93 protein-coding genes, 1 tRNA gene and 2 pseudogenes (2 of these 96 only partly in view) are annotated in these 115,343 nt (G+C 53.4%); 63 read left to right on the top strand and 33 right to left on the bottom strand.

The window, feature by feature from the left end; translation table 11 throughout:
* Positions 1–1,156: the 3' portion of a macrolide ABC transporter ATP-binding protein/permease MacB gene (gene macB, locus G163CM_RS09590; RefSeq protein WP_231827848.1), read on the top strand. 785 nt of this gene lie to the left of the window's left edge; 1,156 of the gene's 1,941 nt are visible here — the last part of the coding sequence; its start codon lies off the left edge, out of view; the stop codon is at positions 1,154–1,156.
* 65 nt (positions 1,157–1,221) lie between these two features.
* Here macB and cspD read toward each other — a convergent pair whose 3' ends face one another.
* Positions 1,222–1,446 (bottom strand): cold shock-like protein CspD, encoded by a 225-nt coding sequence (gene cspD / locus G163CM_RS09585; protein ID WP_015965122.1) that lies wholly within the window; start codon positions 1,444–1,446, stop codon positions 1,222–1,224.
* Between the two features lie 309 nt (positions 1,447–1,755).
* Between cspD and clpS the strand changes: the two genes are divergently transcribed.
* On the top strand, positions 1,756–2,076 hold the full coding sequence (clpS, locus tag G163CM_RS09580; RefSeq protein ID WP_015965121.1) for an ATP-dependent Clp protease adapter ClpS: 321 nt from the start codon (positions 1,756–1,758) through the stop codon (positions 2,074–2,076).
* Positions 2,077–2,106: 30 nt separating this feature from the next.
* On the top strand, positions 2,107–4,386 hold the full coding sequence (gene clpA, locus G163CM_RS09575) for an ATP-dependent Clp protease ATP-binding subunit ClpA (protein WP_015965120.1): 2,280 nt from the start codon (positions 2,107–2,109) through the stop codon (positions 4,384–4,386).
* A gap of 126 nt (positions 4,387–4,512) precedes the next feature.
* Here the strand turns inward: clpA and infA are convergent, their stop codons facing one another.
* From infA to trxB, 5 genes are all read right to left on the bottom strand, one after another.
* Positions 4,513–4,731, bottom strand: coding sequence for a translation initiation factor IF-1 (infA, locus tag G163CM_RS09570; protein WP_002211347.1), 219 nt, complete (start codon positions 4,729–4,731; stop codon positions 4,513–4,515).
* Between the two features lie 271 nt (positions 4,732–5,002).
* Complete coding sequence (gene aat, locus G163CM_RS09565; protein ID WP_231827847.1) at positions 5,003–5,707, bottom strand: leucyl/phenylalanyl-tRNA--protein transferase; 705 nt, start codon at positions 5,705–5,707, stop codon at positions 5,003–5,005.
* A 39-nt stretch (positions 5,708–5,746) separates the two neighbouring features.
* The gene (gene cydC, locus G163CM_RS09560) at positions 5,747–7,468 is read right to left on the bottom strand and encodes a heme ABC transporter ATP-binding protein/permease CydC (RefSeq protein ID WP_231827846.1); all 1,722 of its coding nucleotides are present in this window, start codon (positions 7,466–7,468) and stop codon (positions 5,747–5,749) included.
* Positions 7,469–9,235: a heme ABC transporter permease/ATP-binding protein CydD gene (gene cydD, locus G163CM_RS09555; protein WP_231827845.1), complete on the bottom strand. Its 1,767-nt coding sequence runs from the start codon at positions 9,233–9,235 to the stop codon at positions 7,469–7,471. It lies immediately after the preceding gene.
* Between the two features lie 116 nt (positions 9,236–9,351).
* Complete coding sequence (gene trxB / locus G163CM_RS09550; RefSeq protein WP_041686280.1) at positions 9,352–10,320, bottom strand: thioredoxin-disulfide reductase; 969 nt, start codon at positions 10,318–10,320, stop codon at positions 9,352–9,354.
* A gap of 548 nt (positions 10,321–10,868) precedes the next feature.
* Between trxB and lrp the strand changes: the two genes are divergently transcribed.
* From lrp to G163CM_RS09505, 9 genes are all read left to right on the top strand, one after another.
* Positions 10,869–11,363 carry a leucine-responsive transcriptional regulator Lrp gene (gene lrp / locus G163CM_RS09545; protein ID WP_000228469.1) on the top strand — a complete coding sequence of 165 codons (495 nt, stop codon included), beginning with the start codon at positions 10,869–10,871 and terminating at the stop codon, positions 11,361–11,363.
* A gap of 120 nt (positions 11,364–11,483) precedes the next feature.
* A complete protein-coding gene (gene ftsK / locus G163CM_RS09540) occupies positions 11,484–15,500 on the top strand; it encodes a DNA translocase FtsK (RefSeq protein ID WP_231827844.1) in 4,017 nt (1,338 codons plus the stop codon).
* A gap of 121 nt (positions 15,501–15,621) precedes the next feature.
* A complete protein-coding gene (lolA, locus tag G163CM_RS09535) occupies positions 15,622–16,233 on the top strand; it encodes an outer membrane lipoprotein periplasmic chaperone LolA (RefSeq protein ID WP_015965114.1) in 612 nt (203 codons plus the stop codon).
* Positions 16,234–16,242: 9 nt separating this feature from the next.
* Complete coding sequence (gene rarA / locus G163CM_RS09530) at positions 16,243–17,586, top strand: replication-associated recombination protein RarA (protein ID WP_231827843.1); 1,344 nt, start codon at positions 16,243–16,245, stop codon at positions 17,584–17,586.
* Between the two features lie 92 nt (positions 17,587–17,678).
* A complete protein-coding gene (gene serS / locus G163CM_RS09525; protein ID WP_015965112.1) occupies positions 17,679–18,971 on the top strand; it encodes a serine--tRNA ligase in 1,293 nt (430 codons plus the stop codon).
* Positions 18,972–19,171: 200 nt separating this feature from the next.
* A complete protein-coding gene (gene dmsA / locus G163CM_RS09520; protein WP_231827842.1) occupies positions 19,172–21,616 on the top strand; it encodes a dimethylsulfoxide reductase subunit A in 2,445 nt (814 codons plus the stop codon).
* A gap of 10 nt (positions 21,617–21,626) precedes the next feature.
* Positions 21,627–22,244, top strand: coding sequence for a dimethylsulfoxide reductase iron-sulfur subunit DmsB (gene dmsB / locus G163CM_RS09515; protein WP_015965110.1), 618 nt, complete (start codon positions 21,627–21,629; stop codon positions 22,242–22,244).
* A 1-nt stretch (position 22,245) separates the two neighbouring features.
* Positions 22,246–23,109 carry a dimethyl sulfoxide reductase anchor subunit family protein gene (locus tag G163CM_RS09510; RefSeq protein ID WP_231827841.1) on the top strand — a complete coding sequence of 288 codons (864 nt, stop codon included), beginning with the start codon at positions 22,246–22,248 and terminating at the stop codon, positions 23,107–23,109.
* A gap of 275 nt (positions 23,110–23,384) precedes the next feature.
* Entirely contained in the window at positions 23,385–24,533 is a 1,149-nt protein-coding gene (locus G163CM_RS09505; protein WP_231827840.1) for an MFS transporter, read from the top strand.
* Here G163CM_RS09505 and G163CM_RS09500 read toward each other — a convergent pair.
* On the bottom strand, positions 24,506–25,435 hold the full coding sequence (locus tag G163CM_RS09500; protein ID WP_231827839.1) for a LysR family transcriptional regulator: 930 nt from the start codon (positions 25,433–25,435) through the stop codon (positions 24,506–24,508). The genes G163CM_RS09505 and G163CM_RS09500 overlap by 28 nt on opposite strands.
* 99 nt (positions 25,436–25,534) lie before the next feature.
* Between G163CM_RS09500 and G163CM_RS09495 the strand changes: the two genes are divergently transcribed.
* Positions 25,535–26,110, top strand: a complete 576-nt coding sequence (locus tag G163CM_RS09495) for an NAD(P)H oxidoreductase (RefSeq protein WP_231827838.1) — start codon at positions 25,535–25,537, stop codon at positions 26,108–26,110.
* A 47-nt stretch (positions 26,111–26,157) separates the two neighbouring features.
* Here the strand turns inward: G163CM_RS09495 and G163CM_RS09490 are convergent, their stop codons facing one another.
* Positions 26,158–27,231 (bottom strand): linear amide C-N hydrolase, encoded by a 1,074-nt coding sequence (locus G163CM_RS09490; RefSeq protein WP_231827837.1) that lies wholly within the window; start codon positions 27,229–27,231, stop codon positions 26,158–26,160.
* 88 nt (positions 27,232–27,319) lie between these two features.
* Here G163CM_RS09490 and G163CM_RS09485 point away from each other — a divergent pair, with 88 nt between their 5' ends.
* Complete coding sequence (locus tag G163CM_RS09485; protein WP_338050289.1) at positions 27,320–28,219, top strand: LysR family transcriptional regulator; 900 nt, start codon at positions 27,320–27,322, stop codon at positions 28,217–28,219.
* Between the two features lie 28 nt (positions 28,220–28,247).
* Here G163CM_RS09485 and pflA read toward each other — a convergent pair whose 3' ends face one another.
* The 4 genes from pflA to ycaO form a co-directional block, all read right to left on the bottom strand.
* On the bottom strand, positions 28,248–28,988 hold the full coding sequence (gene pflA / locus G163CM_RS09480; RefSeq protein ID WP_231827836.1) for a pyruvate formate lyase 1-activating protein: 741 nt from the start codon (positions 28,986–28,988) through the stop codon (positions 28,248–28,250).
* A gap of 207 nt (positions 28,989–29,195) precedes the next feature.
* A complete protein-coding gene (gene pflB / locus G163CM_RS09475) occupies positions 29,196–31,478 on the bottom strand; it encodes a formate C-acetyltransferase (RefSeq protein ID WP_231827835.1) in 2,283 nt (760 codons plus the stop codon).
* A gap of 56 nt (positions 31,479–31,534) precedes the next feature.
* Complete coding sequence (gene focA, locus G163CM_RS09470; RefSeq protein WP_041686279.1) at positions 31,535–32,392, bottom strand: formate transporter FocA; 858 nt, start codon at positions 32,390–32,392, stop codon at positions 31,535–31,537.
* Between the two features lie 400 nt (positions 32,393–32,792).
* Complete coding sequence (gene ycaO, locus G163CM_RS09465; protein ID WP_231827834.1) at positions 32,793–34,559, bottom strand: 30S ribosomal protein S12 methylthiotransferase accessory factor YcaO; 1,767 nt, start codon at positions 34,557–34,559, stop codon at positions 32,793–32,795.
* Between the two features lie 493 nt (positions 34,560–35,052).
* On the opposite strand from ycaO, the gene G163CM_RS09460 reads away from it, so the two are divergent.
* The 14 genes from G163CM_RS09460 (at position 35,053) to G163CM_RS09395 (ending at position 50,920) form a co-directional block, all read left to right on the top strand.
* On the top strand, positions 35,053–35,745 hold the full coding sequence (locus tag G163CM_RS09460; RefSeq protein ID WP_231827833.1) for a DUF421 domain-containing protein: 693 nt from the start codon (positions 35,053–35,055) through the stop codon (positions 35,743–35,745).
* A gap of 189 nt (positions 35,746–35,934) precedes the next feature.
* Complete coding sequence (gene serC / locus G163CM_RS09455) at positions 35,935–37,023, top strand: 3-phosphoserine/phosphohydroxythreonine transaminase (protein ID WP_231827832.1); 1,089 nt, start codon at positions 35,935–35,937, stop codon at positions 37,021–37,023.
* Between the two features lie 68 nt (positions 37,024–37,091).
* Positions 37,092–38,375 (top strand): 3-phosphoshikimate 1-carboxyvinyltransferase, encoded by a 1,284-nt coding sequence (gene aroA / locus G163CM_RS09450; RefSeq protein ID WP_015965098.1) that lies wholly within the window; start codon positions 37,092–37,094, stop codon positions 38,373–38,375.
* A gap of 142 nt (positions 38,376–38,517) precedes the next feature.
* Complete coding sequence (gene loiP, locus G163CM_RS09445; protein ID WP_231827831.1) at positions 38,518–39,285, top strand: metalloprotease LoiP; 768 nt, start codon at positions 38,518–38,520, stop codon at positions 39,283–39,285.
* A gap of 174 nt (positions 39,286–39,459) precedes the next feature.
* The gene (gene cmk, locus G163CM_RS09440; protein WP_015965096.1) at positions 39,460–40,143 is read left to right on the top strand and encodes a (d)CMP kinase; all 684 of its coding nucleotides are present in this window, start codon (positions 39,460–39,462) and stop codon (positions 40,141–40,143) included.
* A gap of 114 nt (positions 40,144–40,257) precedes the next feature.
* Positions 40,258–41,931 (top strand): 30S ribosomal protein S1, encoded by a 1,674-nt coding sequence (gene rpsA, locus G163CM_RS09435; protein ID WP_015965095.1) that lies wholly within the window; start codon positions 40,258–40,260, stop codon positions 41,929–41,931.
* Positions 41,932–42,084: 153 nt separating this feature from the next.
* Complete coding sequence (ihfB, locus tag G163CM_RS09430) at positions 42,085–42,369, top strand: integration host factor subunit beta (RefSeq protein WP_015965094.1); 285 nt, start codon at positions 42,085–42,087, stop codon at positions 42,367–42,369.
* A 238-nt stretch (positions 42,370–42,607) separates the two neighbouring features.
* Entirely contained in the window at positions 42,608–44,875 is a 2,268-nt protein-coding gene (locus tag G163CM_RS09425) for a ComEC family protein (RefSeq protein ID WP_231827830.1), read from the top strand.
* Between the two features lie 36 nt (positions 44,876–44,911).
* The gene (gene msbA / locus G163CM_RS09420; protein ID WP_231827829.1) at positions 44,912–46,660 is read left to right on the top strand and encodes a lipid A ABC transporter ATP-binding protein/permease MsbA; all 1,749 of its coding nucleotides are present in this window, start codon (positions 44,912–44,914) and stop codon (positions 46,658–46,660) included.
* Positions 46,657–47,637: a tetraacyldisaccharide 4'-kinase gene (gene lpxK / locus G163CM_RS09415; protein ID WP_231827828.1), complete on the top strand. Its 981-nt coding sequence runs from the start codon at positions 46,657–46,659 to the stop codon at positions 47,635–47,637. Before msbA ends, lpxK begins: the two co-directional genes overlap by 4 nt.
* A gap of 41 nt (positions 47,638–47,678) precedes the next feature.
* Positions 47,679–48,908 carry a winged helix-turn-helix domain-containing protein gene (locus tag G163CM_RS09410; protein WP_231827827.1) on the top strand — a complete coding sequence of 410 codons (1,230 nt, stop codon included), beginning with the start codon at positions 47,679–47,681 and terminating at the stop codon, positions 48,906–48,908.
* Positions 48,909–48,961: 53 nt separating this feature from the next.
* On the top strand, positions 48,962–49,144 hold the full coding sequence (gene ycaR, locus G163CM_RS09405; RefSeq protein ID WP_015965089.1) for a protein YcaR: 183 nt from the start codon (positions 48,962–48,964) through the stop codon (positions 49,142–49,144).
* Positions 49,141–49,887: a 3-deoxy-manno-octulosonate cytidylyltransferase gene (gene kdsB, locus G163CM_RS09400; RefSeq protein WP_231827826.1), complete on the top strand. Its 747-nt coding sequence runs from the start codon at positions 49,141–49,143 to the stop codon at positions 49,885–49,887. Before ycaR ends, kdsB begins: the two co-directional genes overlap by 4 nt.
* A gap of 139 nt (positions 49,888–50,026) precedes the next feature.
* On the top strand, positions 50,027–50,920 hold the full coding sequence (locus G163CM_RS09395) for a YcbJ family phosphotransferase (protein ID WP_231827825.1): 894 nt from the start codon (positions 50,027–50,029) through the stop codon (positions 50,918–50,920).
* On the opposite strand, the gene elyC is transcribed toward G163CM_RS09395, so the two are convergent.
* Entirely contained in the window at positions 50,897–51,676 is a 780-nt protein-coding gene (elyC, locus tag G163CM_RS09390; protein ID WP_231827824.1) for an envelope biogenesis factor ElyC, read from the bottom strand. The two genes, G163CM_RS09395 and elyC, sit on opposite strands and share 24 nt — an antisense overlap.
* A gap of 122 nt (positions 51,677–51,798) precedes the next feature.
* Here elyC and cmoM point away from each other — a divergent pair.
* The 7 genes and pseudogenes from cmoM to G163CM_RS09355 all read left to right on the top strand — a co-directional run bounded on the left by cmoM (position 51,799) and on the right by G163CM_RS09355 (position 62,444).
* Positions 51,799–52,585 (top strand): annotated as a pseudogene (cmoM, locus tag G163CM_RS09385) (tRNA uridine 5-oxyacetic acid(34) methyltransferase CmoM).
* A complete protein-coding gene (gene mukF / locus G163CM_RS09380) occupies positions 52,582–53,904 on the top strand; it encodes a chromosome partition protein MukF (protein ID WP_015965084.1) in 1,323 nt (440 codons plus the stop codon). Before cmoM ends, mukF begins: the two are co-directional and overlap by 4 nt.
* A complete protein-coding gene (mukE, locus tag G163CM_RS09375; protein WP_015965083.1) occupies positions 53,885–54,589 on the top strand; it encodes a chromosome partition protein MukE in 705 nt (234 codons plus the stop codon). The genes mukF and mukE overlap by 20 nt, the downstream gene beginning before the upstream one ends.
* Positions 54,589–59,037: a chromosome partition protein MukB gene (mukB, locus tag G163CM_RS09370; protein WP_231827823.1), complete on the top strand. Its 4,449-nt coding sequence runs from the start codon at positions 54,589–54,591 to the stop codon at positions 59,035–59,037. Before mukE ends, mukB begins: the two co-directional genes overlap by 1 nt.
* A 210-nt stretch (positions 59,038–59,247) precedes the next feature.
* Positions 59,248–61,047, top strand: coding sequence for a L,D-transpeptidase (ldtD, locus tag G163CM_RS09365; protein ID WP_231827822.1), 1,800 nt, complete (start codon positions 59,248–59,250; stop codon positions 61,045–61,047).
* Between the two features lie 182 nt (positions 61,048–61,229).
* A complete protein-coding gene (gene mepK, locus G163CM_RS09360) occupies positions 61,230–61,781 on the top strand; it encodes a peptidoglycan L,D-endopeptidase MepK (protein ID WP_015965080.1) in 552 nt (183 codons plus the stop codon).
* 15 nt (positions 61,782–61,796) lie between these two features.
* A complete protein-coding gene (locus G163CM_RS09355; protein ID WP_231827821.1) occupies positions 61,797–62,444 on the top strand; it encodes an MBL fold metallo-hydrolase in 648 nt (215 codons plus the stop codon).
* 49 nt (positions 62,445–62,493) lie between these two features.
* Here the strand turns inward: G163CM_RS09355 and G163CM_RS09350 are convergent, their stop codons facing one another.
* The 4 genes from G163CM_RS09350 to pncB form a co-directional block, all read right to left on the bottom strand.
* Complete coding sequence (locus tag G163CM_RS09350) at positions 62,494–63,684, bottom strand: amino acid aminotransferase (protein ID WP_015965078.1); 1,191 nt, start codon at positions 63,682–63,684, stop codon at positions 62,494–62,496.
* 186 nt (positions 63,685–63,870) lie between these two features.
* Complete coding sequence (locus G163CM_RS09345) at positions 63,871–64,953, bottom strand: porin (protein WP_015965077.1); 1,083 nt, start codon at positions 64,951–64,953, stop codon at positions 63,871–63,873.
* Positions 64,954–65,551: 598 nt separating this feature from the next.
* Positions 65,552–66,952 carry an asparagine--tRNA ligase gene (asnS, locus tag G163CM_RS09340; RefSeq protein ID WP_149461526.1) on the bottom strand — a complete coding sequence of 467 codons (1,401 nt, stop codon included), beginning with the start codon at positions 66,950–66,952 and terminating at the stop codon, positions 65,552–65,554.
* Positions 66,953–67,118: 166 nt separating this feature from the next.
* Positions 67,119–68,321, bottom strand: a complete 1,203-nt coding sequence (gene pncB, locus G163CM_RS09335; RefSeq protein WP_231827820.1) for a nicotinate phosphoribosyltransferase — start codon at positions 68,319–68,321, stop codon at positions 67,119–67,121.
* A 265-nt stretch (positions 68,322–68,586) separates the two neighbouring features.
* Between pncB and pepN the strand changes: the two genes are divergently transcribed.
* A complete protein-coding gene (gene pepN / locus G163CM_RS09330) occupies positions 68,587–71,199 on the top strand; it encodes an aminopeptidase N (protein WP_231827819.1) in 2,613 nt (870 codons plus the stop codon).
* Positions 71,200–71,239: 40 nt separating this feature from the next.
* Here pepN and ssuE read toward each other — a convergent pair whose 3' ends face one another.
* On the bottom strand, positions 71,240–71,809 hold the full coding sequence (gene ssuE, locus G163CM_RS09325; protein WP_231827818.1) for an NADPH-dependent FMN reductase: 570 nt from the start codon (positions 71,807–71,809) through the stop codon (positions 71,240–71,242).
* A 468-nt stretch (positions 71,810–72,277) separates the two neighbouring features.
* On the opposite strand from ssuE, the gene G163CM_RS09320 reads away from it, so the two are divergent.
* The 9 genes from G163CM_RS09320 (at position 72,278) to zapC (ending at position 80,840) form a co-directional block, all read left to right on the top strand.
* Positions 72,278–72,829 (top strand): fimbrial protein, encoded by a 552-nt coding sequence (locus G163CM_RS09320; protein WP_231827817.1) that lies wholly within the window; start codon positions 72,278–72,280, stop codon positions 72,827–72,829.
* 81 nt (positions 72,830–72,910) lie between these two features.
* The gene (locus tag G163CM_RS09315) at positions 72,911–73,579 is read left to right on the top strand and encodes a fimbrial biogenesis chaperone (protein WP_231827816.1); all 669 of its coding nucleotides are present in this window, start codon (positions 72,911–72,913) and stop codon (positions 73,577–73,579) included.
* Between the two features lie 22 nt (positions 73,580–73,601).
* Positions 73,602–76,196, top strand: a complete 2,595-nt coding sequence (locus G163CM_RS09310) for a fimbrial biogenesis usher protein (RefSeq protein WP_231827815.1) — start codon at positions 73,602–73,604, stop codon at positions 76,194–76,196.
* The gene (locus G163CM_RS09305) at positions 76,187–77,260 is read left to right on the top strand and encodes a fimbrial protein (protein ID WP_231827814.1); all 1,074 of its coding nucleotides are present in this window, start codon (positions 76,187–76,189) and stop codon (positions 77,258–77,260) included. The genes G163CM_RS09310 and G163CM_RS09305 overlap by 10 nt, the downstream gene beginning before the upstream one ends.
* A 12-nt stretch (positions 77,261–77,272) precedes the next feature.
* A complete protein-coding gene (locus G163CM_RS09300; RefSeq protein WP_338050288.1) occupies positions 77,273–77,815 on the top strand; it encodes a fimbrial protein in 543 nt (180 codons plus the stop codon).
* Between the two features lie 9 nt (positions 77,816–77,824).
* Positions 77,825–78,334, top strand: a complete 510-nt coding sequence (locus G163CM_RS09295) for a fimbrial protein (RefSeq protein WP_231827813.1) — start codon at positions 77,825–77,827, stop codon at positions 78,332–78,334.
* Positions 78,327–79,010 (top strand): fimbria/pilus periplasmic chaperone, encoded by a 684-nt coding sequence (locus G163CM_RS09290; RefSeq protein WP_231827812.1) that lies wholly within the window; start codon positions 78,327–78,329, stop codon positions 79,008–79,010. Before G163CM_RS09295 ends, G163CM_RS09290 begins: the two co-directional genes overlap by 8 nt.
* 111 nt (positions 79,011–79,121) lie before the next feature.
* Entirely contained in the window at positions 79,122–80,132 is a 1,011-nt protein-coding gene (gene pyrD, locus G163CM_RS09285; protein ID WP_015965064.1) for a quinone-dependent dihydroorotate dehydrogenase, read from the top strand.
* Between the two features lie 165 nt (positions 80,133–80,297).
* Complete coding sequence (gene zapC / locus G163CM_RS09280; protein WP_015965063.1) at positions 80,298–80,840, top strand: cell division protein ZapC; 543 nt, start codon at positions 80,298–80,300, stop codon at positions 80,838–80,840.
* Here the strand turns inward: zapC and G163CM_RS09275 are convergent.
* Positions 80,837–81,946, bottom strand: coding sequence for a YcbX family protein (locus G163CM_RS09275; RefSeq protein ID WP_231827811.1), 1,110 nt, complete (start codon positions 81,944–81,946; stop codon positions 80,837–80,839). The two genes, zapC and G163CM_RS09275, sit on opposite strands and share 4 nt — an antisense overlap.
* A 98-nt stretch (positions 81,947–82,044) precedes the next feature.
* Between G163CM_RS09275 and rlmKL the strand changes: the two genes are divergently transcribed.
* The 6 genes from rlmKL (at position 82,045) to rmf (ending at position 89,968) form a co-directional block, all read left to right on the top strand.
* A complete protein-coding gene (gene rlmKL / locus G163CM_RS09270) occupies positions 82,045–84,150 on the top strand; it encodes a bifunctional 23S rRNA (guanine(2069)-N(7))-methyltransferase RlmK/23S rRNA (guanine(2445)-N(2))-methyltransferase RlmL (RefSeq protein ID WP_231827810.1) in 2,106 nt (701 codons plus the stop codon).
* Between the two features lie 12 nt (positions 84,151–84,162).
* Positions 84,163–86,070, top strand: a complete 1,908-nt coding sequence (locus G163CM_RS09265) for an ABC transporter ATP-binding protein (RefSeq protein WP_231827809.1) — start codon at positions 84,163–84,165, stop codon at positions 86,068–86,070.
* Between the two features lie 15 nt (positions 86,071–86,085).
* Positions 86,086–87,339: a membrane integrity-associated transporter subunit PqiA gene (gene pqiA, locus G163CM_RS09260; RefSeq protein WP_231827808.1), complete on the top strand. Its 1,254-nt coding sequence runs from the start codon at positions 86,086–86,088 to the stop codon at positions 87,337–87,339.
* A gap of 4 nt (positions 87,340–87,343) precedes the next feature.
* Positions 87,344–88,984, top strand: a complete 1,641-nt coding sequence (pqiB, locus tag G163CM_RS09255; RefSeq protein ID WP_041686276.1) for an intermembrane transport protein PqiB — start codon at positions 87,344–87,346, stop codon at positions 88,982–88,984.
* A complete protein-coding gene (pqiC, locus tag G163CM_RS09250) occupies positions 88,981–89,544 on the top strand; it encodes a membrane integrity-associated transporter subunit PqiC (protein WP_231827807.1) in 564 nt (187 codons plus the stop codon). Before pqiB ends, pqiC begins: the two co-directional genes overlap by 4 nt.
* 256 nt (positions 89,545–89,800) lie before the next feature.
* Positions 89,801–89,968 (top strand): ribosome modulation factor, encoded by a 168-nt coding sequence (gene rmf, locus G163CM_RS09245; protein WP_015965056.1) that lies wholly within the window; start codon positions 89,801–89,803, stop codon positions 89,966–89,968.
* A gap of 57 nt (positions 89,969–90,025) precedes the next feature.
* Here the strand turns inward: rmf and fabA are convergent, their stop codons facing one another.
* Together fabA and G163CM_RS09235 are read right to left on the bottom strand one after the other, a co-directional pair.
* Positions 90,026–90,544, bottom strand: coding sequence for a bifunctional 3-hydroxydecanoyl-ACP dehydratase/trans-2-decenoyl-ACP isomerase (gene fabA, locus G163CM_RS09240; RefSeq protein WP_010429339.1), 519 nt, complete (start codon positions 90,542–90,544; stop codon positions 90,026–90,028).
* A gap of 69 nt (positions 90,545–90,613) precedes the next feature.
* Positions 90,614–92,377, bottom strand: a complete 1,764-nt coding sequence (locus G163CM_RS09235; RefSeq protein WP_231827806.1) for an AAA family ATPase — start codon at positions 92,375–92,377, stop codon at positions 90,614–90,616.
* Between the two features lie 183 nt (positions 92,378–92,560).
* Between G163CM_RS09235 and matP the strand changes: the two genes are divergently transcribed.
* Entirely contained in the window at positions 92,561–93,013 is a 453-nt protein-coding gene (matP, locus tag G163CM_RS09230; protein WP_015965054.1) for a macrodomain Ter protein MatP, read from the top strand.
* Positions 93,014–93,081: 68 nt separating this feature from the next.
* On the opposite strand, the gene ompA is transcribed toward matP, so the two are convergent.
* Both ompA and sulA read right to left on the bottom strand, forming a co-directional pair.
* Positions 93,082–94,131 (bottom strand): porin OmpA, encoded by a 1,050-nt coding sequence (ompA, locus tag G163CM_RS09225; protein WP_231827805.1) that lies wholly within the window; start codon positions 94,129–94,131, stop codon positions 93,082–93,084.
* Between the two features lie 351 nt (positions 94,132–94,482).
* Positions 94,483–94,992 carry an SOS-induced cell division inhibitor SulA gene (gene sulA / locus G163CM_RS09220; protein ID WP_231827804.1) on the bottom strand — a complete coding sequence of 170 codons (510 nt, stop codon included), beginning with the start codon at positions 94,990–94,992 and terminating at the stop codon, positions 94,483–94,485.
* A gap of 208 nt (positions 94,993–95,200) precedes the next feature.
* Here sulA and G163CM_RS09215 point away from each other — a divergent pair, with 208 nt between their 5' ends.
* On the top strand, positions 95,201–95,824 hold the full coding sequence (locus tag G163CM_RS09215) for a TfoX/Sxy family DNA transformation protein (RefSeq protein WP_231827803.1): 624 nt from the start codon (positions 95,201–95,203) through the stop codon (positions 95,822–95,824).
* Here the strand turns inward: G163CM_RS09215 and yccS are convergent.
* Both yccS and G163CM_RS09205 read right to left on the bottom strand, forming a co-directional pair.
* Positions 95,821–97,947 carry a YccS family putative transporter gene (gene yccS, locus G163CM_RS09210; RefSeq protein WP_015965050.1) on the bottom strand — a complete coding sequence of 709 codons (2,127 nt, stop codon included), beginning with the start codon at positions 97,945–97,947 and terminating at the stop codon, positions 95,821–95,823. The two genes, G163CM_RS09215 and yccS, sit on opposite strands and share 4 nt — an antisense overlap.
* A gap of 18 nt (positions 97,948–97,965) precedes the next feature.
* Complete coding sequence (locus tag G163CM_RS09205) at positions 97,966–98,412, bottom strand: YccF domain-containing protein (protein WP_231827802.1); 447 nt, start codon at positions 98,410–98,412, stop codon at positions 97,966–97,968.
* Between the two features lie 120 nt (positions 98,413–98,532).
* Between G163CM_RS09205 and helD the strand changes: the two genes are divergently transcribed.
* On the top strand, positions 98,533–100,587 hold the full coding sequence (helD, locus tag G163CM_RS09200; protein ID WP_231827801.1) for a DNA helicase IV: 2,055 nt from the start codon (positions 98,533–98,535) through the stop codon (positions 100,585–100,587).
* 34 nt (positions 100,588–100,621) lie between these two features.
* On the opposite strand, the gene mgsA is transcribed toward helD, so the two are convergent.
* Entirely contained in the window at positions 100,622–101,080 is a 459-nt protein-coding gene (mgsA, locus tag G163CM_RS09195) for a methylglyoxal synthase (protein ID WP_015965047.1), read from the bottom strand.
* Positions 101,081–101,248: 168 nt separating this feature from the next.
* Here mgsA and G163CM_RS09190 point away from each other — a divergent pair, with 168 nt between their 5' ends.
* The gene (locus tag G163CM_RS09190; protein ID WP_015965046.1) at positions 101,249–101,662 is read left to right on the top strand and encodes a CoA-binding protein; all 414 of its coding nucleotides are present in this window, start codon (positions 101,249–101,251) and stop codon (positions 101,660–101,662) included.
* 59 nt (positions 101,663–101,721) lie between these two features.
* Here G163CM_RS09190 and G163CM_RS09185 read toward each other — a convergent pair whose 3' ends face one another.
* On the bottom strand, positions 101,722–102,699 hold the full coding sequence (locus G163CM_RS09185; RefSeq protein WP_231827800.1) for an NAD(P)H-dependent flavin oxidoreductase: 978 nt from the start codon (positions 102,697–102,699) through the stop codon (positions 101,722–101,724).
* A 137-nt stretch (positions 102,700–102,836) separates the two neighbouring features.
* On the opposite strand from G163CM_RS09185, the gene G163CM_RS09180 reads away from it, so the two are divergent.
* Complete coding sequence (locus G163CM_RS09180) at positions 102,837–103,730, top strand: LysR family transcriptional regulator (protein WP_231827799.1); 894 nt, start codon at positions 102,837–102,839, stop codon at positions 103,728–103,730.
* A 66-nt stretch (positions 103,731–103,796) separates the two neighbouring features.
* On the opposite strand, the gene hspQ is transcribed toward G163CM_RS09180, so the two are convergent.
* Together hspQ and rlmI are read right to left on the bottom strand one after the other, a co-directional pair.
* Positions 103,797–104,114 carry a heat shock protein HspQ gene (hspQ, locus tag G163CM_RS09175; RefSeq protein ID WP_015965043.1) on the bottom strand — a complete coding sequence of 106 codons (318 nt, stop codon included), beginning with the start codon at positions 104,112–104,114 and terminating at the stop codon, positions 103,797–103,799.
* Between the two features lie 60 nt (positions 104,115–104,174).
* Positions 104,175–105,365 carry a 23S rRNA (cytosine(1962)-C(5))-methyltransferase RlmI gene (gene rlmI / locus G163CM_RS09170; protein WP_231827798.1) on the bottom strand — a complete coding sequence of 397 codons (1,191 nt, stop codon included), beginning with the start codon at positions 105,363–105,365 and terminating at the stop codon, positions 104,175–104,177.
* A gap of 156 nt (positions 105,366–105,521) precedes the next feature.
* On the opposite strand from rlmI, the gene yccX reads away from it, so the two are divergent.
* Positions 105,522–105,803, top strand: coding sequence for an acylphosphatase (yccX, locus tag G163CM_RS09165; RefSeq protein ID WP_231827797.1), 282 nt, complete (start codon positions 105,522–105,524; stop codon positions 105,801–105,803).
* On the opposite strand, the gene tusE is transcribed toward yccX, so the two are convergent.
* Both tusE and yccA read right to left on the bottom strand, forming a co-directional pair.
* Positions 105,800–106,129: a sulfurtransferase TusE gene (tusE, locus tag G163CM_RS09160; RefSeq protein ID WP_015965040.1), complete on the bottom strand. Its 330-nt coding sequence runs from the start codon at positions 106,127–106,129 to the stop codon at positions 105,800–105,802. The genes yccX and tusE overlap by 4 nt on opposite strands.
* 89 nt (positions 106,130–106,218) lie before the next feature.
* Entirely contained in the window at positions 106,219–106,878 is a 660-nt protein-coding gene (gene yccA, locus G163CM_RS09155) for an FtsH protease modulator YccA (RefSeq protein ID WP_015965039.1), read from the bottom strand.
* Positions 106,879–107,079: 201 nt separating this feature from the next.
* Here yccA and G163CM_RS09150 point away from each other — a divergent pair, with 201 nt between their 5' ends.
* A complete protein-coding gene (locus G163CM_RS09150) occupies positions 107,080–108,702 on the top strand; it encodes an ABC transporter substrate-binding protein (protein WP_231827796.1) in 1,623 nt (540 codons plus the stop codon).
* Positions 108,703–108,846: 144 nt separating this feature from the next.
* A tRNA-Ser gene (locus G163CM_RS09145) sits at positions 108,847–108,934 on the top strand.
* A gap of 97 nt (positions 108,935–109,031) precedes the next feature.
* Here G163CM_RS09145 and G163CM_RS09140 read toward each other — a convergent pair.
* Both G163CM_RS09140 and G163CM_RS09135 read right to left on the bottom strand, forming a co-directional pair.
* Positions 109,032–109,898 (bottom strand): hypothetical protein, encoded by an 867-nt coding sequence (locus tag G163CM_RS09140; RefSeq protein ID WP_231827795.1) that lies wholly within the window; start codon positions 109,896–109,898, stop codon positions 109,032–109,034.
* Positions 109,895–111,661 carry a caspase family protein gene (locus G163CM_RS09135; RefSeq protein WP_231827794.1) on the bottom strand — a complete coding sequence of 589 codons (1,767 nt, stop codon included), beginning with the start codon at positions 111,659–111,661 and terminating at the stop codon, positions 109,895–109,897. The genes G163CM_RS09140 and G163CM_RS09135 overlap by 4 nt, the downstream gene beginning before the upstream one ends.
* A 702-nt stretch (positions 111,662–112,363) precedes the next feature.
* Between G163CM_RS09135 and G163CM_RS23460 the strand changes: the two are divergent.
* From G163CM_RS23460 to G163CM_RS09115, 4 genes and pseudogenes are all read left to right on the top strand, one after another.
* Positions 112,364–112,822: pseudogene (locus G163CM_RS23460) on the top strand (hypothetical protein); the annotation flags it as partial.
* Positions 112,823–113,047: 225 nt separating this feature from the next.
* Positions 113,048–113,818, top strand: coding sequence for a peptidoglycan-binding protein (locus tag G163CM_RS09125; protein WP_231827792.1), 771 nt, complete (start codon positions 113,048–113,050; stop codon positions 113,816–113,818).
* A 381-nt stretch (positions 113,819–114,199) separates the two neighbouring features.
* Positions 114,200–115,177, top strand: coding sequence for a DUF1852 domain-containing protein (locus G163CM_RS09120; protein ID WP_231827791.1), 978 nt, complete (start codon positions 114,200–114,202; stop codon positions 115,175–115,177).
* Positions 115,178–115,204: 27 nt separating this feature from the next.
* A protein-coding gene (locus G163CM_RS09115; RefSeq protein ID WP_231827790.1) for a methionine synthase crosses the window boundary here: on the top strand, positions 115,205–115,343 show its 5' portion. It continues 893 nt past the right edge of the window; only the first 139 of its 1,032 coding nucleotides appear in the window; it begins with the start codon at positions 115,205–115,207; its stop codon lies beyond the right edge, outside the window.

Here is a 115,343-nt window from a genome sequence, read left to right as displayed (position 1 = left end):
ACTGGCGGCCAATAAAATGCGCACGCTGTTAACCATGCTCGGCATCATTATCGGTATTGCCTCGGTGGTGTCGATTGTGGTGGTGGGCGATGCGGCAAAACAGATGGTGCTGGCGGATATCCGTTCTATTGGTACCAACACGATTGATGTCTATCCCGGTAAAGATTTTGGCGACGACGACCCGCAGTTTCAGCAGTCGTTGAAATACGACGACCTGCTGGCGATTGAAAAACAGTCGTGGGTGAGTTCGGCAACGCCCGCCGTCTCTAAAAATCTGCGTTTACGTGCGGGTAATATTGATGTCGCCGCCAGCGTGCAGGGCATCGGCCAGCAGTACTTCAATGTTTACGGCATGACCTTCAGCGAAGGCAACACCTTTAATGCGATTCAGGCCGCTGAGCGCGCGCAGGTGGTGGTGCTGGATAACAATACCCGTCGCCAGCTTTTCCCGAATAAAACTAATGTCGTCGGCGAAATTATTCTGGTGGGGAATATGCCCGCCACGGTGATTGGGGTGGCAGATGAGAAACAGTCGATGTTTGGCAGCAGCACGATTTTGCGCGTCTGGCTGCCTTACTCAACGATGGCGGGGCGCGTAATGGGGCAGTCGTGGCTCAATTCGATCACGGTGCGTGTGAAAGAGGGCTACGACAGCAGTTTTGCCGAGCAGCAGCTCACGCGGTTGCTCAATCTGCGCCATGGCAAAAAAGATTTCTTCGTCTGGAATATGGACAGCGTCTTGAAAACGGCGGAACGCACCACACATACATTACAGCTGTTTCTGACATTGGTGGCGGTCATCTCGCTGGTGGTCGGCGGTATTGGCGTGATGAACATTATGCTGGTGTCGGTAACCGAGCGAACGCGCGAAATTGGTATTCGTATGGCGGTGGGTGCGCGGGCCAGCAATGTGCTGCAGCAATTTTTGATTGAAGCGGTTTTGGTGTGTCTGGTAGGCGGGGCGCTAGGTGTGACGCTATCATTAATGATAGCGCTGGCGCTGCAGCTGATCTTGCCTGGCTGGGAGATCGGTTTTTCCCCCGTCGCGCTGCTCACGGCGTTTATCTGTTCGACGCTCACCGGCGTGCTGTTTGGCTGGTTACCCGCTCGCAACGCGGCCCGGCTTGACCCGGTGGATGCGCTGGCGCGCGAGTAAAAGAAAAATGCCAGTCGAAGGGACTGGCATTTTGACGGCGGGATGTACACAATGAAGCGTGAAGGCTACGCGGCAGTTTCTGCCTCGACGACGGGAATAATCACGCTGGCGTGGTTACCCTTCGGGCCTTCATGAACATCAAACTGGACCGATTGCCCGGCTTTTAGCGTTCTGTAACCATCCATCTGAATGGTGGAGTAATGGGCGAATATGTCATCGCCACCGCCTTCCGGGCAGATAAAACCAAACCCTTTGGCATTGTTGAACCACTTAACAGTACCCATTTCCATACTTCGACATCCTTCGTAACTCTTATATGTAGATGGAATGAACCGGTGGTGGAGTCAGGAGCTGTTTAAAACCTCGCCAACTCTCGCCACTACAATTTAGAGTTTTCGCGCGAAGCGTCAAGGGTTTGAAGGGGTAGATTGGCGGAAAATGAATCAAAATTTGAAGCAGTTAACGCTATTGACGGGAATGTGACAGAGTTCGCTAATGACAGCTATAGGTGATAGTTATCTATGATCTACAGTAGATTTAGTACCTGTATAAACAGAGGTCAGCGACTGCGCACTTGCCACCGAAGATGATGACTGACAATGAGTAAGAGCAGAGACTGGCTGGATTTTGACCAGCTAACGGAAGACAAACTACAGGATGGGCTGAAACCCCCATCGATGTATAAAGTGATTTTAGTCAATGATGATTACACGCCAATGGAGTTTGTTATTGACGTGTTACAAAAATTCTTTTCTTATGATGTAGAACGTGCCACACAACTCATGCTCACGGTTCACTATCAGGGTAAAGCTATTTGTGGTGTTTTCACTGCCGAGGTGGCAGAAACCAAAGTAGCGATGGTGAACAAATACGCGAGGGAGAACGAGCATCCATTGTTGTGTACGCTGGAAAAAGCCTGAAATCAGGCATGAAAATTGGGGGAGGTGCCTATGCTCAATCAAGAACTGGAACTCAGTTTAAACATGGCTTTCGCCAGAGCGCGCGAGCACCGTCATGAGTTTATGACCGTCGAGCACTTGCTGCTGGCACTGCTTAGCAACCCATCGGCCCGTGAAGCGCTGGAAGCGTGTTCTGTAGACCTGGTCGCGCTGCGTCAGGAACTCGAAGCCTTCATCGAACAAACCACGCCGGTTCTGCCGGTCAGTGAAGAAGAGCGCGACACACAGCCGACGCTCAGCTTCCAGCGTGTCCTGCAACGTGCGGTATTCCACGTCCAGTCTTCTGGCCGTAGCGAAGTCACCGGTGCAAATGTTCTGGTCGCCATTTTCAGCGAGCAGGAGTCGCAAGCAGCGTATCTTCTGCGCAAACATGAAGTGAGCCGCCTCGATGTGGTCAACTTTATCTCTCACGGTACGCGTAAAGACGAACCGAGCCAGTCTTCTGACTCCGGAAGCCAGGCCCCGAACAATGAAGAGCAAGCAGGCGGGGAGGAACGTATGGAAAACTTCACCACCAACCTTAACCAGCTTGCTCGCGTTGGCGGTATTGACCCGCTGATTGGCCGCGACAAAGAGCTGGAGCGCGCCATTCAGGTGCTCTGCCGTCGTCGTAAAAACAACCCGCTGCTGGTGGGTGAATCCGGCGTCGGTAAAACCGCAATTGCCGAAGGTCTGGCATGGCGCATCGTGCGCGGTGACGTGCCGGAAATCATGGCCGACTGCACCATCTACTCACTCGATATCGGCTCGCTGCTGGCGGGGACCAAATATCGCGGTGACTTTGAAAAACGCTTTAAAGCGTTGCTCAAACAGCTGGAGCAGGACAACAACAGTATTCTGTTCATCGACGAAATCCACACCATTATCGGTGCGGGTGCGGCGTCGGGTGGCCAGGTGGATGCCGCTAACCTGATTAAACCGCTGCTCTCCAGCGGTAAAATTCGGGTAATGGGCTCAACCACTTACCAGGAATTCAGCAACATCTTTGAGAAAGACCGTGCCCTGGCGCGTCGTTTCCAGAAAATCGACATTACTGAACCTTCTGTCGAGGAAACCGTGCAGATTATCAACGGCCTGAAACCGAAGTATGAAGCTCATCATGACGTGCGCTACACCGCGAAAGCGGTACGTGCGGCGGTTGAGCTGGCGGTGAAATACATCAACGACCGTCATCTGCCGGATAAAGCGATTGACGTGATTGATGAAGCGGGTGCGCGTGCGCGTCTGATGCCTATCAGCAAACGTAAGAAAACGATCAACGTGGCGGACATCGAATCCGTGGTCGCGCGCATCGCGCGTATCCCGGAGAAAAGCGTCTCCCAGAGCGATCGCGATACGCTGAAAACGCTGGGTAATCGCCTGAAAATGCTGGTGTTTGGTCAGGATAAAGCCATCGATGCGTTAACCGAAGCGATCAAAATGAGTCGTGCCGGTCTCGGCCACGATCATCGTCCGGTCGGTTCATTCCTGTTCGCCGGGCCAACCGGGGTCGGGAAAACCGAGGTTACCGTTCAGCTGGCGAAAGCGATGGGCATTGAACTGCTGCGCTTTGATATGTCTGAATATATGGAACGCCACACGGTGAGCCGCCTGATTGGTGCGCCTCCGGGATACGTCGGCTTTGACCAGGGCGGCCTGCTTACCGATGCGGTTATCAAACATCCGCACGCGGTACTGCTGCTTGATGAAATCGAGAAAGCGCACCCGGACGTCTTTAACCTGCTGTTGCAGGTGATGGATAACGGTACGCTGACCGATAACAACGGCCGCAAAGCCGACTTCCGTAACGTGGTGCTGGTGATGACCACCAACGCCGGGGTGCGTGAAACCGAGCGTAAATCCATCGGCCTTATCCAGCAGGATAACAGCACCGATGCGATGGAAGAGATCAAAAAGATCTTTACGCCGGAATTCCGCAACCGTCTGGACAACATTATCTGGTTCGATCACCTCTCTACCGAGGTTATCCATCAGGTTGTCGATAAGTTTATCGTCGAGCTGCAGGTGCAGTTGGATCAGAAAGGCGTGTCGCTGGAAGTCACTCAGGAAGCCCGCAACTGGCTGGCGGAGAAAGGCTATGACCGCGCCATGGGGGCCCGTCCAATGTCCCGTGTGATTCAGGACAACCTGAAAAAACCGCTGGCGAACGAGCTGCTGTTCGGCTCACTGGTTGATGGCGGCCAGGTGACGGTGGCGCTGGATAAAGAGAAAAATGAGCTGACCTACGGGTTCCAGAGTGCGCAAAAGCACAAACCGGAAGCGGCGCATTGATTCTCTGAAGTTAGTAATTTGAAACCGGGCGAGAGCCCGGTTTTTTTATATTTATAGAATAGAAAAGGCCGGGGATTTCCCCGGCCTTTCAGCATCTGGTTGCCACTAAAAAGGGCTCAGGAACGATCAGCGACTACGGAAGACAATGCGGCCTTTGCTCAGGTCGTACGGGGTCAACTCAACAGTCACTTTGTCGCCCGTCAGAATGCGGATGTAGTTTTTGCGCATTTTACCGGAGATGTGCGCAGTTACCACGTGACCGTTTTCAAGTTCTACGCGGAACATAGTGTTAGGTAACGTATCAAGTACGGTACCCTGCATTTCAATATTGTCTTCTTTGGCCATCTAGTCCTCGGGGTATCACTACCATAGTTTTTAACCGGCAAGATAATGCCGAACTTCATCAAGTAAGTAAAGATTTTGCGAATGAATCGCCGAAAGTCGTTTTTGCGCATTACCCCAACGCCACGCGAAAAGAGCGTGCGAGTGACGCAGATCGGGTTGGATACTGCGGGAGATCTGACTCGAATGATTCCCAAACGGCGGCGGGGCAAAAGGCAGAAGCGACTCTCAGGGCACAATTATATCATCCCGACAAAAATTGTGCTGAAAACATTTACACTTCCGGTGAAAAGAGTGTCCGGGGTACCCAGAAATGTTCCGGCAGACGATGCATGCGTAATATATCGAGCTGTTCCAGGTAGTCGCGTCGCGCTATTTCTACCGCGCCCAATGAGACGGTATGACTATTCAGCACCTGACAGTCGATGAGTTTTCCACCGCTTTGTTTAAACGTCTCGCAAAAAACCAACAGCGCCGTTTTTGAGGCGTTTTCCGCACGGCTGAACATCGATTCTCCGCAAAAGAGGGCGCCCAGCGAAACACCATACATGCCGCCAACCAGTTCGTCGTTTTTCCACACTTCAATAGAGTGCGCGTGCCCCAGTTCGTGCAGACGATGATAGGCCTGCACGATGCCGGTGGTAATCCAGGTACCTTCGTTGCGGTCTTGCGCGCAGCCTTCAATCACCTGGCCAAACGCATAATTCAGCGTGATGCGATAGGGGGAACGGCTGTGAAAACGCTTCATGCTGCGGCTGATGTGAAAGGTTTCCGGCCATAACACCGCACGCGGATCGGGCGACCACCACAAAATAGGATCGCCCGGAGAAAACCAGGGAAATATACCGCGCTGATAGGCCATCAGCAGGCGAGCGGGGCTCAAATCGCCCCCCAAGGCCAGTAAACCATTCGGCTCGCGAAGCGCCCCTTCCGGGGAAGGAAATGCTATCGAGTGACGTGAGAGCTGAACAAGGCGCATGTTTCTACTACCTCATAATACCGATCGCTCAATAATAGCCTACAAACGCTGCTTAAACTGGTAATAACGCCCCTGTTGCGACAGCAATTCTGCGTGAGTACCTTGCTCAATAACTTGCCCGTTGTCCATGACCACGATGCGATTAAAACGCGCCAGCCCGCGCAGGCGATGCGTCACCATTAGCACGGTTTTATCCTGCATTAGCTCTGCCAGTAAATCGAGGATCTGGCTTTCAGTCGTGGCATCCAGTCCTTCGGTGGGTTCATCCAGCAGCATCAGCGGCGCATCGTGCAGCAATGCGCGGGCTATCGCCAGACGACGCAGCTCACCACCGGAGAGCTGGCGGCCACCTTCGCCCAGCCAACTGTTGAGGCCGCTCTCTTCCAGCAGCTTGCCGAGGCCAGTCTGTTCCAGAACGGCACTCAGTTCAGCGTCGCTGGCGTCAGGACGTGCCAACAGAAGATTGTCGCGGAGTGTGGCGCTAAAAAGATGCACGCGCTGCGGCACCACGCTCATGGTACGGCGCAGTGTCGGTTCGTCCAGATTGCTGAGCGGTTGTTCATTAAGCAAAACCGCCCCTTGCTGTGGATCCCATGCGCGCGTAATCAACTGAAGCAACGTCGATTTACCACAACCGGTACGCCCCAGAATGGCGATGTGTTCGCCTGCGTTAACCTGCAGGGAGATATCGCTCAGCGCCGCCTGAGCTTGTTCTGGATAGCTGAACGTTACCTTCTCAAAGCGTAGTGCAACCTGCGTTGGCACAGCGGCTTTTGTTTGCGGGAACGTCACTTCGGGTTTTTGTTCGATAATTTGCGTCAGGCGAAGCGCGGAAGCGATCACCTGACCAAGATGCTGGAACGCGCCGGTGACCGGGGCCAGCGCTTCAAACGCGGCCAGCGCGCAGAAGACAAACAGCGCAATCAGCGCGCCAGGCTGCGAGTTGCCGCCCACGCCTCCTGCCGCCAGCCAGAGCATGGCGATAACGGCTAAACCGCCAATCAGCAGCATCAACGCTTGCGACAGTGCTGTCAGCTCCGACTGGCGACGCTGCGCGTCATGCCAGTTCACTTCCGTCTGTTCCATCTGCTCGCGGTATCGCGTACTGGCGTTAAAAATTGTCAACTCAGCCTGACCCTGCAACCAACTGGTCAGCTGCTGGCGATAGCGGCCGCGCAGGTGCGTTAACTGCTCGCCGGTGGGTTTACCGGCGCGATAGAACAGCGGCGGCAGCAAAAAGAGCGTCAGCAGCATAATACCGCCGAGGGTCAGCGCCAGCGTGCCATCGAGGAAACTCAGCCCGAAGGTCACCACCAGAATAACCACCAGCGCACCGACTAACGGTGAAATCACGCGCAGGTAAAGATGGTCCAGCGTATCTACATCAGCCACCATACGGTTCAGCAGTTCTCCCTGACGAAAACGCGCCAGCCCGGCAGGGGAGAGGGGAAGCAGTTTGCTGAAGGTGAAGACGCGCAGGTGCTGCAACACGCGGAAGGTGGCGTCGTGGCTGACCAGACGCTCGAAATAGCGCCCGGCGGTGCGGATAATCGCTGAACCACGTACGCCTGCCGCCGGCAGCATGTAGTTAAAGCTGTAGACGCCAGCCACGCCGACGACGGCGGAGGCCGATAAGAACCAGCCGGACAGCGTCAGCAGGCCAATGCTCGCCAGTAGGGTGACAATCGCCAGCACCACGCCGAGCGTCAGCAGCCATTTATGGCGTTTATACAGTGCCAGGTAGGGAAGTAACGCACGCATTTAAATTTCCTCCTGACGGTTGGCGAGCAGGCGCGCAAACGGGCCTTGCGCTGCGGCAAGCTGCTGATAGCTGCCTTGCTCAACAATTTGACCGTTATCCATCACCCAGATGGCATCCCAGTCGGTAATTTCTTCCAGTTGATGCGTCACCATCAGCGTGGTTTGCTGCGTTGACGCGCGGGTCAGCGCCTGCATGACGCGCTGTTCGCTGTGTGCATCCAGACTGGCGGTGGGCTCATCAAGCAATAATAACCGGCACGGCATCAGCAGCGCGCGTGCCACGGCAACGCGCTGCGCCTGGCCGACGGAGAGACGCGCGGCCTGATCGCCTACGACGGTATCAACACCCTGCGGAAGCTGCGGTAAAAACTCGCTGACCCAGGCGTTATCCAGCGCGGCCTGTAACTGTTGCTCGCTGGCGTGAGGATTGGCCAGTAGAACGTTTTCGCGCAGCGTGGCAGCCGGGAGCTGCGGGTTCTGCCCGACCCAACTCATCATACGCCGCCAGCTTTCGGGGTGAAGCTGACTCAGTTCCACGCCATTCACCTGTAACGAACCGGTATACGGGAGAAATCCTGCCAGCGTGTTCAGCAGTGAGCTTTTGCCGGAACCGCTTTGCCCAACCATCACCACGCGCTGCCCGGCCTCAAGGCTAAAGTTCAGCGGCCCGGCAAGGATTTTCCCTTCCGGTGAGGTAATAAACAGATCGCGTGCTGTCAGTGTGACCGGCTCTTTATCATTGATTTCTCGCTCACCCTGTTCCGGATGCGCCAGCGGGGTTTCCATAAAGGTTTTTAAACTGTCGGCTGCGCCAACGGCCTGCGCTTTGGCGTGATAGAAGGTGCCTAAATCGCGCAATGGCTGGAAAAACTCCGGGGCGAGGATTAACGCGAGGAAACCGGACGAGAGCGTGACCGCCATCCCGTAGCTGCCAAAATTGAGTTCACCGAGATACGAGAAACCAAAATAGACCGCCACCAGGGCGATAGAGAGTGACGTAAAGAACTCCAGCACGCCGGAAGAGAGGAACGCCATGCGTAACACTTCCATCGTGCGCTGACGGAAATCTTGTGAGGCTTCACGGATACTTTCGGTTTCAGCTTCACCGCGACCAAAGATACGCAGTGTTTCCATCCCACGCAGGCGATCGAGGAAGTGGCCACTCAGGCGAGCCAGCGCCTGGAAGTTGCGACGGTTAGCGTCCGCCGCGCCCATCCCGACCAGCGCCATAAACAGCGGGATCAACGGAGCGGTAAACAGCAGAATCAGCGCGGCCGCCCAGTTAGACGGGAAGATAGCAACCACAATCAGCAGCGGCACGCAGACGGCCAGCGCCATTTGCGGCAGATAACGCGCATAGTAGTCGTGCATGTCGTCAATCTGCTCAAGAATCAGCGTCGCCCAACTGCCCGCAGGCTTGCCCTGAATCCATGCCGGGCCTGCCTGTTGCAGGCGGTCGAGAACATGCTTGCGGATTTCAAAGCGAATGTGCTGCCCCGCATGGAAACCCACGCGCTCACGCAGCCACACCACCCAGGCGCGCAGAATAAAGACCAGCACCAGCAGCACAAAAGGCAGCAACAGCGCCTCGCGTGGAATATTTTCCATAATCATGTGGTGCAGAATGCGGGCCAGAAGCCAGGCTTGGGCGATAATTAATGCGCCGCTGACAAAGCCCAGCAGACGGGAAATCATCAACCAGCGACGGGAGATCAAACTTTGCTGTTTTAACCAGCGGGTGAGTTCTTGTTGACGGCTTTTATTCATTGCGTGCTTCGCAGGTGCTTGTAATGAGAATTTTTAGGCACGGCAATGTTACATCGCGGCAAAAATAAAGGCGACTTATAGTCGCCTTATTTACCTTTGTTACTGACTTGTAAAGATTATTTACACGCGTCAGCCAAACCGTCGAGATAACGCTCTGCATCCAGCGCCGCCATACAGCCGGTGCCCGCAGAGGTGATAGCCTGACGGTAGATGTGGTCCATGACATCGCCGGCGGCGAAAACGCCAGGGATGCTGGTTTGAGTAGCGTTACCGTGAATACCGGACTGCACTTTGATGTAGCCGTTTTCCAGCTCAAGCTGACCTTCAAAGATAGCCGTATTCGGGCTGTGGCCGATGGCGACAAACAGACCCGCAACGTCCAGCGTTTCAATATTGTCGCTGTTTTGCGTATCGCGCAGGCGCAGACCGCTCACGCCCATCTGATCGCCCGTCACTTCTTCGAGCGTACGGTGGGTGTGAAGCACGATGTTGCCGCTTTCCACTTTATCCATCAGACGCTTGATCAGAATTTTTTCCGCGCGGAAGCTGTCGCGACGGTGAATCAGGTGCACTTCAGCAGCGATGTTAGAGAGGTACAGTGCTTCTTCAACCGCGGTGTTGCCGCCGCCGATGACCGCGACTTTCTGGTTGCGGTAGAAGAAACCGTCGCAGGTCGCGCAGGCGGAAACGCCGCGGCCTTTGAACGCATCTTCAGAAGGCAGACCCAGATAGCGAGCAGATGCACCCGTGGCAATGATTAACGCATCGCAGGTGTATTCGCCGCTGTCGCCAATCAGGCGGAACGGACGATTTTGTAAATCCACACTGGTGATGTGATCGAACAGAATTTCGGTTTCGAATTTCGTCGCATGCTCGTGCATACGTTCCATCAGCAGCGGCCCGGTCAGGTCGTTTGGATCGCCAGGCCAGTTTTCCACTTCTGTGGTGGTGGTCAGCTGACCGCCTTTTTCCATGCCGGTAATCAATACCGGGTGCAGGTTTGCGCGTGCGGCGTAGACCGCTGCGGTGTATCCCGCAGGTCCTGAACCAAGGATAAGCAGCTTACTGTGTTTGGCCGTGCCCATGAGATCCCCATAATTGTTGGCAGACATTGGGCAGGATTGTAGGGAATTTGTTGACGTAAAAAAAGGGCAGAGCGATTTTGTTAACGATATGTGCAATAGCAAGAACCGATGAATTGATGATTTTTGCTACACGGAATATAACTATTCCTACTGTGAGTCGCCCAATTATAAGACGATTTGCTATCAATTTTGCCCCACTGATAATGAATATCCGGCATGTTGTACTAAAAAACGATGTTTTGCTTTGACAATCCCCTGTGCTTTTGCGAAAACATTCAAGGAAGAAGAAAAGCAGTGTTGGCAGTGTTACGAATTTTAATGCACTGAAACACCATTTTTACCCGGCTCGCTGAAATCTACGTATGGTGTGGACAGACATCATACGTGATATCAGCGGTGCTTTGTGGCACCGGGCTTCTCATACACGTACCCCTGGGTTATGCGCCGTCAATGAATAGATTGCGCATGGACAACGGGTTCAGGCTCTGAACAGTGAAGTGCACAGGGTCAAGACAGGAGTAGGGAAGGAATACAGAGAGACAATAATAATGGTAGATAGTAAAAAGCGCCCCGGCAAAGATCTCGACCGCATCGATCGTAATATTCTGAACGAATTGCAAAAAGATGGGCGTATTTCCAACGTCGAGCTTTCAAAACGAGTAGGGCTTTCTCCGACGCCGTGCCTTGAGCGTGTGCGCCGACTGGAACGTCAGGGCTTCATTCAGGGCTATACTGCACTGTTGAACCCGCATTATCTGGACGCTTCACTGCTGGTCTTTGTTGAGATTACTCTGAATCGCGGTGCGCCGGATGTGTTTGAACAATTTAACGCCGCTGTACAAAAACTTGAAGAAATTCAAGAGTGTCATCTGGTTTCCGGTGATTTCGACTACCTGTTGAAAACCCGCGTACCGGATATGTCGGCATACCGTAAACTCCTGGGCGAAACCCTGCTGCGCCTGCCTGGCGTGAACGACACCCGTACCTATGTTGTTATGGAAGAAGTTAAGCAGAGTAATCGTCTGGTAATTAAGACTCGCTAATACGGAACAGGTGCAAAATCAGCTCAGTTTGATTACACTCCTGTTAATCCATACAGCAACAGTGCCGGGGAGACCCGGCGCTGTTGTCCGTTTTAGCATTTGGCACCTGGAGAGCCTTTCTTGAGCCAGGAATATACAGAAGACAAAGAAGTCAAACTGACAAAACTGAGCAGTGGACGCCGACTCCTTGAGGCGTTACTCCTCTTATGTTCCCTTTTTGCCATCTGGTTGATGGCGGCACTACTGAGCTTCAATCCTTCCGATCCCAGTTGGTCGCAAACAGCCTGGCATGAACCCATCCATAACCTGTGCGGCGCATCCGGCGCATGGCTTGCTGATACGCTGTTCTTTATCTTCGGCGTAATGGCTTACACCATTCCGGTGATAATCGTCGGCGGCTGCTGGTTTGCCTGGCGACACCGCGCCAACGATGAATACATCGATTACTTTGCGGTCTCGTTACGCCTGATTGGCGTGCTGGCGATGATCCTCACCGCTTGTGGTTTGGCCGCGATAAACGCCGATGATATCTGGTACTTTGCCTCCGGCGGCGTGATTGGCAGCCTGCTCAGCACCGCGCTGCAACCGATGCTGCACAGCAGCGGCGGCACCATCGCCCTGTTATGTATCTGGGCGGCGGGTTTAACGCTGTTCACCGGCTGGTCCTGGGTCAGCATTGCCGAGAAAATCGGTAGCTGGATCCTCAATATTCTCACCTTCGCCAGTAATCGTACGCGCCGGGATGACACCTGGGTGGACGAAGAAGAGTACGAAGATGACGAAGAGTACGAAGACGATGTCCCTGTCGCGAAGCGTGAGTCTCGTCGGGCGCGTATTCTTCGTGGCGCACTGGCGCGCCGTCAGCGTATCGCTGAAAAATTCTCAAACCCGATGGGGCGCAAGACCGATGCCGCGCTTTTCTCGGGTAAACGCATGGACGACCCGGAAGAGGCTGTTCAGTACAGCGCCCGTGGCGTACAGGCCGATCCTGATGACGTGTTGTTCTCTGGCTCTACCGCGTTGCGACCGGATGCCGATGATGTGCTGTTCTCTGGCTCCAGCGCGGTGCGCAGCGAAAGCGATGAATACGATCCGCTGCTGAACGGGCATTCCGTCACTGAACCGATTGCCGCCGCTGCCGCCGCGACAACGGCGACGCAGGCCTGGGCGGCGCCAGCTGACCCTGTGACGACAGCGCCGAGCGCGCTGGATGGCGCAGCACAGCCTGGCGTCGAGTGGCAGACCGTCTCTGCCGCAAATCCGGTGGAACCGTCAATTGCGCCAGCGCCAGAAGGCTGGCCACCTGCGCAACCCCAGCAGTACCAGGATGACCCGCTGTTGCAGGGCTATCAACAACCTCAGCCGTATGTGCAGGAACCGGTTTATCAGCAACCGCAGCCGTATCAGGCGTATGAGCCTGAACCGGTGTACGAACAGCCGCAGCAATATGTGCCAGAGCCGGTCTATCAACAGCCGCAGCCGTACGCGCAAGAGCCTGTTTACGAACAGCCGCAACAGCCTCAGCCGTATACGCCGGAGCCAGTTTATCAGCAGCCGCAGGTTGAGCCTGTCGCGCCTGAACCGGTTGTAGAAGAAGAGCCGAAACCGCATCAGCGTCCGCCGCTTTACTATTTCGAAGAAGTGGAAGAAAAACGTGCGCGTGAGCGTGAGCAACTGGCCGCCTGGTATCAACCGATTCCAGAGCCTCTGGCACCGGTTGAACAGCACATTGCGCCAGCAGTTACGCCAGCGATAGACCCGACGCCTGCCGTCGCGCCTGTTGCTGCCAGCGTGCGTGAGGCCTCCTCCTCCGTTGCCGCAGTCGCCGCCACGGCAGCCGCTGCCGCACCGCTCTTTAGCCCGGTTGATGGCCCGCGTCCGCAGGTGAAAGAGGGCATAGGCCCGAAATTGCCGCGTCCTAACCGCGTACGTGTGCCAACTCGCCGCGAACTGGCCTCTTTTGGTATTAAACTGCCGTCACAGCGCATGGCGGAAGAGCGTGCCCGTGGTATGGAACGGGATCATCACGATAACGATATCGACAATCTGACCGATGATGAAGCCGATGCGCTGCAACAGGATGCGTTAGCGCGTCAGTTTGCGGCCACGCAGCAGCAGCGTTACGGCAGCGATGCCAATATCGACAACGCTGAAGACGACGCAGATGATGCCGCCGAAGCGGAGCTGGCACGCCAGTTTGCCGCCAGCCAGCAGTCGCGTTATGCCAGTGAACAGCCGGAAGGCGCGCATCCGTTCTCGCTGGATGACTTTGATTTCTCGCCAACCAAAGCGCTGGTTGATGACACCCCGAAAGCGCCGCTGTTTACGCCAAGCGTAGCGCCAGAGCCGCAGGTCCAGCAACCTCAGGCACAGCAGCATTATCAGCAGCCGCCGGTGCAACAGCCGCCGCAGCATCAGCAGGCCTACCAGCCGCAGACGCAGCAGCCTCAGGCACAACAGCCGCATTATCAGCAGCCACCTGCGCATCAGCCGATGCAGCATCAGCAGGCTTACCAGCCTCAGGTGCAGCAACCACAGCAGCAGGGCTATCAACCTCAGGTTCAGCAGCCGCAACAACCGGCTCCGCAGCCTAAAGAGAGCCTGATCCACCCGCTGTTGATGCGTAACGGTGACGATCGTCCGGCGCTTAAGCCGACTACGCCGCTGCCGTCATTAGATTTGCTGACCCCGCCGCCAACGGAAGTTGAGCCGGTGGATACCTTCGCGCTGGAACAAATGGCGCGTCTGGTTGAAGCGCGTCTGGCTGATTTCCGTATCAAAGCGGATGTGGTGAATTACTCTCCAGGCCCGGTCATCACTCGCTTCGAGCTGAACCTGGCCCCTGGCGTAAAAGCGGCGCGTATCTCTAACCTGTCGCGCGACCTGGCCCGTTCGCTCTCGACCGTCGCGGTACGCGTAGTGGAAGTGATCCCCGGTAAGCCGTACGTCGGCCTGGAACTGCCAAACAAAAAACGTCAGACCGTGTATCTGCGCGAAGTGCTCGACTGTGCACGTTTCCGCGATAACCCGTCGCCGCTTTCCGTGGTGCTGGGTAAAGACATCGCCGGTGAACCGGTGGTGGCGGATCTGGCGAAAATGCCGCACCTGCTGGTTGCCGGTACCACCGGTTCCGGTAAGTCTGTCGGCGTGAACGCCATGATCCTCAGCATGCTTTACAAAGCGCAGCCTGAAGATGTGCGTTTCATCATGATCGACCCGAAAATGCTGGAGCTTTCCGTTTATGAAGGTATTCCGCATCTGTTAACGGAAGTGGTCACCGACATGAAAGACGCGGCCAACGCCCTGCGCTGGAGCGTTAACGAGATGGAACGTCGCTACAAGCTGATGTCGGCGTTGGGCGTGCGAAACCTGGCGGGCTACAACGAGAAAATCGCCGAAGCGAAACGCATGGGCCGTCCGATTCCTGACCCATACTGGAAGCCGGGCGACAGCATGGATGCCACGCATCCGGTGCTGGAAAAACTGCCGTATATCGTGGTGCTGGTGGATGAATTTGCTGACCTGATGATGACGGTCGGTAAAAAAGTGGAAGAGCTGATCGCGCGTCTGGCGCAGAAAGCGCGTGCCGCCGGTATCCACCTGGTGCTGGCGACCCAGCGTCCGTCCGTTGACGTTATCACCGGCCTGATTAAAGCGAACATTCCGACGCGTATTGCGTTTACCGTGTCGAGTAAAATCGACTCCCGCACCATCCTTGACCAGGGCGGCGCGGAATCGCTGCTGGGGATGGGTGACATGCTCTACTCCGGCCCGAACTCCAGCACGCCGGTGCGTGTTCATGGCGCGTTCGTGCGCGATGAAGAAGTTCACGCCGTGGTACAGGACTGGAAAGCGCGCGGTCGTCCGCAGTATATCGACGGCATCACCTCTGACAGTGAAAGCGAAGGTGGCGGTGGCGGTATAGACGGCGGCGAAGAGCTGGATCCGTTATTCGATCAGGCGGTCAACTTTGTGACGCAAAAACGTAAAGCCTCGATTTCTGGTGTACAGCGTCAGTTCCGCATCGGTTATAACCGTGCGGCGCGTATCATCGAACAGATGGAAGCGCAGGGTATCGTGAGCGAGCAGGGGCACAACGGCAACCGCGAAGTGCTTGCGCCACCGCCGTTCGAGTGATCGTAAAACCAGGTAAATAAGTCAAAATTCAGTATTTTCTTCTGTCGCCTCGCTGAGCTTAAGCCTAAAGTGAGCGACAGAAGCCTCCCCGTCGGGAGCATGATGCTATTAAGGATTAACGATGAAAAAGGCAGCAATCACGTGTGCATTACTTTCCAGCTTTGTTGTCAGTAGCGTCTGGGCAGATGCCGCCAGCGACCTGAAAAGCCGTCTGGATAAAGTGAGCAGTTTCCACGCGAGCTTCACGCAGAAAGTGACTGACGGTAGCGGCAACGCGGTGCAGGACGGTCAGGGCGATCTGTGGGTGAAACGCCCGAATCTGTTTAACTGGCACATGACTCAGCCGGATGAAAGCATTCTGGTATCTGATGGTAAAACCCTGTGGTTCTACAATCCGTTTGTGGAACAGGCCACCGCCACGCGTCTGAGCGATGCGACCGGCAATACGCCGTTTATGCTGATTGCGCGTAACCAGTCCAGCGACTGGGCGCAGTACAACATTAAACAGAGCGGCGATGACTTCATGCTGACGCCGAAAGGCAGCAACGGCAACCTGAAGCAGTTCACCATTAACGTTGGCCGCGATGGCACCATCCATCAGTTCAGCGCCATTGAACAGGACGACCAGCGCAGCAGCTATCAGCTGAAATCGCAGCAAAACGGCGCGGTGGACGCGTCTAAGTTTACCTTTACGCCGCCAGCCGGGGTGACGGTGGACGATCAACGTAAGTAGAGGTAAGTCGTGAGCAATATGTCGCTCGACTTTTCAGATAATACCTTTCAACCTCTGGCCGCCCGTATGCGGCCAGAAAATTTAGCGCAGTACATCGGCCAGCAGCATCTGCTGGCGGCCGGGAAACCGCTGCCGCGCGCTATCGAAGCCGGGCATTTGCACTCGATGATCCTGTGGGGGCCGCCGGGCACCGGTAAAACGACCCTCGCGGAAGTCATTGCCCGTTACGCCAGCGCTGATGTCGAACGCATCTCTGCGGTGACGTCCGGCGTGAAAGAGATCCGCGAAGCCATTGAACGCGCCCGGCAGAATCGTAATGCCGGACGTCGCACCATTCTGTTTGTCGATGAAGTCCACCGTTTCAATAAAAGCCAGCAGGATGCCTTTCTGCCGCACATTGAAGACGGCACCATTACTTTTATCGGTGCGACAACCGAAAACCCTTCGTTTGAACTGAATTCGGCGCTGCTCTCCCGAGCGCGCGTCTATTTGCTGAAATCCCTCACCACTGAGGATATTGAGCAGGTTCTGGCTCAGGCGATGGAAGACAAAACGCGCGGCTACGGCGGCCAGGATATTGTGTTGCCGGATGAGACCCGCCGGGCGATTGCTGAGCTGGTGAACGGCGATGCGCGTCGCGCTCTGAATACGCTGGAAATGATGGCCGATATGGCCGAAGTGGATGATTCCGGCAAGCGCACGCTGAAACCTGAACTGTTAACGGAAATCGCCGGCGAGCGCAGCGCGCGCTTTGATAACAAAGGCGACCGTTTCTACGATTTGATTTCCGCGCTGCATAAATCGGTACGCGGCAGCGCACCGGATGCGGCGCTTTACTGGTATGCACGTATCATCTCCGCCGGTGGCGACCCGCTGTACGTCGCGCGTCGTTGCCTGGCGATTGCCTCCGAAGATGTGGGCAACGCAGACCCGCGCGCGATGCAGGTTGCCATCTCCGCATGGGATTGCTTTACCCGCGTCGGCCCGGCGGAAGGCGAACGCGCAATTGCCCAGGCAATCGTGTATCTCGCCTGTGCGCCAAAAAGTAATGCCGTTTATACCGCTTTTAAAGCGGCAATGGCCGATGCGCGTGAGCGCCCGGACTATGACGTGCCGGTTCACCTGCGCAACGCGCCGACCAAACTGATGAAAGAGATGGGCTACGGGCAGGAGTATCGCTACGCCCATGATGAGCCAAATGCCTATGCTGCCGGTGAAGAGTACTTCCCGCAGGAAATGGCACAAACGCGCTATTATCGTCCAACTAACCGTGGCCTTGAAGGCAAGATTGGCGAAAAGCTCGCCTGGCTCGCTGAACAGGATCAAAATAGCCGCACAAAACGCTACCGCTAGCGCAGGCGTTGCGGTAATGTTGGCAATGTATCTTTGCAACCGCAGGCTGCGGTTGCATTCCCTTTTTTTAATTCGATAAGCACAGGATAAGCATGCTCGATCCCAATCTGCTGCGTACCGAGCCAGACGCAGTCGCAGAAAAACTGGCACGCCGGGGCTTTAAGCTGGATGTAGATAAACTTCGCGCTCTTGAAGAGCGTCGTAAAGTGCTGCAGGTAGAAACTGAAAATCTGCAGGCAGAGCGCAACTCGCGATCGAAATCCATTGGCCAGGCGAAAGCGCGCGGGGAAGATATCGAGCCATTACGCCTGGAAGTGAACAAACTCGGTGAGCAGCTTGATGCTGCGAAATCTGAGCTGGACGTGCTGCTGGCGGAAATCCGCGATATCGCGCTGACTATCCCGAACATTCCGCACGACGATGTACCGGTCGGTAAAGACGAAAACGACAACGTTGAAGTCAGCCGCTGGGGTACGCCGCGTGAGTTTGATTTCGAAGTCCGCGACCACGTGACGCTTGGCGAAATGCACAGCGGCCTCGATTTCGCGGCGGCAGTGAAACTGACCGGTTCGCGCTTTGTGGTGATGAAAGGCCAGATCGCGCGCATGCACCGTGCACTGTCTCAGTTCATGCTGGATCTGCACACTGAACAGCACGGTTACAGCGAAAACTATGTGCCGTATCTGGTTAACCAGGACACGCTGTACGGTACGGGTCAGCTGCCGAAATTCGCCGGTGACCTGTTCCATACGCGTCCGCTGGAAGAAGAAGCCGACAGCAGCAACTATGCGTTGATCCCAACGGCTGAAGTGCCGCTGACCAACCTGGTGCGCGATGAAATCATCGACGAAGACGACCTGCCGATCAAAATGACCGCGCATACACCGTGCTTCCGTTCTGAAGCCGGTTCTTACGGTCGTGATACCCGTGGTCTGATCCGTATGCACCAGTTCGACAAAGTTGAGATGGTGCAGGTTGTTCGCCCGGAAGACTCCATGGCGGCGCTGGAAGAGATGACCGGCCATGCAGAGAAAGTGCTGCAACTGCTGGGTCTGCCGTACCGCAAAATCATTCTGTGCACAGGGGATATGGGCTTCGGTGCCTGCAAAACCTATGACCTGGAAGTGTGGGTTCCGGCGCAGAACACCTACCGCGAGATCTCTTCCTGCTCTAACGTCTGGGATTTCCAGGCGCGTCGTATGCAGGCTCGTTGCCGTAGCAAATCTGATAAGAAAACCCGTCTGGTGCACACCCTGAACGGCTCCGGCCTGGCAGTAGGTCGTACGCTGGTGGCGGTGCTGGAAAACTACCAGCAGGCCGATGGTCGTATTGAGGTGCCAGAAGTTCTGCGCCCGTACATGAACGGCCTCGAATATATCGGTTGATTCACCTTTCTTATGTAAAAAGCGCCTGCGGGCGCTTTTTTTATGCCCATCATTGATACTGAGCAATACCTTAACCATTCAAAAGAGAAATACTCCCTTCGAAGTAACCCGCAGCATATAAAACTAAAAAATAAAAATCTCGCTATATATATGACTATATAGCGGTATTGTTTTCAATGTGAGCAACGAAGTGAGTATCCATGAAAATTAAGACCCCCGATGCCATTCTGGCAGCCGAGGTCAGCCGTCGCGGTTTGATGAAAACCTCGGCAATTGGCGGCCTGGCGATGGCCAGCAGTGCCTTCACGCTCCCGTTTAGCCGTATGGTAAGCGCCGCTGATGCGTTAGCCCCGGCAACTGCCGCTGAGCGTCTCACCTGGAGCGCGTGTACCGTAAACTGTGGCAGCCGTTGCCCGCTACGCATGCACGTTGTCGATGGTGAAATCAAATACGTCGAAACCGACAATACCGGTGATGATAACTACGACGGCTTACACCAGGTTCGCGCCTGCCTGCGCGGGCGTTCTATGCGCCGCCGCGTCTACAACCCGGATCGCCTGAAATACCCGATGAAACGCGTTGGCAAACGCGGCGAAGGAAAATTTGAGCGCATCAGCTGGGAGGAGGCGTTCGATACCATCGCCACCAACATGCAGCGCCTGATCAAAGAGTACGGTAACGAATCTATCTATCTCAACTACGGCACCGGTACGCTGGGCGGCACCATGACACGCTCCTGGCCGCCGGGAAATACCCTGGTTGCCCGCCTGATGAACTGCTGTGGCGGTTACCTGAACCATTACGGTGACTACTCGTCCGCGCAGATTGCGGAAGGTCTGAACTACACCTACGGCGGTTGGGCCGACGGCAACAGTCCGTCCGATATTGAAAACAGCCAGCTGGTCGTGTTGTTTGGTAATAACCCTGGCGAAACGCGTATGAGCGGCGGCGGGGTAACGTACTATCTTGAGCAGGCGCGTCAGAAATCGAATGCGCGCATGATCATCATCGATCCGCGTTATACCGATACCGGCGCCGGGCGTGAAGATGAATGGATCCCCATTCGTCCAGGCACTGACGGGGCGTTGGTTTCTGCACTGGCGTGGGTGATGATCAGCGAAAACCTGGTCGATCAGCCGTTCCTCGATAAATACTGCGTCGGTTACGACGAGAAAACGCTGCCAGCGGGCGCGCCAGCCAATGGGCACTATAAAGCCTATATTCTGGGCCAGGGCAACGACGGCGTGGCGAAAACGCCGGAGTGGGCGTCTTCTATTACCGGTATTCCGGCGGATCGCATTGTGAAGCTGGCGCGTGAAATTGCGACCGCTAAACCGGCGTTTATCTCTCAGGGCTGGGGCCCGCAGCGTCATGCTAACGGTGAAATCGCCACCCGCGCGATCTCCATGCTCTCCATCCTGACCGGTAATGTCGGTATTCACGGTGGCAACAGCGGTGCGCGCGAAGGGTCTTACTCTTTACCATTCGTCCGTATGCCGACCCTGGAAAACCCGATTCAGACCAGCATCTCCATGTTTATGTGGACTGACGCAATTGAACGTGGCCCGGAAATGACGGCGCTGCGCGACGGTGTGCGTGGGAAAGATAAACTCGATGTGCCGATCAAAATGATCTGGAACTATGCGGGTAACTGCATTATCAACCAGCACTCGGAAATCAACCGTACCCACGAGATCCTACAGGATGATAAGAAATGCGAGCTGATTGTGGTGATCGACTGCCATATGACCTCGTCCGCGAAATACGCCGATATCATCCTGCCGGACTGCACCGCGTCTGAACAGATGGACTTCGCGCTGGATGCCTCCTGCGGCAACATGTCGTACGTCATCTTTGCTGACCAGGCGATTAAACCGCGCTTCGAGTGCAAAACCATCTACGACATGACCACAGAGCTTGCCAAACGGATGGGCGTGGAGCAGCAGTTTACCGAAGGCCGTAGCCAGGAAGAGTGGATGCGCCATCTGTATGAACAGTCGCGCAAAGCCATTCCTGAACTGCCGGACTTCGACACCTTCCGCAAGCAGGGGATTTTCAAACAGCGCGATCCGCAAGGACATCACGTTGCCTATAAAGCCTTCCGTGAGGATCCGCAGGCCAACCCGCTGACCACGCCGTCGGGCAAAATCGAAATTTACTCTCAGGAACTGGCGAAAATCGCCGCAACCTGGGAACTGGCAGAAGGCGATGTTATCGATCCGCTGCCAATCTACACCCCGGGATTTGAAAACTATAACGATCCGCTGGCGGAGAAATTCCCGTTGCAGCTGACCGGTTTCCACTATAAATCCCGCGTTCACTCTACCTATGGCAACGTTGAAGTGCTGAAAGCGGCCTGCCGTCAGGAGATGTGGATCAACCCGCTGGATGCGAAGAAACGCGGTATCGCCAACGGCGACCGGGTACGCATCTTTAACGACCGTGGCGAAGTGCACATCGAGGCGAAAGTCACGCCGCGTATGATGCCGGGTGTTGTCGCACTGGGCGAAGGGGCATGGTATGACCCGGATGCTAAAGGTGTGGATCAGGCGGGCTGTATCAACGTTCTGACGACACAGCGTCCATCGCCGCTGGCGAAGGGCAACCCGTCACACACAAATCTCGTTCAGGTTGAAAGGGTGTAAGGAGTAATCGATGACAACCCAATATGGTTTTTATATTGATTCGAGTCGTTGCACCGGCTGCAAAACCTGCGAGCTGGCGTGTAAAGACTACAAAGATTTAGGCCCGGACGTCAGCTTCCGCCGTATCTACGAATACGCGGGTGGCGACTGGCAGGAAGACAACGGCGTCTGGCATCAGAACGTCTTTGCTTACTATCTCTCTATTTCGTGCAACCACTGCGAAGATCCGGCCTGTACCAAGGTTTGCCCGAGCGGCGCGATGCACAAACGCGAAGATGGTTTTGTGGTCGTCGATGAAGATGTTTGCATCGGCTGCCGCTACTGCCATATGGCCTGCCCGTACGGCGCGCCGCAATATAATGCGGCGAAAGGGCACATGACGAAATGCGATGGCTGCCACGACCGCGTGGCAGACGGTAAAAAGCCAATCTGTGTGGAATCCTGCCCGCTGCGCGCGCTCGATTTCGGCCCGATTGACGAGCTGCGTAAAAAACACGGTAATCTTGCCGCCGTTGCGCCGCTGCCGTCTGCGCACTTCACCAAACCGAGCATCGTCATTAAGCCGAATGCCAATAGTCGCCCAACCGGCGATACCACTGGCTACTTAGCCAATCCGAAGGAGGTGTGAGATGGGTAGTGGATGGCATGAATGGCCGCTGATGATCTTCACGGTCTTTGGTCAATGCGTGGTGGGCGCGTTTATCGTGCTGGCACTGGCGCTGCTGAAGGGTGATTTACGTCCTAACGCGCAACAACGTGTGGTGACCGGGATGTTTGCGCTGTGGGTGCTGATGGGCATTGCGTTCATTGCCTCAACGCTTCACCTGGGCTCGCCGTTTCGCGCGTTCAACTCGCTTAACCGCGTGGGCTCCTCGGCGCTGAGCAACGAAATTGCCAGTGGCGCAATCTTCTTTGCGGTTGGCGGCCTTGGCTGGCTGCTGGCGATGATGAAAAAACTGTCACCCGCGCTGCGTGGGCTGTGGCTGATTATCACCGCCGTGCTGGGCGTGGTATTCGTCTGGATGATGGCGCGTGTGTACAACAGCATTGATACCGTGCCGACCTGGTACAGTGTCTGGACGCCGATGAGCTTCTTCCTGACGCTGTTCATTGGCGGCCCGCTGCTGGGCTACCTGCTGCTGCGTGCGGCCGATGTCACCGGTTGGGCGATGCGTCTGCTGCCTGCCGTTAGCATCATCGCGCTGGTGGTGAGCGTGGTGGTTGCGCTGATGCAGGGCGCTGAACTGGCGACGATTCACAGCTCTATTCAGCAGGCGTCCGCGCTGGTGCCGGATTACGGCTCGTTGATGGCCTGGCGCGTGGTGCTGATCGCCCTGGCGCTGGTGTGCTGGGTTGCGCCGCAGCTGAGAGGATATCAACCGGCGCTGCCGCTGCTGAGCATCGCGGTGGTGCTGGTCATTGCGGGCGAGCTGATTGGCCGTGGCGTTTTCTACGGCCTGCACATGACCGTCGGCATGGCGATTGCCAGCTAAGTTATTGTGGGTATAAAAAAGCCAGGGCTTGCGTCCTGGCTTTTTAATGCTTTTTTATCATGAAATTTTTCGACCAATCGTTCCGACATGTTCCGGTAATAAACGAATAAAAACAATGAAATGATTGGTGGCGTGAATTTATTTCCGCTTCGCTGGATAAGAAACATCAATCGTCGCCCCATATTCCCCGCAGCCCCCGTCAGACGGGCGATTGACTTTAATAATGGCCGTGGCATGATGCGCTCGAAATCTGATCATCCTCACGGTTTTTACCCATGAACACCTATACTCGCCCGGTGCAGCTGTTGCTCTGTGGCTTACTTTTGTTGACCCTGGCGATCGCGGTATTAAATACGCTCGTCCCGCTTTGGCTCGCCCACGAAAACTTGCCTACCTGGCAGGTTGGGATGGTCGGTTCCTCCTATTTCACCGGTAACCTGGTGGGGACGCTGCTGACCGGGCGCTTAATTAAGCGTATGGGATTTAACCGTAGCTACTATATTGCCTCGGCGATTTTTGCCGTGGGCTGCGTAGGCTTAGGGATCATGGTCGGGTTCTGGAGCTGGATGTTCTGGCGCTTTGTCGCGGGCGTGGGCTGCGCGATGATTTGGGTGGTTGTGGAAAGCGCACTGATGTGCAGTGGCACCTCGCGTAACCGTGGACGTCTGCTGGCGGCCTACATGATGGTGTACTACGTCGGTACCGTGCTGGGGCAAATCATGGTCAGCAAACTGCCAACCGATCTATTGACCGTGTTACCGGTGATGACGGGCCTGGTACTGGCCGCCATTTTGCCTATGCTGTTCGCGCGTATCAACAATCAGCAGGATGAAACGCATGTTTCAACCCGCGTGTGGTCGATGTTCACGCTGCGCCAGGCGCGCCTTGGCGTAAACGGCTGCATTATCTCCGGGATTGTGCTGGGCTCGCTTTATGGCCTGATGCCGCTCTATCTGAACCACCAGGGCGTGAGCGATTCCGGTATCGGTTTCTGGATGGCGGTGATGGTTAGCGCGGGCATCGTGGGGCAGTGGCCGATTGGCCGCCTGGCGGATCGCTATGGCCGTCTGTTAGTCCTGCGTGTACAGGTTTTCGTGGTGATCCTTGGTTGCCTCGCGATGTTGAGCAACGCGGCAATGGCGCCAGCACTCTTTGTCCTCGGTGCTTCCGGATTTACGTTATACCCGGTGGCAATGGCCTGGGCCTGCGAAAAAGTGGAACATCATCAACTGGTTTCGATGAACCAGGCGCTGCTGCTGAGCTACACCATCGGTAGCCTGCTCGGCCCAACATTGACGGCAATGCTGATGCAGAGTTATTCCGATAACCTGCTGTTTGTGATGATCGCCTGCGTGTCGTTTGTTTATCTGCTGATGCTGCTGCGCAAAGCCGGGCATCACCCGACGCCGGTGGCGCATGCCTGAGAATTCAGCCCGTTAACCTCTGCGTTATCGGGCTGTTTAACAAAGTCGAGAAACGCCCGTAGCCCGCAGGACATATAGTGCCGATTCGGGTAGTAAAGCTGAAAGCCCGGTCGCGCGGGCAGCCACTCTTCCAGCACTGATTCCAGCCTTCCGCTGTGCAGATGCTCATTCACCTGCTCACACAGCAGGTAGCCCACTCCCGCCCCCATGAGTACCGCGTCCAGTTCGGCATCCATATCGTTGACAATAATATTGCCCGTAACGGCAATTTCCAGCCCATCGGAGAACTGCCAGTGACAGGGGCGACCGCCGGGATAACGAAAGACCACACATTGATGCGTGAGCAACGCTTTGGGATGCTCAGGTTTTCCGTGCTTTGCAAAGTATTCCGGCGTTGCAACAACACATAGCTTCACCGCAGGCCCAATCGGCACAGCGATCATATCTTTTTCAACGATACTGCTCAGGCGAATACCTGCGTCAAAACCTTGCTTAACGATATCTACCAGCGTGTCATCCGCTGTAACTTCAATCTTAATATCAGGGTATTGGCGGGTAAACTGAACTAACAGCGGCATCAGGAAAATACGTGCAGCCAGCCTTGCGGCGTTGATTTTCAGCGTGCCGATGGGCGCGACGCGAAAGTTGTTGACCTCGTCCAGCATGATCTGAATTTCATCGAATGCGGGACGCAATCGGTCATAGAGATTTTGGCCTGCTTCGGTTAATGACACGCTACGGGTCGTGTGATTGAATAAGCGAATTTTAAGGCGCTGTTCAAGCTGCTTAATACTATGACTGATTGCGGACGGTGAAAGCCCCAGATGATCACCGGCTGCGCGAAAGCTCTGGTGGCGAGCAACGGCAATGAAAGTAGCGAAATCGGTCATATTCATACGCATTGGTGAAAATCCTTCATTAACTCATCCTGAATCCTCACGTTTACAGGATTATGCCTCATGCATAAAGTGCGTATCCGAACAGGAGAATGAGGTAACAATATGAAAACAGAGAATATTTATTTGGTTTGGGCCCATCCGCGTCGCGATTCATTGACTGCACATATTGTTGATGAGATACGTCGCCAGTCTACGTCCCGACAGATGAAGGTGACGGAGCTTGATCTTTATCGTCGCAACGTTAACCCGGTGATGATGCAGGAAGATGAGCCTGACTGGCAGGATTCCACAAAACGCTATACCCCGGATGTACATTCGTTGTTTGCTGAAATGCAGGGCCATGACACGCTGGTGGTGGTATTTCCCGTTTGGTGGTACAGCTTCCCGGCAATACTCAAAGGCTATCTCGACAGAGTCTGGAATAACGGTCTGGCCTATGGCGACGGCCATAAACTTCCCGTCACTAAAATCCGCTGGGTCGCGCTGGTGGGGGGAGAGGGTAAATCTTTCATTGAGATGGGGTGGGAAAAAAATATGACCGATTATCTGGTTAATATGTGCAGTTACCTGGGTATTGAGGACGCGGAAGTCACTTTTCTGTTCGATACTCTATCTGCCAAGCCGGAACATTTTCCGTTGCTGTTTAGTCAGGTACAGGAAATGGTAAACGCACTGTAAATTGCCAGCCAAACCCGCACAGGGTGCGGGTTTTTCACTATGTAGCTTTATTTCGCCTGCGCCAGAATATTCCCTTCCCAGCCCTTCTGGGCATAGTCATTAAGGCCGCTGATGGTTTTCACCGGCTGACCCGCGCTGAAGTTGATCTGTTTTAAATCCACCCATACCTGAGAGGCGGCAAAGGTCGATTTGAAGTGATATTCCTGATGCGAGAGGTCAGAGATCGTTGTCCAGTAGGTGCCAATACCTTTGTTGTTTTCTGGCTTCTTACTGTATTTCGCGTACATATCGGTGACTTTTTGCTCGTCGCTTTCCGCCGGAATACCGATCGGGTAGGCCACGTTATTGACGACAGACAGCACAAATCCCTGGGCCTGATTCTTGTTATCAGGTTTCGGCAAATTCTGTAAATTCCAGCTGGCGCGTACCAGACGCTGGTCGGCATCCAGCCCGGTTGGAATAGCGTCGCGCTTCGCGTGGTTGAAACGCGCGAGATTCGCTAACTGTTTGTCGTAAGAAGGCGGGTTGGTCATCACACGGTAGTTTTTATCGTGGTAGATATTCACTTTGCCATTATCAATTTCAATGATAGCGGAGTCGCCGCTCTTATCTTCGATCGCGATATGTTTTGTATCTGTCGCGTAATCCACCGGCAGTTTAGCCGCGGCCAGACGCACGTTATGGCGAATTCCCTCGACGGCGTCGTTCACTGTTGCATAGTTATCAAGGATATAGCTTAACCACGCCCGGCTTTCCAGCACGGGCTTATCCTGATTATCCTGCTGCACCTGCGATCCATTCATATAAAACAGGGTATGCCCCGCCAGCCCGGCTTCATTCATGCCATCCATCGGAAAGACCCCATCGGCATAAACCACGACGCTGCCGTAACGTGTGGTCCAGTGCGCCGCTTTGGCGCTGTCTCCGCCATTATGGGCGATGCCTTTTGGTGTGATCACTAATGATGGATCGACAGGGCCAAAGAAATCCAGGTTGCGGGCGGTGACCATATAGCCCGGAAACATGTTCATAAACGCGCGGGTACAGGCATCGGCGCTGACACTTATCCCCGCAGTGAGGGCCAGACCTAAAGCGACGGCGGAGATTTTTTGATTCTTCATTTTTCTTCCTCAGTTAAGTTCACCCGTCTATGTTAGGGTTAATATACTCAGCGCAATAAATCACTGAGCGGGGGAAAATCCCCCGTAAATGGATAAGGAACCTATGGAGCCGATTAATTTTTCTCTGGCGCAAATTGAAGCATTTGCCTGCGTTTGTGAGTGTGGAACCCTGACGCAGGCGGCGAAAAAGCTGAAGAAAGACAGGACGACGGTAAGTCAGCTTATTGATTATCTTGAAATAGACTTAGGTTATGTCCTGTTTGATCGCACGAAGCGTCCGCTTGAACTGACCGATTCCGGCAAGCGTCTGTATCGCCAGGCACGATTGTTTTTGCATGAAGCGCAGGCTTTTTCGCAGCTTGCTAAGCAACTGCCCGATCAGCTCAAGACCCAACTGACGCTGTGCTATGACCCTTTCACACCGCGTGATTTTTTACTCAGCCTGGCAAGCACTCTCGCGCAGCAACATATTTCGCTGGATTTGCTGATGTGTGAACGTGAACAGGCGGAGCGTTGGCTGGATGAAGGAAAGGCGGATATTGGTATTTACCAGGCGCTCAATCGATCGGTTAACGATCATCTTAAGTGGCGAGCGGTGGGGGCAATTTCGCTCTCTGTCTGGGCGCGAAAAGGCTTTTTCCCGGTCTCGCCGGTATCGATGTTACACCTCGCCGCCAGCCCGCAGCTGGTACCGTTCTGTACGTTGCAACAGGCGCTGGCACAACGTATTCAAATTGCCGATCGCCTTATTCGGGTTAATGAAATCACGTTATTGCAACGGCGGCTATCTGCCGGTGATGGCTGGGCTTTTTTACCACGTCATTTCGGAGTGGAGGAGTGGGAGAACGTCGAACGCCAGGAGACCGAAGCGGGCGATAAGGGGTTAACGCATCCGGTTGTCGCGCTGTGGAAGCCTGGGCAGATACAACCTAATCAACTGGAACAGGTTTTGAAGGCGATTGATGTGACGTGGAGAGAGGAAGCGTGACTCCTGATGCGGAGTCACGCTGAATGTATTAGTACATTACCTTATGACCATACTGTTCCAGAATGCCTTTTACGCGTTCCATGGTCTCTTTTTTCGGTGGATGGACGCCATCCAGCTTGTATTCTTCGCCCATCGCCACCCATTTATGTTTACCCAGTTCGTGATACGGCAGCAGTTCGATTTTCTCGACGTTGCCCATATCGCGGGTAAATTCGCCCAGACGGTGCGCGGAATCGTCATCGTCTGACCAGCCTGGAACGACCACGTAACGGATCCAGACGTTGCTCCCTTTTTTCGACAGGTACTGAGCAAATTCCAGCGTGCGATGGTTGGAGACGCCAACCAGATTCTGGTGAATTTCGTCGTTCATCTGTTTGAGATCGAGCATCACCAGATCGGTGACTTCCAGCAGCTCATCGATGACCGGATCGTAGCGACGCACAAAACCGTTGGTATCAAGACAGGTATGGATGCCCTCTTTTTTACAGGCACGGAACCAGTCACGCACGAACTCTGCCTGAAGAATGGCTTCGCCGCCGGATGCGGTCACACCGCCGCCGGATGCGTTCATAAAGTGGCGATAGGTCACCACCTCTTTCATCAGTTCTTCAACGGTCACCTCTTTGCCGCCGTGTGTATCCCACGTATCGCGGTTATGGCAATAGAGGCAGCGCATCAGGCAGCCCTGAAAAAAGGTGATAAAACGGATACCTGGGCCATCAACGGTGCCACAGGATTCAAAGGAGTGAATGCGACCAGTTACAGACATTGCAGTGTTATCTCCAGTTTTTCCCCGCGTCCGGCAGGGGTGACGATCATGACTTCAGGCCGTCTTGAGTTTATTTTGCACGTTAATTTCATTATAGAGATTAACCCGCAAAATAGGCTCGGAGAGAGTGGGGCACTTATAAGAAAGGCCCCACTTGTGTGGAGCCTTTATTGTACGCTTTTTAAATCGCGATTTCAGTCAAATCCATTACATGGACTGAGTGAAGGTACGAGTAATAACGTCCTGCTGCTGTTCTTTAGTCAGGGAGTTAAAACGTACTGCGTAGCCAGATACGCGGATGGTCAGCTGCGGATATTTTTCCGGATGTTCCATCGCGTCGAGCAGCATTTCGCGGTTCATAACGTTAACGTTCAGGTGCTGACCGCCTTCGATAGAAGCTTCATGGTGGAAGTAACCATCCATCAGGCCTGCGAGGTTGGTTTTACGAACGTCGTCGTCTTTACCCAGTGCGTTCGGAACGATAGAGAAGGTGTAAGAGATACCATCTTTAGCGTAAGCAAACGGCAGTTTTGCAACGGAGGTCAGAGAGGCAACAGCACCTTTCTGGTCACGGCCGTGCATCGGGTTAGCACCTGGTCCGAACGGAGCGCCTGCGCGACGACCGTCTGGGGTGTTACCGGTTTTCTTACCATACACAACGTTGGAAGTGATGGTCAGAACGGACTGAGTCGGGATAGCGTTGCGGTAAGTAGTCAGTTTCTGAATTTTTTTCATGAAACGTTCTACCAGGTCAACAGCCATGTCATCGACGCGAGCATCGTTGTTACCAAACTGCGGGTATTCGCCTTCGATTTCGAAGTCGATAGCCAGACCGTCTTCGTCACGAATCGGTTTAACTTTCGCATATTTGATTGCAGACAGGGAGTCAGCCGCTACGGACAGACCTGCGATACCGCAAGCCATGGTACGGATAACGTCACGGTCGTGCAGTGCCATCAGAGAAGCTTCGTAGCTATATTTGTCATGCATGTAGTGGATGACGTTCAGTGCGGTGACGTACTGTTTAGCCAGCCAATCCATGAAGTGATCCATACGGTCGATAACTTCGTCGTAGTTCAGCACATCGCCTTTGATCGGTTCAGATTTCGGACCAACCTGCATTTTCAGTTTTTCATCAACGCCGCCGTTGATTGCGTACAGCATGGTTTTCGCCAGGTTAGCACGCGCACCGAAGAACTGCATTTGTTTACCAACGATCATCGGGCTTACGCAGCAAGCGATAGCGTAGTCATCGTTGTTGAAGTCTGGACGCATCAGATCGTCGTTCTCGTATTGCAGAGAAGAGGTATCGATGGACACTTTCGCAGCGAATTTTTTGAACGCCAGCGGCAGTTTTTCAGACCACAGGATAGTGATGTTCGGTTCCGGAGACGGGCCCATGGTGTACAGGGTGTTCAGGAAACGGAAGCTGTTTTTGGTAACCAGAGTACGGCCATCAACGCCCATACCACCGACGGATTCAGTTGCCCAAATCGGGTCACCGGAGAACAGTTCATCATATTCAGGAGTACGCAGGAAGCGAACCATACGCAGTTTCATGACCAGGTGGTCAATCATTTCCTGAGCTTCTTGTTCAGTGATTTTGCCTGCTTTCAGGTCACGTTCGATGTAGATATCCAGGAAGCTGGAAGTACGACCGAAGGACATTGCAGCGCCGTTCTGAGATTTAACCGCAGCCAGGTAGCCGAAGTAAGTCCACTGAATCGCTTCCTGAGCGTTAGTAGCCGGACCAGAGATGTCGTAGCCGTATTTAGCAGCCATCTCTTTGATCTGACCCAGCGCACGGTGCTGTTCAGAGATCTCTTCACGCAGACGAATAGTCGCTTCCAGGTTCACACCGTTTTCCAGGTCAGACTGGAGAGAAGTGAACTGAGCGAATTTGTCTTTCATCAGGAAGTCGATACCGTAAACGGCGATACGACGATAGTCACCGATGATACGACCACGACCGTATGCATCCGGCAGACCGGTCAGGACGCCAGATTTACGGCAACGCAGGATGTCCGGAGTATAAACGTCGAACACGCCCTGGTTGTGAGTTTTACGGTACTCGGTGAAGATTTTTTTGATCATCGGGTCCAGTTCGCGATCGTACGCTTTGCAGGAACCTTCGATCATTTTGATGCCGCCAAACGGAATCAGCGCGCGTTTCAGCGGAGCTTCAGTCTGCAGACCAACGATTTTTTCCAGCGACTTGTTGATGTAGCCCGCGTCGTGGGAGGTGATGGTAGAAGCAACAGCGGTGTCGAAGTCAACAGGCGCGTGAGTGCGGTTTTCCTGTTTAACACCTTCCATTACTTTGTCCCACAGCTCGGTAGTTGCTTTAGTAGCACCTGCCAGGAAGGACTCGTCACCCTCATATGGAGTGTAGTTTTTCTGGATGAAGTCACGTAAGTTGACTTCATTCTGCCAGTCACCTTTAGTAAAACCTTCCCAGGCTGTGGCTAACTTTTCATTAAGCTCGGACATGTAACACCTACCTTCTTATGTGGATTTTTTATTTACTGCCTGACACAACGCTCACCTTAGTGATGGTCGCCTTCACGCAGGTAAATGACCCAGTATGTCAGCCCAACTAACAGGCCTCCGCCAATGATATTCCCGATAGTCACCGGAATGAGGTTATCAGTGATGAAGTTCATGATAGTCAGGTGAGAAAAACTATCCGGGGTTGAACCAACTGCGGTCCAGAACTCCGGGCTTGCAAAGTTGCGAATCACAATCCCCATTGGGATCATAAACATGTTTGCAATACTGTGCTCAAAGCCGCTGGCGACGAACATGGCAACCGGAAGAACCATAATCATGGCTTTGTCCATCAGGCTGCGGCCAGAGTAGCTCATCCAGACAGCCAGACAAACCATCAGGTTAGCCAGGATGCCGAGTGCAACGGCTTCGATAAATGTGTGGTGCATTTTGTGGTCAGCGGTTTGCAGGACATTCATGCCCCAGCCACCGTTAGCGGTCATATATTCGCCGGAGAGCCACATCAGCAGAACAAAGAGCAGACATCCTACCAGGTTACCAACATAGACGTTCAACCAGTTTTTCGCCAGTTGACCCCATGTGATGCGACCGCTGGCTTTCGCCACAACGATCAGTACCGTGGAAGTGAAGAGGTCGGCCCCGCAAATGACGCAGAGAATCAAGCCCAGTGAGAAGCAGATACCCCCAATCAGTTTCGCGACGCCAAAAGGCATGCCCGCGGTTCCTGTGGTGGCAGTAATGTAGAAAACAAAAGCAATCGAGATGAACACGCCCGCAGTAATCGCCAGATAAAAGGTTTTCAGCGGATGCTTCGTTGCTTTATAGACACCTGCTTCTTCGGCAACTTTGGCCATAGCGGCAGGAACAAGTAGATCAAAAGGGTTGTCAGCTTTCACACTAACTCTCTCTTTATTAAGTCGGCGACGAGATACTAACAAAGCATTATAGATGAGAATTTGATGTAGATCATATCTCGCCTGGCTTATAGGCCCGCAAATCGAATGGTTTTTCATCGAAAGCGGCATAACTTTTTGATTATCAAAGTAAAAATAAATTTTAAAGTTTGCAATATCAGTTGATTTTTTTCGTCAGCCTCCCGTTTTGCCAGTTAATTAAAATGGAGTAATGATCATTTAAATTAACATTATTGGTAAGCTACCAATAATAGTGTTTACTTGTGCGTAACGTAATTATCACAAATTAATTTACGGCATTTTAGAAATAAAAAAAGGGCCGTTAAACGGCCCCATAATATAGCGTAGAGTAATCTTTAAACCTACTTATTCTCCGGTCTTTTTAGCCCTGCTTTGACCAAAACGCAGCTTTTGCACACTGCAGTTTTTCGTAGGTTTGCAGTAGCGACTGGTGCGCAGGGAAGGCTTCGAGATCGCTATCCACGGCTTGTAAACCGTAGAACGGTGCTTCGCCGCTCAGCGCGGCGCTGGCAGCTTCTACGGCTTCAGCACCGTACATACGAATAAACGCATTCAGATATTGTAGCGGCTGGCGTTCTTCTTCCTGCGACAGCAGTAATAAGGTTTGCAGGCAACGATAATAATTCGCACGCTCGGCGCTAAAGATTGACGCGTTGAATTCCATTGTCCACTCGGTCCAGATCAGTGCCTGTTCCAGATCGCCACCGGCCAGCGCGAGCATCGCTTTCAACTCACCGACGCGCAGGGTGTACCAACCATTATCCTTGCCTGTTGCCAGGCCCAGCAGTTCACGTACGCGGGTGAAATCGTCCAGACCTTCTTCATCAAGCTGTTCAATCAGATTCAGGTACTCTTCTTTTTCCCACTCACTGTCTGGCAGGGTCAGAATTGTCTCACGCAGGTGGCTGCCCATATTATTGTTCGCGAGCCACAGATCTTCTGCCGGATAGATATCCGACATTCCCGGCACCAGAATACGGCAGGCGTAGACGCCTAAATGCTCGTAATCCGCGATGTACACTTCTTTATCTTCGGCGTTGAAAATCGCCATCAGGGTCGCGAACTCTTCTTCGGTGGTGCCGGAGAAATTCCAGTCCACAAACGGATAGTCGGCATCCTGCTTAAAGAGATCCCAGGAGATCAAACCGCTGGAATCGATGAAGTGAGTTTCCAGGTTGGCATGCTCGGCGACTTCTTCATCATCAAAGGTTGGCGGCGTGAACACGTCCAGATCTTTCAGACCACGGCCCTGCAGCAGTTCCGTAACGGTACGTTCCAGCGCGACGCCAAAGTCCGGGTGCGCGCCGAAGGAGGCAAAGCAGGTGCCGTTTGCCGGGTTGAACAGCACGACACAGATAACCGGATATTTACCCCCTAAAGAGCCGTCGTAAGCGAAGATAGGGAAACCTTCCGCTTCCAGTTTCTCAATCGACGCTACGACGCCAGGATAGCGCGCCATTACCTCTTTCGGGATCTCCGGCAGGCTAATGCTCTCAGCGATAATGCGGTTTTTGATATGACGCTCAAACACTTCCGACAGACCCTGCACGCGTGCTTCGTTAGCGGTGTTGCCCGCAGACATACCGTTAGAAACGTACAGGTTGCCGACGATGTTCATCGGGATATAAATGGTTTCACCGTCAGACTGGCGCGTAAACGGCAGGCCGCAAACACCGCGATCGGTATTGCCCGATTGCAGATCGACCATCAGGCTGCCGGTCAACTGATCGTCAGGATCGTAGAACGCGCGCAGACGCGTATCGAGCAGGCCTTCCGGCAGCTCATCGTCTTCCGGGATCGGGAACCATTTTTCGTTCGGATAATGCACGAATGGGCCTTTAGCGATTTTCTCGCCCAGCCAGAAATCGGCGAAGAAGTAGTTGGTTGACAGGCGCTCGAAATATTCCCCTAACGCAGACGCCAGCGCGGCTTTTTTGGTTGCGCCTTTACCGTTGGTAAAGCACAGCGAGCACGCTTTGTCGCGGATATGTACTGACCAGACGTTCGGCACCGGATTCAGCCAGGAGGCCTCTTCGATGTCAAAGCCCAGATCGAGCAGTTTTTGCTGGAAGCGAGCGATGGAATCTTCCAGTGCGGCATCTTTGCCGGGGATATAGGTTTGCGTCATGACGGTCTCATTTTTATCGTACGGAAAGCGCGCAATCATACGGGGTTTGGATGAATGACGCCATATTCATTGATTTGATGGTTGAATTAGGAAAGGGGGTGACTTCAGAAAGGGAGGACGGCAAGCGAGGATGCGTAGTATGCAGCGGAACCCTTTTTTTGTGGGTGATCGTAAGTTATTGATTTTTCGTCAGGGATTATGGGGGGAGAAAAATAGGGTGCAATGGGCGGTATTAGTGTTTTTATCTAAGAAAACAGTTCGATAGAATGGAAAGGGTTCAGTTCACTGCCGTACAGGCAGCTTAGAAATTTCGGATTCGCTGTTATAACGGTCTTGATCGGTTCACTGCCGTACAGGCAGCTTAGAGACAGTCATGGTCTTCCTGCACTGTATCGACATTGCTCACTGCTGCAAAAACAGCTGACAACCCCTTTCCCCGCAGACTCTCCCCGCCTGGTCTATTCTTATCGCAACTCCCCATTCAGGTAATAAAATGAAATCGTTCGACCTACACCGTATGGCGCTGGATAAAGTCCCGCTGGACTTCCTCGGCGAAGTGGCGCTGCGTTCGCTCTACACTTTCATACTCGTTTTCCTGTTCCTGAAAATCACCGGCCGGCGTGGCGTGCGGCAGATGTCGCTGTTTGAAGTGCTCATCATCCTGACGCTAGGCTCCGCCGCAGGCGATGTGGCATTTTATGACGATGTGCCTATGCTGCCGGTGCTGGTGGTGTTTATCACTCTGGCTGCCCTTTATCGGCTGGTGATGTGGCTGATGTCGCGTAGCGAAAAACTGGAAGATTTGCTGGAGGGGAAACCGGTCATTGTGGTGGAAGAGGGCGAGCTGGCGTGGGAACGTTTGCAGTCTGAGAACATGACCGAGTTTGAGTTTTTTATGGAACTGCGGCTGGGCGGCGTCGAGCAACTCGGGCAGGTGCGGTTGGCCATTATGGAGACGAACGGGCAAATCAGCATTTATTACTATCCCGATGATGACGTAAAGGCCGGTTTGGTGATTTTACCGTCGAGCTGTGTCTCGCGCTTTACCACGGTTCCCGAGGCGGCGGACTATGCCTGCGTTCGGTGCAGCGCGATTTTTCACTTTAATGCCCGGGAACATCAATTATGTCCCCGCTGCACAAATCCAGAATGGTCGAAGGCCAGCACCGCAAAACGCGTCACCTGATAGCGGATTTCTCCATTTTCACTCGTCAATATGGAAGATTCTGTTGTGTGACTTATGCCACGTTTTCTGACCGTCCAGTATTATCCATTGCGGTGCGTGTCACTGAATGATAAAACCGATATCCACAGGAATAACTTATATCCGTGCAAACGCGCGCGGGTAGACAACATTGCAACGTGGTGAGGGGAAATGGCTCAGGTCTTTAATTTCAGTTCGGGTCCGGCAATGCTACCGGCAGATGTCCTTAAACAGGCGCAAAACGAATTACGCGACTGGAACGGATTGGGTACATCAGTAATGGAAGTTAGCCACCGTGGGAAAGAGTTTATCCACGTGGCGGAAGAAGCAGAAAAGGATTTTCGTGACCTGCTCAATATCCCTTCCAACTATAAAGTGTTGTTCTGCCATGGCGGTGGTCGCGGCCAGTTCGCTGGCGTTCCGCTGAACATTTTGGGTGATAAAACTACCGCAGACTACGTTGACGCCGGTTACTGGGCCGCCAGCGCAGTAAAAGAAGCGAAGAAATACTGCACGCCGAACGTGATTGACGCCAAAATCACCGTTGACGGCAAGCGCGCCGTGACGCCGATGAGCGAATGGCAGCTTTCTGACAATGCTGCGTACCTGCACTATTGCCCAAATGAAACGATTGATGGCATCGCTATCGATGAAACCCCGAATTTCGGTAAAGATGTGGTCGTTGCCGCCGACTTTTCCTCGACCATTCTTTCCCGCCCGATTGACGTCAGCCGCTTTGGCGTGATTTACGCAGGTGCGCAGAAAAACATCGGCCCGGCAGGCTTGACGCTGGTGATTGTGCGTGAAGATCTGCTCGGCAAAGCTAATATTGCCTGCCCGTCCATTCTGGATTACTCCGTACTGAACGAGAATGATTCCATGTTCAACACCCCGCCGACTTTCGCCTGGTATCTGGCGGGCCTGGTCTTCAAATGGCTGAAAGAGCAGGGCGGCGTGGCGGCAATGGAACGCATCAACCAGCAGAAAGCTGAATTGCTGTATGGCGTTATCGACAACAGCGATTTCTATCGTAACGATGTGGCGGCGTCTAACCGTTCTCGCATGAACATTCCGTTCCAGTTGGCGGACAGCGCACTGGATAAAGTCTTCCTGGAAGAGTCCTTCGCGGCGGGCCTGCATTCGCTGAAAGGCCACCGTGTCGTTGGCGGGATGCGTGCGTCAATCTATAACGCGATGCCGCTGGCGGGCGTTCAGGCATTGACCGATTTCATGCAGGACTTCGAACGTCGCCACGGTTAATTTTTACGTTTTCATCCCCCGCAGTATTCTGCGGGGGTTTTTATTGTCGATTTTGAGAGTTGAGTTTCATGGAATCCCTGACGTTACAACCCATTGCGCGTGTTGATGGCACCATTAACCTGCCTGGTTCAAAAAGTGTCTCTAACCGCGCCTTGCTGCTGGCAGCTTTAGCACGCGGCACCACTGTCCTGACTAACCTGCTGGACAGTGACGATGTTCGCCACATGCTGAATGCGCTGAGTGCGCTGGGAATTCATTACACCTTGTCTGCCGATCGCACCCGTTGTGAAGTCACGGGTAACGCAGGTCCGTTGCAGGCCAATGAATCACTGGAATTGTTCCTCGGGAACGCGGGCACGGCGATGCGTCCTCTGGCGGCGGCGCTCTGCCTGGGCCACAACGATATCGTCCTGACTGGCGAACCGCGCATGAAAGAGCGCCCAATTGGTCACCTGGTTGACGCGCTGCGTCAGGGCGGGGCGCAAATCACGTATCTCGAGCAGGAAAATTATCCTCCGCTGCGTTTGCAGGGTGGCTTTAGCGGCGGAAACGTTGAGGTTGACGGTACCGTTTCCAGCCAGTTCCTGACGGCGCTACTGATGACCGCGCCGCTGGCGCCGAATGACACCACCATCACCATCAAAGGCGATCTGGTTTCTAAACCGTATATCGACATCACCCTGCACCTGATGAAAACGTTTGGTGTTGAGGTGGAAAACCAACATTATCAACGCTTTGTCGTACGCGGCGGCCAGCAGTATCACTCTCCGGGTCAGTATCTGGTGGAAGGCGATGCCTCGTCTGCGTCCTATTTCCTGGCGGCGGGCGCAATCCGTGGCGGGACAGTAAAAGTGACCGGTATTGGGCGTAACAGCGTGCAGGGCGATATCCGCTTCGCCGATGTGCTGGAGAAAATGGGCGCAACTATCACCTGGGGTGATGACTACATCGCCTGTACCCGTGGTGAACTGAATGCCATTGATATGGACATGAACCATATTCCCGATGCGGCGATGACGATTGCCACGGCAGCGTTATTTGCCAAAGGCACCACTACGCTGCGTAACATCTATAACTGGCGCGTAAAAGAGACCGACCGTCTGTTTGCGATGGCGACAGAGCTGCGCAAAGTAGGCGCGGAAGTGGAAGAGGGCGAAGATTACATTCGCGTCACTCCGCCGACAAAATTGCAGTTTGCCGAAATTGGCACCTACAACGATCACCGCATGGCGATGTGCTTCTCGCTGGTGGCGCTGTCGGATACACCGGTAACCATCCTTGACCCGAAATGTACGGCGAAAACCTTCCCGGACTACTTCGAACAGCTGGCGCGTATTAGCACGCTGGCTTAATTTAAATCGTAATCCAACAACGCCGACCTTGTGTCGGCGTTTTTTTTCGGACTTTCTGCGCCCTGCTCATGGTGATAATCTTGATTGCTTTGTTAACTTATTGATATTTAGATAATTTATATATAATCAACGGATGATTCACATGAAGAATGCTAAACTTCTGCTGGCGCTGGCTGTTTCCGCTACGCTACTCAGCGGCTGCCAAAATACTCACGGCATCGACACCAACATGGCGATCAGTTCAGGAATGTCAGCTTACAAAGCGGCAACCCTGAATGACGCAGATGCCAAAGCCATTGCTAACCAGGGCTGTCAGGAACTGGACAGCCAGAATCAAATAGCTGGCTCATCCAGCAAATACAGCAAACGCCTGGCGAAAATCGCCAAAGCGCTGGGCAATAACATCAACGGCACACCGGTTAACTATAAGGTTTACATGACCAGCGACGTGAACGCCTGGGCGATGGCTAACGGCTGTGTACGCGTTTATAGCGGCCTGATGGACATGATGAACGACAACGAAATTGAAGGTGTTCTCGGTCATGAACTGGGTCACGTCGCGCTTGGTCACTCACTGGCTGAAATGAAAGCTTCTTATGCGGTCGTTGCCGCGCGAGATGCCATCTCCGCAACCAGCGGCGTGGCAGCACAACTTTCTCGTTCTCAGCTTGGCGATATCGCGGAAGGTGCCATCAATGCGAAATACTCACGTGATAAAGAGTCTGAAGCCGATGACTTCTCTTACGATCTGCTGAAAAAACGCGGTATCAGCACCCAGGGTCTGGTCGGCAGCTTCGACAAACTGGCAAGCCTGGACTCCGGGCACACCAAATCAATGTTTGATTCCCACCCGCCTTCAACCGAACGTGCGCAGCATATCCGCGAACGTATCGCTTCTGACAAAAAGTAAAACATTGTCATCTTTCGGGCTGGCCCTGTGCCAGCCCGCTATAATTAGTGTTCACTATTCCTACCATTTTTGGCGTTAATTCCGTAATTCGCAGACAAAGGTAACTGTCAGGCGTAGACATGCGTATAATGCGCGCGTTTAGGTTCTATACGCCTTGTGTTGAAGGAGATAAAGATGACGGCAGTTGCCCCGGTAATCACAATTGATGGACCAAGCGGTGCGGGTAAAGGCACCCTGTGTAAAGCGATGGCTGAGGCTTTACAGTGGCATTTATTGGACTCGGGAGCCATCTATCGTGTTCTGGCGCTGGCCGCGCTGCATCACCACGTTGATGTGACGTCGGAAGATGCGCTGGTTCCGCTGGCCGCTCACCTGGATGTGCGTTTTGTCTCGACGGAAGGCAACCTGGAAGTGATTCTGGAAGGGGAAGACGTTAGCGGTGAAATCCGTACCCAGGAAGTGGCGAATGCCGCTTCACAAGTGGCAGCTTTTCCTCGCGTTCGCGAAGCGCTTCTGCGCCGTCAGCGCGCGTTTCGTGAAGCGCCGGGCTTAATCGCCGATGGCCGCGATATGGGCACCGTGGTATTCCCTGATGCGCCAGTAAAAATTTTCCTCGACGCTTCATCGGAAGAGCGTGCCAATCGCCGCATGCTACAGTTGCAGGAAAAGGGCTTTAGTGTTAACTTTGAACGCCTTTTGGCCGAGATACAGGAACGAGACGACCGCGATCGCAACCGCGCCGTGGCACCGCTGGTTCCGGCTGCTGATGCTTTAGTGTTGGATTCCACCACCTTAAGCATTGAGCAAGTGATTGAAAAAGCGCTACAATACGCGCGCCAAAAGTTGGCTCTCGCTTAATACGCGACCGAATTTGCAGTACCCCCGTTGCAATGGAGTGACAGCGGGTATGTTAAACAACCCCATCCGACACGGAGTCAGGTGGACGTTAAATATGAAACCTGAAGATTAAACATGACTGAATCTTTTGCTCAACTCTTTGAAGAATCCTTAAAAGAAATCGAAACCCGCCCGGGTTCCATCGTTCGTGGCGTTGTTGTCTCTATCGACAAAGACGTCGTTCTGGTTGATGCGGGCCTGAAATCTGAGTCTGCAATTCCGGCAGAACAGTTCAAAAACGCAGCTGGCGAACTGGAAATCCAGGTTGGTGACGAAGTTGACGTTGCTCTGGATGCAGTAGAAGACGGCTTCGGTGAAACCCTGCTGTCCCGTGAGAAAGCTAAGCGTCACGAGGCCTGGATCACGCTGGAAAAAGCATACGAAGAAGCTGAAACTGTTACCGGTGTTATCAACGGCAAAGTTAAAGGTGGCTTCACTGTTGAGCTGAACGGTATTCGTGCGTTCCTGCCGGGTTCTCTGGTAGACGTTCGTCCGGTTCGCGATACTCTGCACCTGGAAGGCAAAGAGCTTGAGTTCAAAGTAATCAAGCTTGATCAGAAACGTAACAACGTCGTTGTTTCCCGTCGTGCCGTTATCGAATCCGAAAACAGCGCAGAACGCGATCAGCTGCTGGAAAACCTGCAAGAAGGCATGGAAGTTAAAGGTATCGTTAAGAACCTCACTGACTACGGTGCATTCGTTGATCTGGGTGGCGTTGACGGCCTGCTGCACATCACCGACATGGCATGGAAACGCGTTAAGCATCCGAGCGAAATCGTAAATGTTGGCGACGAAATCACTGTTAAAGTGCTGAAATTCGACCGCGAACGTACCCGTGTATCTCTGGGCCTGAAACAGCTGGGCGAAGATCCGTGGGTAGCTATCGCTAAACGTTATCCGGAAGGTACCAAACTGACCGGTCGCGTAACCAACCTGACCGACTACGGCTGCTTCGTTGAAATCGAAGAAGGCGTTGAAGGCCTGGTTCACGTTTCCGAAATGGATTGGACCAACAAAAACATCCACCCGTCCAAAGTTGTTAACGTTGGCGACGTAGTGGAAGTTATGGTTCTGGATATCGACGAAGAACGTCGTCGTATCTCCCTGGGCCTGAAACAGTGCAAAAACAACCCATGGCAGCAGTTCGCGGAAACCCACAACAAGGGTGACCGTGTTGAAGGTAAAATCAAGTCTATCACTGACTTCGGTATCTTCATCGGCCTGGACGGCGGCATCGATGGCTTGGTTCACCTGTCTGACATCTCCTGGAACGTTGCAGGCGAAGAAGCAGTACGTGAATACAAAAAAGGCGACGAAATCGCTGCAGTTGTACTGCAGGTTGACGCAGAACGTGAACGTATCTCCCTGGGCGTTAAACAGCTCGCAGAAGATCCGTTCAACAACTGGGTTGCTCTGAACAAGAAAGGCGCTATCGTAAACGGTAAAGTGACTGCAGTTGACGCTAAAGGCGCAACCGTAGAACTGGCTGACGGCGTTGAAGGTTACCTGCGTGCTTCTGAAGCATCCCGTGACCGCGTTGAAGATGCAACTCTGGTTCTGAGCGTTGGCGACGACGTTGAAGCTAAATTCACCGGTGTTGACCGCAAAAACCGTGCAATCAGCCTGTCTGTACGTGCTAAAGACGAAGCTGACGAGAAAGATGCAATCGCTACTGTTAACAACAAACAGGAAGACGGCAACTTCTCCAACGCAATGGCTGAAGCATTCAAAGCAGCTAAAGGCGAGTAATTCTCTTACTCTTCGGTCTGATTATCAGCCGAAGAATCATGAGATTACTTGACAGATTACGGTTTTCGTTCTGTAATCAAGCACAAAGGGCGGCTACGGCCGCCCTTGTTTAAGCTGTTAGCTAATTTTCCTTGAAAGGAAACCGGAGGAATCATGACCAAGTCAGAATTGATTGAAAGACTTGCCAGCCAGCAATCTCACATCCCTGCAAAAGCAGTGGAAGATGCGGTAAAAGAGATGCTGGAGCATATGGCCTCAACCCTCGCACAGGGTGAGCGCATTGAAATCCGCGGTTTCGGCAGCTTCTCCCTGCACTATCGAGCACCACGTACCGGGCGTAACCCGAAGACTGGCGATAAAGTAGAACTTGAAGGCAAATATGTGCCGCACTTTAAGCCGGGTAAAGAACTGCGCGATCGCGCCAATATTTACGATTGAGTTTGTGCCGTCCGTTAACGGTTTAACTTGATTGCGAAAAAAGCACCTACGGGTGCTTTTTTCATTTCTTGCGCTCCAACATCACCGTCACTTCCCCCGTTTTCTGAATCCTCCTCGCATAACGTTTCCCCGTTTGCTGCAACTGTAAAATTGTCTGGAAGACGCCTCGACGCTTCTTCTTTTGCCCCACGACAAGGCGTGGCGCACGCGCGACACTCAGCACAACAAGGAGGTGTTGATGCGTGTACCACTTTTTGCCTGCTGCGTGCTCCTGGGCGTGACGCCTTTGCTTTGGCTACCTGTGCTTCCGCCTTTGCCTGCCATACAGGCGGCAATTGTTGTTCTCAGCCTGTTAGCGTTGATTTTCCCGAAACCGGGTGTACGCATGCTGTGTATCGTGGGGCTACTTTTTTGCTGGGGCATGCTGGCCGCCTGGCAGGTGCAACTGCCTGCGCTGCGTATTCCCGGAAAAAATCAGACCGTCGAGATAGTGCTTAGCCAGACTGACGGGCAAACCACGCATCAGGGGAAAATTGTCCGCATCAACGGGCAGCGCCTTTTTCCGGCGCCGGTCATTACGCTGTATGGCAACTACCTGCCGCAGCCGCCCTGTGCAGGCCAGCGCTGGGCGATGACCATCCGCGCGCGTGCCGTGCACGGCCAGCTCAACGACGGTGGGTTTGATTCTCAACGCTACGCGCTGTCACAGCATCAGCCGCTTACCGGGCGGTTAATTGATGCGACACCGCTGGATGCAGCATGCAGCCTGCGAGCGCAGTTTCTGGCATCGTTAAGGGCTACTCTAACAGACTACCGATGGCGCGATGTGCTGCTGGCATTAGGGCTCGGTGAGCGTCTGAGCGTTAATCCGGAGATAAAACGGCTGATGCAGCAAACCGGAACGTCGCATCTGATGGCGATTTCCGGGTTACATATCGCGCTGGGCGCATCGCTGGGTTGGCTACTCATTCGCGCCATACAGTTTTTCCTGCCGTGTCGTTATATTAACTGGCGGCTCCCGCTGGTTGGGGCATTCGTCTGCAGTTTCCTTTACGCCTGGCTCACCGGATTACAGCCCCCCGCGGTACGCACGGTGGTGGCAGGAGGGATCTGGACGCTGCTGCGGCTATCCGGGCGGCGATGGCACGGTTGGGACGTCTGGCTATGCTGCATCGCGGCTATTGTGTTAATTGACCCATTAGCGGTGCTGTCAGACAGCCTTTGGCTCTCTGCCTTCGCGGTAGCCACGCTAATTTTCTGGTATCAGTGGGTGCCGCCACCGCGCTGGAAAGGGCGTGCGCCACTGCGTTTCCTGAAAGAAATGCTCTACCTGCAACTGGGGTTGATGCTTTTGCTGACCCCCTTACAAGTGCTGCTGTTTCATGGTGTCAGCACCACTTCGCTGGTGGCGAATCTGCTGGCGGTACCGGTGGTGACGTTTGTGGTCGTACCGTTGGTGCTTCTGGGAATGCTACTTCACCTGAGCGGGCCGATGGCACTTGAGACGGTGGTCTGGTTTTGCGCTGACACGGTTATGGGATGGGTATTTGCGTATCTGCGTAGCTTGCCAGACGGCTGGCTAAGCGTGGATTCGCGCTGGGCGTGGGCAACGCTCATTCCGTGGATGCTGATTATCGTATGGCGGCTTCACGGCTGGCGTACTTTTCCTGCGCTCTATCTGTCAGGCGTGGCGCTGTTCACCTATCCCCTATGGCGTTCAACGCCTGACGATCGTTGGCAGGTTACTATGCTGGACGTGGGGCAGGGGCTTTCCGTCGTTATCTCGCGACATAATAGAGCGATTGTTTATGATACCGGGCTGGCGTGGCCTGGAGGCGATAGCGGAACGCAGCTGATTATTCCCTGGCTGCGCTGGCGTAATCTGACCCCGGAGGGGATTATCCTGAGCCATGAGCATCTGGACCATCGAGGTGGTTTTGACAGCCTGCATAATGCCTGGCCAAAAAGCTGGGTACGAAGCCCTTTAGGTTGGAAAGGGCATCAGGGATGTTTTCGTGGTGATGCCTGGCAATGGCAGGGATTATCATTTCGGGTGCTCTGGCCGTTATCAGCAAACAGACAAATTGGTAATAACGGTTCCTGTGTTATTCGTGTCGATGATGGCAAAAACAGCGTTTTGCTGACGGGCGACATTGAGTTATCGGCGGAAATGGCCATGCAAAGCCATTACTGGCAGTATCTTAGGTCTACAATTATTCAGGTGCCGCATCATGGCAGTAATACCTCGTCCGGCATCGCGTTATTACAGCAGGTTAACGGGCAAGCCGCGTTGGCTTCCGCATCCCGCTATAACGCGTGGCGTCTGCCTTCGTCGAAAGTGAAGGCGCGCTATCAACAGCATAATTATGCATGGTTCGATACTCCGCATCAGGGGCAGATTACGGTCACTTTTTTCACCAATAAGTGGAAAATAGAAGGCTTACGCGATCAACTTTTACCTCGTTGGTATCATCAGTGGTTTGGCGAGGGGCAGGATAACGGGTAGAATATGCGGCTATTTCAACATAAGCTGGTTTTTTGAATGCAGAACGACAAAGATCTCTCCACGTGGCAGACCTTCCGCCGACTCTGGCCGACTATTGCGCCATTTAAAGCAGGGCTGATTGTGGCTGCGGTTGCGTTAATCTTCAACGCAGCCAGTGATACCTTTATGCTATCGCTCCTCAAACCATTACTGGATGATGGTTTTGGTAAAACGGACAGGTCAGTGCTGTTATGGATGCCATTGGTGGTAATTGGTCTGATGATCCTCAGGGGCGTCACCAGTTACATCTCCAGTTATTGCATCTCCTGGGTTTCCGGCAAGGTCGTTATGACCGTGCGCCGTCGCTTATTCAGTCACATGATGGGGATGCCCGTCTCCTTCTTCGATAAGCAATCTACCGGTACGCTGCTTTCTCGTATTACATACGACTCCGAGCAGGTGGCATCGTCTTCTTCCAGCGCGCTGATTACCGTCGTGCGTGAAGGCGCATCGATCATCGGTCTGTTCATCATGATGTTCTACTACAGCTGGCAGCTGTCGCTGATCCTCATCGTGCTGGCGCCGATTGTGTCGATTGCTATCCGTGTGGTTTCTAAGCGCTTCCGTAACATCAGTAAAAATATGCAAAACACGATGGGGCAGGTGACCACCAGTGCAGAGCAGATGCTGAAAGGGCACAAAGAGGTGCTGATTTTCGGTGGTCAGCAGGTTGAGACCAAACGCTTCGATAAAGTCAGCAATAAGATGCGTCTGCAGGGCATGAAAATGGTTTCTGCGTCTTCTATCTCTGACCCGATCATTCAGCTGATTGCTTCTCTGGCGCTGGCTTTTGTCCTGTATGCCGCAAGCTTCCCAAGCGTCATGGAAACCCTGACTGCCGGTACTATCACCGTGGTCTTCTCATCCATGATTGCCCTGATGCGCCCGCTGAAATCGCTGACTAACGTCAACGCGCAGTTCCAGCGCGGGATGGCTGCCTGCCAGACGCTGTTTGCTATCCTCGATAGCGAGCAGGAAAAAGACGAAGGTACTCGCGTGGTTGAACGTGCGAAAGGCGACCTTGAGTTCCGTAATGTCACCTTTACCTATCCTGGCCGTGAAACGCCTGCGCTGCGCGATATCAACCTGTCTATTCCGGAAGGCAAAACGGTGGCGCTGGTAGGGCGTTCGGGCTCAGGTAAATCAACTATTGCGAGCCTGATCACCCGCTTCTACGATATCGACAAGGGTGAAATTCTGCTCGACGGGCATGACCTGCGTGAGTACACCCTGGCGTCACTGCGTAATCAGGTTGCGCTGGTATCGCAAAACGTTCACCTGTTCAACGATACCGTTGCCAATAACATTGCTTATGCGCGCACCGAAGAGTTCAGCCGCGAGCAGATTGAAAAAGCCGCGGAAATGGCCTATGCCATGGACTTCATCAATAAGATGGATCAAGGTCTGGACACGGTTATCGGTGAAAACGGCGTTCTGCTCTCCGGCGGCCAGCGTCAGCGTATTGCCATAGCCCGTGCGCTGCTGCGCGACAGCCCAATCCTGATTCTTGACGAAGCCACCTCTGCGCTGGATACGGAATCGGAACGTGCGATTCAGTCTGCACTTGATGAGTTGCAGAAAAACCGTACCTCACTGGTGATTGCGCACCGTCTGTCGACTATCGAACAGGCGGACGAAATTGTGGTGGTGGAAGATGGTCGTATCGTTGAACGCGGTAGCCATACGGATCTGCTGGCCCATCGCGGCGTATACGCACAACTGCACAAGATGCAATTTGGCGAATGATAGCGCGCATCTGGTCGGGCGAATCACCGCTCTGGTTGCTGCTGTTACCGCTCTCCTGGCTTTACGGCCTGGTGAGCGGGCTTATCCGCCTGAGCTATAAGCTGGGCCTTAAAAAGGCCTGGCGCGCACCGGTGCCGGTTGTGGTCGTGGGTAACCTGACGGCGGGCGGCAACGGTAAGACGCCGGTGGTGATTTGGCTGGTCGAACAGCTCCAGCAGCAGGGCATTCGCGTTGGTGTGGTGTCTCGCGGCTATGGCGGCAAAGCGGAAACGTATCCGCTGCTGCTGGACGCGCAAACCACCACTGCCCAGGCCGGTGATGAACCGGTGCTTATTTTCCAGCGCACGGGCGCGCCGGTAGCGGTATCGCCTGTTCGTTCGGACGCGGTCAAAGCACTGCTGGCTGCGCATACTGTACAACTCATCATCACCGACGACGGCCTGCAACACTATCGCCTGGCGCGGGATAAAGAAATTGTCGTTGTCGATGGCGTACGTCGTTTTGGCAACGGCTGGTGGCTGCCCGCCGGGCCGATGCGCGAACGTGCGTCTCGACTAAAATCGGTCGATGCGATCGTTACCAATGGCGGTACAGCGCAGGCGGGAGAAATCCCGATGCGCCTACAGCCTGGCCTGGCGGTAAACCTGCTGACCGGCGAACGTCGGGCGCTTACCGAATTGCACGATGTGGTGGCGATGGCCGGTATCGGTCATCCTCCTCGTTTCTTTACCACGCTTGAAAATAGCGGCCTGCACCCGGTCAAAACCGTTGCCCTGGCCGATCATCAGGCGCTGACGCTTGCGGATGTCGAGGCGCTAACTGCGCCGGGGCAAACGCTCATCATGACCGAAAAGGATGCGGTGAAATGCCGCGCGTTTGCTAAGACCAACTGGTGGTATCTGCCGGTTGATGCCGAACTGAACGGCAAGCGGGCGCAACGTTTACTTCAGGAACTGGTCGCTCTGGCGCAACAATAACCGAAACGGTAAGGCGCGCGGGCGGAATACGGGGATGTGACATGTCAGAGATGCACTTGACCCTCAGCGCCGCGCGTCATCTCCATCTGGCTGCGCAGGGGTTACTCAAACGCCCACGGCGTCAGGCGAAACCGGCGGATGTTCTTGCCACTATTCAACGCATGTCACTGCTGCAAATCGACACCATTAACGTTGTCGCCCGCAGCCCCTATCTTGTTCTCTTCAGTCGCCTTGGCGCTTATCCGCAAAGCTGGCTGGATGACGCGCTGCTTCGTGGCGAACTGATGGAATACTGGGCGCACGAAGCCTGTTTTCTTCCTCGCTCGGATTTCCCGCTGGTTCGTCACAAAATGCTCTCGCCGCATAATATGGGCTGGAAATACCATCCGGAGTGGATGGCTGAGCACGCAGAAGAGATTGACGCGCTTATCACGCATATCGCTGAAAATGGCCCGGTGCGTTCCGCAGATTTTGTCCACCCGCGAAAAGGCGCAAGCGGCTGGTGGGAATGGAAACCGCACAAACGTCATCTGGAAGGGTTGTTTACCGCAGGCAAGGTGATGGTGGTGGAGCGGCGTAACTTTCAGCGCGTCTATGACCTCACGCACCGTGTGATGCCTGGCTGGCAGGATGAACTGCACGCGCTATCGCAGGAAGACGCAGAAGCGCTGATGCTGGAAAACAGCGCGCGTAGCCTGGGAATATTTCGCCCGCAGTGGCTGGCAGATTACTATCGCCTGCGTCAGCCGAATCTTTCCACGTTACTCAAACGCTGGCACGATGCGCAACAGGCGGTGCCCGTACAGGTTGAGCAAATGGGCGAGATGTGGGTTCACACCGACCTGCTGCCCCAACTTGCGCTGGCGGCGGAGGGCAAACTGAACGCCACGCACAGCGCCGTGCTTTCTCCCTTCGACCCAGTTGTCTGGGATCGCAAACGCGCGGAACAATTTTTTGATTTTACCTATCGGCTGGAATGCTATACCCCGGCACCTAAACGTCAGTACGGCTATTTTGTGTTGCCGTTGTTGCATCAGGGTAAGCTGGTGGGGCGCATCGACAGTAAAATGCACCGTAAAGAGGGTGTGCTGGATGTTTTCGCGCTTTATCTGGAGGAGGGAACACGCGTGAGCGCCTCGCTGGAAAAAGGCCTGAAACAGGCGCTGGATGATTTTGCCCGTTGGCAAGGCGCTAACCGGATCCGCCTACAACGGCTGCCGGAAAAGCTCTTTTTGCATCAGCGGGATGGCTGGGAAATTGACGTTGCCTGAGATGGCACTATGATATGCTGCATCGAGGCCTACCCGGTGCATCAGGAGGAACCATGGATCACCGTTTATTAGAAATTATCGCCTGCCCGGTTTGTAACGGCAAACTCTACTACAGCCAGGATAAGCAGGAACTGATTTGCAAGATTGATAACCTGGCGTTCCCGTTCCGCGATGGGATCCCGGTTCTGTTAGAGCATGAAGCGCGCCCGCTGGCGGCAGAAGAGAGCAGACCATGAGTTTTGTCGTTATTATTCCGGCGCGATTCGCTTCCACTCGCCTGCCGGGTAAACCGCTACAGGATATCAACGGCAAGCCGATGATTGTTCACGTGCTGGAACGCGCGCGCGAATCGGGCGCGGATCGCATCATCGTGGCGACCGACCATGCTGACGTGGCGAAAGCCGTGGAAGCCGCCGGTGGTGAAGTGTGCATGACCCGCGCCGATCATCAGTCCGGTACCGAGCGTCTGGCTGAAGTGGTTGAGAAATGCGGCTTCAGCGATGACACCATCGTGGTGAACGTGCAGGGCGATGAGCCAATGATCCCGGCGGTCATCATTCGTCAGGTGGCGGAAAACCTCGCGGCCAGCAAAGCCGGAATGGCCACGCTTGCGGTGCCTATCGACAATGCGGAAGAAGCGTTTAACCCGAATGCGGTGAAAGTGGTGATGGATAAAGAGGGTTATGCGCTCTATTTCTCCCGCGCCACCATTCCGTGGGATCGCGACCATTTTGCCAAAAGCCGTGAAACGGTAGGCGATTCCCTGCTGCGCCACATTGGTATCTACGGCTATCGCGCCGGATTTATTCGCCGCTACGTTGGCTGGGTGCCGAGCCCGCTTGAGCAGATTGAAATGCTCGAACAGCTGCGCGTGCTGTGGTACGGCGAAAAAATTCACGTTGCCGTTGCCGAGGAAGTGCCGGGTACGGGCGTTGACACGCCAGAAGATCTGGAACGCGTTCGCGCCGAAATGAAGTAATCCTCTCGCCCCTGCATCCGTGGGGGCGTTTACCGCTGCGTATTCTGCTATTTTCTGTAACAGTTTTGATCTTATCCGGTGACATCTGCCTTTCATATGCTCATTATAAAAGCAGTAGCTTTTATGGGGGCAACCTGAAATGGAACAACTGCGCGCCGAACTAAGCCATCTGCTTGGGGAAAAACTCAGTCGGGTGGAATGTATCAATGAGAAGGCTGATACCGCGCTGTGGTCACTGTATGACGCCCACGGCAATCCGCTACCGTTACTCGCCAGAAGCTTCACCACGCCCGATCTTGCTCGTCAACTGGCGTGGAAAATCTCGATGCTTGCCCGCAGCGGCACTGTGCGAATGCCCGTTGTTTACGGCGTCATGACCCACGAGGAGCATCCCGGCCCGGATGTGCTGCTGCTGGAACGCCTGCGCGGCGTACCGGTTGAAGCGCCTGCTCGTACTCCGGAACGCTGGGAACAGCTCAAAGACCAGATTGTTGAAGGCTTGCTGGCCTGGCATCGTCAGGATAGCGGCGGATTAGTCGGGTTTGTCGACAGCACTCAGGAAAACCTTTGGCCTCACTGGTATCGCCAGCGTGTCGAAGTGCTGTGGGGAACGCTCAGTCTTTATCAAAATACCGGATTAACGATGCAGGATAAGCGTATTCTGTTTCGTACCCGTGAATGCTTGCCCGCGCTATTCGAGGGTTTTAACGACAACTGCGTGCTGATTCACGGTAACTTTACGCTACGCAGTATGTTGAAAGATGCGCGTAGTGACCAGTTGCTGGCGATGGTGGGGCCAGGGCCAATGCTGTGGGCGCCACGCGAGTTTGAACTGTTTCGCCTGACCGAAAGCGGCCATGCGGAAGGTCTGCTGTGGCGTTATCTTCAGCGTGCACCGGTGGCGGAATCATTCCTCTGGCGACGCTGGCTATATCTGCTATGGGATGAAGTCGCCCGGCTGGTGAATACCGGGCGTTTTAACCGCGAGAATTTCGATCTGGCAGCGAAATCACTCCTGCCCTGGATCTCCTGAAATGCCTTTCAGCCACTGCCAGACTCGCCCGAGCGTCTCATAGCCAACGCGATCGCTGTGCATTAGCCAGACCGGGGACGGGATCGCTTTCTCCCATGGGTTCAGCGGTGATTCGATCGCCAGCTGGTTGGCAGGGGCTGGCAGTGGATTCAGCCCCGCATGCTGGAAGAAGATCATCGCGCGCGGCAGATGTGACGCAGAGGTTACCAGCAGGAACGGCGCATCGCCTATCGCTGCTTTCACTGCGGCGGCTTCTTCCTCGGTATCTTTCGGTGTGTCGAGGACGATAATCTCGCTTCGCGGCACGCCGAGGCTTTCTGCCACCCGCGCGCCAGCTTCACCGGTGCTGACCGGGTTGGTCAACGCGCGTGCGCCGGTAAAGATCATTTTTGATCCCGGATTCGCCTGCCACAGTCGAATCCCTTCATTCAGGCGCGGCAGGCTGTTGTTAATGAGGTTTGAGCTGGGCGCCCACTCCGGATTCCAGGTGTATCCGCCGCCCAGAACCACGATATATTCAGCGTGTTGCTCGCCGCGCCATGTGGGATATTTATCCTCAATAGGTTTCAGTAACCCATCGGCAACAGGCTGTAGGCTTAACAGCAGTATCAGGAGCCAGCCTGCGGTGATCGCCGTTTTGCCCGTCTTCTGAAAACGCGTAAACCAAACCAGGAATAATCCTAGCCCCGTCAGTAAAAGCAGCAGCGGTAGCGGCAACATCATCCCGCCAATATACTTTTTCAGCATAAAAAGCATCTGAATGGGTCCTTTTTTAACCATCTAAGTGGATCAACGCAGGGATATTACACCAGATAGCTTCATTATCGCCGTGGGTGTGACAAAATAGCCGCCTTGTTGTTGGCGAGTGAGGTCGTCCTGTGCAGGATCGCAATTTTGATGACATCGCGGAAAAATTTTCGCGCAATATCTATGGCACAACGAAAGGGCAGTTGCGTCAGGCCATTTTGTGGCAGGATCTCGACCGTCTGCTGGAAACCTTTGACTCTCGCCCGCTGCGCGTGCTGGACGCCGGTGGCGGAGAAGGGCAGACGGCGATTAAAATGGCCGAGCGCGGCCACGAGGTGATTCTGTGCGATCTTTCCGCCGAAATGATCGCCCGCGCGAAACAGGCTGCCAGCGACAAAGGTGTGAGCGACAACATGCATTTTATACAATGCGCGGTCCAGGATGTGGCTCACCATTTGGAAACCCCGGTTGATCTGATATTGTTTCATGCTGTGCTGGAGTGGGTGGCGGAACCGAAAGATGCGCTGAATGCGTTATGGTCCGTCCTGCGTCCGGGCGGCGCATTATCGTTAATGTTCTACAATGCAAACGGCTTGTTGATGCATAACATGGTGGCCGGTAATTTTGACTATGTCATGATCGGTATGCCGAAAAAGAAAAAGCGGACGTTATCGCCGAACTATCCGCGCGATCCGCAACAGGTCTATGGCTGGCTGGAAGAGGCTGGCTGGCAGGTCACCGGGAAAACCGGCGTGCGAGTGTTTCATGACTATCTGCGCGAAAAACATCGGCAGCATGACTGCTATGAGATGTTACTGGAATTAGAGACGCGCTATTGCCGTCAGGAGCCTTACATTAGCCTGGGGCGCTATATTCATGTCACCGCGCTGAAGCCGCAGAAGCAAGGATAAACTATGAGTGAATTTTCCCAGACAGTCCCCGAACTGGTTGCCTGGGCCAGAAAAAATGATTTTGCCATCTCGCTTCCGGTCGACAGGCTCTCATTTTTGCTGGCTGTTGCAACGCTGAATGGCGAGCGACTGGAGGGTGAAATGACGGAAGGCGAGCTGGTGGACGCGTTTCGTCATGTGAGTGATGCGTTTGAGCAAACCAGTGAAACCATCAGTACGCGTGCCAACAACGCGATTAACGATTTGGTTCGCCAACGTCTGCTGAACCGCTTTACCAGCGAAGTGACCGAAGGCAATTCTATTTATCGCCTGACGCCGCTTGGGATCGGTATTACCGATTACTATATCCGCCAGCGCGAATTCTCGACCCTGCGCCTCTCAATGCAGTTGTCGATTGTGGCCGGCGAACTGAAACGCGCCGCCGATGCGGCAGCGGAAGGCGGCGATGAGTTCCACTGGCACCGCAACGTCTATGCGCCGCTGAAATACTCGGTGGCCGAGATTTTCGACAGCATCGACCTGACGCAGCGCATCATGGATGAGCAGCAGCAGTCGGTAAAAGATGATATCGCCCAGTTGCTGAACAAAGACTGGCGCGCGGCGATCTCCAGCTGCGAAATGCTGCTGTCGGAAACGTCTGGCACACTGCGTGAATTGCAGGATACCCTGGACGCGGCGGGCGATAAGCTACAGGCTAATCTGTTGCGTATTCAGGATGCGACGTTAAGCCACGATCATCTGCACTTCGTCGATCACTTAGTATTCGATTTGCAGAATAAACTCGACCGTATCGTGAGCTGGGGCCAGCAGGCGATTGACCTGTGGATTGGCTACGATCGCCACGTGCATAAATTTATCCGTACCGCTATCGATATGGATAAAAACCGCGTCTTTGCCCAGCGTTTGCGCCAGTCGGTACAAAATTACTTCGATGCGCCGTGGGCGCTCACCTATGCCAGCGCCGATCGTTTGCTGGATATGCGTGACGAAGAGATGACGCTGCGCGATGAAGAAGTCATGGGTGAACTTCCGCCTGATTTAGAGTACGAAGAGTTTAACGAAATCCGCGAACAACTGGCGGCGCTGATCGAAGAGCAGCTCGCTATCTATAAAACCAAAGCGATCCCGCTGGATCTGGGGCTGGTGGTCAAAGAGTATCTGCTCCAGTATCCGCGCGCGCGACACTTCGACGTGGCACGTATTGTGGTCGATCAGGCGGTTCGTTTAGGTTTTGCACAAGCAGATTTCACCGGGTTGCCAGCAAAATGGCAGCCAATTAATGATTACGGAGCCAAGGTACAGGCGCATGTCATCGACAAATATTGAACAAGTGATGCCAGTTAAACTGGCGCAGGCCCTGGCCAATCCTATTTTTCCGGCGCTGGATAGCGCGTTGCGTGCGGGTCGGCATATCGGTCTGGATGAGCTGGATAATCACGCCTTTTTGATGGATTTCCAGGAATATCTGGAAGAGTTTTACGCGCGTTATAACGTTGAGCTGATTCGTGCGCCGGAAGGGTTTTTCTACCTGCGCCCGCGTTCCACCACGCTGATTCCGCGCTCGGTGCTTTCTGAGCTCGATATGATGGTCGGTAAAATTCTCTGCTACCTCTATCTGAGCCCGGAACGACTGGCAAACGAAGGCATCTTTACCCAGCAGGAGCTCTACGACGAGCTGCTGGCGCTGGCGGATGAAGCCAAGCTGCTGAAGCTGGTGAACAACCGCTCCACCGGTTCTGACCTTGACCGTCAGAAGCTACAGGAAAAAGTCCGTTCGTCCCTGAACCGTCTGCGCCGTCTGGGTATGGTGTGGTTCATGGGCCATGACAGCAGTAAATTCCGCATCACCGAATCCGTGTTCCGCTTCGGCGCTGACGTGCGTTCGGGCGACGATGCGCGTGAAGCGCAACTGCGTATGATCCGCGACGGCGAAGCGATGGCGATTGAAAACCATCTGCAACTCAATGATGAGAATGAAGACAATCAGCCGGATAGCGGGGAGGAAGAGTAATGATCGATCGCGGTAAATTTCGTTCGCTAACGCTGATTAACTGGAACGGGTTCTTTGCCCGTACCTTTGACCTTGATGAATTAGTCACCACCCTGTCGGGTGGTAACGGGGCAGGGAAATCCACCACCATGGCGGCATTCGTCACGGCGCTGATCCCTGATTTAACCCTGCTGCACTTCCGTAACACCACCGAAGCGGGCGCGACCAGCGGCTCGCGTGATAAAGGCCTGCACGGTAAGCTGAAAGCGGGCGTCTGTTATTCGGTACTCGACGTCATGAACTCGCGCCATCAGCGCGTGGTTGTGGGTGTACGTCTGCAACAGGTCGCCGGGCGCGACCGTAAAGTTGACATCAAACCGTTCGCCATTCAGGGGCTGCCAACGTCCATGCAGCCGACGTCGTTGCTCACCGAAACGCTCAACGAGCGTCAGGCGCGCGTACTGACCCTGCAAGAGCTGAAAGACAAGCTCGAAGCCATCGAAGGCGTGCAGTTCAAGCAGTTTAACTCAATCACTGATTACCACTCGCTGATGTTCGATCTGGGCATCGTGGCGCGTCGTCTGCGTTCCGCGTCTGACCGCAGCAAGTTCTATCGCCTGATTGAAGCCTCGCTGTACGGCGGGATCTCCAGCGCCATCACCCGGTCTCTGCGCGACTACCTGCTGCCAGAAAACAGCGGCGTGCGCAAAGCGTTCCAGGACATGGAAGCCGCGCTGCGTGAAAACCGCATGACGCTGGAAGCGATTCGCGTCACCCAGTCGGACCGCGACCTGTTCAAGCATTTGATTTCCGAAGCGACAGATTACGTGGCGGCGGACTACATGCGTCACGCCAATGAACGTCGTATCCACCTTGATAAAGCGCTGGAGTATCGTCGCGAACTGTTTACCTCTCGCCAGCAGCTGGCGGCGGAGCAGTACAAGCACGTCGATATGGCCCGTGAGCTGCAAGAACATAACGGCGCGGAAGGCGATCTTGAAGCGGATCACCAGGCAGCCAGCGATCACCTGAATCTGGTGCAGACCGCGTTGCGCCAGCAGGAAAAAATTGAGCGCTATGAAGCGGATTTAGAAGAGTTACAGGTCCGTCTTGAAGAGCAGAACGAAGTGGTTGCCGAGGCGGCAGAGCAGCAGGAAGAGAACGAAGCCCGCGCCGAAGCCGCGGAACTGGAAGTGGATGAGCTGAAAAGCCAGCTTGCCGACTACCAGCAGGCGCTGGACGTACAGCAAACTCGCGCCATTCAGTACAACCAGGCGCAACAGGCACTGGCCCGTGCGAAAGAGCTGTGCCATCTGCCGGATCTCACGCCTGACAGCGCCGACGAATGGCTGGAAACGTTCCAGGCCAAAGAGCAGGAAGCCACAGAAAAACTGCTCTCTCTCGAACAGAAAATGAGCGTGGCGCAAACCGCCCACAGCCAGTTCGAGCAGGCCTACCAAATAGTGGTGGATATTAACGGCCCGGTTGCCCGCGATGAAGCGTGGAACGTGGCGCGTGAACTGCTGCGTGACGGCGTCAACCAGCGTCACCTTGCCGAACAGGCGCAGGCGTTGCGTGGCCGACTCAACGAGCTGGAACAGCGTCTGCGTGAGCAGCAGGAAGCCGAACGTTTGCTGGCCGAATTCTGCAAACGTCAGGGCAAACACTACGATATTGAAGACCTGGAAACGCTGCATCAGGAACTGGAAGCACGTATCTCCGCGCTCTCCGACAGCGTTTCAAGCGCCAGCGAACAGCGTATGTCGCTGCGTCAGGAACTGGAAACGCTGCAATCGCGCATCTCTGCTTTGATGCACCGCGCGCCGGTGTGGTTGGCGGCGCAAAACAGCCTGAATCAGCTGTGCGAACAGAGCGGCGAGCAGTTTGAGTCCAGCTCGGATGTCACTGAATATCTGCAACAGTTGCTGGAACGCGAGCGTGAAGCGATTGTTGAGCGTGATGAAGTTGGCGCGCGTAAACGTGAAATCGATGAAGAGATTGAACGTTTAAGCCAGCCGGGCGGCTCGGAAGATCAGCGCCTTAACGCGCTGGCCGAGCGTTTTGGCGGCGTGCTGCTGTCTGAAATTTATGACGATGTCAGCCTGGACGATGCGCCGTACTTCTCTGCGTTGTATGGCCCGTCTCGTCACGCGATCGTGGTCCCGGATCTTTCGCAGATCGCTGAACAGCTGGAAGGTCTGGAAGATTGCCCGGAAGATCTCTATCTGATCGAGGGTGACCCGCAGTCGTTCGATGATAGCGTCTTCAGCGTCGATGAGCTGGAAAAAGCGGTGGTGGTGAAAATCGCCGATCGTCAGTGGCGTTATTCGCGTTTCCCAAGCCTGCCGTTGTTTGGCCGCGCGGCGCGCGAAAACCGCATCGAGACTCTGCACGCCGAGCGTGAAGTGCTCTCCGAACGTTTTGCCACGCTCTCCTTTGACGTGCAGAAAACTCAGCGTCTGCATCAGGCGTTCAGCCGCTTTATCGGCAGCCATCTGTCGGTGGCGTTTGACGATGATCCGGAAGCCGAAATTCGCAAACTGAATACCCGTCGCGGTGAGCTGGAACGCGCGCTGAATACGCACGAAAGCGACAACCAGCAGCAGCGTACCCAGTTTGAACAGGCGAAAGAGGGCGTTGCCCAACTCAACCGCCTGCTGCCGCGTCTGAGCCTGCTGGCCGATGAAACGCTGGCAGACCGCGTCGATGAAATTCAGGAACGTCTGGATGAAGCGCAGGAAGCCGCGCGCTTTATTCAGCAGCACGGTAACCAACTGGCGAAACTGGAGCCGGTGGTCTCGGTTCTGCAAAGTGACCCGGAACAGTTTGAACAGCTGAAAGAAGATTATGCCTGGTCTCAGCAGGTGCAGCGCGAAGCCCGTCAGCAGGCGTTTGCCCTGACTGAAGTGGTGCAGCGTCGCGCGCACTTTAGCTACTCTGATTCGGCTGAAATGCTCAGCGGCAACAGCGATCTTAACGAGAAACTGCGCCAGCGTCTGGAGCAGGCGGAAAGCGAACGTACCCGCGCCCGTGAAGCGATGCGTACCCACGCCGCGCAGCTGAGCCAGTACAGCCAGGTGCTGGCGTCGCTGAAAAGTTCTTACGACACCAAAAAAGAGCTGCTTAACGATCTCTACAAAGAGTTGCAGGATATTGGCGTCCGCGCCGACAGCGGGGCGGAAGAGCGTGCGCGTATTCGCCGCGATGAGCTGCACGCGCAGTTAAGCAACAACCGCGCGCGTCGTAATCAACTGGAAAAAGCGCTGACCTTCTGCGAAGCGGAAATGGACAACCTGACCCGCAAGCTGCGTAAGCTGGAACGTGATTACCTGGAAATGCGCGAGCAGGTGGTGAGCGCGAAAGCCGGCTGGTGCGCGGTGATGCGTCTGGTGAAAGACAACGGCGTAGAACGTCGTCTTCACCGCCGCGAGCTGGCGTATCTTTCTGCCGATGACCTGCGTTCGATGTCGGATAAAGCGTTGGGTGCGCTGCGTCTGGCGGTGGCTGACAACGAACATCTGCGCGATGTTCTGCGCATGTCGGAAGATCCGAAACGTCCGGAACGTAAAATTCAGTTCTTCGTGGCGGTGTACCAGCATCTGCGCGAACGTATCCGTCAGGATATTATTCGTACTGATGATCCGGTCGAAGCTATCGAACAGATGGAAATCGAACTGAGTCGTCTGACCGAAGAGCTGACCGGGCGTGAACAGAAACTGGCGATTAGCTCTCGCAGCGTGGCGAACATTATTCGCAAAACCATTCAACGCGAACAGAACCGTATTCGCCAGTTGAACCAGGGGCTGCAAAGCGTATCGTTTGGTCAGGTTAACAGCGTGCGTCTGAACGTTAACGTTCGTGAAACGCACTCGACGCTGCTCAATGTGCTTTCCGAGCAGCATGAACAGCATCAGGATCTGTTTAACAGCAACCGTCTGACCTTCTCGGAAGCGCTGGCGAAGCTCTATTCTCGCCTCAATCCGCAAATCGATATGGGGCAGCGCACGCCGCAAACCATCGGTGAAGAACTGCTGGATTATCGTAGCTATCTGGAGATGGAAGTCGAAGTTAACCGTGGTTCCGATGGCTGGCTGCGTGCGGAATCCGGCGCGCTCTCGACCGGTGAAGCGATCGGTACCGGGATGTCGATTCTGGTGATGGTGGTGCAGAGCTGGGAAGATGAAGCGCGTCGTCTGCGCGGAAAAGATCTCTCGCCGTGCCGTCTGCTGTTCCTCGATGAAGCGGCCCGTCTGGATGCCCGTTCCATCGCCACGCTGTTCGAGCTGTGCGAGCGTCTGGAGATGCAGCTGATTATCGCCGCGCCAGAGAATATCAGCCCGGAAAAAGGCACCACCTATAAACTGGTGCGTAAAGTGGTTGGCACCCATGAGCACGTTCACGTGGTCGGTCTGCGCGGTTTTGCCGCACAGCTGCCAGAGACGCTGCCGGGAACGGCCGACGCCTCCTGATGTAAAAGGGCGTAAATAAAAAACCCGGCGCGAAAGTGACCGGGTTTTTTCTCATTCAGGGATAAGCGCCGTTTTAGCTATCTGCTTTTGCGGCCAGAGGGGGTATTATCTTTAGACTTCTTTACATTTGGTCAGGCAGAATTTTTTTGTCTTTATATACTGAGAGTAAGCCCGTTTTACGAGCATTAATGCAATAACAGGGGGCAAGGGATGTTGCTTAATAAAAAGAATGGTCGTCGATTGTCGGTCGTGAGTATGTGTCTGGCAATGACGTTTGCTCCACTGTTTAACGCGCTGGCCGATGAGCCAGAAGTCGTGCCTTCAGACAGTTCCGCCACGGTTGCGGAAACGGCGCCTGCGCTGGCGGTACCGGGAAGCCAGGCCTCCGCGATGGCGAATCTGTTGGGAACGCAGCCGCTCCCGGAGGGCGCTGCGGCCAAGAGCCGTGCCGATATTCAGTCATGGCTGCCGGCAGGCTATACGCCGGTTTATCTGAATCCGCTGGTCACGCTTTATGCCGCTCACGATATGAAACCGATGTGGGAAAATCGTGATGCCGTACGCGCGTTCCAGCAGCAACTGGCCGAAGTCGCTATCGCCGGTTTTCAACCGCAGTTTACCAAATGGGTTGAGCTGTTAACCGACCCGAACGTCAGCGGGATGGCGCGTGATGTTGTGCTCTCTGATGCGTTGATGGGCTATCTGCACTTTATCAGCGGTATTCCGGTTCAGGGCAATCGCTGGCTCTACAGCGCGAAACCGTACACCCTGGCGACGCCGCCGCTGTCGGTCATTAACCAGTGGCAACTGGCGCTCTCTGAGGGCACGCTACCGCAGTTTATCGCCGGGCTGGCCCCGCAGCATCCGCAGTATGAAACCATGCACCAGACGCTGCTGTCGCTGCTCTCCGATACCAAACCCTGGCCAACACTGAAGGCTGGTGCGTCGCTGCGTCCGGGGCAATGGAGTAGCGATGTGCCTGCCTTACGTGAAATTTTACAGCGCCACGGCATGCTCGACGGCGGCCCGAAGATTGTGCTGCCGGGTGATGAGCCCGCAGTCAGTCCATCAGCGCAAACCAGGAAAACAGTGAAGTCTGGCCCCCAGGCGTATGACCGTACATTGTCCGATGCCGTCAAACGCTTCCAGACTTCTCAGGGCCTGGGCAGTGACGGCGTCATTGGTGGTGCGACGCGCGACGCGCTCAATCTCTCCAACGCCGAACGTGCGGGTGTGGTGGCGCTGAATATTCAGCGTTTGCGTCTACTTCCTGGCAAACTTTCCACGGGCATTATGGTGAATATTCCGGCGTATTCGCTGGTCTATTATCAGGATGGCAATCAGGTGCTGGCGTCCCGCGTCATCGTGGGCCGCCCGGATCGCAAAACGCCGATGATGAGCAGCGCGCTGAATAACGTGGTGGTCAATCCGCCGTGGAACGTGCCGCCAACGCTCGCACGCAACGATATTCTGCCGAAACTGCGCAATGACCCTGGCTATCTTGAGCGTCATAACTACACGATGATGCGCGGCTGGAGCAGCAGCGAAACCATTGACCCCTGGCGCGTAGACTGGTCAACGATTACGCCGTCGAACCTGCCGTTCCGCTTCCAGCAGGCTCCGGGGCCGCGCAACTCGCTCGGGCGGTATAAGTTTAATATGCCGAGTTCGGACGCCATCTATTTGCACGATACGCCGAACCATAATTTATTCCAGAAAGATGCCCGCGCGTTAAGTTCTGGTTGTGTGCGTGTGAATAAAGCATCTGAACTTGCCGGTATGTTATTGGGTGATGCCGGATGGAATGACACGAGAATTTCCGATGCGCTGAAGCAGGGGAATACACGCTACGTCAATATTCGGCAGAATATCCCGGTGAATCTTTATTACCTCACCGCCTTTGTGGATGCTGATGGAAAGACACAATATCGCACAGATATTTACAATTATGATGTAACAGCGCGATCTGGCGCACAAATTCTGCCAAAAGCGGAACAATTAATCAGATAAATGAAGTAGTTCAGGTAATTTAGTGGTCCTATCTATGTCGCAACCTTCGCCCCGGAAAGCCCTGGTGGTGCGGGTTGCGCTGGGATGGTCGCCTTGACGCTGGCAGAAATGCCCGGTAAGGTGCCCTACGTGCGCCAGAAGTGCATAAATTTCGATCACATTTACTTGTAGACCTGATTATCATGGACAAATTTGACGCTAATCGCCGCAAACTGCTGGCGCTGGGTGGGGCTGCGCTGGGCGCTGCTGCCATCTTGCCGACGCCCGCACTTGCTACCCTCTCGACCCCACGTCCGCGGATCCTGACGCTGAACAATCTTCATACGGGTGAGTTGATAAAAGCCGAGTTTTTCGACGGCAGAGGCTATATTCAGGATGAATTAGCAAAACTCAATCATTTCTTCCGTGATTTTCGCGCGAATAAAATAACCTCTATCGACCCCTCATTATTCGACCAGCTTTATCGGTTGCAGGGCTTATTAGGCTCTAATCGTCCGGTACAGTTAATCTCTGGCTATCGTGCCATTGACACGAATAATGAATTACGTGCCCATAGCCGTGGTGTAGCGAAAAACAGCTACCACACGAAAGGACGGGCGATGGATTTCCATATTGAAGGTGTTTCGTTAAGCAATATTCGCAAAGCCGCGTTATCTATGCGCGCAGGTGGTGTAGGATACTACCCACGTAGCAACTTTGTGCATATTGATACCGGGCCGGTGCGGCACTGGTAACGAAACAGGAGCCTTATGAACTATCGTATTATTCCGGTCACCGCGTTCGCGCAGAACTGTTCATTGATTTGGTGCGAGCAAACGAAACTTGCTGCGCTGGTCGATCCAGGCGGCGACGCAGAGAAAATCAAAGAGCAGGTTGAGGCCGCTGGCGTTACCCTGGTTCAGATTTTACTCACTCACGGGCATCTTGATCACGTAGGCGCGGCGGCGGAGCTGGCAGCGCATTACGGCATTCCCGTGATTGGGCCGGAAAAAGAAGATGAGTTCTGGCTGCAGGGATTACCGCAGCAGAGCCGGATGTTTGGCCTCGAAGAGTGTCAGCCGCTGACGCCAGACCGTTGGCTGAATGAAGGTGAAACGGTGAGCGTGGGTAACGTGAAGTTGCAGGTGCTTCATTGTCCGGGCCACACGCCGGGCCACATCGTCTTTTTCGATGATGCCTCGCGCTTGCTGATTTCCGGCGATGTTATCTTTAAGGGCGGGGTGGGGCGCAGCGATTTTCCGCGCGGTGACCACGGTCAATTGATCGACGCGATTAAACGCAAGCTGTTGCCGTTGGGCGATGACGTGACGTTTATTCCAGGTCATGGGCCGCTGTCAACGCTCGGCTATGAGCGGCTGCACAACCCGTTCCTGCAGGATGAAATGCCTGTCTGGTAAGAGCAAAGAAGGCCGCGAAAGCGGCCTTTTTCATTTAGTCTGACCCGTCTTACAACACGGCGACAATGGCTTCGCACAGCGGTGCCATGTTGTCCGGCGTCATACCGGCGACGTTGATACGGCCAGACGCCACCGCATACACGCCAAACTCTTCACGCAGACGCAGCACCTGATCTTTGGTCAGGCCGCTGAACGAGAACATCCCGTTTTGTTTGGTGATAAAGGTGAAGTCGCGGTTCGCGCCTTTCTCCTGAAGTGTGTTCACGAACAGCAGACGCATGCGCTGAATGCGTTGACGCATGTCGGTCAGCTCCTGTTCCCAGATAGCGCGCAGAGCGTCATTGCTGAGAATGGTCGCGACAACGGACGCACCGTGAGCCGGCGGGTTCGAGTAGTTAGCACGAATCACTGACTTCATCTGGCTGAAGGCGCGATCCGCGTTGTCCGCATCGCGGGTGACCAGGGTGCAGGCACCAACACGTTCGTTATACAGACCGAAGTTTTTAGAGTAGGAGCTGGCAACAATCAGCTCATCATGCAGCGCGGCGAACGCGCGCAGACCTTCGGCATCTTCTTCCAGACCGCGGGCGAAGCCCTGGTAGGCGAAATCGAACAGCGGCAGCCAGCCTTTCTCCGCGGAGATCTTCGCCAGCTGTTGCCACTGCTCCAGCGTTGGATCGATACCGGTTGGGTTATGACAGCAGCCGTGGAACAGCACCACATCGCCGGCCTGTGCATTGTTCAGGCTGGCAACAAGGCCATCAAAATTGAGCGCATGATTCTGTGCGTCGTAGTAGTCATATTCGCAAACTTCGAGACCCGCAGCATTGAAAACGCCTTTATGGTTCGGCCAGCTTGGGTTGCTTACCCAAACGCGTTTTGCGCTGGTGTTTTTGGCGAGGAAATCTGCCGCGACGCGCAGTGCGCCAGTACCGCCAGGCGTTTGCGCCGTGCGGGCGCGTTTCGCGTTGACGATTTCACTTCCTTTACCGAACAGCAGCTCCTGCGTGCAACGACCAAACTCCGGGATACCATCAATACCGAGGTAATTTTTGGTCGTTTCATTTTCCAGCAGATAAAGCTCCGCTTTTTTAACGCTGGTCAGAACCGGGGTTTTACCGGTCTCATCTTTGTAAACTCCAATCCCGAGGTTGATTTTGCTCGGGCGGTCGTCGGCACGAAACAGATCGGCCAGGCCCAGAATTGGGTCGGCAGGGGCGGCTGTAATGTTCTCAAACATGACGGGGTTCCATTTATGAGTGACTTGGAGAAATCCGCTATCAGGTTAACGGCAGATTTACAAAATGCCAACCGTTTGCAATGAAAAGCGCGAGCCTTTTCAAAAGTCGCGATTTTTAACTGGCTGAAATATGAAAAACAGGGCCGAAGCCCTGTTTCCTGTGCATATAACAAAGTGGCGTACTGATTAGAACTGGTACACGATACCCACGGCGGCCTGGTCGTCGGTAGACAGGCCAGTGGCTGCGGTGTAGTCGTTTTCGTCCAGCAGGTTGAATTTATACGCTGCATAGACGTTCATGTTTTTGTTGAAGTAGTACCAGGTGCCCACTTCTACGTATTTTTGCAGGTCAGCAGTGCCGCCTTCGAAGCCAGGACGAGCGGCCAGGTTTTTACCTTTAGACTGTACGTAGCCAACGGAGGGACGCAGGCCGAAGTCGAACTGGTACTGAACCACTGCTTCAATGTTCTGGGTTTTGTTGGCAAAGCCAGTGTCTTCCGGGGTCATGTTGTAGGTCTGAGAGTACATGACTGCAGCATAGACGTTATTGGCATCATACTTAGCAGAGGTCGCCCACGCTTCAGCTTTGTCGCCGCTGGCGCTGAAGGCCTGGTTTTTCTGGTCGGTAGTACGGTTGGAGTTAGCATAGCCTGCGGAAATCGCGAAGCCTTCACCAAAGGCATAAGTCGCAGAGGTGCTGACGCCGTCACCATTCTGCTTCTGAATGTTACGATCTTCGTTTTTGCCCTGATACTGAACCGCGAAGCTCAAACCATCGACCAGGCCGAAGAAGTCAGAGTTACGGTAGGTTGCTACGCCGTTGGTACGCGCAGTCATAAAGTTATCGGTGTAGTTCCAGCCGTCGCCGCCCCATTCAACCAGCATATCGGTTGCGGATTCAACGTCGTAGATAGCGCCGTAGTTACGACCGTAGTCGAAAGAGCCGAATTCACCGGCTTTCAGGCCCGCGAAGGCCAGACGGGTTTTGGTGGTTTGGGAACCTTCAACGTTGGACGCATCCATGTTGTATTCCCACTGACCGTAACCGGTCAGCTGTTCGTTAATTTGAGTTTCCCCTTTCACACCAATACGGGCATAGGTGGTATCAGAGTTGCTGGTGTCACCATTGGTGGTCCACACATGCTCACCGACCATTTTGCCGTAAAAGTCCAGTTTGTTGCCGTTTTTGTTGTAGATTTCTGCAGCGTTAGCTGCACCGGCTACCAGCAGGGCAGGGATCACCACTGCCAGGATATTGCGCTTCATCATTATTTATTACCCTCATTAGGTTTTTTTTATATCGACACTCGCCACTGCCGCCAATAACTTCTGTCAATAAAAATTTACAGAAACATTGATGATAGTTTGGTGTCTTTTTGTGTCTGAGAGGCATATTTCCATTCAAACCACCGTTTCGCTAGCCTGAAAGTGCTACAAATATCCTAATTAAGTAACAAGAAGAAATTATGTGTAACAAAAAGTTAAAAATTAGGAACTTTGTGAGACAACTCAAAGTTCTGTTGGGGTTAGGGAAGCATTAAGTGAAATAGTATATATCTATATGAATTTCTTATCTTTAATCTCTATTGTGGTTGTTTATTGAGCATGTTGATGTAAATGTGAGCTGCCATTAATGTTAAATTTAAGTATCGAAGTGGCGATGGTTTCGCTTAAAAATAATGCTATCGGCTCAGGTATTTCTAAAATCCATAAGCAATTGCACATTTTTTGTGCACAAACGTTAACAGAAATGGGATGTAACAAACTACGTGATGTAGGGGGTTGATCCTTAAGGTAATTGACGAAGGTTTACGTTAAGGACACAAAAAAGGCCAGCATATGCTGGCCTTGGTGAGAGTGCGGAGATTTAGAAGCTGGCGTTACGCGGCGTTCTTGGGAATGCGATTACGTCACGGACGTTTTGTACGCCAGTTACATAGGCAATCAGACGTTCGAAGCCCAGACCGAAACCGGAGTGCGGAACGGTGCCGTAACGACGCAGATCGCGGTACCACCAGTAATCTTCTTTGTTCAGACCCATCTCTGCCATGCGGGCATCCAGCACGTCCAGACGCTCTTCACGCTGTGAACCACCGATGATTTCGCCGATACCCGGGGCCAGCACGTCCATTGCCGCAACGGTTTTACCGTCGTCGTTAAGACGCATGTAGAATGCCTTGATCTCTTTCGGATAGTTTTTCACCACCACCGGCGCTTTGAAGTGCTTCTCAGCAAGATAGCGTTCATGTTCGGAAGAGAGGTCAACGCCCCAGTAAACCGGGTTTTCGAAGGTCTGGCCGCAGTTTTCGAGGATGGTGACCGCGTCGGTGTAATCCACCTGCGCAAAATCCGCCTCGATAAAGCGTTGCAGACGTTCAATGGCTTCTTTATCCACGCGTTCAGCGAAGAATTTCATGTCGTCCATACGTTCTTCAAGGACCGCTTTGAAGACATATTTCAGCATGGCTTCCGCCAGCGCGGCGTTATCTTCCAGATCGGCAAACGCCACTTCCGGCTCCAGCATCCAGAACTCGGCCAGGTGGCGGCTGGTGTTGGAGTTTTCAGCGCGGAAAGTCGGGCCGAAGGTGTAGATTTTTGACAGCGCGCAGGCGTAGGTTTCGCCGTTCAGCTGGCCGGAAACGGTCAGGAAAGACTCTTTACCGAAGAAGTCTTTATCGAAATCGACTTTCCCCTGGTCGTTACGCGGCAGGTTTTCCATATCCAGCGTAGAGACGCGGAACATTTCGCCAGCGCCTTCGGTATCGGATGCGGTAATCAGCGGGGTGGACACCCAGAAGAAACCCTGCTCATCGAAGAAGCGGTGCAGCGCCTGTGCCAGCGTATGGCGAACGCGTGCTACCGCGCCAATCAGGTTGGTGCGCGGACGCAGGTGCGCCACTTCACGCAGGTATTCGATGCTGTGACGTTTAGCCGCCATCGGGTAGGTATCCGGATCTTCCACCCAACCGGTCACTTCCACGCTGGTCGCCTGGATTTCGAAGCTCTGGCCCTGGCCCTGAGACGCCACGACTTTACCGGTGACGACCACGGAGCAACCGGTGGTCAGACGCAGGATTTCCTGATTGTAATTGGGCAGAGAATTATTGATAACGGCCTGTACAGGATCAAAGCAGGAACCGTCATAGACGGCGAGGAAGGAAAAGCCAGCTTTTGAATCTCGGCGAGTACGCACCCATCCGCGCACGGTGACTTCGCTGTCAACGGCGGCACGGCCCTGGAGTACGTCGGCTACAGGCACAACGCTCATAATAGTCTCTCTGTAAAGTTGTCCAATAAAGAATAAGTTGCTCCCTTAAAAAGGGAGGTATCTATGTTACCTGTCATCCGCCATCAGACAAGCAGATTTCGCACTGTGAAGGGGAGAATTCAGAAATTAATAAAGAAGAAGGGAGCCGAATGGCTCCCTTTGATGATTAACTCGCCTTTTTGACCTGTGGCAGGTCGAAAGCTTTGCGCAAGGCGCGAACGAACGCCTTGTCGTGACAGATGGTTTTCCCAGGGCTGTCAGAGAGTTTCGCCACCGGCTTCCCGTTACATTCCACCAGTTTAATAACAATATTCAGTGGTTTTACCTGGGGGATGTCGCAGGTAAGACGGGTACCAATACCGAAGCTCAGATTAACGCGTGAAGAGAAGTGACGATAGAGGTCGACCGCTTTGGGTAAATCGAGATTATCGGAGAACACCAGCACTTTGCTGTGCGGGTCAATTCCCAGTTTCTCATAGTGGGCAATCGCCTTTTCGCCCCATTCAACCGGGTCGCCCGAATCGTGGCGTAGCCCCTGATAGCGGGTCGCAAATTCCGGCCCGAAATCGCGCAGGAAGGCGTCCATGGTGATGCAGTCGGTGAGCGCGATCCCCAGTTGGTCTGGATACTCGGCAAGCCAGGCCGCCAGCGCCGCACGCTGGCTGGTCGCCAGGTCAGGGCTGATTTGCTGATGCGCCTGGAACCACTCGTGCGCCTGTGTACCCATTGGGGTAAGGTCGAGACGACGAGCGAGATCGTAGTTGCTGGTGCCGGTGAACCACGGCTCCTGCTGGAGACGCTTGACGATCGCTTCCTGCACCTCGCGGGAGAAACGACGACGGGTACCGAAATCCATCAGGCGGAACGCGGACATATCAAGGTCTGCGGTCATGCGCGTGAAATCAGTGAGTTTATGCTCAAGCATTTCAAGCGCCTGCGGTACGCCTTCTTCCGGCGAACGGTAGCGATGAACCAGCTCGCTTATCACCGCCAGCAGCGGCACTTCCCACATAATAACTTCACGCCACGGGCCATCGAGCCGAATATTCAGCTTGCCGTTGTCATTGGTGACGGTCACCTGTTGCGGGTCATAGCGAAAATCGCGCAGCCAGGTCAGGTAATCTTCTTTAAAGAAGGGCAGCCCGGAAAGCCAGTGATATTCCTCATCACTGAGCCTCAGCGAGCGCATGGCGTCTACCTGTTCCCGAATGGCATCAGCATAAATGCCCAGCAGATCGTCACCACGGCAGCGGAATTCCGCCGCGACGTTTACGTCGTAGTAGTGGTGAAACACCGCCTGCTGCATGTGCAGTTTGTAGGCATCCGTATCAAGCAACGAATGCAGAACAGGAGTCACGAATTGAGTCATGGTGCGCAATAGCATCCTCTCACAGGAGCGTTTAGTAAAATAAACAACAGGGAGATTAGCAGGAGTATACCTTGTTTATTCATTTATTGAACCCCGATCACATCATAAGGCCTGCTAAGGGGCTAGGGCATTTCGTGCCAATGTGTTATCCAAATGTAGCAATTTTTGGTATTTGTCTGGAAAAGATGAAGATTCTGCGTAGCGCGATTTAAACAACAGGAATAGACTGGATACGACATTTTACAAACGACGCTAAAGGTTTTTTATGACACAACAGCCCCAAGCCAAGTACCGCCACGACTACCGTGCGCCGGACTACCTGATCAGTGATATCGACCTGGCCTTTGACCTGGATGCCGCAAAAACCGTCGTGACGGCCCAAAGCCAGGTTTCCCGTCATGCAGCGTCCGATGTGCCGCTACGTCTGGATGGCGAAGATTTAACGCTTATTTCCGTACACGTGAACGGCGAGCAGTGGACGAACTATAAAGAAGAAGAGAAGCAGCTGGTTATCAGCGGCTTGCCAGAGCGTTTTACGCTGCTCATTGTGAACGAAATCAGCCCGGCGTCGAATACCGCGCTGGAAGGGCTTTACCAGTCTGGCGAGGCGCTGTGTACACAATGCGAGGCGGAAGGTTTCCGCCACATTACGTATTATCTCGATCGCCCGGACGTGCTGGCGCGTTTCACCACCAAAATTACCGCCGATAAAGCGAAGTATCCGTTCCTGCTGTCGAACGGCAACCGCGTAGCGCAAGGCGAGCTGGAGAATGGCCGTCACTGGGTGCAGTGGCAGGATCCGTTCCCGAAACCGTGCTACCTGTTCGCGCTGGTGGCGGGCGACTTCGATGTCCTGCGCGATACTTTCACCACCCGTTCCGGCCGTCAGGTGGCGCTGGAGCTGTTTGTCGATCGCGGTAACCTTGACCGCGCGCCGTGGGCGATGACTTCGCTACAAAATTCCATGAAGTGGGATGAGGAGCGTTTCGGCCTCGAATATGACCTCGACATCTATATGATTGTCGCCGTCGACTTCTTCAATATGGGCGCGATGGAGAATAAAGGTCTCAACATCTTTAACTCCAAATACGTGCTGGCGCGTACCGACACCGCGACCGACAAAGATTATCTCGATATCGAGCGCGTGATTGGCCACGAATATTTCCATAACTGGACCGGGAACCGCGTCACCTGCCGCGACTGGTTCCAGCTCAGCCTGAAAGAAGGCTTAACCGTTTTCCGCGACCAGGAGTTCAGCTCCGACCTCGGTTCGCGCGCGGTGAATCGCATCAACAACGTGCGTACTATGCGCGGGTTGCAGTTTGCAGAAGATGCCAGCCCAATGGCGCATCCGATTCGCCCGGATAGTGTTATTGAGATGAACAACTTCTATACCCTGACCGTATATGAGAAGGGTGCGGAAGTGATTCGCATGCTGCATACCCTGCTGGGCGAAGCGAATTTCCAGAAAGGGATGCAGCTCTACTTCGAACGTCACGATGGTAGTGCCGCGACCTGTGATGATTTTGTGCAGGCGATGGAGGATGCCTCCAACGTTGACCTGTCGCATTTCCGCCGCTGGTATAGCCAGTCCGGTACGCCAATCGTCAGCGTGCATGATGATTACAACCCGGAAACCGAGCAGTACACGCTGACCATTAGCCAGCGTACGCCAGCGACAGCAGAGCAGCAGGAAAAACAGCCGCTGCATATCCCATTCGATATCGAACTGTATGATAACGAAGGGAAGGTTATCCCGTTGCAGAAAGACGGGCATCCGGTACATAACGTATTGAACGTCACCCAGGCAGAGCAGTCCTTTATCTTCGATAACGTTTACTTCCAGCCGGTGCCGTCGCTGCTGCGTGAATTCTCCGCGCCCGTTAAGCTTGAATACAAATGGAGCGATCAGCAGTTAACGTTCCTGATGCGTCATGCCCGTAACGACTTCTCTCGTTGGGATGCGGCGCAAAGCCTGCTGGCCAACTACATCAAGATTAACGTCAACCGCCACCAGCAGAATCAGCCGCTGTCGCTGCCGGTTCATGTGGCTGATGCGTTCCGCGCCATCCTGCTGGATGAGAAAATCGACCCGGCGCTGGCGGCTGAAATTCTGACGCTGCCGTCGGCCAATGAAATTGCGGAACTGTTCGATGTTATCGACCCGATCGCCATCGCTGCCGTTCGCGAAGCGCTGACTCGCACGCTGGCTAATGAACTGGCGGATGAGTTCCTGGTTATCTATAACGCCAACAAATTGCCGAGCTATCGCGTTGAGCATGAAGATATCGGCAAGCGTTCGCTGCGTAATACGTGCCTGCGCTACCTGGCGTTTGGCGAGCGTGAACTGGCGGATAAACTGGTGCGCCAGCAATATCATCAGGCCGATAACATGACCGATGCGCTGGCGGCGTTAGCGGCATCCGTAGCGGCAGAACTGCCGTGCCGCGATGCGCTGATGCAGGAGTACGATGACAAATGGCATCAGGATGGCCTGGTGATGGACAAATGGTTCATTCTGCAAGCCACCAGCCCGGCAGATAACGTGCTGGAAACGGTACGCAAGCTGTTGAATCACCGCTCATTCACCATGAACAACCCGAACCGTCTGCGTTCGTTGATTGGTGCATTTGCCAGCAGCAACCCGGCCGCGTTCCACGCGCTGGACGGTAGCGGCTATCAGTTCCTGGTTGAGATGCTGACTGAACTCAACAGCCGTAACCCGCAGGTGGCGTCACGACTTATTGAGCCGCTGATCCGCCTGAAACGCTATGATGCAAAACGTCAGGCGATGATGCGTTCGGCGCTGGAACAGCTGAAAGGGCTGGAGAATCTTTCCGGGGATCTGTACGAGAAGATCACCAAAGCGTTAGCGTAACGATATTGCCGGGTGAGGCGTCGCCGCCACCCGGCTTTTTTTATGCATGTTCAAACTGCTGATGAAACGCCGGAACGCGAATATCGCGACGGTGCAGCGCCTGCCAGAATGTCTCCAGCGCACTGTCCAGACGGCCCTGTAAATTTGGGCTGAACTGAGGCTTATGCTGATAATCCGCGACCTGGCTGTCATCGGCAAACACGCCGTGCAGGATCTCCTGCGCCTTCAACGCGCTCAGCACCGGTTTCAGCGCGTAATCCACCGCCAGCATATGGGCAACCGTACCGCCTGTCGCTAATGGCAGCACCACTTTCCCCTCAAGCGCACGTTCGGGCAGCAGATCCAGCAGCGTTTTTAACGCACCGGAAAATGACGCTTTATAAATCGGCGTGGCAACGATTAAGCCATCGGCCTGGGCCAGTTGCTCGGTCAACGTTTTCAGTGCCGGGCTGTCAAAACGTGCATAAAGCAAATCTTCCGGCTCGAAATTTTGCAGATGCCAGTGGCATACCTCAACGTCCACCGCCGCCAGTTTTTCACGGGCGTACTCCAGCAATGCGCTGGAACGTGATGGAAAACGCGGGCTTCCCGCTAAGGTGATGACGCGCATACAACCTCCTTGCAACTTTAATGTGTGTTTTATTTAACATTGTTTAAGGCAGTTTCGCAGACGAAAGCGGATTTTCTAAATGCTTTTTCGGCTAAACGAATTCTGATAAATGAATATATACATCTTTTATATTTGTTATTTTTATAGAAAAATTCGCTTTTTTTAAGTATTTCAGCGAGAGCGAGATTTAACAGCCAATCGAAGAACGCGGGAAATTCTTGGCAATGTATTGATTTTAAGATTGTTTTCTGAAAATTAATCGATGAGTTTCATATGTGGTATGAATTATTTATGTTAAGGCATAGTAACGATAAATTTATTTATTTTATATATTATTCGCCGCTTATTAATTAATTTTTTCTAAAAATTCAATTCAGTTGCATACAGATAAGCGTATCTGTTTATATGCACCAATATTTATTATTAATCAATCAGAACATGTGTTTTATTTATTAAATGGAGATATGCATGCGAAAGAATATATTGATTTTATCAATGAGTGCTATTGTGGGATGTGGTAGTGCACTGGCAGCAGATGATGCTGCCGTCACGGACGGTAACCTGACTATTACGGGAGAGGTCGTCGCTCCTGCCTGTACTATCGCTCCTGAAAGCCAGTCTGGCTCCGTTGCGATGGAAAGGGTCAGCGCCACGAAATTGCAAACGCTGGGGCAGGAATCCGGGGTGAAAAAAGACATACCGATAAACCTGAAAGACTGTGATAACACCGTTACCAGCAACGCGGCATTTACCTTCACCGCGGAGGCAGACACGGCGGTAGCGTCCGCGTTTAAGAACCAGAACTCCGGCGCGGGTGCTGCGACAAACGTCGCGGTACAGATGTATATGCCTGATGGCACAACGAAAATTCTGCCTAATACCGAAACTGAACAAAACGGTATTACGCTCGCGGCAACATCTGACCAAACGATAACCTTCAAAGCGGATTACGTAGCGACGGGTAAAGCCACGGCGGGTACCGTTGAGGTTGCGACCACGTTCCATATCAACTACTACTGATTTTGCCCTTTATTCTGAAGGGGCGAAAAACGCGAAAGGTACTTTCCAGTGAATACCCGTAGAGCAATAAACAGGGCAGCCGTGAGTTTTATCGGCGTATTAACACTCAGTGTTTCCGCCTGGGCTGCCGATAGTGGTGGCGTGGGGTTGGGTGCGACGCGGGTTATTTATAACGAAGGTGATGCACAGATTTCGCTGAGCGTCAGAAATACCAGTAAAACTGTGCCGTATTTAATTCAGGCATGGGTGATGACGCCCGATAATAAAAAAACACAGGACTTTATTACCACCCCACCGTTGTTTGTACTTAATACGGCCAGTGAGAATTTACTGCGCATTATGTACGTCGGGCCTGCATTGCCTAAAGATCGTGAATCGTTATTTTACGCAAGCGTACGCGCAGTGCCTTCGACGACGAAGAAAGAAGAGGGCAGCGTATTAAAAATCGCCACCCAAAGTGTTATTAAGTTGTTCTGGCGGCCAAAAGGGCTGTCGATTTCCGTTAATCAGGCGGCAGAAAAACTGCGCTGCGATTGGTCAGGGCAGAGCGTCACTGTCCATAATCCCACGCCCTATTACATTACGCTAACCGGGCTGACGCTTGGCGGTAAGAGTGTAAAGAACCAGATGGTATCACCGCTTGGCAGCTTCCGTTTTGACGTGCCAAAAGGCGCGGTTAACCAGACAGTGAGCTACCGAACCATCAATGATTATGGCGCTGAAACGCCGGTTGTAACTTGCAAATCCTGATGGATGATGCAGCGGATGCGAAATGCCCAATAATCTACGCCAGTACCGTCATTTTCTTGTCAGTACGGTTCCCGCCTTTTTAGGCGGGCTGGCGGTCTTCGCCTCAACGACCCTGAGTGCGATGGCTGAGACCTGGTTTGATCCCGCGTTCTTTAAAGACGATCCGTCTCTGGTCGCCGATCTTTCACGTTTTGAAAAAGGGCAGCAAATCGCGCCTGGTAAGTATCGGGTTGATGTTATTTTCAACCAAAGCTTCGTTGCCACCCGCGATATCGAATTTGTCGCCAATGAAGACAATCATCAGGTTGAACCCTGTCTCAATAAAGTCTATCTCAGCCAAATTGGCGTCAATACCGCCGCGTTTCCGGCGTTTAACGCGCTGGATGACAATGCTTGCGTGCCGCTGGCGAAAGTTATTCCCGACGCCAGCGTCAAATTTGAGGCCAGACAGCTCCGGCTGGTGATTTCTGTGCCGCAAATTGCTGTCAAAAATGATGCCAGGGGCTATGTTCCACCCGAACGATGGGATCGCGGAATTAACGCCATGCTGCTGGGATATTCCTTCAGCGGCGCGAATGGCGTGCAGAGCAGCAACGAAAATGGCGGCGATAATAACTACTTCCTGAATCTGAACAGTGGTTTGAATCTTGCGGGCTGGCGATTACGCAATAACTCAACCTGGAGCTATGGTCAGGATGAACCGGGCCTGTGGCAGAATATCAGCAGCTATGCGCAGTACGCGATTATTCCCATCAAAGGCGAATTAACCGTCGGAGACAGCTACACCGGGGGCGATTTTTTTGATAGCGTCGGTTTTCGCGGCGTACAGCTTGCCTCTGACGACAACATGCTGCCCGATAGCCTACGCGGATTTGCGCCTACCGTTCGCGGTATTGCCAAAAGCAATGCTCAGGTGACCATTAAACAGAATGGCTATACGGTGTATCAAACGTACGTGCCGCCCGGCGCGTTTGAAATTAACGACCTGTTTTCCAGCGCCTCCAGCGGCGACCTGCAGGTTGAAATTAAAGAGTCAGACGGCAACCTCAATCGTTACACCATTCCTTACTCCAGCGTACCGCTTCTCCAGCGTCAGGGTCGATTAAAATACGCCCTGACCGCCGCGAATTATCGCAGTAACAGCAACGATCAAGATGAAAAAGCGTTTGCACAGGCGACGCTGCAATGGGGAGGTCCCTGGGGCGTGACCTGGTATGGCGGCGGGCAGTTCTCTGATGATTACCGTGCGGGCATGCTGGGGCTGGGGTTTAACCTCGGTGAACTTGGCGCAGTTTCGGTTGATGGCACGTGGGCGAACAGTACGCTGGCCAATAATCAGGATTATCAGGGGCAATCCTGGCGGTTTTTGTATGCAAAAACACTCAACGCCTATGGCACCAATTTTCAGTTGATGGGCTACCGCTATTCCACGTCCGGCTTTTACACCCTTGCCGATACCATGTATCACCGTATGGAAGGGTATATGCAGAGCGAGAACGATGAAACGCCGCTGTGGGCGCGCTACTACAACCTCTACTACAGCAAGCGTGGGAAGCTGCAAATGAATATTTCCCAGCAGCTTGGCGACTACGGCTCCTTCTACCTGAGCGGTAGTGAGCAAACTTACTGGAACACCGATGACCAGGATCGGTTATTGCAATTCGGCTACAACACGCAGATCAAGGATGTCACGCTGGGGTTGTCGTGGAACTACAGCCAGTCTCGCGGGCAACCGTCCGCCGATCAGGTCTTCGCGCTTAACGTCTCACTACCGCTGGGCCAGTGGCTATCTTCGTCCAGCGGCGATATAAACAGCCGAGGCCACTCAGCCTGGATGACCTCGAATACCAGCGCCGACAACGACGGCAATGTGACGCAAAACGTCGGTGTTTCCGGCTCATTACTGGAAGACGACAATCTCAACTATAGCGTGCAACAGGGCTACGTCAGCCAGGGCGAGAGCGCCAGCGGAAACGCGAGCCTGGATTACAAAGGCGCGTGGGGCGAATCGAAAGTGGGTTACAACTACAGCGACAACGGCAATCAGCAGCAGGTGAACTTCGGGTTATCCGGCAGCGTGATTGTGCATTCCGAAGGCATCACGCTTGGCCAATCTCTTGGCGAAACCAATGTGCTGGTTTCGGCGCCCGGCGCGGAAAATACCAAAATCGCCAACTACACCGGTATTAGTACGGATGGGGAAGGCAATTCACTATTGCCCTATGCCACGCCGTACCGTGAAAACCGTATCGCCCTGGACACCGCCTCTTTAAAACAAAATGTGGATATCGAAAACGCCGTGGTGAACGTGGTACCCACCAAAGGCGCGCTGGTTCGCGCGAGGTTCAGCGCTCACGTTGGCGCGCGGGTGCTGTTCAGCCCGCTAATGAACGGTAAGCCTTTACGCTTTGGCGCAATGGCAACCCTGGACGATGCCGACAAGATTAGCGGCATTGTGGATGACGACGGTTCGCTTTACATGTCTGGCCTGCCTGAAAAGGGAACGATCACCGTACGCTGGGGCGAGGCGCGCGAGCAACAGTGCCAGCTGAAATTTACCTTAACGGCGCAACAGATGGCCGCACCCATTACGCGCAGAAATGCGGTATGCGAATAAGCAGAGGAAACAATTGTATGCAACGAATCATAACGATGCTGCTAATGGGCGTTCTCATGTTGGCAAGCGCCAGTGCGATGGCTTACACCGGGAAATGTCACACCGCCAGCGGAAACCCCTACATTGGCGTTAACTTTGGTGTCCGTACACTCTCAGAAGAAGAGAATCAGGCCGGGGTGGTTAAGCAAAATTTTTATTCTTGGAATGAGGCCAACGATTATTACGTCTCTTGCGATTGTGATAAGGACGCAGTCAAGCAAGGTATCTGGGCATTTGCGTCTGATTCCCCGCTGCCGGCGTTAGGCGAAAGCTGGTACAAAATCAACGATTATCTGGCTGCGCAGATATGGTTAGGTGTAAGAGGCAAAGGCCCGGACACAGTTCCGTTTGAAAATATCAGTACCAGTGCGGATACCCGTTGGCATATCTGCGATCCTGGCGGTCAGCGCCTGGGCGGCACGGGGTCCAGCGGCAACAGCGGTTATTTCTCGCTAAAAATTCTACAACCTTTCGTGGGAACGGTAACTATCCCCAATATGGTGCTGGCGCGTCTTTATGAGTGTTACAACATTCCGTCCAGTAGCACCTGTACCGCTACGGGGGAGCCAGTGCTGACTTATTACCTCTCGGGCACCATCAACTCGCTGGAATCCTGTTCGGTTAACGCAGGAGAAACGATTGAAGTCGATCTCGGCGATGTCTTTGCTGCCAACTTTAAAGTGCAGGGGCAGAAACCAACAGGCGCAAAAACGGTGGCGCTGTCAATACCGGTGAGATGTAACACCGGCAACAGCGGGCTGGTGAATGTGAATCTTAGCCTGACGGCGACCCGCGACAGTGATTATCCACAGGCCATTAAGACATCACGTCCTGGCGTTGGTGTGCTGGTGACGGACTCACAGGGCAATGTGGTGTCGCCCGATGGCGGCGCTATCTCAATGGCGATACCCGATAACCAGGATGCCTATGCACAGATTAACGTCTTCCCCGTCAGCACTACGGGCGTGCCGCCGGAAATCGGTAGCTTCGAGGCAACGGCCTCGGTCCGTATCGATTTTGATTGAGGCGTGACGTGAATGGTTAATCGTCTGTTGTTTCTTCCCGGACTGCTCGCATTCTGCGCCTTTTCCGCGTTTGGCAATCTCAAAGGCGCCGATCAGGTGAATATGCATATTCACGGCAACGTTATCGATCAGGGTTGCGATGTGGCTACCAGTAGCGCGATGCAGAATGTTTTCATTGGCAATTTTAATATCAGTGATTTTCAGTCGGCCAATGCCGTCAGCGCGTCGGCGGATTTAACCATCGATATCAATGGCTGTGCGGTGGGGATACAGGATGCCAGAGTCTATTTCAGCGGCGAGTCTGACCCACTTGCCCCCACGTTGCTTAAGCTGACCGATACCGGCGGCAGCGGCAATATGGCAACCGGTATCGCCGTGCAAATCCTGGACGCGCAAACCCAGGAGGAGATCCCGCTGAATAGTCAGACCGTGCGTTATCCTCTGAAGGCCGGTGATAATGCACTGCGTTATAAGCTGCGCTACAAAGCCACAAAAGAGGGGGCTACGGGCGGAAATGCCACCGCGGTGCTCTATTTTGACCTGGTGTATGAGTAGGGGGGGGCGATGAAAGGTGTGCAACGTATTACTTTCGCCCTCGTGATGTGCAGCAGTTTTGCCTTTGCCCACGATGGCACGGTCAATATCAGCGGAACGTTTCGCAGCAATACCTGCATTCTGACGCAGGACAGCAAAGCGATTCAGATCCCTCTTGGTACGCTTTCCGTCAGCCAGTTTGCGCAGGGGCGCGCATCGGCAGAAAAAGCCTTCACTATTAATCTGGAGCAGTGCGGCGCCGATGTGAGTGCCGCCAATGTTACTTTTTCTGGCGACCCGGATACCACCCACCCTGAGCTGCTGGCGATAGACACCGGTAGCGGTGCCGCGGCCGGGCTGGCGGTAGCATTTCTTGATGACGGGCAACGCCTTATACCGTTAATGCAGGAGAGCAAACCTTACCCATTAAAACAGGGTAAGGTGGCGCTGACGTTTTACGCGCAACTGCGCCCGATAGCCGAGAGCATCAACTCGGGGGCGGTGAACGCCAGCGCGACCTTTGTGGTGCGCTATGACTAAGTTTGCTCTGTTAATGCTGTGTGCGGTGTCGGGTATCAGCCACGCGGGCGTGGTGGTGGGCGGAACACGCTTCGTTTTTCCCTCTTCTGCCGAGACCCGCACGATTTTGGTGACCAACACCAGCAATGAACCCTGGCTGATTAACAGCAAAATCAGTGCGCCCACCGTGTGGTTGGGAGCGGTTGCTTTCAACGGGCAGCCGCCCATTTTAGCCACGCCCCCTTTGTTTTTACTGCCGCCGGGCGCTACCGGGACGATTCGACTGGTAAAAACAGGAGATCTGACACCCAACGATCGCGAAACATTATTTGCGCTAAGTGTCGCGTCGATCCCGTCGGGTAGGGTAGAAGATCGCAGCGTGAAGGTGGCGCTGCGCTCCTCTTTTAAACTCTTCTGGCGTCCGGTCTCCTTAAAAGGTGATCCTGAACAGGCATGGCAGCAGGTTACCTGGCGACGCGAACCACGGGGCGTGATGGCTGAGAACCCGACACCTTTTTATATCAATCTGACGCAGGTGACGGCGAACGGCAACCCGGTGAACGACGCGGGTGTTATTCCGCCTTTATCGCAGCGCCACTTTACCTGGTGCGCTGCACAAACGGCCTGTACGTTACGCTGGCGAACCCTCAACGACCTTGGCGGTTTGACGCCAGTAAACGAACAACGTCTCCCATAACCAGGGGGAATGAAAACGTTTGCGTTTTTTTTGTTCCTGGTCAATTCCCTTTTTGTGCGCAATCACACATAATACGCCCCCGGTTTGCACACCGGGAATCCAGGAGAGTTCATGTACTACCCCTTCGTTCGTAAAGCCCTTTTCCAGCTCGATCCTGAGCGCGCTCATGAATTTACTTTTCAATCATTACGCCGGGTAACCGGAACGCCGTTTGAAGCGCTGGTTCGCCAGAAAGTGCCTTCAAAACCGGTGAGCTGTATGGGATTGACCTTCAAAAATCCGCTGGGTCTGGCGGCAGGTCTGGACAAAAATGGCGAGTGCATTGATGCGCTCGGTGCGATGGGTTTTGGTTCGATCGAAATCGGTACCGTCACACCGCGCCCACAGCCGGGGAACGATAAGCCGAGGATCTTCCGTCTGGTTGATGCCGAAGGTTTGATCAACCGTATGGGCTTTAATAACCTGGGTGTTGATAACCTGGTAGAGAACGTTAAAAAAGCACATTTTGACGGCGTGCTGGGTATTAATATCGGTAAAAATAAAGATACGCCGGTTGAACAGGGTAAAGATGACTATCTGATTTGTATGGAAAAAATCTATGCCTACGCCGGATATATTGCCATCAACATCTCGTCGCCAAATACCCCAGGCCTGCGTACGCTGCAATATGGCGACGCGCTGGACGATCTGCTTTCCAGTATTAAAAATAAGCAGGCAGAACTCCAGGCGAAGCACCATAAATATGTTCCTGTGGCGGTGAAGATCGCGCCGGATCTTTCTGTTGAAGAGTTGATCCAGGTTGCCGATAGTTTAGTTCGCCATAATATTGATGGGGTGATAGCCACCAATACTACATTGGATCGTTCTCTGGTTCAGGGGATGAAAAATTGCGATGAAACCGGTGGTCTGAGTGGTCGTCCATTGCAATTAAAAAGCACCGAAATTATCCGTATGCTCTCCGGCGAATTAAACGGGCGCTTGCCTATTATTGGCGTAGGCGGAATTGACTCCGTTATCGCCGCCCGCGAGAAGGTGGCAGCCGGGGCGACGCTGGTGCAGATCTATTCCGGGTTTATTTTTAAAGGCCCGCCGCTGATTAAAGAAATCGTTACCCACATCTAATCTTTTATCTCATTATGTGAACCAGGGCTTTATTTTAAGCCCTGGTTGCTTTATATTTCCTCATTGTTGCTTATTTAAACATTTTAGTCTTTTATTATTTAGGCAGTAAAAACGACGCGGGAAAGATTACACAGCAAACGGATGCTGAAATGAGGGGAGCGGACAATGCGAATTAAACCAGACGATAACTGGCGTTGGTATTATGATGAAGAGCACGATCGTATGATGCTCGATTTAGCCAATGGCATGTTGTTCCGTTCGCGTTTTGCTCGCCGGATGTTAACCCCTGACGCCTTCGACCCTACGGGATTCTGCGTCGATGACGCCGCGCTTTACTTCTCCTTTGAAGAAAAATGCCGCGACCTCGAACTCTCTAAAGAACATCGCGCTGAACTCATTCTTAATGCGCTGGTGGCGATTCGCTTCCTGAAGCCGCAAATGCCAAAAAGCTGGCATTTCCGCGCCCATGGCGATTGCTGGTCCCCGGTGACGGGCGATGCGGCGAGCGTTTGGCTGAGCGATACCGATCAACAGGTCAATCTGCTGGTGGTGGAGCCGGGTGAGAACGCTGCGCTGTGTCTGCTGGCGCAGCCGGGGCTGGTGCTGGCCGGGCGAACTATGCAGTTGGGCGATGCTATCAAAGTGATGAATGACAGGCTGCAACCCCAGCCAGGCCTGGCGGGTTACAGCCTGGAGCAGGCGGTTTAACTTCGCAATTTCAACGCGGTTTTTGGCACACAGCTACAGCACAGTATGGTGCCATCGTTGCCAATCGCGCTCTTCTTGAGCGGACTCACTTCACCTTCTTCCAGCGTAATGCGGCAGCTTCCGCAAATTCCGGCGCGGCAGGAGTAGGGAATACGAATTCCCTGCTGTTCGAGCTGTTCCAGTAACACCTGCTGGTTATTCCCGTTAAAGGTTTGTCCCTGCCAACTGATATCGACTTTTGTGGCCGCGTTATCTTCAACGGCTAACGTGTCGTCATCTGCGCCCGCGCCATACAGTTTGCCGGGCCCGGTGGTGAGGACTTCCACTTCGTCGCCCACGCGAACCACGCCGCTGTTGCGCGGGATCAGGTTCTGGCCGAAATCGACGTCGCCGTTATCCTGCGCGGTGCGGAATGATTGCAGCGTGTGCAGCGGTTCGCCTGCCGGGTGTTTCTGGCCTTTTTCCGGGCTAATGGTGGTGAAAATGCAGCGGCTGCACGGCTTCACCACGTCAAATACCACCTCGCCAATACGCAGGGTTTTCCAGCTGTCTTCTTCCCACGCCTGCGCGCCGGTCACCACCAGATTGGGGCGGAACTGTTCCATTTTGACACTGGCCGGGCAGCGCTGCTGTAAATCGCGCAGCGAGGCTTCGTTGGTCAGCAGGTAGGGGAAACCATCGGCAAAGGAGAGCGGCACCGCGTCGTGACGTTTTACACGGCGCGTGAGGTTATCGCCAAGCCAGCGCAGCTGCACATCGCGTTTAAAGAACGGTGACAGCCATTGATTGATCGCATCCGGGGCGATATGGGCGGTAAAATGGTTGCCCCATACTTCCGTCGGCTCAGCCTGCGCAGTGAAATCGACAAAACGCACCAGCGCACTACTGCCGTCAGGAGCCGTAAGATGCAGGCCGTCGCGCAGAATTGCGGGGGTGAAGCGCACCATCGCCGGGTACTGTCGCGCGGTGATAAACGTGCCATCGGGTTCGGTCACCATAAAGATGCGGTCAAACGCCATTCCGCTGATATCCGCGAAGGCGTGAGTGAGCCCGATACCCCTCATGGATTTCACCGGGTGAATGAAAAGTCGCGATAACGTCAGCATGACGCATTCCCTGAGTCAGAAATAAGCCTTTAACTTTATGACATGGGGCCGAGATTGGCTATAATGCGCAACAATTTTCTGCAAGTAAAAGTGATGATATGAATTCTCTGTTTGCCAGTACGGCCCGTGGGCTGGAAGAGCTGTTAAAAACTGAACTGGAAGGTCTGGGCGCGCAAGAGTGCAAAGTAACCCAGGGTGGGGTCCATTTTCAGGGAGACACGCGCCTTCTTTATCAAAGCCTGATGTGGAGTCGCCTGGCGTCGCGCATCATGATGCCGCTGGGCGAGTGCAGTGTCTGGAGCGATCTGGACCTCTATCTCGGCGTGCAGGCGATCAACTGGACGGAGATCTTCACCCCGAACGCCACTTTTGCCGTGAGCTTTAACGGGCTGAACGATGAGATCCGTAACAGCCAGTACGGTGCGCTGAAAGTAAAAGACGCCATCGTTGATGCGTTTACGCGCAAGAATTTGCCGCGCCCGAATGTCGATCGTGAAAATCCTGACCTGCGCATCAACGTGCGGTTGAACAAAGAGAAGGCGTTTATCTCTCTCGATCTGAGCGGTGAGGGCCTGCATCTGCGCGGCTACCGCGATCGCACCGGTCTGGCGCCGATCAAAGAAAACCTCGCGGCGGCGATTGTCATGCGTTCTGGCTGGGTGCCGGGGACACCGCTGCTCGATCCGATGTGTGGTTCCGGTACGCTGCTGATTGAAGCGGCAATGTGGGCGACCGATCGCGCGCCGGGGCTGCATCGTGGCCACTGGGGCTTTGGCGGCTGGGCGCAGCACGACGACGCTATCTGGCAGGAAGTGAAAGCCGATGCGCAAACCCGCGCACGCGCAGGTCTTGCGGCGTATGAATCGCGTTTCTACGGCTCTGATACCGACCGTCGCGTCGTGGAGATTGCGCGCAGCAACGCCCGTCGCGCCGGTATTGGCGAGCTGATTACCTTCGAACAAAAAGACGTGGCGCAGCTGACCAATCCGCTGCCGAAAGGCCCGTACGGGACCGTTATCAGCAACCCGCCATACGGCGAGCGTCTGGAGAGCGAACCGGCGCTAATTGCCCTGCACAGCCTGCTGGGCCGCATCATGAAAAGCCAGTTTGGCGGCTGGAACCTGTCGCTGTTCAGCGCCTCGCCGGAACTGCTGAGCTGCGTGTCACTGCGTGCTGAGCGCCAGTTTAAAGCCAAAAACGGCCCGCTGGATTGTATCCAGAAGAACTATCATGTTGCGGAAAGCACTGGCGAAGTGAAAGCCACCGTTGCGGAAGATTACGCCAACCGCCTGCGTAAAAATCTCAAGAAACTTGAGAAGTGGGCGAAGCAGGAAGGCATTGAGTGCTATCGCCTGTACGATGCTGACCTGCCGGAGTATAACGTGGCCGTCGACCGCTACGCCGACTGGGTCGTCGTGCAGGAGTATGCGCCGCCGAAGACCGTTGATGCGCACAAAGCACGCCAGCGCCTGTTTGATATTATCGCCGCCACTATCTCGGTGCTGGGCATCGCGCCGAATAAACTGGTGCTGAAAACCCGTGAGCGCCAGAAAGGCAAAAATCAGTACGAGAAAATGAACGAGAAGGGCGACTTCATGCAGGTGAGCGAATATAACGCCCGCCTGTGGGTTAACCTGACGGATTATCTCGATACTGGCCTGTTCCTTGACCACCGCATCGCCCGTCGCATGCTGGGTCAGATGAGTAAAGGCAAAGATTTCCTTAACCTCTTCTCCTACACCGGTAGCGCCAGCGTTCACGCGGGCCTGGGCGGCGCGCGTTCCACGACCACTGTCGATATGTCGCGCACCTACCTCGAGTGGGCCGAGCGCAACCTGCGTCTGAATGGCCTGACCGGTCGCGCTCATCGCCTGATGCAGGCGGATGTGCTCGCCTGGCTGCGCGATACCGACGAACAGTTCGACGTGATCTTCATCGATCCGCCGACCTTCTCCAACTCAAAACGTATGGAAGATGCGTTTGATGTTCAGCGCGATCACCTGCGCCTGATGAAAGACCTGAAGCGTCTGCTGCGTAAAGGCGGCACCATCATGTTCTCGAACAACAAACGCGGTTTCCGTATGGATCACGACGGCCTGGCCGAACTGGGACTGAAAGCACAAGACATTACCCATAAAACACAGTCTCAGGATTTCGCCCGTAACCGTCAGATCCACAACTGCTGGCTGATTACCGCAGCCTGAAAGGAATAAAGAATGTCATTAATTAGTATGCATGGCGCGTGGCTGTCCTTCAGCGATGCGCCACTCCTCGATAATGCTGAACTGCATATCGAAGATAACGAACGTGTCTGTCTGGTTGGCCGTAACGGCGCGGGCAAATCGACGCTGATGAAGATCCTTAACCGCGAGCAGGGTCTGGACGACGGGCGTATCATTTACGAACAGGACCTGGTTGTGGCGCGTCTGCAACAGGATCCGCCGCGCAACGTGCAGGGCAGCGTGTATGATTTCGTGGCCGAAGGCATTGAAGAACAAGCGGTTTACCTGAAGCGTTATCACGATGTCTCGCATCTGGTCATGACCGACCCGAGCGATAAGAATTTACAGGAACTGGCGAAAATCCAGGAACAGCTGGATCACCATGGCCTGTGGCAGCTTGAAAACCGCATTAACGAGGTGCTGGCGCAGTTAGGCCTCGAACCTGATATGGAGCTGGCATCACTCTCCGGCGGCTGGTTGCGTAAAGCGGCGTTAGGCCGTGCGCTGGTGAGCGCGCCGCGCGTGCTGCTGCTTGACGAACCGACGAACCACCTCGATATCGAAACCATCGACTGGCTGGAAGGGTTCCTGAAGACATTCAAAGGCACCATTATTTTCATCTCGCACGACCGTTCGTTTATCCGCAATATGGCCACCCGTATTGTCGATCTCGATCGCGGTAAGCTGGTTACCTATCCGGGCAACTACGATCAGTACCTCATCGAAAAAGAAGAGGCACTGCGTGTTGAAGATCTGCAAAACGCCGAGTTCGATCGCAAACTGGCGCAGGAAGAAGTGTGGATCCGTCAGGGCATCAAAGCGCGTCGTACCCGTAACGAAGGCCGCGTTCGCGCGCTGAAAGCGATGCGTAATGAACGCAGCGCCCGCCGTGAAGTGATGGGCAGCGCCAAAATGCAGGTCGAAGAAGCGTCTCGCTCCGGTAAAATCGTCTTTGAAATGGAAGATGTTAACTACCAGGTTGACGGCAAAGTACTGGTGAAAGATTTCTCCGCTCAGGTGCAGCGTAGCGATAAAATCGCGCTGATTGGCCCGAACGGCTGCGGTAAAACCACGCTGCTGAAACTGATGCTGGGTCAGTTACAGGCCGACAGTGGTCGAATTCATGTCGGTACCAAGCTGGAAGTGGCTTACTTCGATCAGCACCGCGCAGAGCTGGACCCGGATAAAACGGTGATGGACAACCTTGCGGAAGGCAAACAGGAAGTGATGGTGAATGGTAAACCTCGCCATATCCTGGGTTATTTACAGGACTTCCTGTTCCATCCGAAACGCGCCATGACGCCGGTGCGTGCGCTTTCCGGTGGTGAGCGTAACCGCTTGCTGCTTGCTCGATTATTCCTAAAACCCAGCAACCTATTGATTCTCGATGAACCGACCAACGACCTGGATGTCGAAACGCTCGAACTGCTGGAAGAGCTGATTGATGGTTATCAGGGCACCGTTTTGCTGGTCAGCCACGATCGTCAATTTGTTGATAACACCGTCACCGAGTGCTGGATCTTTGAAGGCAACGGTAAAATTGGTCAGTATGTCGGTGGTTATCACGATGCGCGCGGGCAACAGAGCCAATCACAGGCGCAAAAACAAGCTATTGTTAAGAAAACAGCCGAAGCGACGCAGTCGAAAGCAGAAACTGTTAAGCGAACCAGTACCAAACTAAGCTATAACCTGCAGCGCGAGCTGGAGCAGCTTCCGCAAAAGCTGGAAGAGCTGGAAGCGAATCTGGAATCGTTGCAGGCACAGGTTGCTGATGCCTCCTTCTTCAGCCAGCCGCACGATCATACGCAAAAAGTGTTGTCTGATCTGACGCAGGCCGAGCAGGCGTTAGAAGAGGCGTTTGAACGCTGGGAATACCTGGAAGCGTTAAAAAACGGTGCCTGATACCGAGGAGTTTTCATGTGCGAACAACATCATGCCGCGCGGCATATTCTTTGCCGTCAATGTGACATGCTGGTGGCGTTGCCGCACCTTGAACATCGACATAAAGCGGAGTGCCCACGCTGCGGCACGACGCTGACCACCGTATGGGACGAGCCGAGAACCCGTCCCACTGCTTATGCCATTGTCGCGCTTTTCATGCTGGTGCTGGCGAACCTCTTCCCCTTTATTTATATGAAGGTAGCTGGGGTTAACAGCGAAATTGAGCTGCTGGAAATTCCGCGCGTGCTGTTTTCCGAGGACTACGCCAGCCTGGGCACCTTCTTTATGCTGTTTGTGCAGCTGGTGCCTGCCTTTTGCCTGATCACCGTTTTATTGCTGGTGAATCGGGTGAAAATGCCGGTCAGTATGAAAGCCTATCTCGCCAGAATTCTGTTTCAGCTGAAATCCTGGGGCATGGCAGAAATCTTTCTCGCTGGGGTGCTGGTCAGTTTCGTGAAGCTGATGGCCTATGGTGATATCGGTATTGGCAGCAGTTTCATACCCTGGTGTCTTTTCTGCATTCTGCAGTTGCGCACTTTTCAGTGCGTCGATCGCCGTTGGCTATGGGACGACATTGCCCCGATGCCGGTGCTGAAAACGGAACCCCAGCCCGGCGTAACGGGCATTCGCCAGGGGCTGCGTTCGTGCGCGTGTTGCACCGCCATTTTGCCTGCCGATGAACATATCTGCCCGCGTTGTCACTCAAAAGGATATGTGCGCCGCAAAAACAGCCTGCAATGGACGATGGCGCTGCTGGTCACTTCTATCATTCTTTATCTTCCGGCGAATATTCTGCCGATCATGATTACCGACCTGCTGGGCGACAAAATGCCCTCGACGATTCTCGCCGGGGTGATTTTGCTGTGGAGCGAAGGCTCCTACCCGGTAGCGATGGTCATTTTTATTGCCAGTATTATGGTGCCGACGCTGAAGATGATTGCCATTGCGTGGCTGTGCTGGGATGCGAAAGGGCATGGACGTCGCGACAGCGAGCGCATGCATCTGATTTATGAGGTGGTGGAATTCGTTGGCCGCTGGTCGATGATCGATGTGTTTGTAATAGCAGTGCTTTCTGCATTAGTAAGAATGGGCGGACTGATGAACATCTACCCGGCGATGGGCGCACTAATGTTTGCGCTGGTCGTGATAATGACCATGTTTTCGGCAATGACCTTTGATCCTCGACTGTCGTGGGATCGGGATCCGGAATCAAGCCATGAGGAATCGTAATAACATGGAAACGAAGAGTGGGGAGGCCAAAGTGCAGAAGGTGAAGAACTGGTCTCCGGTCTGGATCTTCCCGATTGTCACTGCGCTGATTGGTGCATGGATCCTGTTTTACCACTACAGCCACCAGGGGCCGGAGGTGACGCTCATCACCACCAATGCCGAGGGAATTGAAGGCGGTAAAACCACGATCAAAAGTCGTAGCGTTGACGTGGGCGTGGTGGAAAGCACCACGCTGACGGACGATCTTACGCACGTAGAGATTAAAGCGCGTCTCAATGCCGGCATGGAAAAACTGCTGCATAAAGATTCCGTTTTCTGGGTTGTGAAGCCGCAGGTTGGGCGTGAAGGGATCAGCGGATTAGGTACGCTGCTTTCTGGCGCCTATATCGAATTGCAGCCAGGCAACAAAGGTGGGCAGCAGGATGATTACCAGCTACTGGATCAACCGCCGCTGGCACCGCCGGATGCGAAGGGTATCCGGGTGATCCTCGACAGCAAAAAGGCCGGTCAGCTCAATCCGGGCGATCCGGTGTTGTTCCGTGGCTACCGTGTGGGCTCCGTTGAAACCAGCACCTTTGATGCGCAGAAACGTACAATCAGCTACCAGCTGTTTATTACCGCGCCAAACGATCGTCTGGTGACCAGCAACGTGCGTTTCTGGAAAGACAGCGGCGTGGCGGTCGATCTGACCTCTGCCGGGATGCGCGTAGAGATGGGGTCGCTCACCACGCTGTTTAGCGGTGGGGTAAGCTTTGACGTGCCGGAAGGGCTGGATCTTGGCCAGCCGGTAACTGAAAAGAGCGAGTTCAGACTGTATGACGATCAGAAAAGTATTCAGGACTCCCTGTATACAGAGCATCTTGATTACCTGATGTTCTTCAAAGATTCCGTTCGTGGCCTGCAACCGGGCGCGCCGGTGGAATTCCGCGGCATTCGTCTGGGCACCGTGGCGCAGGTTCCGTTTGATGTTAAAGGTCTGCGTCAGGCGCTGAATAATGATTACCGTATTCCGGTGCTGATCCGCATTGAGCCGGAACGTCTGGCAAATCAGTTGGGTGAGCATCCGGATCTGGGACAACATCTTGAAGAACTGATGAAACGTGGCCTGCGCGGCTCTCTGAAAACCGGTAACCTGGTGACCGGCGCGCTCTATGTTGACATGGACTTCTATCCGAAAGAGCCGCAGATGACCGGTATCCGTGAGTTTAGCGGTTATCAGATTATCCCGACCGTGAGCGGTGGCCTGGCGCAGATCCAGCAGCGTCTGATGGATACGCTGGACAAATTCAACAACCTGCCGCTGAATCCGATGATCGAGCAGGCGACTAATACGTTGACCGAAAGCCAGCGCACTATGCGTCAGCTGCAAACAACGCTGGATAATCTGAATAAGATAACGGCCAGCCAGTCGATGCAGCAACTGCCAGAAGACATGCAGAAAACGCTGCGCGAGTTGAATCGCAGTATGCAGGGCTTCCAGCCGGGCTCGGCTGCTTACAACAAAATGGTCGCGGATATGCAACGTCTGGATCAGGTGCTGCGTGAGCTGCAACCGGTTCTGAAAACGCTGAACGAGAAGAGTAACGCGCTGGTGTTTGAAGCGAAGGATAAAAAAGATCCAGAGCCTAAGAGGGCGAAACAATGAAAAAATGGATAGTGCTGGCGGCGGCCTGCCTGCTGGCAGCCTGTAGCAGCAGCGGTGAGAATAAAACCTACTACCAGTTGCCATTGGACAAAGGCACTGTGCAAAACAGCGCCAGCTCCGGTAGCCATCTGTTGTGGGTAGAGCAGGTCTCGGTTCCTGATTACCTCGCCGGGAGCGGCGTGGTGTATCAGACCAGTGATGTGCAGTACGTGATTGCCAGCAATAACCTGTGGGCCAGCCCGCTTGACCAACAGCTGCGTACCACGCTCATCGCCAACCTGAGCAACCAGTTGCCAGGTTGGGTGATTGCGTCGCAACCCCTGGGCCACGATCAGGATACGCTCAACGTGTCGGTGAATGGCTTCCACGGGCGCTATGATGGGAAAGTGATTGTCAGCGGTGAATGGCTGCTGAACCATCAGGGGCAGCTAATTAAGCGTCCGTTCCACATTGAGCTGGCGCAGCAGAAAGATGGTTATGATGAGATGGTGAAAATGCTGGCGCAAGCCTGGAGCCAGGAAGCGGTCTCTATTGCCCGCTCTCTCAATCAGCAACTATAAGTAGAATTAATAATGCTTAAGGCCGTCGTGGATGCAAAATCCACGGCGGTTTTTTTGTTTTTATGCTCAGCAGCTTAGTTGTCCCACCTCACATTTTTTGTACAAATGAACTCTTGCGTAGCTCACAAATATGACACTGGCGTGAATTTTGCGCATTGACGATCGTGATGATTCAGGTTATTCGTAATGTGTGGTTGCACACTTTGTAATCACTGTTTTCATTTCCACCAGATAAAAGTAATGAGGGAAACGAGGCATGAAGAGACAAAAACGAGATCGCCTGGAACGGGCACATCAGCGTGGGTATCAGGCCGGTATTGCCGGTAAGTCGAAGGAGATTTGTCCTTACCAGACGTTAAATCAACGTTCACACTGGCTCGGAGGCTGGCGAGAAGCCATGGAGGACAGGACAGTTATCGCCTGACGCTGTCTCTTTAGAAGAAACCTCCGCTATGCGGAGGTTTCGCGTTAATACGGGGTCTTAGAACGCAGAAGTATCCTGGAACAACCCAACCTTCAGGTCGTTAGCGGTATAGATCAGACGACCATCTACCAGCACTTCGCCATCCGCCAGGCCCATGATCAGACGGCGGTTAACAATGCGTTTGAAGTGAATACGGTAGGTCACTTTCTTCGCGGTCGGCAGAACCTGACCGGTGAATTTCACTTCACCCACGCCTAGCGCACGGCCTTTGCCTTCACCGCCAAGCCAGCCAAGGTAGAAGCCTACCAGCTGCCACATGGCGTCCAGACCCAGGCAGCCTGGCATCACCGGGTCGCCAATGAAGTGGCAACCGAAGAACCACAGGTCCGGGTTGATATCGAGCTCTGCTTCAACATAGCCCTTATCAAAATTGCCGCCGGTTTCGGTCATTTTAACGACACGATCCATCATCAGCATGCTAGGGGCTGGCAACTGCGGGCCTTTCGCGCCAAACAGTTCACCGCGACCAGAGGCAAGAAGATCTTCTTTTGTATAAGATTCGCGTTTATCTACCATGTTTTCAGTAAGCCTTATTTTGAGTTCGGGACGCAGGATAGCTAACACGTGTACGCTGAACAAGTCCGATCAGTTCGAATTGAACCAGCCCAGCCAGCGCAGCGGCCACGGATAACGATGCCGCGCGTCGGGCTGCGAGGCCTGCGCGATACGTTCCTGAATCGTTTGCAACAATGTCGTCTGCCCTTCAGCATCCCAGTTCAGTTGGGTGAGAAGCGGCAGAGCCTCGGTCACATCATCGACCGCCCAGATAGAAAATTGTCCGGCCTCCACGGCTTCCTGAACTTCCGCTGACAAACTTAAATGGCGCACATTGGCGTTAGGAATGATTACGCCCTGTTTACCGTTTAAGCCGCGTTGCAGACAGATAGCAAAGAAACCTTCAATTTTTTCATTCAGACCGCCAACCGGCTGCGCGCGCCCAAACTGATCGACGGAACCGGTGATAGCGATGCTTTGATTAATCGGCACGCCGGAGAGGGCGCTAATCAAGGCGCACAGCTCAGCCATGGACGCGCTGTCGCCATCCACTTCGCTGTAGGACTGTTCAAAGGTTAACGATGCAGAGAACGGGATCTGCTGATCGAGCTCGAGTTCCGACATCAGAAACGCCTGCATAATCATCATGCCTTTGGCGTGAATATTGCCGCCAAGTTCAGCTTTGCGTTCGATATCCGTGAATTCGCCGTCACCGATGTGCACGACGCAGCTGATACGGGAAGGTTCACCAAAGGCGCGCGGGTGCCCTGGGAATTCAATCACCGACAGAGCGTTAATCTGCCCGACGCATTCACCTTCTGTTTCAATCAGAATCTGCTCAAGCAGGATTTCGTCCTGCATACGCTCGGCCAGATAACCTTCGCGCCACTGACGCTGTTCGAGCATCGTTTTGAGCTGCTCGTCGCCAATGGTTTCGCCTTCGCAGAACGGCGCGGTTTCGCGCAACTGGCGGCTAATCCACAGCGGACAAAGCGGCAGCGTTTCCTGATCGCCGGTGTAGCGAGCGCCTTCCTGAATCAGACGCGGCCAGGCATCGGCCGCGAGCATCGGCAGGTCTGCATCACGCGCGACCTGCTGAACCCACTGACACCACTGTTTGATGGTCTCTTCATCGGTGAGCTGCAGATTGTCTTCATATTCGCAGTAGAGCGATTTTTCCGCCAGTTCAGGTTCCATCTCCTGGAAATCGGCCAGCGCGTCACGATCGCCAACCAGCATCACTTTCAGCGACAGCGGCATGGAAGGGATCGTGACGGGCAACGGACGTGACTCATCAAAGGATAGCCACTCAAAACGCTGCTGGGTCACCTGTGATTTTAGACGCATCCACAGCAGGGGCTGAGCCAGTAATGCGCGCAGAGAGAGTATGAGCACGCCACCGTTGGCTTTGTGCACCAGACCAGGCTGAAGCGAAATATCGCCATTAAACTGACGCACGCAGCCGAACAGCTGCTCAGCTTCCACCCAGTCGGCAAAAATGACCGGGCCGATGCTTGCAAAATTATCGTCCGGCGACGTTGCCGGAGAGACGCTGACCTGACCTGCGGCGATGGTATAGTTCACGCCGGTCAGGCGAGACGCTGAATCGCCACGCAAGGTGTGGGTCGTGTTGTTGAGCAGCTGCAGGTACGCTTTTTCTTCTGGTGCTTTCACCAGTAAGAAGTCGCTGACGCCCTGAGGGTGCAGAAACTGCTCCAGAGCATAGTGCAAACGAGCCTGCAGCTCGCTGAATAAGGATTCATTAACTGACGAGATTTCAGGCAGTGTAAATAGCGCCTGGTACGCATCAGTCGCAGGGGCAAGGTCGCGCCGGGAAAGAGTATTTATGGTCAAAGTCGCTATTTTTAGTCAGATGTAAAGCGCGAGATTATACCTTATGCCGCAGGGAAGCTCACGGAGAATAGGGCGGTTATTCTGATATCGCCGACATTGTCTTCACACTCACTGATTTCTACTCAGCACATTGGCAAAAAACTGATATCCTGAAAAGAGTTACACGGTCACCTTGGGATCGCAATGAAATATCAACAACTGGAAAATCTTGAGAGCGGGTGGAAGTGGAAGTACCTGGTGAAGAAGCACCGGGAAGGCGAACCGATCACCCGTTACATTGAAACCAGCGCCGCGCAGGAAGCGGTTGATCTCCTGCTGAAACTTGAGCATGAGCCGGTACAGGTGAATGAGTGGATTGCGCAGAATATCAATCCCGGCCTGGTGAACCGTATGAAGCAGACGATTCGCGCACGCCGCAAACGCCATTTTAACGCCGAGCATCAGCATACGCGTAAGAAGTCGATAGATCTGGAGTTCGCCGTCTGGCAGCGCCTGGCGGGTCTTGCGCAGCGGCGCGGCAAAACGCTGTCAGAAACCATTGTGCAGCTGATTGAAGACGCGGAAAACAAAGAGAAATATGCTTCGAAGATGAGCACCCTGAAGCAGGATTTACAGGCGCTATTAGGCAAAGAATAATCGTTTAAACCTTTTCTTCAGGCCAAAAAAAAACCCCGCATTGCGGGGTTTTTTCATAAGACGATAACTTAAGCCTGCGGCTGAGCTACAACGTCTTTGATGCCTTTAACTTCGATCTCTACGCGACGATCCGGGGCCAGGCAGTCGATCAGTGCAGCGCGAGCTTTCACGTTGTCACAGGTGTTGCCGGTAACCGGGTTGGATTCGCCCATGCCACGTGCAGAGATTTTGTCAGAAGGAATACCTTTAGAGATCAGGTAATCAACAACGGACTGAGCACGTTTCTCGGACAGACCCTGGTTGTAAGCGTCAGAACCGATGCGGTCAGTGAAGCCCAGAACAACTACGGAACCGTCTTTCGGATCCAGGTTGCTCAGCTGGCTGTACATCTGATCCAGAGCCTGCTGGCCTTCTGGTTTCAGCGTTGCTTTGTTGAAGTTGAACAGAACGTCAGACTTCAGAGTGAAGTGTTTGGTCTGTACTTCTGGAGCCGGAGCCGGAGCCGGTGCAACTACTGGAGCTGCATCTTCCTGCTGGCCGAAACGGTAGGAAACACCTACGCTCAGCAGGCCGTTGTCCGGACGACCACCAACGGTGTTCGCGTCACCGATGTTGTTAGTCCACTGGTATTCCAGACGGGTAGCGATGTCACGGGTAACCGCGTATTCAACGCCGCCAGCGAATACTGGGGATACGCCAGTGTCGTGGTCTTTGAAGCCGTCGTTGTTTTTAGCGTCTGCACGCCAAACCATACCACCCAGACGAGTGTAGATGTCCAGATCGTCAGTGATTGGGTAACCCAGTTTAGCGGTCAGCTGAACGCCCTGAGCTTTGAAAGCACCGTTCTGCTCGCTGCCTTTGTACGGCATACGACCTAACCAGTCATAACCCATTTCGAAACCAACGTACGGGTTAACCTGATAACCACCGAAGGCACCAGCGCCCAGTTGGCTTTCATGGGTCGGACCGTTGTTGTTGATCTGGTTGTTGCCGACATCGTGGAACTGAGACCAGCCCAGTTTAGCACCAGTATACCAGGTGTTATCTTTCGGAGCGGCCTGCGCTACGGTAGCGAAACCAGCCAGTGCCACTGCAATCGCGATAGCTGTCTTTTTCATTTTTTGCGCCTCGTTATCATCCAAAATTTGCCATGAAAATCTAAAAGACTCACGGTTAAATCCTTCACCGGGGGCGTGACTTATTAATTACTCAGCAGATCTCTGCGGCGTAAGCTGATCACCCCTGGCGATGTAAAGTCTACAACGTAGTTGGAAACTTACAAGTGTGAACTCCGTCAGGCATATGAAAAAAAAGGGGTTGTATACACAATATTTAACATTTACGGCTAGAATTTATGCGAGATAAAATTCTGAGAACCGCATCACACCAGCGTTCACAGGATTTCCAGCTCCTGAAACATGCCCGTAACGAGACTGCAAAAAAAATTCCAGGAAAATTCCTAATTTCTTTTAATGATACAAATTTGAGTGAATTTTTAGCCCATTCAGTTGTCCTGCTGGATGAGAGGACGAGTTAACCGGGCGCATGATAAACGCCATGGCATTGCCTTCCTCGGCCGCGCTCATCAACCGGGCATGTTCCTGCTCCGACAATTCTTCCGCCACCCAGGCGATAACCACACTATAGTTTCCTGTACGTAATGCGCGCGCCATGGAGTCGAGCATGTTGTACGAGGACATCTGGCGAAGCTGCATGACCTTGGACAATGGCAGACCGGAAGCCTGAACCCACTGGCGGCTCAACTTTTGTTGCGGCGTGAGCCATAGCTGCCAGCGAGATTGCTGACCCAGTTGTTGCAATAAAGGTAGCAGCAGTAACTGCGCCATCATGGGCTGATCTTCACGATAAACCACTTCGCTCACCAGGGCAGGGGAGGCCTGTACAGAAGACGCGAATGCGCGATGGGTCGCAGGCGCTGCCGCGACGGAAGAACGATTTACAACACCAGATGTATACATAGCTAATCCAACCTTGTGGGTTACTGTATGAATATACAGTACTACCCCTGTCACCAAAGATCAACCTCATTTTCTGAAAGCGACTCGCAAAATCGCACATCAAATTCACGCAATTCTTGCCGTGCTGGCGTAAGTTTCTTATGTTGCTCATTACTGGATCTATTAACGACTTTAATGCTCCTAATTGCATGATTAGTAAGGGATAATCATGAAAAAAATATCTTATAAACGGATTTATCAATCCCAGGAATACCTCGCACCACTGGGCGTCGTGCGCTCCCGTTCGCTGTTTGGCGGTTATAGTCTTTCGGTTAACAACACCGTTTTCGCCATGGTCTCAGAAGGGGAACTTTATCTTCGGGCCTGTGAAGATACAGCGGTGTATCAACGCAAAGTGAAAACGCCGCTTCTGACGCTTAAAAAGCGAGGTGGCCCGCTTCAACTTAACTATTTCCGCGTGGATGAGGCGCTATGGCAGAACCAAAAAATGTTGCTGCGATTAAGTAAGTATTCGTTAAAAGATGCGCAACGGGAGAAAAAAGGGCGTCTGGTATCGCAACGATTAAAGGATCTGCCAAATCTTTCCTTTCATATGGAACTGCTTATGGCGGAGGCCGGAATATGTAATGTGGCAGATTTGCAACGACTGGGCGCAAAAGACGCATGGGCGAAATTACGTCGGCTACGCGAGAATTTGAGCGTGGGGTTTATTTTATCGCTCGAAGGGGCATTGACGGGCGTTCATGCCGCAGCCGTTCCGCTGCGGCGGCGCGATGAGTTAATTGACTGGGCAAGCGCGCTGAGTATCCACACGCCCGCCCAGACCGATTAGGCAAGAACGCGTTGCTGCAGACGGCAGATTTCCGGCAGCAGGGCAACGAGCAAGCCAATTTGTTGCAGAACCAACGGCTCTTTACTGTCCGGGCGCGGTTCAAGATGGCGGATGCGCTCCGCCAGCCCGGTCAGCGCTTCCTGAACGCGTTCTTCATCCGTTGGCAGATGATGGAAAGCGTCATCGACATAGCACACGGCATCGTCCAGCAGCGCCAGAATATCCGGGTTAGTCAGCTTTTCACGGTGTGCGCCCAGCGCGGAGATATAGCTGGTGAGCGTATGGTTCAGGCATAGCAGACGGAACGCAGTTTCCCGCATCTCATTGGTGACCTTGGGTTCCGTCGACATGTTTGATACCACCGACGCCAGCTCAGCATCGCGGTTATGCGCGTCGCGGCGGGCGATGCGATAAGCAAGACGGTTATCGCGGCCCTGATGATACTGTTCGAGGATGGCATCCAGATAGCGGCAGTTGGCATCCACCGCGCGCGCCAGCACCCGCGGGAGGTCGCGGAACTTCCAGTCCGGCCAGATAAAACTGACGGCGAACCAGGCGATACCACACCCTATCAGCGTGTCGATAACGCGCGGTAACGCCACCTCAAAGCCTTCGCCCAGCAGGTTGAAGCACAACAATACCAGCAGGGTAATGAACATGGTGGCATGGGCATATTGCACATTACGGAAAGCGAAGAACAGCACCCCGGTTATCACAATCAGCGCCAGTTGTCCTTCCAGGGACGGCACCAGCAGCAGAACAGGGATACCTAACGCCACACCGACCAGCGTACCGATAATACGCAGCGCCAGACGGTGGCGCGTGGCGTTGTAGTTTGGCTGGCAGACAAACAGACTGGTGAGCAAAATCCAGTAACCGTGGTTCAGGCCGGTAAGCTGAATAAATGCATATCCGGCGCAAAGCACCAGCGACATCCTTACGGCATGACGGAACAGGGCGGACTCAGGGGACATATTCATGCTCAAACGCAGGCGAATATCGCTGAAGCCGTGCAGGCCGTCATCGGCGAGCAGGGTCTCCGTTTCGCTTTTTGCCTGCTCTTGCGCCTGTTCGGATTCAATGGTTGCCAGTTGCGCGTCAATGGCCCGCAGGTTGTTAAGCAGAAAACCCAACGCTTTCATCTGTTCTGGCGATGCGCCGCTTGCCCGAACGCGATCTAACGCGGCATCCAGATGGGTAAACGCCCGCTCAAAGCGGCTGTCATGCTGGTAAGGCGTACGCAGCAGAATCGCTTTCGACAGCTGCTGGCAAGCCTGCGCCTGCATAGACAGCAGACGCTGGAAGCGGAACATCACATCGCTGTAGCGGAAGTTATCGCGCAACGTCTGATACTGGATATGCGAGGAACTGGCCCGCTCGTGGATATCCTGCGCCACAAAATAGTAGTGCAGTGTGCGACGCGTCCCGCGCTGGCCACGGTCGCCGCGCAGGCGCGTCAGCAACGAGGTTTTGGTCTGGTTGAGCGTCGCCATCAGCTTGCCGTTTGCCAGCGCCAGTTCATACAGCGGGGCCTGGTTTTCGTCTTCAATGTCCGGGTCGAACAGACGTGATTTCAGTTCCAGATAATGAGCCAGCTGTTCATAGCTTCGAGCGATATTATCCTGCAATGGGCGGATCGGGAAAATCAGATGCCCGGTAAGCGTCAGCAAGTTATACCAGACCGCGCCGGCAATCAGCAGCATCGGTTGCTGATACCACTGGGAATAGAGGGAAACGCCCAGCATGGTATAGATGGCAATCAGCAGCGCGCCAAAGGCTATCGTCGCGTAGCGTTGCCCCAGGCAACCTAACAGAATAAACCCGGTGGTCGACACCGTCAGCCCCAGCGCAAACAGCCACGGCCAGGGGAAGAGCAACTCGACGGAAGCGGAAGCAATAAAGAAGCAGATAAGCGTAATCACCAGATTACGCAGACGTCCGGCTAAACGATCGTCAAGGTCGGTCAGCGCCGCCGCAACGACGCCGAGGGTTAAAGGAATAGTCAGTTTTGAATCACCGAGCCACCACGGCAGCGCCGTGGTGCCACACAGGGCGATAAAAATCCTGACGTTATAAAGCCATGCGCTGTTCCATGTATAGCGGCGTAGCAGGGGACTTAACATAAAGAGATTCAGCCCCGATTACTGGAAGCGACGACGCGCATTGGCTTCACGCGCGGCGCGAGCCACTTCAACCGGTACCACGCGACGGCCAACCGGCCACAGCGCAATCGCCGCGATTTTAAAGTTGGCGATACCCACCGGGATCCCGATGATGCTGATGCATTGTGTAATACCTACCGCGATATGCGACAGGCACAGCCACCAGCCAAACAGCACCAGCCAGACAATATTGAGCACGGTGCCTCCCGCATTCAGCACGCTGTTTTTTGACTGCGGCTCCAGTTCATCAACATGCACCGCTTCGTTGCCGTAAGGGAGCAGCGACAGTTTGGTTATCTCCCAGCAGGAACGGGTGAGCGGCAGAGTGATAATAAAAACGATGCTGAAGAATGTTGCTACCAGCCAACCCAGGGTTGTGGCAAAACCACCTAATACAAAATTTAAAATATTCAGAACGGTACGCATAAATCCTCTGTGCGGCCTGCGAATAATAAGTCCGGGTAATTGTAACGTTTTTTTGCGCTGGAGCACCTATTCTCTGGCGGTTACACTGTGTGATATCGAAAAAGTCAGGATTTGGCGAAGATGGAATTAAGAGCGACAACGTTGGGCAAGCGCATGGCGCAGCATCCTTACGATCGGGTTGAGCTTCTCAACGCGGGGGTTAAGGTATCGGGCGAACAGCATGAATATCTCATTCCTTTCAATCAGTTGTTGTCGATTAACTGCAAGCGCGGGCTGGTATGGGGCGAGCTGGAATTTGTCCTGCCCGAAGATAAAGTTGTCCGTCTGCACGGTACAGAGTGGGGCGAAACCCAACGTTTTCATCGTCACTTAATCACCCGATGGCAGGCATGGAGCCAGGAGATGAGCGACATTTCCGCCGATGTGTTACAGCAACTGCTGGCAGAGATTGCTGACAATAACGACGTCGGGAAATGGCTTACCCGCCAGCAGACTGCGACTATCCGTCAACGGATTTTGCATGCGCTGGAAGGTTTGCCGGTACCGGTGAGTCGCCTCGATAGCTTCGACAACTGTCGCGAGGCGTGGCAGCAGTGTCAGGCCTGGCTCAACGATGTGGAAGCCAGCCGTCAGGCGCATAATCAGCGCTATACCGACTCGATGCTGGAACAGTACGCCGATTTCTTCGAACAGGTTGAATCCTCACCGCTTAACGATTCGCAGGCGCGTGCGGTGGTGAACGGTGAACGCTCACTGCTGGTGCTGGCGGGCGCAGGTAGCGGTAAAACGTCGGTGCTGGTGGCGCGCGCAGGCTGGCTGATGACACGCGGCGAAGCGGCGGCAGAGCAAATCTTACTGCTGGCGTTTGGGCGCAAAGCGGCGCAGGAGATGGATGAGCGTATACAGGAGCGTCTGCACACGGATGCGATATCCGCGCGAACCTTCCATTCCCTGGCGTTGCACATCATTCAGCAGGGCAGTAAAAAAGTGCCGGTGGTCAGCAAACTGGAAAATGACACCGCCGCCCGCTACAAACTTTTCACCGACTGCTGGCAGCAGCAGTGTAAAGAGAAAAAAGCCCAGGCCAAGGGCTGGCGCTTATGGTTACAGGAAGAGATGGGCTGGGAGGTTGGCGAAGACAATTTCTGGAATGATGCGAAGATCCTCAAACGGATGGGCAGCCGACTGGATCGCTGGGTGAGCCTGATGCGTATGCATGGCGGTACCCAGGCTGAGATGATCGACAACGCGCCGGAAGAGGTTCGTGAACTGTTCGGCAAGCGCGTTAAGCTGATGGCCCCGCTGCTGAAAGCGTGGAAAACCGCGCTAAAAGAAGAGAACGCGGTGGACTTCTCCGGGCTGATTCACCAGGCGATTAACGTGCTGGAAAAAGGGCGCTTTGTCAGCCCCTGGAAACACATTCTGGTCGATGAGTTTCAGGATATCTCCCCACAGCGCGCGGCCTTGCTGGCAGCGCTGCGTAAGCAGAATTCACAAACCACGCTATTTGCCGTGGGGGATGACTGGCAGGCAATTTATCGCTTCAGCGGTGCACAGTTGTCGCTTACGACGGCCTTTACGCACTATTTCGGCGAGGGCGATAACTGCGCGCTGGATACCACCTATCGCTTCAACGGTCGCATCGGTCAGATAGCCAACCGTTTTATTCAACAAAACCCGCACCAGCTGCATAAGCCATTAAACAGCCTGACGGCCGGTGATAAAAAGGCGGTTACCCTGTTGCCGGACGATCAGCTTGATGCGCTGTTTGACAAGCTAAGCGGTTACGTCACGGCGGAGCAGCGCATTCTGGTGCTGGCGCGTTATCACCATCTGAAACCGGCCGCACTGGAAAAAGCCGCCACCCGTTGGCCGAAGCTGAATATCGATTTTATGACCGTGCATGCCAGTAAGGGTCAGCAGGCGGATTACGTGATTGTGCTGGGTTTGCAGGAAGGGCAGGATGGTTTCCCGGCACCCGCGCGGGAATCAATCATGGAACAAGCGTTGCTGCCGGAGCCGGAGGATTTTATCGACGCCGAAGAACGCCGTCTGTTGTATGTAGCGATGACCCGCGCCCGACACCGCGTGTGGTTGATGTTCAACAAAGAGAATCCATCGCCGTTTGTCGACATTCTTAAACAGCTGGATGTACCGGTGGCGCGCAAACCGTGAAAAAGAAACCCGGCGTGATAGCCGGGTTGATCAATTATTTAAGACGATCTGCCAGATAACGCTGATAATCCGGAATCAAAATATCCACCGGGTCGCTGAAATGCGGCGACTGAATAATGAGATCTGCCGTTGAGGCGTTGGTGGCCACCGGAATGTTCCAGACGGTCGCCAGGCGCAGCAGCGCTTTGACGTCCGGATCGTGCGGCACGGCGTTCAGCGGGTCCCAGAAGAAAATCAGTACATCAATTTTCCCTTCAGAGATCAGCGCGCCAACCTGCTGATCGCCGCCCATCGGGCCGCTCAACAGCGCATTCACATCCAGACCCGTGGCGCGCGCCACCAGGTTTCCGGTCGTGCCGGTCGCCGACAACGCGTGCTGTGCCAGCACGGCTTTGTGGCGATCGACCCATTTCATAAGCATATCTTTGCAGTGGTCGTGGGCAACCAGCGCAATGTGTTTGCGCGCAGGCAGCGTGCGAGTGGTGAGTTCCATAGCGTAATATCCTGATCAATAAATGCAGACAGATTACTGGATGCGAATACTGCTGCAAGCTTTAAGGGTAAAAAATATGATGAGTGGCGAAATTGGCGGCAGTGTGTACGTTTATGGCTGGCCTGGGCGGATTGACGTACACTTAGCGCAAAGGCCAGGAGGATAATGATGACTGAAAGTGATATTGCAGACATTTTGAACACCACGCGCACCATTGCGTTGGTTGGCGCAAGTGATAAACCGGATCGCCCAAGCTATCGGGTGATGAAATATTTGCTGGATCAGGGTTACCACGTGATACCGGTCTCGCCAAAAGTGGCGGGTAAAGAACTGCTGGGTCAGAAGGGCTATGCAACGCTTGCGGACGTGCCGGAAAAAATCGACATGGTTGATGTTTTCCGTAACTCAGAAGCGGCCTGGGGCGTGGCGCAGGAAGCGGTAGCCATAGGGGCAAAAGTACTGTGGTTACAGCTGGGTGTGATTAACGAACAGGCGGCCGTGCTGGCGCGCAATGCAGGGCTGAGCGTGGTGATGGATCGCTGTCCGGCGATAGAAATCCCGCGTCTGGGGCTGGCGAAATAATTGATTCCGCCCGGTGGATCACACGGGCGGTCTCTGATTTTCCTGCGTACAGAACGCCGTTAAACGGTCAGGGCGTCCACGACATCGGCGACGCTAACAACGGTTTTAATGCCGCCAATCCCGGTTCCCAAAGAGATATAACCTTCATCGGTATTGCCTTCCAGCATGCCTAACCGCAAGCCACGAAGCCCGCCCATCGCGTGGCCAATTTCCTCTTTACTGGCCCCGGACTTGTCCATAGCGACCAGTTTCTCGGTCAGTTTCCCCGGCAGAGAACGGTAGTAGTCCGGCAGGGTACGGAACAGACTTAAATCCAGCCCGTTCGCCGCGACAATTTTCTCTTTAATCGATTGCGGTACGCGGTTTTCCAGCGTGCTGATAAATACTGAACCCGCGAAGACGCCTTCCGCGCCCAGTGCATGGGCGGCTCTGGCCGTACGTTTATCGACGATCCCTCCTGCTGCAAGAACGGGTACGTTCTCAACGGCATCAACGATCATCGGAACGATGGAGAAGGTGCCCAACGCGGTGGCAGGCAGGGTTCCGCCTTCGTCAAAACCGGTCGCTACGATGATATCCGCGCCAGCACGTTCGGCTTCACGGCTGTTGGCGGGCGTGGGGTTGATATCACGATAGATAATGGCAACGCCGGCGGCTTTTAGCTCAGCAAACAGCGCAGGAATAATCGCGCCTTCACCATAGCCGGTATAGACCACGGCTTTCACCGCTTCTTCTTTGACAACCTGCAAGATGCCCGGCGTCCAGATGTCATTTTGCGGCGAAGGAATAAGATTCACGGCAAACGGCTTTTCGGTTAATAGCTTGGTTTTGCGGATCTCTTCGCGCATTTTCTCGGCGGTTTCTTGCGGGGTAGAGACCGCCGTTTCAGCGGTAAGACCTGCGTTTGGCCCCAAAACCCCCAGCCCGCCTGCGTTGCTTACGGCGGCAACCAAACGCGCATCGGTTAACCACGAGAGTGGGCCCTGAATAACCGGTTTTTCAATGCCTAGAATCTGGCAGATACGATTCGTTTTCATGATCTTATTTCCTCGTCACGAACTCATTTCTGGTGTGGGAGGGAGTGTATAGCGATTTATTGTTCATAAAAATAGTGAAAAAAGTTCTTCACTGTTATTAAATTAGTAACAATAGAAACTGGCTATGGTCATCGCATATGCAATTGAATTTATTTGAAAATATTAAGATTTTTATGGAGATAGTCGACGCCGGAAGCTTTACACAAGCGGCGGAAAACCTGGAGCTGCATCGTCCGGCGGTCACCAAAGCGGTGCAGCAACTGGAAACGCAATGTGGCGTCCGCTTACTTCAGCGCACTACGCGGCGCATCGCGTTAACGTCGGAAGGCGAAGAGTTTTACCGCCGTAGCAAACCTTTGTTGTATCAGGCTGATGAACTGCTGGCGTCATTTGCGCCGGACCGCCCCTTACACGGGCAGCTGCGTGTCGATATGCCGGTTGCCTTTGCGCGTCAGTTGGTGGTTCCCCGGCTCGCTGAGTTTTATGCCGAACACCCTGACCTTGAGATTATCCTCACCGGCAGCGATGTACGGCGCGACATGCTGCGCGAGGGGCTGGACTGCATGCTGCGTGTCGGCAGGCTTGATGACGGTGACTATATGGCGCGCCCGATGGGCGAGGTGAAGAGAATGACCTGCGCCAGCCCTGAGTATCTTGCCCGGCACGGCACGCCGCAGACGCTTGACGATCTGCGTCATCATCAGGCCATAAACTGGATTGTCAGCAATAATCGCGAGATCGTGCCCTGGCACTTTACGACGTCTCAGGGCGTCGAAGAACGCGTTCTGCCGGGGCGATTGATTCTGGATAATGCCGAGGTCTATATTTCGGCGGGTCTTTCCGGGCTTGGATTGTTGCAGGGGATGAATTTCTTCTTACAGCCCTATATCGATAGCGGGCAGTTGGTTGAGGTACTGCCGAATTTTCCCTGCCCATCGCGTAAGTTATCGCTTATCTACCCGCATCGGCATCTGCCGCAGAAGGTGAGAGTATTTGCACAATGGCTGGAAACCGTGTTGAAGGCGTTATGAGCGAATTAATGTAAAAAAACACCGTTCACGTATGTGAACGGTGTGATTACGGTGTGGAGCGGGGGGTTAGTTACGCAGTCGCGGCGCCTGAAGCTGCTGGCGAATTGTACGCGCCAGCTCATCCATCGAAGGTTGTTCCGGATGATCTTCACGCACTTCACCGCTCAGTTGCGCTTCAGCCAGATAGGTGTGAACCGGCTGGCCGTCTTCATCTTCCATGACCACGTGATACCACGGCAGCATCCGAAGTTCATCGTTTGCCGCCAGTTCATCGGGCTCTGGTTCATCAAGTGAGTATTCCGGGTCGATATCGACAATCACGCCCAGATACCCTAATAAGGAATGACGGACCTGTTGGCCGATACCGAATTTGCTGGCAATCATAGTCACCTCCCGGGAAACATTAACTCCATACAATATGAGGCCGTTGTTTCGCTTTTCAAGTTACATGACGCGACAGGCAAACCCTTTCAAATACAGCCCTTCGGGATAAGTGGCGATCACCGGGTGATCGGCCGCCTGACGGAACTGCTCTATAAATTGTACATCACGACCGGCATCTATTGCGGCATCAGCGATGATTTTCTGGAATAAATCTGTTGTCATCAGCCCGGAGCAGGAGAAGGTCAGGAGCACACCACCCGGATTCAGCAGTTGGATAGCGAGCATGTTGATATCTTTATAGCCACGGCAGGCGCCCTGAAGTTGGCTTTTGTTCTCAACAAATTTCGGCGGATCCATCACGATAACGTCGAATTTCTCGCCCTGATCGCGGTATTTGCGCAGCAGTTTGAACACGTCGTCACGGACGAACTCCGCTTTGCTGAGGTCCAGCTTGTTCAGCTCGACGTTCTGTTTTGCGATATCCAGCGCTTCCTGCGACGTATCGACGCTGGTGACCTGACGGCAACCGCCCATCAGCGCAGAAACCGCGAAACCGCCGGTATAGGAGAAGCAATTGAGGACGCGTTTGTCGGCCACGTAGCGGCGCGTCGCCAGACGGCTGTCTCGCTGGTCGAGGTAGTAACCGGTTTTATGACCGTGCTGGATATCCACCAGCAGCTTCATACCGTGTTCCTCAATTGGCAGCAGGGCAGGCGGCAGTTCACCGGTAACCGGGCCTTGCGTCAGTTCCATACCTTCTTTCTTACGTACGGCAACGTCGCTACGATCATAAATCGGGCATTCCGGGTACAGCGTTTGCAGCGCGCTGATTAACGCCGCGCGCTGATATTCCGCCCCGGCGCTCAACAGTTGCAGGACGAGGAAGTTGCCAAAGCGGTCGATCGTTACGCCCGGCAGCCCGTCAGATTCACCGGCAATCAGACGATAGCTATCGAGGCCATCCTTCTGTGCCAGCCAGTCGCGCCACTGCTGCGCTTGTTGCAGGCGACGGACAAAAAAGGCGATATCAATGGTTTCATCGGCATCGAACGTCCAGACGCGCGCGCGGATTTGCGATTCCGGCGAGTAAGCCCCGCGGGCTAACCATTTCCCTTTGTGATCAACGATATCAATGGTTTCACCGAGGTTGGCTTTGCCTTCCATACGGGCAACGGCCCCGGAAAAGACCCAGGGATGACGGCGGAGTAAGGATTTCTCACGCCCTTTGGCTAACACTAAACGTACGCTCATAGATAATTATTCTGGCTATTCGATGGGAAGGGCTGCATTTTCCCGACTTCGCCGTCCAATTGCAATGAACATGGCAATATTGCGGCCCCGCGTTCGGTAAAACGTCTGGAAAATGTCATACTTAACGGAACTTAAGGGATAGCGACGGGAGGCAAAATGGCATCAGTGTGCACCATTGCGTGGGTCTATGGCATGGTTCAGGGCGTAGGGTTTCGCTACAGCACTCAGCGAGAAGCGCTACGGTTAGGGCTTAAGGGCTACGCCCGTAATCTGGACGACGGCAGCGTGGAAGTGGTTGCCTGCGGCGAAAAGGAGCAGGTTGAAACGTTGCTGGCGTGGCTAAAAGCCGGAGGCCCACGCAGCGCCAGAGTTGACCGGGTTCTGGCCGAACCGCATCAACCCCAGAAAGCGTGGGATGGCTTCAGCATTCGCTATTAAATGCATTTTACCGGTTTAGGCAGGCCGGCAATTTTCGTCGCCTGCTTAGCCGGGCCTTTCGGGAATAAACGGTAAAGGTAGCGGCTGTTGCCTTTCTCTTCGCCAAACTTATTGGCCATCGCCTTCACCAGCATGCGGATAGCGGGGGAGGTGTTAAACTCCAGATAAAACTCGCGGACAAAACGCACCACTTCCCAGTGCTCCGGGCTCAGTTCAATGCCTTCATTCGCGGCAATGGCAACCGCCATGCCTTCGCTCCACAGGGTGGAGTCTTTCAGATAACCGTCGTTATCGGTCTCAATTTCTTTGTCTTCGTAGATCAACATAATTTTTCACACGTCATACAAACGGTGGGCAGTGTAGCAAAAAAAAAGACCCCGCATAAGCGAGGCCTTGTGAGGTTCAGTTTGCGTTATTAATCGCGGCTGGCGAAGCCCAGAATGCTCAGCAGACTGATAAAGATGTTGTACAGCGACACATACAGGCTCACGGTTGCGCGGATGTAGTTGGTTTCTCCGCCGTGAATGATGTTGCTGGTTTCATACAGAATCGCGCCTGAAGAGATCAGAATGAACACTGCGCTGATCGCCAGATGCAGAGCCGGCAGTTGCAGGAAGATGTTCGCCACCATACCAATCAGCACCACCACAATACCTGCCATCAGCATACCGCCGAGGAAGGACATGTCTTTGCGGGTGGTCAGCACGTAGGCCGAGCAGCAGAAGAACACCAGTGCGGTACCGCCCAGCGCCATACCAATCACGTCGCCCATACCGGCAGAAAGGTAGGCGTTGAGGATTGGCCCCAGGATATAACCGAGGAAGCCGGTGAAGGCGAACGCGGAGATAATCCCGGTCGGTTTGTTCGCGGTTTTATAGGTCAGGAACATCAGGCCGTACATGCCGACCAGCGTCAGAATCAGCCCCGGAGACGGCAGCATCAGCACGGTGCTTGCGGTTGCGGTGATCGCCGAAAACGCCAGCGTCAGGCTCAGCAGGAAATAGGTATTACGCAGAACTTTATGCGTGCTCAGCAGGGACGAGCGGTCACGCGATGAGGTAATTATGCGATCCATGATTCACTCTCTTTATGATGGATATTAATAGTGAAACAGCATAAGAAATGTCCTGCATATCCCCTAATGCTTTTACCCATCTTTACTCAGCGCAAAGAGCGAGATCAACCTCTTATAGGTGACTGAAAACCATTGCCTTATTTTGATACCAGCGCTAAGAGTGAAGAGGGTGTCTCGACAACTAAAATAAAGGCAAGGGAAATGAAACCACATCATCACAACCGTATTACTTCCATTATGCTGGCGACAGGGCTGGCGTTCTTCACTACCGCTGTCAATGCGGCGAACGTCCCGGAAGGCACGATTCTTGCGGATAAACAGGAGCTGGTCAGAAACAACGGCAGCGAGCCCGCCTCGCTCGACCCGCATAAAGTGGAAAGTGACGTTGAATTTAATATCATCAGCGACATGTTCGACGGGCTGGTGGCGGTGAGGCCAGATGGCACGATTGAACCCCGGCTGGCGGCATCGTGGGAAAACAAAGGTAACTGGGTATTCCATCTGCGCGAGGGCATTACCTGGTCCGATGGCACACCGATAACCGCGCAGGATGTCGTCTGGAGCTGGCAGCGGCTGGTTGACCCGAAAACGGCGTCACCTTACGCCAGCTATCTGGGAAATATGAATATCGTCAATGCTGCTGATATCGCCGAAGGGAAAAAAGCGCCGGATACGCTGGGCGTTAAAGCGCTTGATGATAAAACGCTGGAAATTACGCTCACGCAGCCTACCGCCGCTTTTTTACCGATGCTGGCGCACCCGTCGCTGGTGGCGCTGGATAAGACGCTGATCACGCGCTTTGCTGAAAAATGGACTAAGCCTGAACACTTTGTCAGCAGCGGGCCCTATACGTTGTCCAAATGGGTAGTCAACGAGCGTATCGTCGGTAAACGCAATCCACGCTACTGGGATGACGCCCACACGGTGATCAATCAGGTCACGTATCTGCCCATCTCATCGGAAGCCGCAGATGTGAACCGCTATCGGGCGGGAGAAATCGACATCACCTCAACGGTGCCGATTAACCAGTTTGCGCTGCTGAAGAAAACAATGCCGGAGCAGCTTGATGTCTCTCCCCATCTGGCGACCTATTACTACGAGCTCAACACCACGCGCCCCCCCTTCAACGACGCCCGCGTGCGCCGCGCGCTGAATATGGCGCTGGATAAAGACATTATTGCCGGGAAAGTATTAGGGCAGGGGCAACGCCCGGCCTGGCTGGTGAGTCAGCCGGAGATAGGCGGTATCACGCTAAAAAATCCGGACTACGCCAGCTGGCCGCGCGAGAAACGAATTGCCGAAGCTAAAAAGTTGCTGGCGGAAGCCGGTTTTGGCGACGATCACCCGCTGAGCTTTAATCTGCTCTATAACACTTCTGAATCGCATCAGCGCATCGCCATTGCCGCCGCATCGATGTGGAAGAAAAATCTTGGCGTTGAGGCCAAACTGCAAAATCAGGAGTGGAAAACGATGCTCGACGCGAAACGCACCGGTAATTTTGACGCTGTGCGCTACGCCTGGATTGCCGATTATGACGATGCCACCACCTTCCTCAACAACTTCCGCACCGGCGACAGCAGTAATACCAGCCGCTATAGCAATCCGGCCTACGATGAAGCGCTGATGAATGCGGCGAAAGCGCCTGATATCGCTGCGCGTGGACGTTTTTATCAGCAGGCCGAAGATCTGTTAGCGCAGGATGTGCCCTCTATTCCGGTGTACCACTATGTACGCGCGCACCTGGTGAAGCCGTGGGTGGGCGGCTTTACGCCCGACAGACTAGGTTTTTACTTCACAAAAGATATGTACATCAAGAAGCATTAGATGAAATGAATGCGCCGTAAGTGTCGAAAAACTCGCCATTTTGTTGCAAATTCAGACGAATAACACGTTTTTGACTGTTTTTCAGGCAAACGATCAAAATGGGGCTTTACAGGTCGGGGCGGGATGTTTATAGTGCGCCTCATTGGAAGCGTGGCCGAGCGGTTGAAGGCACCGGTCTTGAAAACCGGCGACCCGAAAGGGTTCTAGAGTTCGAATCTCTACGCTTCCGCCAAATACGAAACCCCAGACAAGAAATTGTCTGGGGTTTTTGCTTTTCTGAAATCGTCAGTATGCCACTGCAATCCGTTCAGAACGCTGGACTAGATATTCTAAAGAACACTTTTTAATGTATCGATAACACCTTTATGTGGAAGATAGCCAATAATGCCATGGGCATTAGCGGTAAAATTGTCAACGGTCCCATCATTCTCTATATCTAGCGCAAAGGTACTGGCATCCAAATTTCTACCAAGGGCAACTAAATCTGAAGGGTCATAAAAATTCACCCATCGCTTAACAAATGAAGGTTTCTTGCGCGGGGGGCCGAGTTTTTTCTTGAATGCTTCGAGCCCAAGCGGCGAACCCATTGTGATCAACAGAGGGATTTCTATCTTCAAGCCCTTTGAGTCCATTTCCCTCAATAGTTTGAAAGCTATAATAGTTCCCAAAGAGTGGGTTATCAAAATTTGTGGACTTTCCTTCAGATAAGGTCGAACGATGTTATCGACTGCAGAGCCCGCTCCAGGTGAAGATAGATAGGTATATCCTTGCCTTACAAGCCGTAGCAAAAGGGAACCTTTTGCGGGGGATATTTTTTCTATTGCTCCAATCAGACCTACAAAGCGGCGCATGAATAAACTATCCATCGGAATAGTATTATTTGTCTTAATCGCATCCTCAATATCAGTTTCACCAATATTATTTGATGCAGCAATTTCCTCCATTACTACGGTTAGAAATTTTAGCTCGTTTTGATCGGCTATTTTAATTTCTGCAGGCTGAATGCCCATTCCAATGGCATCTTTTGCGCTACCGTTTGTCCACCCAGCAAGTGTCTTCCCATAATATGCCATCTCTATGTCTGAACCATCCAATAGACCAGGTGCTGATTTATGTATACACTCGGTCCATAGATTCTGAAGTTCGTATTTTTCTCTTTTTTCCTGCCCAATCCCATGAATCATTAAAATGTTCATCTATTTTTCTCCATATTGAATTTTCGGATTAGAATTTCAGCACCTTCCAGACGAAACGAAGAAAATTGTGACGGTAACATAAACGGAATGACGTCCTGTAATCTCTCTGCAATGAATACTTCTTCAAGTTCAGGATCTTCGATAAACTGCCATCCCTGACGTAACCAAGGCCAAAGCCCTGCAACTGTGCCATTACTTACTGGTGTCGCACTTCTAACCCAGTCAGGCAGAGACTCGTTAATGGGTGAACTTATACGTGCCTCTACTGCTGGAACACTTGTTTCGTAACGAGATTGATGATAGTTAGTTGGCAATAAGCCCATTAATACGATATCAAAAGGTATAGGCTGCAGATGATCACAGTAAAAATAAGCCATACGATGTATATTATCAATATCACCAACATAATCGTATAAGTAGCTAGATATTGCCCCCAAAATTGGATTGATATGCTTCATCATTCTTAACTTTGTAGCAAACTTATCCACTTGGTCAGCAGATAAGTTACCGATTTGGAGATCTGCAATCGCTTGTATTGAATGTTGTTGTTGGAAGTTTGAATCCTTGAGCCGCTCAATACAGAGCCAACCCATATACCCTCGATGGTCACGACTTAAAATAGTAATTAAATCACTGTATACAACAACTGACGCAACCATTCCATCATCAAATTCAACAAGTACCTGAACGGCATCACCATTCAAAATTTCGATATAATATTCACCAGGCCGAATCGAAGTGGAAAAATGGGTAGACCAAATTTGTTTGGGGATCATCCCGTGCACAATAAAATTGGCACCATGATCATTGATTCTCTCAAATTGCCAGGGAGTATCTATCGTTTCATTTTGTTGAAAATATTCATGTTCAAAATCATCTCCTGAATCAAACTCAAACTCAAACGCACCCTCGCCATCAGACTCAGCTTCATTGAGAACATTTGGGGTGACATAGTATTCGTCTGGAGGCGCTGGCCATTGGAATTTGGGTATTTTTACATTTGGTATATTACCGTTCTTAAAATACACTGCATGATCACGAGGAATTCCCGTAGCATACTCAGGGATACATTTCAGACGATATAATTCACCTATTTCTCTCATTCTTTTCTGAGCGAATAATGCCAGGGATTCAGGAATAACACAATCACGAAGATGGATATCAAAAGCTTCAGAACTTTGACCACACAACCCCTCAAGCAGAACAGTAGAGAATATGCAACGTGGGGGAGAAAGCTTATCCCCTTTCAACATATAAGCTTGCTGACCATCCATCACGGCATTGAAACGGTCAAGTACAGGTATGGTTACATCGTAAGGTCCACGAGGCAACACGTGATCTTGCGCAATATCTGCTGTCTCAATATCAGAAGGAAGTGAGCGGCAGGCATCACTGAATATTGATAGATTTTTGATTCCATGGCGATAAAGCTGACGCCTTAGTCCTTCTACCGAAATTGCGCGCATTTCGTATTCCCAGTCACTGGGTAACCAGACGTTTTGTTCGGCCCCGGTACGAAATCCATGCCCTGCAAAATGTAAAATGAAGAGATCGATCTCTGCATTATCGGGAAGCATTAAGAGTAGTTTTTCGCGAATGCGAGCTATTGTGACAGGATTATTATCCTCGTCAGTTATAATCTCAGTCACAAAACCTGATTGACGAGCCCATTCACTCATTTCATGCGCAGCGGTAATCGCTCCAGGTAAATAAGCGAGCGGAGATGCTGTTGACACCCCAATCGTTAAACAAAGATTTGGCATATACTCTCCATCATGATGGTTGCTCTGGATATAAATTATTAGAGTAGTCGCAATTTCGGTTTGTTGCGGTAATAGAAGGCTTGACCACAATGGTGCTCAAACAAATCCCTCTCTGAAAAATATCTGACCATCCTATTGCTATACGAAAATGATGAAAGCAAAGTGGAAGTTAAATTATAAGTCTATGTAGTTTATCCAGAACACTAGCAGTCAAAATAGATGATAAGGACCTGTTATAATGAAAAGTATTACCAGGGCGCTGTCGATGACACTACTAATAATGGGTGGAACTACCGTATAAAATCAAACTTTTGTTTTACAGTCTGAACACTCATTTCCATATTTTATTTAGACGCCCACGACTACCTTTATCACTCTGGATGAGAGCATAATGTAGTGATGTGATGGACGTCGTCCCTCTCTCTGCGCATATCCTAATACACCTGCACTATGAGCGAGATAAACGTCAACGGTATCTATCTGGTTTAATCGTAGAGCAATGTACTTAGTGCTGGGAGGCTGATGGCGTCAAAGGATACTTCACCATTACTACGGTGGGTTGACGCCTGAGGAATCAGATAACAGATACCGTTTTTACTATAAAACCGTGTCAATATTACCTGATCCCGCAGACCTGACTCGTGGCACCGTTGACAGCATCGATGCCAATGGCAGCCCACAGCATCTCAAGACAATCTAACAGGCGGTGCGGGTAACGATAGACTCGAGGGTGGCCTGGGCGCTGATATCATGACCGGAAGTGCCGGAGATGACACCTTTGTCTTTCACAAAGGCTTTGGTCGAGACCGTATTACCAGCGGTTTTGATAGTAATCCCAGCGGCGGACAGAACCACCTCGATCTGAGCTTATTAGGTATTGGTGTGGTGAATTTTACCAGTAGCGTCACTATTGACGGTGGAGCGGGTAACAGCACCGTTATTACCCTCGTCAATCCGATTGATGGCAATGTTATTACTTTAGAAAAGACGATATCGCGCCAGCATACGCCCACAAAACGAAATACGTTATTAAAAGGAGTGGTAGCAACCTTTATGACTCTGTTTTTAGTTGTGTTATCAATATGCTTATGCTGGCGCCTCGTTAAAATACTTAACGCGTTGATGAACAGACAGAACGTTTACTTTTTTACAGGTCGATGATTGTAATAAAACATCTATTTCCTATTGGATAAATAGCTCACTAAATTTAGTGAGCTATTTATCCAATACATTGCAACTAAAGTACGAAAAACATCTGTATTTTTGCAACTAACATGAATATATATGTCGGTATAAAGAGTCTTGGTTTTTCGATGGTTGTGAGTATGTTTTTGCAATGCAAGATTATTGCTGATCTGATAATTTATCATGATTAGGAGATAAATAATGTCAATTACCCGATATGTTTCTATTCCTAAAGAGCTTAACGCTGGGGTCAGCCCGGCTCGTCAGCAAACTATGTTATCTCTCATTGGCAACCCGCGAGCTCAATATAGCTCAGAGTGCCAGAATCCCACTAATTCACGTATTTCAGCGCAAATTGTAACAGCCAAAATTAGCCGTTTGAAGGTGACCGGTCTGGATAGAGCCGTTCAATCCCTGAATGAAGTGATGTCCGATATCGAGAAAGAGGTACCAAAGGTCTTTGCAGTGATCGGCCATGCGGGCATGCTGTGCGCACGTTTTGTACGAGGATCACAGTTCGCTATTAGCAATCATTCATGGGGAACAGCAATCGATCTGACTCTGGACGGGCAACTCGACCGGCGGGGCGATGGACTCGTGCAAGAGGGGCTAACACTTATTGCACCCATATTTAACCGCCATAGCTGGTTTTGGGGAGCAGGCTTCCGCACCGAGGATGCTATGCATTTCGAATGCTCTGATGAACTCATCCGTCGTTGGGCAGCGGAAGGCGCATTTGGGGCAGAAATCGTGAAAGCAGCACGCGAGTCGCCAATATTGTCTTTGGGCGATCGTGGAACTGATGTAATGGATTTACAGAAGGCGTTGAACAAACATGGATCTTTATTACTCGTTGACGGTGAGTTTGGTCGTAATACTTTGGCGGCCGTGATGGCGTTTCAGGCTGCTCAGGGTTTAACCCCAGACGGTGTAATTGGCGAAAAAACGCGCAAATCATTGTTTGGCAAGTGACCCTGACACTCATCAGCCATCAGAACCATACCAGCGCTGGTATTACTGGCGCTGGTGCAGTGGGCTGAAGAACAAGCGTGATGTTGAGTATATCAAGCCGGGCAATCACGGAACGCAGGCTGATGGAATAGAACAGCGAAGGGCCTGATGAATCCCTGAACACTCTTCACTCTTTGCGGTACTCGTCATAACCCAACCGCCAACATGAACATCCCTCATGTTGCAGTGAAATTAACTCGCTTTCTCTCCCCCTTCGCCTCTGTCATTAATATCACCATAACTTACTGACAACATGAGTGCCGCAGCGACAACAAGTCAGTTACATCTGGCCGTTGAAGCTGATGTGCGGTTTCATGTCTGAACCCAGGGTGCCAGAAGACGATGAATAACGAATTAACATTTACCATCAAGCGCAGTCGTTTTGATGAAAATTACAACCCTTCAGAAAACACGCGTATTACCACGAACTTTGCGAATCTGGCGCGTGGGGAAAATCGTCAGCAGAACTTACGCAACACCTTAAAGATGATCGATAACCGATTTAACTCGCTGGCCTATTGGGATAACCCGAAAGGCGACCGTTATTCCGTTGAGCTGGAGATTATCTCCGTAGACATGAGCATCAAAGGCCAGAACGGTGTCTTCCCGGTGATCGAAATATTACAAACCGCGATTCTCGACAAGAAAGTTGGAGAGCGTATCAACGGTATTGTGGGGAATAATTTCTCATCCTACGTGCGTGATTATGACTTCAGCGTATTGCTGTTAGAGCATAATAAAAATACCACCCAATTCAGTATTCCGGGGAATTTTGGTGAGCTGCACGGGAATATCTTCAGGCATTTTATCCGCTCCCGTGTCTACAGCGATAACTTCAAAAAATCGCCGGTTATCTGTCTTAGCGTGTCGAGCAAAGACACCTATCAACAAACCGGGAATCAACATCCTGTGCTCGGTCATGAATACCAGCAGGAAGGCACGTCGTTGACGGAGAAATACTTTAATAAGATGGGGTTACAGGTGCGCTATTTTATGCCGAAAGGCAGCGTGGCACCGCTCGCCTTTTATTTCACCGGCGATTTACTGAGCGATTATACCGATCTTGAATTGATCGGCACGATTAGCACGATGGAGACATTCCAGAAGATCTATCGTCCGGAAATTTATAACGCGAATTCACCTGCCGGGTTGCACTATCAACCGGATCTCAATCATGACGATCACTCGCTAACGAAAATTGTCTATGACCGCGAAGAGCGCAGCCGGTTGGCGATTGAGCAAGGGAAGTTCACCGAGCAACACTTTATTAAACCGTACCAGCATATTCTTGAGCAATGGTCCGCTCACTACGCGCTTTAATTAATTAAAAAGATAAGGTCACCTGTTATGAAAACATTGCTCCCAACATCGACTGCTGGCAGTTTACCGAAACCATTATGGCTTGCTCAACCCGAGACACTCTGGTCGCCGTGGAAATTGCAAAATGAGGAATTAGTGGCAGGCAAACAGGATGCTTTACGTTTGT

The organism is Pseudocitrobacter corydidari (genome assembly GCF_021172065.1).
GTDB lineage: Bacteria > Pseudomonadota > Gammaproteobacteria > Enterobacterales > Enterobacteriaceae > Pseudocitrobacter > Pseudocitrobacter corydidari.
The sequence above is the reverse complement of the archived record's forward strand: the minus strand, read 5'-3'. Positions and strand labels throughout refer to the sequence as shown.

Bases quoted from the DNA above. Each gene is read 5' to 3' on its own strand.
- cspD (WP_015965122.1), bottom strand. From the start codon at position 1,446: ATGGAAATGGGTACTGTTAAGTGGTTCAACAATGCCAAAGGGTTTGGT.
- clpS (WP_015965121.1), top strand. From the start codon at position 1,756: ATGAGTAAGAGCAGAGACTGGCTGGATTTTGACCAGCTAACGGAAGAC.
- clpA (WP_015965120.1), top strand. From the start codon at position 2,107: ATGCTCAATCAAGAACTGGAACTCAGTTTAAACATGGCTTTCGCCAGA.
- infA (WP_002211347.1), bottom strand. From the start codon at position 4,731: ATGGCCAAAGAAGACAATATTGAAATGCAGGGTACCGTACTTGATACG.
- aat (WP_231827847.1), bottom strand. From the start codon at position 5,707: ATGCGCCTTGTTCAGCTCTCACGTCACTCGATAGCATTTCCTTCCCCG.
- cydC (WP_231827846.1), bottom strand. From the start codon at position 7,468: ATGCGTGCGTTACTTCCCTACCTGGCACTGTATAAACGCCATAAATGG.
- cydD (WP_231827845.1), bottom strand. From the start codon at position 9,235: ATGAATAAAAGCCGTCAACAAGAACTCACCCGCTGGTTAAAACAGCAA.
- trxB (WP_041686280.1), bottom strand. From the start codon at position 10,320: ATGGGCACGGCCAAACACAGTAAGCTGCTTATCCTTGGTTCAGGACCT.
- lrp (WP_000228469.1), top strand. From the start codon at position 10,869: ATGGTAGATAGTAAAAAGCGCCCCGGCAAAGATCTCGACCGCATCGAT.
- lolA (WP_015965114.1), top strand. From the start codon at position 15,622: ATGAAAAAGGCAGCAATCACGTGTGCATTACTTTCCAGCTTTGTTGTC.
- serS (WP_015965112.1), top strand. From the start codon at position 17,679: ATGCTCGATCCCAATCTGCTGCGTACCGAGCCAGACGCAGTCGCAGAA.
- dmsA (WP_231827842.1), top strand. From the start codon at position 19,172: ATGAAAATTAAGACCCCCGATGCCATTCTGGCAGCCGAGGTCAGCCGT.
- dmsB (WP_015965110.1), top strand. From the start codon at position 21,627: ATGACAACCCAATATGGTTTTTATATTGATTCGAGTCGTTGCACCGGC.
- G163CM_RS09510 (WP_231827841.1), top strand. From the start codon at position 22,246: ATGGGTAGTGGATGGCATGAATGGCCGCTGATGATCTTCACGGTCTTT.
- G163CM_RS09505 (WP_231827840.1), top strand. From the start codon at position 23,385: ATGAACACCTATACTCGCCCGGTGCAGCTGTTGCTCTGTGGCTTACTT.
- G163CM_RS09500 (WP_231827839.1), bottom strand. From the start codon at position 25,435: ATGCGTATGAATATGACCGATTTCGCTACTTTCATTGCCGTTGCTCGC.
- G163CM_RS09495 (WP_231827838.1), top strand. From the start codon at position 25,535: ATGAAAACAGAGAATATTTATTTGGTTTGGGCCCATCCGCGTCGCGAT.
- G163CM_RS09490 (WP_231827837.1), bottom strand. From the start codon at position 27,231: ATGAAGAATCAAAAAATCTCCGCCGTCGCTTTAGGTCTGGCCCTCACT.
- G163CM_RS09485 (WP_338050289.1), top strand. From the start codon at position 27,320: ATGGATAAGGAACCTATGGAGCCGATTAATTTTTCTCTGGCGCAAATT.
- pflA (WP_231827836.1), bottom strand. From the start codon at position 28,988: ATGTCTGTAACTGGTCGCATTCACTCCTTTGAATCCTGTGGCACCGTT.
- pflB (WP_231827835.1), bottom strand. From the start codon at position 31,478: ATGTCCGAGCTTAATGAAAAGTTAGCCACAGCCTGGGAAGGTTTTACT.
- ycaO (WP_231827834.1), bottom strand. From the start codon at position 34,559: ATGACGCAAACCTATATCCCCGGCAAAGATGCCGCACTGGAAGATTCC.
- G163CM_RS09460 (WP_231827833.1), top strand. From the start codon at position 35,053: ATGAAATCGTTCGACCTACACCGTATGGCGCTGGATAAAGTCCCGCTG.
- serC (WP_231827832.1), top strand. From the start codon at position 35,935: ATGGCTCAGGTCTTTAATTTCAGTTCGGGTCCGGCAATGCTACCGGCA.
- aroA (WP_015965098.1), top strand. From the start codon at position 37,092: ATGGAATCCCTGACGTTACAACCCATTGCGCGTGTTGATGGCACCATT.
- loiP (WP_231827831.1), top strand. From the start codon at position 38,518: ATGAAGAATGCTAAACTTCTGCTGGCGCTGGCTGTTTCCGCTACGCTA.
- cmk (WP_015965096.1), top strand. From the start codon at position 39,460: ATGACGGCAGTTGCCCCGGTAATCACAATTGATGGACCAAGCGGTGCG.
- rpsA (WP_015965095.1), top strand. From the start codon at position 40,258: ATGACTGAATCTTTTGCTCAACTCTTTGAAGAATCCTTAAAAGAAATC.
- ihfB (WP_015965094.1), top strand. From the start codon at position 42,085: ATGACCAAGTCAGAATTGATTGAAAGACTTGCCAGCCAGCAATCTCAC.
- G163CM_RS09425 (WP_231827830.1), top strand. From the start codon at position 42,608: ATGCGTGTACCACTTTTTGCCTGCTGCGTGCTCCTGGGCGTGACGCCT.
- msbA (WP_231827829.1), top strand. From the start codon at position 44,912: ATGCAGAACGACAAAGATCTCTCCACGTGGCAGACCTTCCGCCGACTC.
- lpxK (WP_231827828.1), top strand. From the start codon at position 46,657: ATGATAGCGCGCATCTGGTCGGGCGAATCACCGCTCTGGTTGCTGCTG.
- G163CM_RS09410 (WP_231827827.1), top strand. From the start codon at position 47,679: ATGTCAGAGATGCACTTGACCCTCAGCGCCGCGCGTCATCTCCATCTG.
- ycaR (WP_015965089.1), top strand. From the start codon at position 48,962: ATGGATCACCGTTTATTAGAAATTATCGCCTGCCCGGTTTGTAACGGC.
- kdsB (WP_231827826.1), top strand. From the start codon at position 49,141: ATGAGTTTTGTCGTTATTATTCCGGCGCGATTCGCTTCCACTCGCCTG.
- G163CM_RS09395 (WP_231827825.1), top strand. From the start codon at position 50,027: ATGGAACAACTGCGCGCCGAACTAAGCCATCTGCTTGGGGAAAAACTC.
- elyC (WP_231827824.1), bottom strand. From the start codon at position 51,676: ATGCTTTTTATGCTGAAAAAGTATATTGGCGGGATGATGTTGCCGCTA.
- mukF (WP_015965084.1), top strand. From the start codon at position 52,582: ATGAGTGAATTTTCCCAGACAGTCCCCGAACTGGTTGCCTGGGCCAGA.
- mukE (WP_015965083.1), top strand. From the start codon at position 53,885: ATGTCATCGACAAATATTGAACAAGTGATGCCAGTTAAACTGGCGCAG.
- mukB (WP_231827823.1), top strand. From the start codon at position 54,589: ATGATCGATCGCGGTAAATTTCGTTCGCTAACGCTGATTAACTGGAAC.
- ldtD (WP_231827822.1), top strand. From the start codon at position 59,248: ATGTTGCTTAATAAAAAGAATGGTCGTCGATTGTCGGTCGTGAGTATG.
- mepK (WP_015965080.1), top strand. From the start codon at position 61,230: ATGGACAAATTTGACGCTAATCGCCGCAAACTGCTGGCGCTGGGTGGG.
- G163CM_RS09355 (WP_231827821.1), top strand. From the start codon at position 61,797: ATGAACTATCGTATTATTCCGGTCACCGCGTTCGCGCAGAACTGTTCA.
- G163CM_RS09350 (WP_015965078.1), bottom strand. From the start codon at position 63,684: ATGTTTGAGAACATTACAGCCGCCCCTGCCGACCCAATTCTGGGCCTG.
- G163CM_RS09345 (WP_015965077.1), bottom strand. From the start codon at position 64,953: ATGATGAAGCGCAATATCCTGGCAGTGGTGATCCCTGCCCTGCTGGTA.
- asnS (WP_149461526.1), bottom strand. From the start codon at position 66,952: ATGAGCGTTGTGCCTGTAGCCGACGTACTCCAGGGCCGTGCCGCCGTT.
- pncB (WP_231827820.1), bottom strand. From the start codon at position 68,321: ATGACTCAATTCGTGACTCCTGTTCTGCATTCGTTGCTTGATACGGAT.
- pepN (WP_231827819.1), top strand. From the start codon at position 68,587: ATGACACAACAGCCCCAAGCCAAGTACCGCCACGACTACCGTGCGCCG.
- ssuE (WP_231827818.1), bottom strand. From the start codon at position 71,809: ATGCGCGTCATCACCTTAGCGGGAAGCCCGCGTTTTCCATCACGTTCC.
- G163CM_RS09320 (WP_231827817.1), top strand. From the start codon at position 72,278: ATGCGAAAGAATATATTGATTTTATCAATGAGTGCTATTGTGGGATGT.
- G163CM_RS09310 (WP_231827815.1), top strand. From the start codon at position 73,602: ATGCCCAATAATCTACGCCAGTACCGTCATTTTCTTGTCAGTACGGTT.
- G163CM_RS09305 (WP_231827814.1), top strand. From the start codon at position 76,187: ATGCGAATAAGCAGAGGAAACAATTGTATGCAACGAATCATAACGATG.
- G163CM_RS09300 (WP_338050288.1), top strand. From the start codon at position 77,273: ATGGTTAATCGTCTGTTGTTTCTTCCCGGACTGCTCGCATTCTGCGCC.
- G163CM_RS09295 (WP_231827813.1), top strand. From the start codon at position 77,825: ATGAAAGGTGTGCAACGTATTACTTTCGCCCTCGTGATGTGCAGCAGT.
- G163CM_RS09290 (WP_231827812.1), top strand. From the start codon at position 78,327: ATGACTAAGTTTGCTCTGTTAATGCTGTGTGCGGTGTCGGGTATCAGC.
- pyrD (WP_015965064.1), top strand. From the start codon at position 79,122: ATGTACTACCCCTTCGTTCGTAAAGCCCTTTTCCAGCTCGATCCTGAG.
- zapC (WP_015965063.1), top strand. From the start codon at position 80,298: ATGCGAATTAAACCAGACGATAACTGGCGTTGGTATTATGATGAAGAG.
- G163CM_RS09275 (WP_231827811.1), bottom strand. From the start codon at position 81,946: ATGCTGACGTTATCGCGACTTTTCATTCACCCGGTGAAATCCATGAGG.
- rlmKL (WP_231827810.1), top strand. From the start codon at position 82,045: ATGAATTCTCTGTTTGCCAGTACGGCCCGTGGGCTGGAAGAGCTGTTA.
- G163CM_RS09265 (WP_231827809.1), top strand. From the start codon at position 84,163: ATGTCATTAATTAGTATGCATGGCGCGTGGCTGTCCTTCAGCGATGCG.
- pqiA (WP_231827808.1), top strand. From the start codon at position 86,086: ATGTGCGAACAACATCATGCCGCGCGGCATATTCTTTGCCGTCAATGT.
- pqiB (WP_041686276.1), top strand. From the start codon at position 87,344: ATGGAAACGAAGAGTGGGGAGGCCAAAGTGCAGAAGGTGAAGAACTGG.
- pqiC (WP_231827807.1), top strand. From the start codon at position 88,981: ATGAAAAAATGGATAGTGCTGGCGGCGGCCTGCCTGCTGGCAGCCTGT.
- rmf (WP_015965056.1), top strand. From the start codon at position 89,801: ATGAAGAGACAAAAACGAGATCGCCTGGAACGGGCACATCAGCGTGGG.
- fabA (WP_010429339.1), bottom strand. From the start codon at position 90,544: ATGGTAGATAAACGCGAATCTTATACAAAAGAAGATCTTCTTGCCTCT.
- matP (WP_015965054.1), top strand. From the start codon at position 92,561: ATGAAATATCAACAACTGGAAAATCTTGAGAGCGGGTGGAAGTGGAAG.
- ompA (WP_231827805.1), bottom strand. From the start codon at position 94,131: ATGAAAAAGACAGCTATCGCGATTGCAGTGGCACTGGCTGGTTTCGCT.
- sulA (WP_231827804.1), bottom strand. From the start codon at position 94,992: ATGTATACATCTGGTGTTGTAAATCGTTCTTCCGTCGCGGCAGCGCCT.
- G163CM_RS09215 (WP_231827803.1), top strand. From the start codon at position 95,201: ATGAAAAAAATATCTTATAAACGGATTTATCAATCCCAGGAATACCTC.
- yccS (WP_015965050.1), bottom strand. From the start codon at position 97,947: ATGTTAAGTCCCCTGCTACGCCGCTATACATGGAACAGCGCATGGCTT.
- G163CM_RS09205 (WP_231827802.1), bottom strand. From the start codon at position 98,412: ATGCGTACCGTTCTGAATATTTTAAATTTTGTATTAGGTGGTTTTGCC.
- helD (WP_231827801.1), top strand. From the start codon at position 98,533: ATGGAATTAAGAGCGACAACGTTGGGCAAGCGCATGGCGCAGCATCCT.
- mgsA (WP_015965047.1), bottom strand. From the start codon at position 101,080: ATGGAACTCACCACTCGCACGCTGCCTGCGCGCAAACACATTGCGCTG.
- G163CM_RS09190 (WP_015965046.1), top strand. From the start codon at position 101,249: ATGACTGAAAGTGATATTGCAGACATTTTGAACACCACGCGCACCATT.
- G163CM_RS09185 (WP_231827800.1), bottom strand. From the start codon at position 102,699: ATGAAAACGAATCGTATCTGCCAGATTCTAGGCATTGAAAAACCGGTT.
- G163CM_RS09180 (WP_231827799.1), top strand. From the start codon at position 102,837: ATGCAATTGAATTTATTTGAAAATATTAAGATTTTTATGGAGATAGTC.
- hspQ (WP_015965043.1), bottom strand. From the start codon at position 104,114: ATGATTGCCAGCAAATTCGGTATCGGCCAACAGGTCCGTCATTCCTTA.
- rlmI (WP_231827798.1), bottom strand. From the start codon at position 105,365: ATGAGCGTACGTTTAGTGTTAGCCAAAGGGCGTGAGAAATCCTTACTC.
- yccX (WP_231827797.1), top strand. From the start codon at position 105,522: ATGGCATCAGTGTGCACCATTGCGTGGGTCTATGGCATGGTTCAGGGC.
- tusE (WP_015965040.1), bottom strand. From the start codon at position 106,129: ATGTTGATCTACGAAGACAAAGAAATTGAGACCGATAACGACGGTTAT.
- yccA (WP_015965039.1), bottom strand. From the start codon at position 106,878: ATGGATCGCATAATTACCTCATCGCGTGACCGCTCGTCCCTGCTGAGC.
- G163CM_RS09150 (WP_231827796.1), top strand. From the start codon at position 107,080: ATGAAACCACATCATCACAACCGTATTACTTCCATTATGCTGGCGACA.
- G163CM_RS09140 (WP_231827795.1), bottom strand. From the start codon at position 109,898: ATGAACATTTTAATGATTCATGGGATTGGGCAGGAAAAAAGAGAAAAA.
- G163CM_RS09135 (WP_231827794.1), bottom strand. From the start codon at position 111,661: ATGCCAAATCTTTGTTTAACGATTGGGGTGTCAACAGCATCTCCGCTC.
- G163CM_RS09125 (WP_231827792.1), top strand. From the start codon at position 113,048: ATGTCAATTACCCGATATGTTTCTATTCCTAAAGAGCTTAACGCTGGG.
- G163CM_RS09120 (WP_231827791.1), top strand. From the start codon at position 114,200: ATGAATAACGAATTAACATTTACCATCAAGCGCAGTCGTTTTGATGAA.